Source organism: Rhodothermus profundi (assembly GCF_900142415.1).
In the GTDB taxonomy this organism is placed as follows: domain Bacteria; phylum Bacteroidota; class Rhodothermia; order Rhodothermales; family Rhodothermaceae; genus Rhodothermus; species Rhodothermus profundi.
In genome coordinates this window covers 56517-171859 of sequence record NZ_FRAU01000006.1, presented here as the reverse complement: position 1 = coordinate 171859, position 115343 = coordinate 56517, and the positions used below count along the sequence as shown (strand labels likewise).

At 58.6% G+C, this 115343-nt stretch carries 100 protein-coding genes (1 of these 100 only partly in view); 58 read left to right on the top strand and 42 right to left on the bottom strand.

Annotation, left to right across the window (positions count from 1 at the left end; genetic code table 11):
• Positions 1-44 precede the first annotated feature (44 nt).
• The 3 genes from BUA15_RS10080 to BUA15_RS10070 are packed head-to-tail and all read right to left on the bottom strand — an operon-like array spanning position 45 to position 2507.
• Entirely contained in the window at positions 45-986 is a 942-nt protein-coding gene (locus BUA15_RS10080) for an MlaD family protein (RefSeq protein WP_072715867.1), read from the bottom strand.
• Positions 983-1741: an ABC transporter ATP-binding protein gene (locus BUA15_RS10075; RefSeq protein WP_072715866.1), complete on the bottom strand. Its 759-nt coding sequence runs from the start codon at positions 1739-1741 to the stop codon at positions 983-985. Before BUA15_RS10075 ends, BUA15_RS10080 begins: the two co-directional genes overlap by 4 nt.
• Before the next feature lie 4 nt (positions 1742-1745).
• Positions 1746-2507, bottom strand: coding sequence for an MlaE family ABC transporter permease (locus tag BUA15_RS10070; RefSeq protein WP_072715865.1), 762 nt, complete (start codon positions 2505-2507; stop codon positions 1746-1748).
• Between the two features lie 124 nt (positions 2508-2631).
• On the opposite strand from BUA15_RS10070, the gene radA reads away from it, so the two are divergent.
• Complete coding sequence (radA, locus tag BUA15_RS10065) at positions 2632-3993, top strand: DNA repair protein RadA (protein WP_072715864.1); 1362 nt, start codon at positions 2632-2634, stop codon at positions 3991-3993.
• On the opposite strand, the gene BUA15_RS10060 is transcribed toward radA, so the two are convergent.
• Both BUA15_RS10060 and BUA15_RS10055 read right to left on the bottom strand, forming a co-directional pair.
• Positions 3990-4529, bottom strand: a complete 540-nt coding sequence (locus tag BUA15_RS10060) for a CoA-binding protein (protein ID WP_084660576.1) — start codon at positions 4527-4529, stop codon at positions 3990-3992. The genes radA and BUA15_RS10060 overlap by 4 nt on opposite strands.
• Entirely contained in the window at positions 4496-5827 is a 1332-nt protein-coding gene (locus tag BUA15_RS10055) for an O-acetylhomoserine aminocarboxypropyltransferase/cysteine synthase family protein (RefSeq protein WP_072715863.1), read from the bottom strand. Before BUA15_RS10055 ends, BUA15_RS10060 begins: the two co-directional genes overlap by 34 nt.
• Positions 5828-5915: 88 nt before the next feature.
• On the opposite strand from BUA15_RS10055, the gene BUA15_RS10050 reads away from it, so the two are divergent.
• From BUA15_RS10050 to BUA15_RS10020, 8 genes are all read left to right on the top strand, one after another.
• Positions 5916-6575, top strand: a complete 660-nt coding sequence (locus BUA15_RS10050) for an RNA polymerase sigma factor (RefSeq protein ID WP_245772009.1) — start codon at positions 5916-5918, stop codon at positions 6573-6575.
• The gene (locus BUA15_RS10045; RefSeq protein WP_072715861.1) at positions 6572-7231 is read left to right on the top strand and encodes a hypothetical protein; all 660 of its coding nucleotides are present in this window, start codon (positions 6572-6574) and stop codon (positions 7229-7231) included. The genes BUA15_RS10050 and BUA15_RS10045 overlap by 4 nt, the downstream gene beginning before the upstream one ends.
• A 19-nt stretch (positions 7232-7250) precedes the next feature.
• The gene (locus BUA15_RS10040) at positions 7251-8105 is read left to right on the top strand and encodes a hypothetical protein (protein ID WP_072715860.1); all 855 of its coding nucleotides are present in this window, start codon (positions 7251-7253) and stop codon (positions 8103-8105) included.
• Between the two features lie 210 nt (positions 8106-8315).
• Positions 8316-8468: a hypothetical protein gene (locus BUA15_RS13740; protein WP_178139409.1), complete on the top strand. Its 153-nt coding sequence runs from the start codon at positions 8316-8318 to the stop codon at positions 8466-8468.
• A gap of 86 nt (positions 8469-8554) precedes the next feature.
• A complete protein-coding gene (locus tag BUA15_RS10035; protein WP_072715859.1) occupies positions 8555-9364 on the top strand; it encodes a hypothetical protein in 810 nt (269 codons plus the stop codon).
• A gap of 173 nt (positions 9365-9537) precedes the next feature.
• Positions 9538-10743, top strand: coding sequence for an N-acetylmuramoyl-L-alanine amidase family protein (locus BUA15_RS10030; protein WP_072715858.1), 1206 nt, complete (start codon positions 9538-9540; stop codon positions 10741-10743).
• A 31-nt stretch (positions 10744-10774) separates the two neighbouring features.
• On the top strand, positions 10775-11308 hold the full coding sequence (locus BUA15_RS10025; RefSeq protein WP_072715857.1) for an adenine phosphoribosyltransferase: 534 nt from the start codon (positions 10775-10777) through the stop codon (positions 11306-11308).
• Positions 11309-11314: 6 nt separating this feature from the next.
• Entirely contained in the window at positions 11315-11860 is a 546-nt protein-coding gene (locus tag BUA15_RS10020; protein WP_072715856.1) for a YajG family lipoprotein, read from the top strand.
• On the opposite strand, the gene BUA15_RS10015 is transcribed toward BUA15_RS10020, so the two are convergent.
• Entirely contained in the window at positions 11842-12240 is a 399-nt protein-coding gene (locus tag BUA15_RS10015; RefSeq protein WP_072715855.1) for a RidA family protein, read from the bottom strand. The genes BUA15_RS10020 and BUA15_RS10015 overlap by 19 nt on opposite strands.
• 99 nt (positions 12241-12339) lie before the next feature.
• Between BUA15_RS10015 and BUA15_RS10010 the strand changes: the two genes are divergently transcribed.
• The 3 genes from BUA15_RS10010 to BUA15_RS10000 all read left to right on the top strand — a co-directional run bounded on the left by BUA15_RS10010 (position 12340) and on the right by BUA15_RS10000 (position 15137).
• Complete coding sequence (locus BUA15_RS10010) at positions 12340-13155, top strand: SDR family oxidoreductase (protein ID WP_072715854.1); 816 nt, start codon at positions 12340-12342, stop codon at positions 13153-13155.
• A gap of 75 nt (positions 13156-13230) precedes the next feature.
• Positions 13231-14379 carry a tRNA 2-thiouridine(34) synthase MnmA gene (mnmA, locus tag BUA15_RS10005; protein ID WP_072715853.1) on the top strand — a complete coding sequence of 383 codons (1149 nt, stop codon included), beginning with the start codon at positions 13231-13233 and terminating at the stop codon, positions 14377-14379.
• A 47-nt stretch (positions 14380-14426) separates the two neighbouring features.
• A complete protein-coding gene (locus tag BUA15_RS10000; protein WP_072715852.1) occupies positions 14427-15137 on the top strand; it encodes a response regulator transcription factor in 711 nt (236 codons plus the stop codon).
• Here BUA15_RS10000 and BUA15_RS09995 read toward each other — a convergent pair.
• Complete coding sequence (locus tag BUA15_RS09995; RefSeq protein ID WP_072715851.1) at positions 15134-15844, bottom strand: response regulator transcription factor; 711 nt, start codon at positions 15842-15844, stop codon at positions 15134-15136. The genes BUA15_RS10000 and BUA15_RS09995 overlap by 4 nt on opposite strands.
• 94 nt (positions 15845-15938) lie before the next feature.
• On the opposite strand from BUA15_RS09995, the gene BUA15_RS09990 reads away from it, so the two are divergent.
• Complete coding sequence (locus tag BUA15_RS09990) at positions 15939-17012, top strand: M42 family metallopeptidase (RefSeq protein ID WP_072715850.1); 1074 nt, start codon at positions 15939-15941, stop codon at positions 17010-17012.
• Positions 17013-17021: 9 nt separating this feature from the next.
• Here BUA15_RS09990 and BUA15_RS09985 read toward each other — a convergent pair whose 3' ends face one another.
• On the bottom strand, positions 17022-18449 hold the full coding sequence (locus BUA15_RS09985) for an aldehyde dehydrogenase family protein (protein WP_072715901.1): 1428 nt from the start codon (positions 18447-18449) through the stop codon (positions 17022-17024).
• A 176-nt stretch (positions 18450-18625) separates the two neighbouring features.
• On the opposite strand from BUA15_RS09985, the gene pncA reads away from it, so the two are divergent.
• The 4 genes from pncA (at position 18626) to BUA15_RS09965 (ending at position 23337) form a co-directional block, all read left to right on the top strand.
• Positions 18626-19258: a bifunctional nicotinamidase/pyrazinamidase gene (gene pncA, locus BUA15_RS09980; protein WP_072715900.1), complete on the top strand. Its 633-nt coding sequence runs from the start codon at positions 18626-18628 to the stop codon at positions 19256-19258.
• A gap of 137 nt (positions 19259-19395) precedes the next feature.
• Complete coding sequence (locus BUA15_RS09975; protein WP_072715849.1) at positions 19396-20802, top strand: oligosaccharide flippase family protein; 1407 nt, start codon at positions 19396-19398, stop codon at positions 20800-20802.
• 352 nt (positions 20803-21154) lie between these two features.
• Complete coding sequence (locus tag BUA15_RS09970) at positions 21155-22303, top strand: glycosyltransferase family 4 protein (RefSeq protein WP_245772008.1); 1149 nt, start codon at positions 21155-21157, stop codon at positions 22301-22303.
• The gene (locus tag BUA15_RS09965; RefSeq protein WP_072715847.1) at positions 22300-23337 is read left to right on the top strand and encodes an EpsG family protein; all 1038 of its coding nucleotides are present in this window, start codon (positions 22300-22302) and stop codon (positions 23335-23337) included. The genes BUA15_RS09970 and BUA15_RS09965 overlap by 4 nt, the downstream gene beginning before the upstream one ends.
• On the opposite strand, the gene BUA15_RS09960 is transcribed toward BUA15_RS09965, so the two are convergent.
• The 5 genes from BUA15_RS09960 to BUA15_RS09940 form a co-directional block, all read right to left on the bottom strand.
• Positions 23334-24539: a dipeptidase gene (locus BUA15_RS09960; RefSeq protein WP_423815757.1), complete on the bottom strand. Its 1206-nt coding sequence runs from the start codon at positions 24537-24539 to the stop codon at positions 23334-23336. The two genes, BUA15_RS09965 and BUA15_RS09960, sit on opposite strands and share 4 nt — an antisense overlap.
• 53 nt (positions 24540-24592) lie before the next feature.
• Positions 24593-25402, bottom strand: coding sequence for a helical backbone metal receptor (locus BUA15_RS09955; RefSeq protein WP_072715845.1), 810 nt, complete (start codon positions 25400-25402; stop codon positions 24593-24595).
• Positions 25383-26900, bottom strand: a complete 1518-nt coding sequence (gene mpl / locus BUA15_RS09950; RefSeq protein ID WP_072715844.1) for a UDP-N-acetylmuramate:L-alanyl-gamma-D-glutamyl-meso-diaminopimelate ligase — start codon at positions 26898-26900, stop codon at positions 25383-25385. Before mpl ends, BUA15_RS09955 begins: the two co-directional genes overlap by 20 nt.
• 3 nt (positions 26901-26903) lie before the next feature.
• The gene (locus BUA15_RS09945; RefSeq protein ID WP_072715843.1) at positions 26904-28037 is read right to left on the bottom strand and encodes a hemolysin family protein; all 1134 of its coding nucleotides are present in this window, start codon (positions 28035-28037) and stop codon (positions 26904-26906) included.
• Positions 28038-28193: 156 nt separating this feature from the next.
• On the bottom strand, positions 28194-30899 hold the full coding sequence (locus tag BUA15_RS09940) for an Ig-like domain-containing protein (RefSeq protein ID WP_072715842.1): 2706 nt from the start codon (positions 30897-30899) through the stop codon (positions 28194-28196).
• A gap of 155 nt (positions 30900-31054) precedes the next feature.
• Here BUA15_RS09940 and aat point away from each other — a divergent pair, with 155 nt between their 5' ends.
• The 4 genes from aat to ubiE are packed head-to-tail and all read left to right on the top strand — an operon-like array spanning position 31055 to position 34247.
• Positions 31055-31648, top strand: coding sequence for a leucyl/phenylalanyl-tRNA--protein transferase (gene aat, locus BUA15_RS09935; RefSeq protein WP_072715841.1), 594 nt, complete (start codon positions 31055-31057; stop codon positions 31646-31648).
• A complete protein-coding gene (locus BUA15_RS09930) occupies positions 31645-32478 on the top strand; it encodes an N-acetylmuramoyl-L-alanine amidase-like domain-containing protein (protein ID WP_072715840.1) in 834 nt (277 codons plus the stop codon). The genes aat and BUA15_RS09930 overlap by 4 nt, the downstream gene beginning before the upstream one ends.
• A 48-nt stretch (positions 32479-32526) precedes the next feature.
• Positions 32527-33510 carry a 6-phosphofructokinase gene (gene pfkA, locus BUA15_RS09925; protein ID WP_084660573.1) on the top strand — a complete coding sequence of 328 codons (984 nt, stop codon included), beginning with the start codon at positions 32527-32529 and terminating at the stop codon, positions 33508-33510.
• Positions 33510-34247, top strand: a complete 738-nt coding sequence (ubiE, locus tag BUA15_RS09920) for a bifunctional demethylmenaquinone methyltransferase/2-methoxy-6-polyprenyl-1,4-benzoquinol methylase UbiE (RefSeq protein WP_072715839.1) — start codon at positions 33510-33512, stop codon at positions 34245-34247. The genes pfkA and ubiE overlap by 1 nt, the downstream gene beginning before the upstream one ends.
• Before the next feature lie 2 nt (positions 34248-34249).
• On the opposite strand, the gene BUA15_RS09915 is transcribed toward ubiE, so the two are convergent.
• The 3 genes from BUA15_RS09915 to BUA15_RS09905 are packed head-to-tail and all read right to left on the bottom strand — an operon-like array spanning position 34250 to position 37339.
• The gene (locus BUA15_RS09915) at positions 34250-34705 is read right to left on the bottom strand and encodes an ATP-binding protein (protein ID WP_072715838.1); all 456 of its coding nucleotides are present in this window, start codon (positions 34703-34705) and stop codon (positions 34250-34252) included.
• 16 nt (positions 34706-34721) lie between these two features.
• Entirely contained in the window at positions 34722-35096 is a 375-nt protein-coding gene (locus BUA15_RS09910; RefSeq protein ID WP_072715837.1) for an STAS domain-containing protein, read from the bottom strand.
• On the bottom strand, positions 35093-37339 hold the full coding sequence (locus tag BUA15_RS09905; RefSeq protein ID WP_072715836.1) for a PP2C family protein-serine/threonine phosphatase: 2247 nt from the start codon (positions 37337-37339) through the stop codon (positions 35093-35095). The genes BUA15_RS09910 and BUA15_RS09905 overlap by 4 nt, the downstream gene beginning before the upstream one ends.
• Before the next feature lie 209 nt (positions 37340-37548).
• Here BUA15_RS09905 and BUA15_RS09900 point away from each other — a divergent pair, with 209 nt between their 5' ends.
• From BUA15_RS09900 to BUA15_RS09880, 5 genes are all read left to right on the top strand, one after another.
• Entirely contained in the window at positions 37549-39285 is a 1737-nt protein-coding gene (locus BUA15_RS09900) for a hypothetical protein (protein WP_072715835.1), read from the top strand.
• Entirely contained in the window at positions 39266-40123 is an 858-nt protein-coding gene (gene prmA, locus BUA15_RS09895) for a 50S ribosomal protein L11 methyltransferase (RefSeq protein WP_072715834.1), read from the top strand. The genes BUA15_RS09900 and prmA overlap by 20 nt, the downstream gene beginning before the upstream one ends.
• A 4-nt stretch (positions 40124-40127) precedes the next feature.
• A complete protein-coding gene (locus tag BUA15_RS09890) occupies positions 40128-41051 on the top strand; it encodes a Ppx/GppA phosphatase family protein (protein ID WP_072715833.1) in 924 nt (307 codons plus the stop codon).
• Between the two features lie 67 nt (positions 41052-41118).
• The gene (locus BUA15_RS09885; protein WP_072715832.1) at positions 41119-42222 is read left to right on the top strand and encodes an Mrp/NBP35 family ATP-binding protein; all 1104 of its coding nucleotides are present in this window, start codon (positions 41119-41121) and stop codon (positions 42220-42222) included.
• A 66-nt stretch (positions 42223-42288) separates the two neighbouring features.
• Positions 42289-42579 carry a NifU family protein gene (locus BUA15_RS09880; RefSeq protein WP_072715831.1) on the top strand — a complete coding sequence of 97 codons (291 nt, stop codon included), beginning with the start codon at positions 42289-42291 and terminating at the stop codon, positions 42577-42579.
• A 473-nt stretch (positions 42580-43052) separates the two neighbouring features.
• Here the strand turns inward: BUA15_RS09880 and BUA15_RS09875 are convergent, their stop codons facing one another.
• From BUA15_RS09875 to BUA15_RS09855, 5 genes are all read right to left on the bottom strand, one after another.
• Positions 43053-43577 carry a hypothetical protein gene (locus tag BUA15_RS09875; RefSeq protein WP_245772007.1) on the bottom strand — a complete coding sequence of 175 codons (525 nt, stop codon included), beginning with the start codon at positions 43575-43577 and terminating at the stop codon, positions 43053-43055.
• A 14-nt stretch (positions 43578-43591) separates the two neighbouring features.
• A complete protein-coding gene (locus tag BUA15_RS09870) occupies positions 43592-44287 on the bottom strand; it encodes a DUF2461 domain-containing protein (protein WP_072715829.1) in 696 nt (231 codons plus the stop codon).
• Positions 44284-45486 (bottom strand): M20 metallopeptidase family protein, encoded by a 1203-nt coding sequence (locus tag BUA15_RS09865; RefSeq protein WP_072715828.1) that lies wholly within the window; start codon positions 45484-45486, stop codon positions 44284-44286. The genes BUA15_RS09870 and BUA15_RS09865 overlap by 4 nt, the downstream gene beginning before the upstream one ends.
• A gap of 15 nt (positions 45487-45501) precedes the next feature.
• Positions 45502-47238, bottom strand: a complete 1737-nt coding sequence (locus BUA15_RS09860; protein WP_072715827.1) for a M28 family peptidase — start codon at positions 47236-47238, stop codon at positions 45502-45504.
• Positions 47239-47319: 81 nt separating this feature from the next.
• Complete coding sequence (locus BUA15_RS09855) at positions 47320-48252, bottom strand: DUF58 domain-containing protein (protein WP_072715826.1); 933 nt, start codon at positions 48250-48252, stop codon at positions 47320-47322.
• Between the two features lie 336 nt (positions 48253-48588).
• Between BUA15_RS09855 and pyrR the strand changes: the two genes are divergently transcribed.
• The 17 genes from pyrR to BUA15_RS09780 all read left to right on the top strand — a co-directional run bounded on the left by pyrR (position 48589) and on the right by BUA15_RS09780 (position 70136).
• A complete protein-coding gene (gene pyrR / locus BUA15_RS09850) occupies positions 48589-49167 on the top strand; it encodes a bifunctional pyr operon transcriptional regulator/uracil phosphoribosyltransferase PyrR (protein ID WP_072715825.1) in 579 nt (192 codons plus the stop codon).
• 84 nt (positions 49168-49251) lie between these two features.
• The gene (locus tag BUA15_RS09845) at positions 49252-49650 is read left to right on the top strand and encodes an FxLYD domain-containing protein (RefSeq protein ID WP_245772006.1); all 399 of its coding nucleotides are present in this window, start codon (positions 49252-49254) and stop codon (positions 49648-49650) included.
• 101 nt (positions 49651-49751) lie between these two features.
• Positions 49752-50915, top strand: a complete 1164-nt coding sequence (locus BUA15_RS09840) for a glycosyltransferase family 4 protein (protein WP_072715824.1) — start codon at positions 49752-49754, stop codon at positions 50913-50915.
• A 174-nt stretch (positions 50916-51089) separates the two neighbouring features.
• Positions 51090-54569: a T9SS type A sorting domain-containing protein gene (locus BUA15_RS09835; protein ID WP_072715823.1), complete on the top strand. Its 3480-nt coding sequence runs from the start codon at positions 51090-51092 to the stop codon at positions 54567-54569.
• 138 nt (positions 54570-54707) lie between these two features.
• Positions 54708-57392, top strand: a complete 2685-nt coding sequence (locus tag BUA15_RS09830) for a T9SS type A sorting domain-containing protein (protein ID WP_072715822.1) — start codon at positions 54708-54710, stop codon at positions 57390-57392.
• A gap of 160 nt (positions 57393-57552) precedes the next feature.
• Positions 57553-58668: a glycosyltransferase family 2 protein gene (locus BUA15_RS09825; protein ID WP_072715821.1), complete on the top strand. Its 1116-nt coding sequence runs from the start codon at positions 57553-57555 to the stop codon at positions 58666-58668.
• 7 nt (positions 58669-58675) lie between these two features.
• The gene (locus BUA15_RS09820) at positions 58676-59866 is read left to right on the top strand and encodes a nucleotidyltransferase domain-containing protein (RefSeq protein WP_072715820.1); all 1191 of its coding nucleotides are present in this window, start codon (positions 58676-58678) and stop codon (positions 59864-59866) included.
• Complete coding sequence (locus BUA15_RS09815; RefSeq protein WP_072715819.1) at positions 59863-61503, top strand: FAD-dependent oxidoreductase; 1641 nt, start codon at positions 59863-59865, stop codon at positions 61501-61503. Before BUA15_RS09820 ends, BUA15_RS09815 begins: the two co-directional genes overlap by 4 nt.
• 13 nt (positions 61504-61516) lie before the next feature.
• Positions 61517-62710 (top strand): SAF domain-containing protein, encoded by a 1194-nt coding sequence (locus BUA15_RS09810; RefSeq protein WP_143149602.1) that lies wholly within the window; start codon positions 61517-61519, stop codon positions 62708-62710.
• Between the two features lie 7 nt (positions 62711-62717).
• Positions 62718-63875 (top strand): endonuclease/exonuclease/phosphatase family protein, encoded by a 1158-nt coding sequence (locus BUA15_RS09805; protein ID WP_072715817.1) that lies wholly within the window; start codon positions 62718-62720, stop codon positions 63873-63875.
• Positions 63876-63929: 54 nt separating this feature from the next.
• Positions 63930-64892, top strand: coding sequence for a hypothetical protein (locus tag BUA15_RS09800; protein ID WP_072715816.1), 963 nt, complete (start codon positions 63930-63932; stop codon positions 64890-64892).
• On the top strand, positions 64889-66925 hold the full coding sequence (locus BUA15_RS09795; protein WP_072715815.1) for a lasso peptide isopeptide bond-forming cyclase: 2037 nt from the start codon (positions 64889-64891) through the stop codon (positions 66923-66925). The genes BUA15_RS09800 and BUA15_RS09795 overlap by 4 nt, the downstream gene beginning before the upstream one ends.
• A gap of 107 nt (positions 66926-67032) precedes the next feature.
• Complete coding sequence (locus BUA15_RS14055) at positions 67033-67191, top strand: lasso peptide (RefSeq protein WP_143149601.1); 159 nt, start codon at positions 67033-67035, stop codon at positions 67189-67191.
• A 67-nt stretch (positions 67192-67258) separates the two neighbouring features.
• Entirely contained in the window at positions 67259-67417 is a 159-nt protein-coding gene (locus tag BUA15_RS13645; protein WP_143149600.1) for a lasso peptide, read from the top strand.
• Between the two features lie 184 nt (positions 67418-67601).
• Positions 67602-67817, top strand: coding sequence for a hypothetical protein (locus BUA15_RS09790; RefSeq protein WP_072715814.1), 216 nt, complete (start codon positions 67602-67604; stop codon positions 67815-67817).
• A 79-nt stretch (positions 67818-67896) separates the two neighbouring features.
• A complete protein-coding gene (locus BUA15_RS09785) occupies positions 67897-69783 on the top strand; it encodes an ABC transporter ATP-binding protein (RefSeq protein ID WP_072715813.1) in 1887 nt (628 codons plus the stop codon).
• A gap of 50 nt (positions 69784-69833) precedes the next feature.
• Positions 69834-70136, top strand: coding sequence for a lasso peptide biosynthesis PqqD family chaperone (locus tag BUA15_RS09780; RefSeq protein ID WP_072715897.1), 303 nt, complete (start codon positions 69834-69836; stop codon positions 70134-70136).
• On the opposite strand, the gene BUA15_RS09775 is transcribed toward BUA15_RS09780, so the two are convergent.
• Complete coding sequence (locus BUA15_RS09775; protein ID WP_072715812.1) at positions 70124-70900, bottom strand: T9SS type A sorting domain-containing protein; 777 nt, start codon at positions 70898-70900, stop codon at positions 70124-70126. The two genes, BUA15_RS09780 and BUA15_RS09775, sit on opposite strands and share 13 nt — an antisense overlap.
• 218 nt (positions 70901-71118) lie before the next feature.
• On the opposite strand from BUA15_RS09775, the gene BUA15_RS09770 reads away from it, so the two are divergent.
• A complete protein-coding gene (locus tag BUA15_RS09770) occupies positions 71119-72018 on the top strand; it encodes a DUF4097 family beta strand repeat-containing protein (RefSeq protein WP_245772005.1) in 900 nt (299 codons plus the stop codon).
• 93 nt (positions 72019-72111) lie between these two features.
• On the opposite strand, the gene BUA15_RS09765 is transcribed toward BUA15_RS09770, so the two are convergent.
• A complete protein-coding gene (locus BUA15_RS09765; protein WP_143149599.1) occupies positions 72112-72573 on the bottom strand; it encodes a hypothetical protein in 462 nt (153 codons plus the stop codon).
• Positions 72574-72613: 40 nt separating this feature from the next.
• On the opposite strand from BUA15_RS09765, the gene BUA15_RS09760 reads away from it, so the two are divergent.
• The 6 genes from BUA15_RS09760 (at position 72614) to topA (ending at position 84106) form a co-directional block, all read left to right on the top strand.
• The gene (locus BUA15_RS09760) at positions 72614-73237 is read left to right on the top strand and encodes a TetR/AcrR family transcriptional regulator (RefSeq protein WP_072715809.1); all 624 of its coding nucleotides are present in this window, start codon (positions 72614-72616) and stop codon (positions 73235-73237) included.
• A 36-nt stretch (positions 73238-73273) separates the two neighbouring features.
• Positions 73274-75172 (top strand): AMP-dependent synthetase/ligase, encoded by a 1899-nt coding sequence (locus BUA15_RS09755; RefSeq protein ID WP_072715808.1) that lies wholly within the window; start codon positions 73274-73276, stop codon positions 75170-75172.
• Between the two features lie 22 nt (positions 75173-75194).
• Positions 75195-77606 carry a 3-hydroxyacyl-CoA dehydrogenase/enoyl-CoA hydratase family protein gene (locus tag BUA15_RS09750; RefSeq protein WP_072715807.1) on the top strand — a complete coding sequence of 804 codons (2412 nt, stop codon included), beginning with the start codon at positions 75195-75197 and terminating at the stop codon, positions 77604-77606.
• 28 nt (positions 77607-77634) lie between these two features.
• The gene (locus BUA15_RS09745; RefSeq protein WP_072715806.1) at positions 77635-78822 is read left to right on the top strand and encodes a thiolase family protein; all 1188 of its coding nucleotides are present in this window, start codon (positions 77635-77637) and stop codon (positions 78820-78822) included.
• A 33-nt stretch (positions 78823-78855) separates the two neighbouring features.
• Complete coding sequence (locus BUA15_RS09740; RefSeq protein ID WP_072715805.1) at positions 78856-81360, top strand: acyl-CoA dehydrogenase; 2505 nt, start codon at positions 78856-78858, stop codon at positions 81358-81360.
• A gap of 169 nt (positions 81361-81529) precedes the next feature.
• Positions 81530-84106 carry a type I DNA topoisomerase gene (topA, locus tag BUA15_RS09735; RefSeq protein WP_072715804.1) on the top strand — a complete coding sequence of 859 codons (2577 nt, stop codon included), beginning with the start codon at positions 81530-81532 and terminating at the stop codon, positions 84104-84106.
• Here topA and BUA15_RS09730 read toward each other — a convergent pair.
• Positions 84098-88132 carry a hybrid sensor histidine kinase/response regulator gene (locus BUA15_RS09730; protein ID WP_072715896.1) on the bottom strand — a complete coding sequence of 1345 codons (4035 nt, stop codon included), beginning with the start codon at positions 88130-88132 and terminating at the stop codon, positions 84098-84100. The two genes, topA and BUA15_RS09730, sit on opposite strands and share 9 nt — an antisense overlap.
• 131 nt (positions 88133-88263) lie before the next feature.
• A complete protein-coding gene (gene rsgA, locus BUA15_RS09725) occupies positions 88264-89223 on the bottom strand; it encodes a ribosome small subunit-dependent GTPase A (protein WP_072715803.1) in 960 nt (319 codons plus the stop codon).
• A gap of 79 nt (positions 89224-89302) precedes the next feature.
• Here rsgA and BUA15_RS09720 point away from each other — a divergent pair, with 79 nt between their 5' ends.
• From BUA15_RS09720 to BUA15_RS09710, 3 genes are read left to right on the top strand one after another with little or no spacing between them, the layout of a single operon-like run.
• Positions 89303-89521 (top strand): hypothetical protein, encoded by a 219-nt coding sequence (locus tag BUA15_RS09720; RefSeq protein ID WP_072715895.1) that lies wholly within the window; start codon positions 89303-89305, stop codon positions 89519-89521.
• A 15-nt stretch (positions 89522-89536) separates the two neighbouring features.
• Positions 89537-89824: a hypothetical protein gene (locus BUA15_RS09715; protein WP_072715802.1), complete on the top strand. Its 288-nt coding sequence runs from the start codon at positions 89537-89539 to the stop codon at positions 89822-89824.
• A gap of 32 nt (positions 89825-89856) precedes the next feature.
• Entirely contained in the window at positions 89857-90315 is a 459-nt protein-coding gene (locus BUA15_RS09710) for a PH domain-containing protein (RefSeq protein WP_245772004.1), read from the top strand.
• A gap of 7 nt (positions 90316-90322) precedes the next feature.
• Here the strand turns inward: BUA15_RS09710 and lon are convergent, their stop codons facing one another.
• Positions 90323-92827 (bottom strand): endopeptidase La, encoded by a 2505-nt coding sequence (gene lon, locus BUA15_RS09705; RefSeq protein ID WP_072715800.1) that lies wholly within the window; start codon positions 92825-92827, stop codon positions 90323-90325.
• Positions 92828-92986: 159 nt separating this feature from the next.
• The gene (locus BUA15_RS09700) at positions 92987-94450 is read right to left on the bottom strand and encodes a hybrid sensor histidine kinase/response regulator (protein ID WP_245772003.1); all 1464 of its coding nucleotides are present in this window, start codon (positions 94448-94450) and stop codon (positions 92987-92989) included.
• A 179-nt stretch (positions 94451-94629) separates the two neighbouring features.
• On the opposite strand from BUA15_RS09700, the gene BUA15_RS09695 reads away from it, so the two are divergent.
• Complete coding sequence (locus BUA15_RS09695; RefSeq protein ID WP_072715798.1) at positions 94630-94953, top strand: DUF3467 domain-containing protein; 324 nt, start codon at positions 94630-94632, stop codon at positions 94951-94953.
• On the opposite strand, the gene BUA15_RS09690 is transcribed toward BUA15_RS09695, so the two are convergent.
• Positions 94954-96039 carry an LptF/LptG family permease gene (locus BUA15_RS09690; protein WP_072715797.1) on the bottom strand — a complete coding sequence of 362 codons (1086 nt, stop codon included), beginning with the start codon at positions 96037-96039 and terminating at the stop codon, positions 94954-94956.
• A 110-nt stretch (positions 96040-96149) separates the two neighbouring features.
• On the opposite strand from BUA15_RS09690, the gene sucC reads away from it, so the two are divergent.
• Positions 96150-97337, top strand: coding sequence for an ADP-forming succinate--CoA ligase subunit beta (gene sucC / locus BUA15_RS09685; protein WP_072715796.1), 1188 nt, complete (start codon positions 96150-96152; stop codon positions 97335-97337).
• Positions 97338-97347: 10 nt separating this feature from the next.
• Positions 97348-97764 (top strand): GNAT family N-acetyltransferase, encoded by a 417-nt coding sequence (locus tag BUA15_RS09680; RefSeq protein ID WP_072715795.1) that lies wholly within the window; start codon positions 97348-97350, stop codon positions 97762-97764.
• A gap of 5 nt (positions 97765-97769) precedes the next feature.
• Here BUA15_RS09680 and BUA15_RS09675 read toward each other — a convergent pair whose 3' ends face one another.
• The 10 genes from BUA15_RS09675 to BUA15_RS09630 all read right to left on the bottom strand — a co-directional run bounded on the left by BUA15_RS09675 (position 97770) and on the right by BUA15_RS09630 (position 111579).
• Positions 97770-98054 carry a BON domain-containing protein gene (locus BUA15_RS09675; protein WP_072715794.1) on the bottom strand — a complete coding sequence of 95 codons (285 nt, stop codon included), beginning with the start codon at positions 98052-98054 and terminating at the stop codon, positions 97770-97772.
• A gap of 646 nt (positions 98055-98700) precedes the next feature.
• Entirely contained in the window at positions 98701-101241 is a 2541-nt protein-coding gene (locus BUA15_RS09670) for a putative LPS assembly protein LptD (protein ID WP_245772002.1), read from the bottom strand.
• 144 nt (positions 101242-101385) lie between these two features.
• A complete protein-coding gene (locus BUA15_RS09665; RefSeq protein ID WP_072715792.1) occupies positions 101386-102384 on the bottom strand; it encodes an ROK family protein in 999 nt (332 codons plus the stop codon).
• Between the two features lie 11 nt (positions 102385-102395).
• Positions 102396-102710, bottom strand: coding sequence for an FtsB family cell division protein (locus tag BUA15_RS09660; RefSeq protein ID WP_072715791.1), 315 nt, complete (start codon positions 102708-102710; stop codon positions 102396-102398).
• Between the two features lie 3 nt (positions 102711-102713).
• Positions 102714-103997 carry a phosphopyruvate hydratase gene (eno, locus tag BUA15_RS09655; RefSeq protein ID WP_072715790.1) on the bottom strand — a complete coding sequence of 428 codons (1284 nt, stop codon included), beginning with the start codon at positions 103995-103997 and terminating at the stop codon, positions 102714-102716.
• Between the two features lie 167 nt (positions 103998-104164).
• Complete coding sequence (locus tag BUA15_RS09650) at positions 104165-105550, bottom strand: tetratricopeptide repeat protein (protein WP_072715789.1); 1386 nt, start codon at positions 105548-105550, stop codon at positions 104165-104167.
• Between the two features lie 36 nt (positions 105551-105586).
• The gene (locus BUA15_RS09645; RefSeq protein ID WP_245772001.1) at positions 105587-106906 is read right to left on the bottom strand and encodes a hypothetical protein; all 1320 of its coding nucleotides are present in this window, start codon (positions 106904-106906) and stop codon (positions 105587-105589) included.
• A gap of 2 nt (positions 106907-106908) precedes the next feature.
• On the bottom strand, positions 106909-108048 hold the full coding sequence (locus tag BUA15_RS09640) for a hypothetical protein (protein WP_072715787.1): 1140 nt from the start codon (positions 108046-108048) through the stop codon (positions 106909-106911).
• A gap of 168 nt (positions 108049-108216) precedes the next feature.
• Positions 108217-108993, bottom strand: a complete 777-nt coding sequence (locus BUA15_RS09635; protein ID WP_072715786.1) for a glycogen/starch synthase — start codon at positions 108991-108993, stop codon at positions 108217-108219.
• Positions 108994-109194: 201 nt separating this feature from the next.
• Complete coding sequence (locus BUA15_RS09630; RefSeq protein WP_245772000.1) at positions 109195-111579, bottom strand: glycoside hydrolase family 31 protein; 2385 nt, start codon at positions 111577-111579, stop codon at positions 109195-109197.
• 77 nt (positions 111580-111656) lie between these two features.
• On the opposite strand from BUA15_RS09630, the gene BUA15_RS09625 reads away from it, so the two are divergent.
• Both BUA15_RS09625 and BUA15_RS09620 read left to right on the top strand, forming a co-directional pair.
• A complete protein-coding gene (locus BUA15_RS09625) occupies positions 111657-112610 on the top strand; it encodes a patatin-like phospholipase family protein (RefSeq protein WP_072715784.1) in 954 nt (317 codons plus the stop codon).
• Positions 112607-113080 (top strand): thiol-disulfide oxidoreductase DCC family protein, encoded by a 474-nt coding sequence (locus BUA15_RS09620; RefSeq protein ID WP_072715783.1) that lies wholly within the window; start codon positions 112607-112609, stop codon positions 113078-113080. Before BUA15_RS09625 ends, BUA15_RS09620 begins: the two co-directional genes overlap by 4 nt.
• Positions 113081-113110: 30 nt before the next feature.
• Here the strand turns inward: BUA15_RS09620 and moeB are convergent, their stop codons facing one another.
• The 4 genes in view from moeB to BUA15_RS09600 are tightly spaced (at most 22 nt apart) and all read right to left on the bottom strand, a layout consistent with a single transcriptional unit that may run on beyond the window.
• The gene (gene moeB, locus BUA15_RS09615) at positions 113111-114289 is read right to left on the bottom strand and encodes a molybdopterin-synthase adenylyltransferase MoeB (RefSeq protein ID WP_072715782.1); all 1179 of its coding nucleotides are present in this window, start codon (positions 114287-114289) and stop codon (positions 113111-113113) included.
• Positions 114290-114311: 22 nt separating this feature from the next.
• A complete protein-coding gene (locus tag BUA15_RS09610) occupies positions 114312-114608 on the bottom strand; it encodes a MoaD/ThiS family protein (protein WP_072715781.1) in 297 nt (98 codons plus the stop codon).
• A gap of 9 nt (positions 114609-114617) precedes the next feature.
• Positions 114618-115064 carry a M67 family metallopeptidase gene (locus tag BUA15_RS09605; RefSeq protein ID WP_072715780.1) on the bottom strand — a complete coding sequence of 149 codons (447 nt, stop codon included), beginning with the start codon at positions 115062-115064 and terminating at the stop codon, positions 114618-114620.
• Positions 115061-115343 carry the end of a PLP-dependent cysteine synthase family protein gene (locus BUA15_RS09600; protein ID WP_072715779.1) on the bottom strand. Its footprint extends 671 nt past the window's final position, so 283 of the gene's 954 nt are visible here — the last part of the coding sequence; the start codon falls outside the window, past its right edge; it ends in the stop codon at positions 115061-115063. Before BUA15_RS09600 ends, BUA15_RS09605 begins: the two co-directional genes overlap by 4 nt.

Genomic DNA, 115343 nt, shown 5'->3' with positions numbered 1-115343 from the left:
TTCTGCCTTAAAGAAACGGCATGGCGCGTTTGGGTGCAAGCGGGTTAGAACACGTCGATCAGCCGTAGTTCGCGCAGGTAACGGCCGGGGTTGGCCTCAAAGTCGCGCAGAATGCGGTTCAGGCCGGTCAGTGTGGTGTCGAGCTTCCAGTAGAGCGTCTCGTCATAGATCAGACGGCCGAGCGTGCCTTCGCCACGGGCGATGTGCGCCAGAATGCGGTCGAGTGAGGCTGTGGCCTGCTCCAGCGAGGCAGTGCTGGCTTCCAGGCGGCGTAGCAGGTGGCGGAGCTGGGCGGCGGCGGCCTGGATGGAGTCAGCGGTAGGGGTAGCGGCTTCGCGAAGCTGGTCGGAGGTAGTGGCCAGGTTTTCCAGCGTGCGGGCGATGTGTTGTTGTTCACGCTGGAGCAGCGCTGCCAGGGTCTGGCTACTCTGGCGGAGGGCCTGGAGTGTCAGACGCAGGTCGCTGCCCGGCGTGCTGAGCTGCGTGGCTGCGGCTTCCGCTACCGTATCGAAGCGTTCCAGCAGCGTGTTCAGTTGTTGCAGCACGGCAGGAACTTCTTCGGCCACGGCTGCCAGGCCACCATCGAGATGGCCCGGGAGCTGGCTGCCCGGCTTCAGGGGCGGATTGCCGGGAGGGCCGGGCACGATTTCCATTTCCACGTTGCCAAACATCGCCAGGCCGGAAATGCGCGTGTACGATCCTTCTGGAAGCGGCACGCCGCCGTGAATTTGAAACCGCACGCGTGCCATGCCGTGCTGCGGATCGTAGTGCACTTCCGTGACGCGTCCGACGACCACCCCTTTTAGCCGTACCAGGCTGCCATCGACCAGGCCTCCGGCGTCTGGCAGGAGCGTTTCATAAGTGGCGGTTCGCTCAAAAAGGGGCAGATTGAGCAGGAAGCGGGTTCCGAAAAACAGGATCAGCGCAGCCGCAACCAGGGCCACGCCCACTTTGACTTCGTTGCGATGGGTCATCAGTGCGTTCATGTGCTGCGAGAAATCGGTTGACCAATCTGGTACTCGCTGGCTTTCACAAAGGCAAGCAGTGTCGGGTCGTTGCTGCGATGCAATGCCTCGATGGTACCTACCCAGTGCATACGGCCCTGATACAGGAAGGCCACGCGGTCGGCTACCGAAAGCACCGAATGCATGTCGTGCGTAACGACGATGCCGGTAACGTTGAGCCGGTGATTCAGGTCGCGAATCAGCTCGTCAATAGCATTGGCCGTCTCCGGGTCGAGGCCAGTAGTTGGCTCGTCGTAGATAATGTAGCGTGGCTCCAGGGCAATGGCGCGCGCCAGCGCCACACGTTTTTTCATGCCGCCTGAGAGTTCGTCAGGCATCTTGGGCCCCACGTCCGGCAATTGGACCAGCTCCAGGCACTCCTGCACGCGACGGCGGATCGCTGCTTCCGAGAGATTGGTAAACGTGCGCAGCGGGAAGGCTACGTTTTCGAACGCATTCATTGAGTCGAACAGCGCGCCGCTCTGGAAGAGCACGCCAAACTGCCGGCGAATCCGGCGCAATTCTTCATAAGAGATGGCGTGAATGTCTACGCCATCGACCAGCACGCGTCCCCGGTCGGGTTTCAACAGACCGATCAGGTGCTTCATCAAGACGCTCTTGCCCGAACCCGAGCGGCCGATGATAGCCAGCGTCTCGCCATCGCGAATTTCCAGCGAGACGTCTACCAGGACGGGGCGTCCATCAAAGCTCTTGTAGAGATGTTCGACCTGAATCATCGGGTTATAGCAGTAGAACGGCCAGGACCAGATCCGCTACCAGAATATACACGCAGCTCAGGACGGCTGCCTGCGTAGTGCTCCGTCCGACTCCCTCAGCTCCACCCTGGGTAAAGTAGCCTTTGTAGCAGGAGATGGACGTAATCACGAAGCCGAACACGAAGGCTTTGATAACGCCAAAGATGGGATCAAACGGCTTGAAAAACTGCCGGGCGCCCTGGAGGAATTCGCCGGTCGAGAGAAAGCCCCCCAGGTTGGCTACCAGAATGCCTGAAGCTATGCCGATGAAACTGGCTATCACGTAGAGCACTGGCACCATGATCATGCCAGCCAGCACACGCGGGACGACCAGATAACTGACCGAGTTCAGGCCCATGGCTTCGAGCGCGTCGATCTGCTCGGTGACGCGCATGGTGCCCAGCTCAGCGGCTATGCGGGCACCCACCCGACCTGCCAGGATAAAACCCGTGACGACTACCGCCAGCTCCAGAATCATGGAAGGGGCGACCACTGCGCCAATCACAGACTTAGGAATGAACGGCGATACAAGCTGGTAGGCGGTCTGCACGGTCATCACGGCGCCGGAGAACGCGGCGGCCATCGCTACAATCGGGATTGAATCAACCCCGATACGCACCATCTGATCGAACAGGTTCTTTCGATACGTTTTGAACTCTCCCAGGGCCGAGAACGCGTGGACAAGCAGCAGCGTGTACTGGCCCAGTGCCCGAAAGGGCAGTAAAAACTGTGACAGTGACTTTTGCATGGAACGCAACTTCGCCAGCCTGTACGCGTGAGCAAGCAGAGCTTCCGTGCAGGAAAAAAGCCGCCTGCTATCGAGCGAACGTAACACGAGGAGTAAAACAGGGTTTCAGACGGAGACAAATCTCATGGCGCGTTCATCGAGCCGATACGTCTGTCAGGCCTGCGGCTACGAAGCACCGCGTTGGATGGGGCGTTGTCCGGATTGTGGCGGATGGAATACGCTGGTGGAGGAAGCGCGACCAAGGCCCGTGAGGGCACGCGTGCCGCAGCGCAGGGCAGAGGCACCGAGTGCTGATCCCGTCCCGCTATCGGCTGTTCCGTTAGACGAGGAGGCGCGGCTGGTAACCGGCGTGGCCGAGCTGGACCGGGTCCTGGGCGGGGGCATTGTGCCGGGCTCGCTCATCTTGCTGGCGGGTGATCCGGGCATTGGCAAAAGCACGCTGATGACTGAACTTGCCCGCTACCTTCCCGATCGCCGGGTGCTCTACGTGACAGGCGAAGAGTCGGTTCGTCAGGTGCGGCTGCGTGCTCGGCGCCTGGGCATAGAAGGGGAAAACCTTCTGCTCCTGGCCGAGACCAACCTGGAAGCGATTCTGGAGGCTGCGCGCCGGGCGAAGCCCGAGGTGCTCGTGATCGATTCGATTCAGACGGTTTACCGGCCTGAGCTGGAAAGCGCACCGGGTTCGGTCAGCCAGGTGCGCGAAAGTGCCGCGTTGCTCATGCATTATGCAAAAACCACGCATGTTCCGGTTTTTCTGGTCGGGCACGTTACCAAAGAAGGCGCCATTGCCGGACCGCGCGTGCTGGAGCACATGGTCGATACGGTGCTTTATTTTGAGGGGGATCGCCATCACGCCTATCGCATTTTGCGGGCGGTCAAAAACCGCTTCGGGGCCACCCATGAAATTGGCGTGTTCGAGATGCACGAAACCGGCCTGCGTGCCGTTGATAATCCCAGCGAGCTGTTTCTGTCGGAGCGGCGCTACGGCACCAGTGGTTCCACGGTAGTCTGCACGCTCGAAGGCACGCGACCGGTGCTTGTCGAAATCCAGGCGCTGGTGACACCGACCGCATACGGAACGCCGCAGCGCAATGCGACGGGCTTTGACTACCGGCGGCTGCAGATGCTGCTGGCGGTTCTAGAAAAGCGAGAGGGGCTGCGTCTGGCGGCGCATGACGTGTTCGTAAACGTCGTGGGGGGATTGCGGTTGGAAGAGCCGGCGGCTGATCTGGGTGTGCTGGTGGCGGTTGCTTCGTCCTTTCGGGACATCCCGGCCGATACGGGCACCGTGCTGATCGGCGAAGTCGGGCTGGGCGGAGAAATTCGCGGCGTCGGACAGCTCGACGTTCGGCTCCGCGAAGCGGCCCGGCTGGGCTTTCGGCAGGCTCTGGTACCGGCCCATCACCTGAAAGGACTCCTGCGTCCCGACGGCCTGGAGGTGGTCGGGGTGCGCTCGTTGCACGAGGCGCTGGACTATGTGCTTTAAAACCAGCGGCGAGCGCGGCGCGCCGTAATGATGCCGGTGTTCATACCCACCCAGTGCATGCTACCGTTGTAGCGACCGTGCTCCATCTTGATGCAGCGGTCCATTACCACCTGTAGTCCCCCGGCTTCTGCAATCTGGGCAGCTTCAAGGCTGACGATGCGTAGCTGGAGCCAGAGCGTACGGGCGCCGATTTCCACGGCCTGCCGGGCATATTCGGGGCATTCATGCGCCGGACGGAACACGTCGACCACATCGACCGGCTCTGGAATGCTCCGCAGATCCGGATAGGTACGCTCACCCAGGATCTCCTGAGCGTGCGGATTCACCGGAATAATTCGGTAGCCGGCATATTGCAGATAGGTGGCCACAAAATGACTGGCCTTCTGCCGGTCGGCTGAAAGGCCGACGATGGCAATGGTGCGGGATTCGGCCAGCACCTTACGGATAACGGCCGGGTGCTGGTACTTTTCCCGAAGCGCTGGTGGCAGGATGGAGTTCAGTGTCAGATCGCATGCAGGGCCTGATCCAGGTCCCATAACAGGTCCTCCAGGGTTTCCAGTCCAATGGACAGACGGATCATCTCGGGCTTGATACCCGCAGCTTCCAGTTCTTCGTCAGAAAGCTGCTGATGCGTGGTAGTGGCCGGATGAATGACCAGGCTTCGCACGTCGCCTACGTTGGCCAGATGAGAGAAAAGCTGTAGCGACTCGATAAACTTCTTACCTGCTGCCCGCGGTCCTTCGGCGCCGTACTTGAGCCCGAACGTAAAAACAGCCCCGGGTCCTAGCGGCGTGTACTTCTGGGCGAGTTCGTAGTAGGGACTGTCGGGGAGACCGGCGTAGGCGACCCAGGCGACTCTGGGGTGATCGTGCAGGAATTCGGCAATGGCGCGGGCGTTTGCCACATGCCGCTCCATGCGGATGGAGAGGGTTTCCAGTCCCTGGATGAGCAGGAAGGCATTAAAAGGAGAAAGGCAGGCGCCCACGTCGCGGAGCGTCTCGGCGCGCAGTTTCATCAGAAAGCCGTGGTGGCCGAACGTGTCGTAAAAGCGCAGGCCGTGGTAGGAGGGAGAGGGGTCCGCAATGGTAGGAAAATGGCGGTAGTCGAACGTGCCGGCTTCGATAACCACGCCCCCAATGGAGTTGCCATGCCCCCCGATAAATTTGGTGGCCGAATGCACGACGATGTCGGCGCCCCATTCGATCGGACGGCACAGGTACGGCGTCGCAAAGGTATTGTCCACGATCAGCGGAATGCGATGGGCGTGGGCCAGTTCGGCCAGGCGTTCAATGTCCAGGATGCTGCCCTGCGGATTGCCGATAGTCTCTCCATAGAGCGCGCGGGTGCGGGGCGTAATGGCCGCCTCCCAGGCGTCGAAGTCTGTTGGATCAACAAAATGTACCGTTACGCCCAGTTTCTGGAGGGTATGGGTGAGCTGGGTTTTCGTTCCGCCATAGAGGTGCTGGGAGGCGACGATCTCATCGCCAGGCTGTAAGAGCGTCATGAACGTCAGGAACTGCGCGGCCATGCCACTGGCGGTGGCCACCGCGCCGGTTCCATTTTCGAGCGAGGCCATGCGCTCCTCAAAGACCGCGGTGGTGGGATTGTTGATGCGCGTGTAGATGTTGCCATACTGCTTGAGCTCGAAAAGCTGGGCTGCGTAGTCTACGTCGTCGAAGACGTAGGAGGTAGTCTGGTAAATAGGTACGGCACGGGCGCCCGTGACGGCGTCAGGAATATGCCCCGCATGCAGCATGCGCGTTTCAAAGCCAAAGGTGCGGCCGGTCTGACCGTTGGGGCGCGCTTGCGGAGCCGGGGTCGAGCGTTCCACCATTGCTGGATGCGTTCCATCTTTATGAGCGTAGCACTAACCCCAGGGCGTTTTTCGGGTTTCGCGAACCCGCGGCGGGGCAGGCAATAAAATGTCAGGATTCTTCGTTAAGGAAGTGTCTGCGCAGGTAGTCTTCCGGAAGGGAACCGATTGGATGCACCCCACCGACGATCAACTGGTCGCGGCCTACCTGGAGCGGGGCGACGCGCAGGCGTTCCGCCAACTGGTTGAACGCCACCAGGAACGCATTTACGGCTATTTACTGGGAATGGTGCGCGACCCCGAAGTGGCCAGCGATCTGTTTCAGGAAACATTCCTGCGCGTGCTGGCGGCGCTGCGGCAGGAACGGGCTTCCTACACGCAGCAGGGGCGCTGGCTGGCCTGGGTGCTGCGCATTGCGCGTAACGCAGCGCTCGACTACTTGCGCAGCCGAAGAAAATGGCAGGATGTGCCCCCGGAGAATGGGGAAGAAGGGATTTCGTTCTGGGATCGACTGGCAGACGACGCGCCAGGTGCCGACGAGGCGTTGGAGGAAGCTGAACTGCAGGCGCAGCTGACCGCCTGCATTGAGCGGCTGCCGCCTGAGCAGCGTGAAGTGCTGCTCCTGCGTCAGGAGGCCGAGCTAACCTTCCGGGAGATCGCTGAACTGACCGGCGTCTCGATCAATACGGCGCTGGGACGCATGCGCTACGCGCTGATCAACCTGCGCAAAATGATGCATCACATGCAAAACCAACCGGCTTCGGAATGAGCAGACGGCTACCCCACCAGGAAGTACCGGGCGCGATGGACGACAGGCGGTTGTATCTGGTCCGCTTGCTTTACGGCGAGGCCTTACCGAATGGTAGAGCGCCCGAAGCAGATCCGGAGCTGGCAGATGAATGGCAGACGCTGCAGGAGGTAAAGGCATGGCTGGATGCGCGGCCGCGCCATCGGCCCGATCCGACAGTGATCGACCGGATCGTGGCGGCTGCTGCGCGTCCGGGGGGGGCCGATCGGCGCGCGCGGCGGCTAGCCCGGCGTCGGTGGCGCTGGGGGGTGTCCATCGGAACGTTGATGCTGCTGATAGGTGCGCTCTGGCACTGGTTCGGGCCGTACAAGCCCGTTACGCGCACGGGAGTGGTAGTGGCCGAGCAGGCGTCCACGGCCCCCGAGCCGGTCGACGCGCATGGCTGGCTTTCGCTCATTGCACAGGTTTCTTCCGTGGCTGGTGCTGAAGCAACGCCAAGGGCTACCCTGGTGCTTCGATGGGATGACCGGGCGGCCGTGCAGCAGGTCTATCGGCAGCTTCAACTGCTGGAAGCTCGAAGTACGCCGGCTCGGTGGGGACCCGCGTTGCCGCTGGAAGCATGGCCGACAGGCAATGGCCGTCCGGGGCTGATTCCTGCTGCTCGACGCTATGATTGAAAACCCGGTGAAGGGAGCTATGAACGGTCGCAGACTGCTTGGGTGGAGCCTGTGCATCGGGTTGCTGCTGAGCCTGGGCGCAGGCAGCGTGCAGGCCCAGCGTACGCTTGAAATCCGAGATGGGCAGATCTGGTTGGATGGGCGACGGGTTACCCTGACGTATCAGACGCGCCAGCTAGACCTTTCCCCGGGGCTTACGTTGCAGTTGCAATTTTACGGCGAAGAAAGTCCCATTTTTTCACTGAACGGACGATTCTTTCAGGTTCGAGGTAGCCGCATTGTGCCGGTCCATCCCACAGAACTTCTGGATCAGGAGATTTTTATTCCGGCAATTTCATCCTTTGAAGATACAACGGATCGGATGGAAGCGCTCATGGCTGAGCTGATCAAGCAGGCCCGGGCGCTGCAGGAGGAAGCCGAGCGGGTCTATCAAAGCGTCGAACACTGGCGGCAGGTCCGCACCTCAGAGCTGGAGCAGCGTCTGGAAACGATTCGGCGACAGGCGGCTGCGCTTTCGAGACAGGTACGTTTGCTGCCGCGACTGGAGTGGGAGACCTATCTGATGCACATGCAGCGGCAGGATGCCGAGCTGGCCCGTCGGCTTGTGGAAGAATGGACCTGGGAGCAAGAGCTGCAGCGCCAGGCGCTTCGGATTCGCCAGATGCCGGAAGGACCAGATCGTGAAGCAGCTATTGCCGAGCTGCGCCGGCAGCTGGAAGAGACCTTTGAACGCAAGCAGCAGAACCGACGGCGGGAAATTGCCCAGCTCGAACGTCAGCTTCGCCTGCTCCGGGAGCGCCTGAACGAACGCGAACGCTACCGCCGCCGGATCATCGAACAGCGCCTGCGCGAGCTGCTGGGCGGGCAACGGTGAGAAAAGCAGGGAAGCATTTCTTGAGGGGGCTGCAAAAGCTATATATTCTCAAAGTTTTATCTTTCTGCCGTTCACTTCAATAATGCACAACTCGATGCTGAAGAAGGCGGGTCGGTCGCTGCTACGGATTCTCTGGCGATTGCCCGGGCTATCCCAGAAAATACGCCGATTCTACTGAGTGAAAATGAACAACAGGTGTTGAAGAAGCTCATGGCGGACACGCTTCTGCAGCGATGGATCCGAGATACCTACTTGTCAATACAACGTCACATGGCCCGGGCGCTGCGCAATGATTCGATCCAACAGCAATGGCTTAAGGAGGCGGCAGAGGCGGTGGAAGCTCCTGTGTTCCGGTATTTGTGAACGGGAAACTAATGGGCCATTGTTGTGCCAGTACCATGCTGCAAGTAATGGAATGTGTCAAACGATATGGTGATTTGAATTGAGCTATGGTTTCTTTTAAGGTATATAAGATTATCAATATTATGTTTCACTCTCTATATATACTGATATTCAAATTTGTTTTTGAATATGGTTTTAGCTCAGATCATATTGAGTGGATTCTTAGCCTGCTTGTTATACAAAATGTAACTGGTATGCATAAATCTTTTTGTAGAAAAAAATTTAAAATAGATATAGCTTTTATAACTGGAATTATTTTTATCATATATTTTGTCAATTTTGCACTGATAAAAAATGATTTCTGGGCTTTCCCCTGGTACTATCGGTTATTCTGGTTTGTGGGGACGTTCACGCTGCTGTTGCTGCCCGTTAAATCCGAGGCGACGGCAAAAGAAACAGAAACGCCCGTTGAAAGAGGGACCGAATTGATTCGGTTCCATTCCGGTTTACTACGTTTGAATCTTCTGTTAACAGGGCTGCTACTGGTGGCTTTAGGCGCACTGTTGCTCTTTGCCAGAGAGCGAATCTTTCTTCTTTTACCGGTCGGGGTAGGATTGCTCTTCCAACTGGGCGTGCTTATGCTGCTTCATCGGTTACGGCAGCGAGCGCTTACAAAGCGGCAGTTATTTCAACTTGTGGGGTTGTTAGAAGGCATTGTCGGTGTGCTGTTTCTGATCGGGTTCTTTTTCGCAATGCGTTCGACTTCAGCCTATTACCGTCCTCCTCTGTTAGAATTACGAAGCCTTGATTTGATTCTGAGTTTCGTGCTTTTTATTCTGTTGGTTCCGGGCCCGGGTGCGGGCATACTGATCTACATGTTGCGCCGGTCTCAGAAATCATCGATTTCGTCGCGTTGAGTGCACATGCATGCCGCCTGAGAAACATCGGGTGCTACGAGCCACTGGCAAAAAGGCCGGCAGTGTCGTACCTTTCCTTCCGGCTTCGTCTGTCTGAACGTGTAAAAAACGCCCGGTTTGAAAGGCGGTACGGAGCTTGCAGCAGATCGGGGCGGATTGAACCGGTATCGACCATGCGGGCGGCACTGCTACTGTTGCTGATCGGGTGCTTCTGGGAGAGCGCGTGGGCCCATGCGCTACCCCGGGTAACACGCGTTTCGTTTGCTCCTCGCGCGGATCAGAGCGGCTACGTCATTCGCATTCACACCACAGCTCACGTAGGTGCCTACCAGGAACCCGAATGGCTCGATGCCCATCGTCTTCAGTTTGTCCTGTACTATACCGAGCCAGCCCCTGATTTGCAGCACGATCCGCCGCAGGGGCCTGTGCGCGCCTACACGATTGAGCCGCGAGACGGCCATCTCATTTTTCAGTTTGAGCTGGACGAACGGGTGACAGTAAAGGCGGCAGCCTATCGAGACCGCTTCTCGACCGATATTCTCGTTGGATTGACGGTGGTTCAGACAGATCCAACCATCGCCGAGGGAGGCAGGCTGCCGCAGCCAGCGCAGGCGCGTACGGTCGCGCTCAATAAGCAGCCGACAGCGTCGCCCCGAGTAGCAGATCGATGGCATCTGGATACAATTGTGATTGATCCCGGACATGGCGGGAAAGATCCGGGAGCCGTCGCCAACGGCGTGCGGGAAAAAGACGTGACGCTGGCCGTTGCGCTGAAGCTGGGGGAATACCTGGAGCGATTGCTGGGGGTGCGGGTTGTTTACACCCGCAAAGATGATCGCTTTGTGGGACTGCGCGAACGAGGGCGTATTGCCAACGAAGCGGGAGGGAAACTGTTTATCTCGCTGCACTGCAACGCTTTGCCCGGCAATCGCCGCGTGCATGGTGCGGAAACGTACTTTCTGGGACTGCACAAAACAGAGGCGGCCCGCCGCGTGATGGAACGGGAAAACAGTGTAGTTCGCCTGGAGGAAGATCCATCGCAGTATGATCATTTCACCGAACAGGAGCTGATTTTGATGACGCTGGCCCAGAGCGCCTATCTGCGTAAAAGTGAAAAGCTGGCCATGCTGGTGCAGGAGCAATTTGCCCGGCGGGTGGGTCGCGTGAATCGCGGGGTCAAGCAGGCCGGTTTCTACGTGCTCTGGAGCGCTTCGATGCCGGCCATTCTGGTAGAGCTGGGGTTTCTGACCAATCCGAAAGAGGCCGCCTTTCTCAAAAGCAAACAGGGCCAGGCCTATATGGCCAGTGCTATTTTCCGGGCGGCTCGCACGTTCAAGGAACACTACGAACGGGAACCGGCGTTCCCAGCCGCGCGCTAACTGCATGGAGCAAGGCTATCCGAGGACAAACATGAACGAAACAGCCCTGGAAGCGCTCAAACAGGCGATTCGCACCGTTCCGGATTTTCCCGAACCAGGCATTCAATTCAAGGATATTACTCCCGTGCTGGGGCATCCTGAGTTGCTTCGGCTGGCGATCGATGCCTTACTGGCACCGTTTCAGGAGGAAGCAATTACCAAGGTGGTAGGCATTGAATCCCGGGGATTTATTCTGGGCGGGATGCTGGCGCATCACCTGGAGGCGGGGTTTGTGCCGGTGCGCAAAAAAGGCAAACTGCCTTATCAGACCCTTGCCGAGACGTATCAGTTGGAATATGGCACGGATACGATTGAAATGCACGTGGATGCCATTAAGCCGGGAGATCGCGTGCTGATCCATGATGACGTGATTGCTACAGGGGGAACGGCCGAAGCGACTGTCCGCCTCGTTGAACGGGCTGGCGGACAGGTGGTCGGGTGTGCGTTTCTGATCGAACTAACCGCCTTGCAGGGACGCAAGCGCCTGCCGGCGCACGTGCCCATACATACGGTACTCCAACTCTAAACCGCCATGTATAAAAACCGGCGATGGTGGGGGCTGGCGCTGCTTGTGCTGATGCTTTCCGGTTGCGAGGCAGCGGGTACTGAACGACTGACGTTGCCTGAAATTGAGGTGTCTTTTCGATTTGAAATCAACGGCAACGCCCTGACCGACGGTCAGCCCGCCACAATCATTGCAGTCAACACCGTAGATCTGGCTCCTGCCCTTCAGCAGCGAGGAGGCTACACCAAGAGTGAAGTGGTAGCAGCGACGGTGACGGCTGCTGCCATAGAGCGCATTCAGCCGCTTCTGACAGACCTGTCAGAGGTACTCAGTGAGGCCCGGGTGCTGCTGACTGCTCCAGGATTGAATGATCTGGAAGTAGCGGGACGGGCCGGGTTTCCTGACGATGAAACAGCCTCCCTGGCCCCTCGCAGCGGTACAGACGTCGCCGCTTTTGTGAAAAAAGCGGCTTTCGGCGCCAAACTGCACCTGGTACCGCTGCAACCAGCTCCTGATGAGCACTACATTTACGAAGTGCGGCTGACGTTGCGCGTTCAGGTTGAAGGTGTCTGACGAACGGCAATGCAGGAGATCTCGACCCGGGCTCCTCGCGGCAAAGCGGCCACCTGCACCGCCACACGGGCCGGCGGCGATTCATTAAAGTAACGCGCATACACCTCATTTACCTGCGCGTAGTCATTGATGTCAACGAGATAGACGGTGCAGCGCACCACATCCTTGTAGTCCATGCCGGCCGCCCGCAGCACAGCTCCCAGATTTTCTAATACCTGTTCCGTTTCCCGTTCGATGCTGTCCGTAATCAGGCTACCGGTCTTCGGATCAATGGCAATTTGCCCCGAGCAGTAGAGCGTGTCGCCTACAAGTACAGCCTGACTGTAAGGACCAATGGCCGCCGGGGCACGCGGTGTTTTGATGATCGTACGCTCAGGCACGGTGAATATTCCGTCGATAGTTCCTTGAATAATCTCTGCCTTTATTAACTTGCAAAATGAAGCTATTGAACTTCAAACGAAGAATCCGCTAAGGACGTTATGGACCTGGGATTGCAGGATCGCATTGCGCTAGTAGCGGGCGCCAGCAGCGGACTTGGTTGGGCTGCGGCGCTGGAACTGGCGCGTGAAGGATGCCGGGTGGCCATCTGTTCCCGTTCGGCGGCGCGCATTCAGGCCGCGGCGCAACGCATTGTGGAAGCAGCTCATATCGCCGAGGATCGCGTGCTGCCGCTGGTGTGCGACGTGACGGATGAAGCACAAATTGTGCGCATGATGGAACAGGTCGTTGACCGGTGGAACGGCCTGAACATTCTGGTGACGAACGCTGGGGGGCCTCCGGCAGGCTACGTTGGGGATTTTACCGCCGATGACTGGCGAGCAGCCCTGGAGTTAAACCTGCTCAGCACGATCAACCTCTGCCGCCATGCGCTGCCGCATCTACGTCGAGCAGCACGTGAGCCGAACGGACTGGCCCGCATTCTGATGATTACTTCTATTTCGGCCAAGCAGCCGATCCCGAATCTGTATCTGTCGAACGCGGCGCGCGCTGGCGTGCAGGGGTTTGCGAAAAGTCTGGCTGAGGAGCTGGGACCTGAGGGAATTACGGTTAACACCCTGCTTCCAGGCTACACGCGCACGGAGCGGTTGCAGGAGCTGGCGCAGGTGCAGCACCAGCGCACCGGTCGCCCTATTGAAGAGATTGAGGCAAGCTGGGCCGAGCAGGCCGCGCTGAAGCGCATTGGCGAGCCGCACGAGTTTGCAGCGGCGGCGGCTTTTCTGGCCAGTGCCCGGGCCAGTTACATTACCGGCGTAGCTTTCCCGGTGGACGGAGGACGGTCGAAGCACCTGCTTTGAAGGGAGCGGAACGGGGCCAGGCGCTCGCCGTACAACCGCCGCGCATGCCAGAAAAATAAGCATACATAAACAGTTATGAGCCGGCACGGACGGGTACTGGTGGCGATGAGTGGCGGCGTGGATTCGTCCGTCACGGCAGCGCTGCTGCATGAGCAGGGCTACGAGGTGGTGGGCATCACCATGAAAACGTGGGATTACACGTCCAGTGGGGTGCGTACCGGCAAGGAGGTGGGATGCTGCTCGCTGGAGTCGATGAATGATGCCCGCGCGGTAGCCGTACGGCTGGGGTTCCCACACTTTATCGTGGACATTCGGGAGGAGTTTGGCGATTGGGTAATTGAACGGTTCACGGACGAGTACCTGGCTGGTCGCACCCCTAATCCCTGCATTCTATGCAATACGCATATCAAGTGGGCAGCTCTGTTGCGACGAGCCGATCAGCTGGGGTGCGACTATATTGCAACAGGCCACTACGCTCGCATTCGCTACGACGAAGCGCTGGGCCGCTACGTCATCTCCCGCGGGCGGGATCTTAACAAGGATCAGAGCTATGTGCTCTGGGGCATCGCCCAGGAACACCTGGCGCGCACGCTGTTGCCGCTGGGCGACTACACCAAGCCGGAAATCCGGCGTATGGCGGCCGAAATGGGCTTTGAGCGACTGGCTCACAAGCCGGATTCTTATGAGATCTGTTTTATCCCGGATAATGACTATCGCCGTTTTCTGCGCCAGCGCGTGCCTGACCTGGACCAGAAGGTAGGGCCGGGCAAGTTTGTGCTTAAGGATGGTACCGTGGTGGGCACGCACCAGGGCTATCCGTTCTACACGATCGGGCAGCGGCATGGGCTCGGGTTGGCGCTTGGCTATCCGGTCTATGTGACCCACATTGATCCCGCGACCAATACCATCACGGTGGGGCCCCGTGAAGAGCTGCTGCGGCAGCGGCTGGTAGCCCGGCAGATCAACCTGATCAAGTATCCTGACCTGCGAGAAGAGCGGCCAGCCGTTGGTAAAATCCGGTACAAGGATGAAGGAGCCCCCTGTCTGGTCTGGCAAGAGGAGGATGCGCTGCACGTAGCCTTTGCGGAACCCCGGCCAGCCATTACGCCCGGTCAGGCGGTGGTGCTGTATGAAGGCGATGACGTGCTGGCAGGCGGCTGGATTTACGAAGTGCTAGAGGATGAAACGACTGCTGCTGGAGCGGCCGACAGGCGCTTGTTGTAGGAAAGCCTCTCATATCGTAGATTTCTGAAAAAACCCTCTGGTTTATTATGAAAAACGCACGTCTGTTGATTATAGAGGATGAGGCAGAAGTGCGGGAGGCGCTGGTACTATGCCTGGAATCGGCGGGTTATGAAGTAGATGCGGTAGCCACCGGAGAAGAAGGGCGAGAGAAAGCCATCACAGTGCCCGGCTACGATCTGATCCTTCTTGACGCGCGCCTGCCGGGACGTGACGGCTTTGAGGTGCTCCGAGAGCTACGCGAAGAGGATGGGGTGCTGACGCCTGTGCTGATGCTGACAGGGTTGGACGATCGAGAGCACCGGCTGAAAGGTTTTGAGTTAGGCGCGGATGACTATGTGACCAAGCCCTTTGCGCCGGAGGAACTGCTGGCACGTGTTGAAGCCATCCTGCGCCGCTCGCGACGACAGCCGCAGCCTGAGAAACGACGTTTCCGCGTAGGGGGACTGGAAGTCGATCTGGTGGAGGGGACAGTGACGCGGGACGGCCAGCCTGTATCGCTAACCGACATGGAATTTCGGCTGCTCCGCTATCTGATCTTACACCGCGGTCGTACGGTTACGCGTGAACAACTGCTGCGTGAAGTCTGGCAACTTCCGCCCACGGTCCAGACGCGCACGATTGACCGCCACATCAATGCGCTGCGTAAGATCATGGACGGCGAGGATGAAGCAAGCTGGCCGATTCAGAGCGTCTATGGTATTGGCTATCGGTTGGTTGGGGGCGAGTTCGTGGATTAATCATCGGCTCGGAGGCGGTAGCCCTTCCCGTAAACCGTTTCAATGTAGCGGGGTTGGCGCAGATCTGGCTCGATTTTCTTTCGAATCGAAGCAATATGGCGGTCAATAGTTCGCGTTTCAACATCCCCGGCAATGTGCCACACGTCGCGCAGCAGCTGCTCGCGGGTAACGACCTCCCCCCGGTGGTGAATCAGGTAGCGTAGCACGTTCAGCTCCATGGCCGTGAAGTTGATGCGCTCAGCGCCTCGATAGGCTTCGTGGGTGCTGAAGTTGATCTCTACGTCGCCGATGCGATAGATTTGCATGGGGGCGCGATCCGGGGGCTGCGTGCGCTGTAAAATGGCGCGCACGCGGGCGGCTACTTCGTCGGGATCAAACGGCTTGACGATGTAGTCATCGGCGCCTAAGTCGAACCCCTGGAGAACTTGCTCCCGCTCGCCGCGGCCGGTAAGTACCAGCACCGGCGTTTCCAGACCACGCTGGCGCATTTCCTGCAACACTTCAAAGCCGCTGCGGTCGGGAAGCATTACATCAAGCAGTACGACGTCGAAGCGATGGGCATTGGTGAGGAGTTCCAGCGCCTTGTTGCCTTCAGGCGCGTGCGTGACCCGGTAACCTTGCAGCTCGAAAAAGTCCTGCAGGGCCTGCGCGACATCTGCATCGTCTTCAACGATCAACATGTGGTAGGTGGGCGTTGATTCGGCCATGGTGCTTTGAGCGCGCTTGATGTACCAGGAACGCTTCTCAGAGATTAGCAACTGAAAGGGGCACTGTCAACTTTCTACGTAGGGAAATAATGCCATGAACGCAAAAAACGAAGTTTTTCTGCTGAAGCTGCTGGAAACGCCTAGTCCTTCGGGTTTTGAGCAGGCTTTGCAGCAAACGTGGGTGGCGCACGTGAAGCCCTGGGTCGATGAGGTGGCGCAGGACAGTTATGGCACGGTCTGGGCAATCAAACGTGGACGGGCTGATGCGCCTCGATTGATGCTGGAAGCGCATGCTGATGAAGTGGGCTTTATCGTGCAGCATATTTCCGAGGAGGGATTTTTACACATTGCGCCTATTGGTGGAGCGGACCGAGCATTAGCCCGGGCACGTCGAGTGCAGGTGCTGGGCAGCAAAGGACCGGTGGACGGGGTGCTGGGGCATACGGCCATTCATTTACGCGACCCCAAAGACGAGAAAGTGCCGGAGTGGCATGAGCTATTCGTTGATGTGGGAGCGCAGAGCCGGGAAGAAGTAGCGGCGCTGGGCATTCGGGTAGGGCATCCTGTTGTGCTGGCCGACGCGCCGTTTCGACTGCAGGGACGACGGCTGGTGGGGCGGGCGCTCGACAACCGGCTGGGCGGCTTCATTCTGGCGCAGGTGCTGGCTGCGCTGGCCGAAAAGCCACCGGTCGCCACAGTCTATGCGGTCAACGCCGTGCAGGAAGAGATTGGAGGCTATGGAGCACGCATGGTGGCCTACCGGTTGCATCCAGATGCGGCCCTGGTGCTGGAGGTTACGCACGCGACCGATACGCCCGGGATTGACGTTCGGCGTCATGGGCTCATTCGGTTAGGGAAAGGGCCTGTTCTAACTCATGGCACGGCTAATCATCCGATGTTGGTGGAGCGGCTGTTGGCGGTGGCGAAAGCCGAAGGCATCCCGGTGCAGCATGAAGCATCGTCGCGGCGCACGGGTACCGATGCGGATGACATTTTTGCCACGCGTGGCGGCATCCCTTGCGCGTTGGTGTCGGTGCCGCTTCGTTACATGCACTCACCGGTTGAGATGGTGGATCTGGATGACATAGCGCACACGGTTCGTCTGCTTGTGGCTTTTGTGCAAAGTCTGAAACCCGGTGATCGATTCCAAACTCCGCTTATAGATTGACCCCCTTGCTCAGAAAAACGGCAGGAATCGGTTTAGCAAGCGCAGGGCTTGTTCACCATACGGTGGGTAGAATCGGCGGAGCAGGGGAAACTCGAACCGACGGTAGACCACAGGCCGTTCGTTGGAGAAAGCCAGAAAGCCGTGGTAGCGATAGGCTTTCCCGACCCCGCTCTGGCCGATGCCACCAAAGGGCAGACTGGGATGGTTAAAGTGGAGCAGCGTATCGTTGACGCATCCGCCACCGGCTGAGGTATGGTTTAGCACATACTGCGTGCGCTGTTCGTCCCGGGCAAATACGTACAGTGCCAGCGGCGTGGGGCGGCGATTGATTGCTGCCAGGGCTTCCTCTAAGTGGTCAAAGGTCTGGATAGGAAGCAGCGGGCCAAAGATTTCTTCCTGCATGATTGCCGCTTCGTCAGGCACGTGCGTCAGCACGGTAGGCGGTACAAAACGATCTTCTGCCCGCCAGGGGCCGCCCACAACGTCCTGTGCGCCGCGGGCCAGGGCGTCTTCGTACAGGTGACGCAGCCGTTCATAGTGGCGGTCGTTGACGATATGGGCGTAGCTGTTGTTCTGGTGCCAGGTTTCCGGATCTGGTCCATAAAAGGTTACAATCTGCTCCCGCAGCGCATCAACCAGGGCGTCGTGCAGTTTACGGTGCACCAGTACATAGTCGGGGGCAATGCAGGTCTGGCCCCCATTGGTGAATTTGCCCCAGGCAATCTTTTCGGCAGCCTGGTCAACGTCGGCCGTTTCATCGACGATGGTGGGCGATTTACCTCCTAGCTCTAAGGTAACAGAGGCCAGATGGCGCGCGGCAGCCTCCATGACGAGACGGCCCACGCGGGGGCTACCGGTGAAAAAGATGTGGTTGAAGGGTAGCTCCAGCAGGGCTTCGGCTACGGTGTGGTCGCCTTCGAAGACCGCTACCTCTTCTGGCTCGAACACCTCTTCGAGAATGCGTCGGATAGTACGGGCACTGTTGGGGGCTAACTCTGAGGGTTTGACGATTACGCAGTTGCCCGCTGCGATGGCAGTGATCAGGGGAGCGAGCGTTAGCGTGAAGGGATAATTCCAGGGCGACAGGATAAGCACAACCCCTTTGGGTTCATAGCGAATCTCTGCCCGGGTGCCCAGGTGCGTCAGCGTCGAACTTACGCGTTTCGGCCGCATCCACTGAGCCAGGTGACGAGCCACGTAACGGGCTTCGGTAACAACCGGGGCGATTTCCGTCAGATCTACTTCCAGGGGCGGCTTGCGAAAATCGGCCCACAGGGCTGTCCGGATGGTTTCGCGATGGTCCAGCACCGCTTCACGCAGGCGAATAAGCTGGCGGCGCCGTTCACGTACGGTGCGGTTGCGAACTACGGCGTGGTGCTGCCGCTGGCGCTCAAACACTTCGGCCATGGTGCGGGCCAGCTCCGGAGTGCAGGGCATGGCGGACGGATGGGGCGTCATCGTTGTCGGGGTGTGGGTTGTAGACTGTATTTAAACCAATGGTATACGTTTTTGAAACATGGGTCAAGCCCCTGGAACATCCCTGGAACTTTTGGCCGGTCTGCTTCGCTTGTTTGGAAGAGGCGGAAACCGTTCACCAGACGCTCGGGGGAGCCATGAAGGCGCTGCTGATTGTAGATGTGCAGAATGATTTTTGCCCGGGAGGGGCGTTGCCGGTGCCCGAAGGCGATGCAGTCGTTCCGGTCATCAACCGGCTGATTCCGTATTTTGAAAACGTAATTCAGACGCAGGATTGGCATCCGGCAGGACACTGGTCATTTGCCTCGGCGCATCCTGGCAAGCAGCCGTTTGAAACGATCCAGCTCAGCTACGGAGAGCAGGTGCTCTGGCCGGACCACTGCGTGCAGGGGACCTCAGGGGCTGCGTTTCATCCGGAGCTGGATACGACGCGCACCCAGCTTATTATTCGAAAGGGCTTTCGGAAAGAAATCGATTCGTATTCGGCTTTTTACGAAAACGATAAAAAGACGCCTACCGGGCTGGCTGGCTACTTAAAGGAGCGGGGCATTACGACGCTTTATGTGGTCGGACTGGCCGCCGATTTCTGCGTGAAATGGTCGGCGTTGGATGCGCGTCGGCTGGGCTTTGAAGTGTACGTGGTAACCGACGCGACGCGAGGGATTGATACAAACGGCTCACTGGCGCGCGCCTGGGAGGAAATGAGGGCGGCCGGTGTGCATCTGATCACTTCGGAGGAAGTTATCCGTCAGGCTGAACCCGTAGGATAAGTTTTTCCATACGCACGAGCGCAAAGGCGTCTGGAGGGCGGCCAGACGCCTTTGTGTTTTTTCTGCAAGAACTTTCCCGGCAGGTCCAACGTTGGGCTGCTCGTCTTGGAAAGGGCGGGGCCAATCGCGCGTGATGCATGATCCTGCGCTATAGCCTGCGTTATCTGGTAGCCCGGGGGGTACCGGCGCTGGTGAATTTCTTAGCGGTAGCAGTTTATACGCGACTGCTGACGCCTGAAGCCTATGGGTACTATGTCCTGGTTATTGCCGGCGTTAATGTGCTGAATCTCGTCTGTTTTCAGTGGCTTCGCTTTGCTCTGGTGCGTTATCTGCCAGCTCATCAAGGGCAAGAAGAGGGGTTGCTGGGCACAATTGGGTGGAGCTATCTGGCGCTGATGTTCCTTGTGGGCAGCCTGGGTGGTGCAGCGGCTGGCCTGGTTGCCGATGCGCGGTGGCGCAGTCTGATGGGGGTGGGGGTGCTTTTGCTCTGGGCACAGGCCTGGTTTGAGCTCAATGCGGAGCTGCTGCGCGCGCGACTTCAGACGCAGGCCTATGGCTGGGCAATGGGAGCCCGTAGCGTGGGAGCGTTAGGTCTGGGGACCCTGTTCATTCTGAGCGGCCTGGAGGCCTACGGCCCATTATGGGGCCTGGTCGTTAGCATGGTAGGAATCGGGATTGTCTTCGCCTATCAGCACTGGCGGGTGATCCCGATTCGTCTGGATACCAGACGGTTGCGTTTGCTGTTGCGTTATGGCCTTCCGGTGGCCGGTAGCCTGGCGTTCAACCTGATTATCGTTGCCTCCGACCGATTCTTGATTGCCTGGCTCTTAGATGAAGCCCATGCCGGGATTTATGCGGCAGGGTATGATCTGGCCTATCAGCCTGTCATTCTGCTCATGCACATTGTGTACCTGGCAGTTTATCCCTTAATCGTGAAAGCATGGGAGCAGGAGGGGAAACCCGTTGCGTATACCTATCTGAGTCGGAATGCGCAGCTTCTTTTAATCATCGCTGTTCCTGCGACGGTAGGTCTGGTCTTACTGCGCGATGCAATTGCCAGCCTGGTGCTGGGGGAAGCATTTCAGGCAGCCAGCGCGATCATAGCCTGGGTTGCTGTAGGGACGTTGCTTGACGGAATGCGGGTGTATCATGCCGACCTCGCCTTTCATTTAGGGCAGCGTACCATGGGACAGCTCCGAAGTGTTCTGTGGGGAGCTCTGGTCAACATCGGATTGAATTTGCTATGGATTCCCCGGGTGGGCATCATTGGGGCCGCCTGGGCTACCGTTGTATCCTGCGGCATTGCTTTGCTTTTAAGTATCTGGTGGGGACGTACCGTGCTTCCCATCCCCTGGGGCCTGAAAAAGGGGCTGGGGATCAGCATGGCAGGGATTGGCATGGGGATTACCATCGGAGTCCTGAAGGCTTCTATGGGATGGATAGGCGCCGGAATTGTCGGGATAGGCATGTATGGCGTCCTGCTCGCTATTCTGTTAAAGGAAGATTTTACAAGGATCTGTCGTAATATCCGTTTGAGAATATAGGATAATGATTTTCCCGTTACACTGGCCCGAATCTGGTTCCTTCAGCTACCGCTGTTCTGAAGAGAGGGCAGGGCGTCCGGGTTTAGGCTGGCTGTGCGCTACGCGAGCGCAGTGGCAGTTCGGAGGCATGCTTTATGAGCGGTTTGCGAAGGGGTAAGGTGCGTTACCGTGAAGGCTGTTTTCCGAAAAGATCCCCGGGCAGGTAGCAGCTCGTCCGCTTCAGTGGAATTGGCTCTTTAAGAAAGGATGCGCTGCACGCGCCTGAATGTTAAACCACCTTGAGGAGGCGCGTATGGCCCGGCAGGGAGCGTATATTTTAAGAAAGCGTGCCATCGCGTGCCTGTCGATGCCGGTGAGTCAGACGAAGCGACCCTTACATATCGTTTACTTGATTACGCGGGCAGATGAGCTGGGAGGCGCTCAGATGCATGTTCTGGATCTGGCCAGGGGGTTTCGGGCGAAGGGATACCGAATCACAATTCTGGGAGGACAGAGGGGCTCGTTTGCAGAGCTGGTGCAGGCGGAGGGCATTCCCTACAAACAGGTACCCTTTCTGCAGCGCGCCATTCACCCGTGGCGGGATGCGCGATGCTTGCTCGCATTACGGCATCTTTTGCGAAGGTTGCAGCCGGATCTGGTTTCCACGCATTCGTCGAAGGCAGGATGGATAGGACGCCTTGTTGCCCGCAGCCTGGGCATTCCGGTTATCTTTACCGCGCATGGGTGGGCCTTTACAGAGGGCGTTCCGTCCCGGCAGCGCTGGCTGTTTCGTTGGGCGGAGCGGGTGGCGGCTCCTTTTGCCGACAAGATCATTACGGTATCCGAGTATGATCGTCAGCTTGCCTTGCGGTATCGTATTGCTGCACCGGATCGGCTGGTCACGGTTTATAACGGCATTCCCGATGTGCCCGATCACTTGCTGGCCTGTCCGCAGGTGCAGCAGGGAAAGGCGGTGCGTTTGATCATGGTGGCCCGGTTTAGTCCGCAGAAAGATCATGCCCTTGTCCTGCGGGCGCTAGCAGGCTTGCGGACATTGCCCTGGCAACTGGAGTTTATCGGCGACGGACCGTTGCGGCCTGCCTGTGAGCAGCTAACAAGGCAGCTTCAGCTCAACGACCGTGTGTATTTTCTGGGCGAGCACCGGAACGTAGCGGAGCGGCTAGCACGTGCTCATATTTTCGTACTGGCTTCGAACTATGAAGGATTTCCCCTTTCCATTTTAGAAGCCATGCGGGCAGCATTGCCAGTCGTGGCCGCAGACGTTTCAGGGGTGCGCGAAAGTGTGCAGCATGGAGAAACTGGGCTGCTTTTTCCTCGGGGGAATGTCGCGGCACTACGCGCTTGTTTGCAAACCCTGATGGTACATCCTGCGATGCGGCAATCTATGGGACAGGCAGGGAGAAAGCGCTACAAAGCATACTTTACACTGGATCATATGTTGACGGATACCGAGCAGGTATATCAGGAGGTTTTTGCAAAAAGTGCCCGTAAGGACAGATGATTTATCTGATTGGATGGCTGTCTATTTATTATTATCATGCAATCAGTTTCTTTCTGCGTAAGCAGCTACGCCCGCTCGCAATTGGTGTTACCCTCTTGCTAAGTCTGGTGGCTGTTCTTCGCGGTTCTGTAGGGACAGATACGGCCGTATACGAGCGCTTAGCTACTCGATCAGAAGCCTGGTCAGGAATTGAGCCGGCCTTCTGGATCTTGATGTATATTTTTAATGCGATTACCCAAGATCCTGTATTGACAGTCAGAGCTTTTTCAGGGGTTCTGGCCGTTGTTTTGATGCTGTATATATACCGGTCAGATGAGGATGAATTATTTTTTCTGATGTCTTTTTTTATGCCTTTGTTTTTTTACAATTTTAGTATGAATGTTATTCGAGTAGGAATCGCTTTCTCTATTTTACTTCTTGCGCTGCAGGAAGACAGAAGAGGGAGAACCCTGTCTGCAATGTTGCTAGGCGGACTGTCTGTTATGTTTCATTACTCTATGATTTTCTCTCTATTCTATCTATGGTTTAATCAGGAATATAAAATAGAATCAAAGGATAGAAGAAGTATAATGTGGATGATACTATTGTTTGTTGTGATGGTCGTACTGGTTGTGCTTAATGAGAATTACTTTTTGGCCAAACTTGCTGTATACGCTCGTCTGGAGGCGCCCAGCTTATTTTCTGGAATATCTCGCATTATGTTAGGACTTGTCCTGTTAACCGGTGTTTTTCTGTCGAGCATTCCGGCTACCCAGAAAAAAAGAATTATCTACAGTTCGCTATTTTTTATGATCTTTTTCTTCGGGTTAGGGATTTATGTGACCCCTCGTTTGCTGGACATGGTCAATCTGTTAATTCCGATAGCCATGTTGCGAGCCTACAGGCGCATTCAGGAGCCCATGGACCGAACCTTTAAAGGAGCCCTGCTCCTGGCCGGTCTGGGCGGTGCGATCGGCATGTATCGATATATGCTCTATGAGAGCTTCTGGTCGCCTTCTCCGTTTTTACCCTACCATACACTATTTGCACGCTAGGGATGTGCCTGCTGCAGCTCCGCAGCGACGGCTTCAACCGTTTCCCAGACGCGCAGCAGATTGCCGCCCAGGATTTTTTCAATATCTGCCTCGCTGTAGCCGCGCCGCAGCAGTTCAGCGACCAGGTTGGGATACATTGATACGTCTTGCAGGCCTTCCGGAAGGGCAAAAACACCGTCGAAGTCGGAGCCCAGTCCTACGTGATCGACACCTACAAGCTGCACAACATGGTCAATGTGATCGGCAACGTCGGCCACCGTGCCGATGGGGTGCTGCTTGCGCTGCCGGGCCATCCAGCGGCGCCCTTCTGGCGAGTCGGGGGCAAGACCCTGGGCTTCCAGTTCTGCTCGGAGCTGCTGGCGCAGCGAGTCGCCCCTGGTCTGATATTCGCTACGCAAAAAGGAGGAGCCAAAGTTAATCATTATGACCCCACCGTTAGCGGCCAGGGCCCGGATCATCTCGTCGCTCATGTTGCGCTCCCAGCCGGGCGTGAAATGCCGCGCTGATGAGTGCGACGCAATCACAGGGGCTTTGGTGCGGCGCAGCACGTCGTAGAAGGCACTATCGGAGACGTGCGAGATATCGATAAGCATACCGAGTCGATTCATTTCGTCAACGACCTGCTCCCCAAATGGGCTGAGCCCGTTCCAGACGCGTGTTGTGTCGTAAGAGCTATCGGAGAGCTGGTTGACCCGGGCGTGCGTGAGCGTAATGTACCGAATGCCGCGTTCGTAAAAGTAGGCTACGTTGCGCAGGTCGCCCTCCAGGCCGGATCCATTCTCCATCCCCATGAGCAGGGCGATGCGTCCTTCCCTGTGGGCGCGACGCACGTCGTCCGGCGAGCGGGCCAGCATAAACTTGTCAGGGGCCTGGCGAACCAGCGCCTCCACCATATCGATGAGCGAATCGGCCAGTGCCTTGGAGGCGCCGGGCGTGTCCTGTAGTTCAGCAGGCAGATAAATCGAAAAGAACGGCGCGTCCAGGCCGCCGGCGCGCGCGCGAACGTAGTCAAAGTCGCCCAGCTCAGTGCGCCGCGTAATGTCCTCTGGAAACTGACGCAGGCGGTAGGGCACGTCGATGTGGCCATCGATGAGGATAAATCGCTGCGTAAGCTGACGCGCCCGCTCATAGTGCCGGTCCGCTTCGCTCTGGCAGGCAGCCAGTAAGCTGGCCAGAATAAACATCAGCAGGAAAGTGCGCATCATGGTGCCTGAAAGACCAATTCTGGAATTGCTCGAAGGATAGCCATTCTTATTCAAGATGGCAAGAGGGACAGCAGTTGCCTTCGTAGCTGCTGCAGATAGGCGGGCGTTTCCAGCAGACGTGCTCCATACCAGGAAAAGGGCTGGCCATCAACCAGTAGAAATGTGGCGTGGGGGCACAGCGGACGCAGTTCTTCAAGGTGGGCTTCTCTGAAGGGATAAGGCTCGCTGCTGAGCAGGACGACTTCGGGGTGCAAAGTGCGAATTGCTTCGGGCGTGAGCGTCGGGTAGCGCGTCTGGTGGGCACACACGTTGGCAAAGCCCCCACGGCGAAGCATGTCGTGGATGAAGGTATCCCCACCAATGCTCATCCAGGGATCACGCCAGATCAAGTACAGGGTCCGCAGAGACGGATAGGCAGGCAGGGTGGCAAAGCGCTGGGCAATCGTGGCGGCCAGGGTTTCGGCGGTTGCTTCGGTGTCTGTCAGGGAACCAACCTGTCGGATCATGTGCAGGGCTTCGTCCAGGGTACGCACGTAGGTGACAAAGACCGGTACGTGCGGGTCCAGCATCTCGACGATAGCACGCGTGTTCTCTTCCAGGTTGGCAAGGACCAGATCAGGCTGCAGGCTCAGTAGCCGCTCCAGGTTAATCTGTTTGGTGCCACCGACGATGGTTTTGCGGCGTTTCCAGTCGGGAGGGCGGACGCAGAAGCGGGTCAGGCCTACGACGGCATGGTCGAGGCCAAGGGCTGCCAGCAGTTCCGTTATGCTGGGCACAAGCGAAACGATGCGTTGGGGAGGCGTCGTAAGGTGAATGGTGCGGCCGCGGGCGTCGGTCAGTTTACGCGGAAAGCGGGTCATGGGCACGCCGGGATGCTTCCGAGGTGGTTTGTTGGGTGAGCGCCTGCAGCAGGCGTTCGTGCAGATTGCCGAAGGGCCCGTTGCTCATGATCAGCGCGACGTCGCCGGGACGAAGCGCTTCCAGCAATAAAGGCAACAATACGTGGGCCCCTTCTGCTATGTGAGCCGGAATGCCCCGGCTCCGAATGCCGGCCGCAACAGCTTCCGGGCTGAAGAAATCTTCTGGGTGATCGTTGTGCCGAAACGGTGGCGTGCTGAGCCATACCTCGTCGGCATCGTCAAACGCTTCCATATACGCTTGCTCAAAGCGTCGGCGTCGGCTTGAGTTAGAGCGCGGTTCAAAGATGGCGACCAGGCGGCGATCAGGCCAACGCTGGCGCGCAGCGCGCAGCGTCTCCCGCACGGCCGTTGGGTGATGGGCAAAATCATCGACTACGAGCACGCCACCCGCTTCTCCTCGGACCTCCAGGCGGCGCTTCATGCCCGGAAAGCTGGCGAGGCCCTTGCGTAGCTGCTCTGGCGTCAGACCTATCTGCAATCCAAAAGCGCATACAGCCAGCGCATTACGCAGGTTGTGGCGACCGCTTAAGGGCAAAAAGAAGCGGCCCAGCTCTTGGCCATCGACAACCAGCGTAAAATGCTGGCCTTCAGGAGTGGGATATACCTGGCCTACGGTTACGTTGCAGCGCGTGTGCAGACCATATGTCCGGACGCGACTGTAGGCGGTGCGGGTAACCTGGCGGACGGTTGGATCGTCGCTGTGCGCTATCAGCAATCCGTCGAACGGTAAGAGGGCGACCAGTTGTTCAAAAGCCTCGCGGTAATCGTCGAGATCGTCGTACAGGTCGGCGTGGTCAAACTCGATGGAGGTGAGCAGAACCGCGCGAGGGCGATAGTGCAGAAATTTCGGACGTTTGTCAAAATAAGCGCTGTCATACTCATCGCCTTCAACTACGAACCAGGGGCCTGAGCCAATACGGCCGCTCGTTTCGGAACCAATCATCACGCCGCCGATGAAGTAGCCCGGATCCATCCCGGCCTGGCTGAGCACGTGCGCCAGCAGGCCTGCTGTGGTCGTTTTGCCATGCGTGCCGGCTACAACGACCGGCTGTCGGTTCTGGAGAAAGAAGTGGGACAGGGCTTCAGGCATAGCGCATTGCGGCAGCCGACGCTCGCGCGCAGCCGCTGCTTCGGGATGCGTTGGCGTGCAGGCATTGCCTACCACGACCAGATCGGGCGGCGGCTCTAAGTGAGCCGGATCAAAGCCGGTATAAAACGAAATGCCGTGGCGGTGCAAGAGCGTGCTCATGGGCGGGTAAGCAGCCGCATCGCTGCCGCTAACCTGGTATCCTGCTTCCCGAAGCAACAGGGCCAGCGTCCCCATACCCGTGCCGCAGATGCCAATCAAGTACACGGTGCGCACGGAAGTAGGAGGCGGCAAAGGAGGCCGCTCAAACCGGCGCAGATGCGCGTCGGGATAATCTTCCAGCCGTTTCATAGGTTAGCGATTCGGATGGGGAGGACCACCCGTCAGTCCCAGGCGCACGGCCGCTTCGCGCTCATGAGCCATTGCGTCAGACGATGCGTCGGCCCCCGATTCGGGCAGCAGACCCAGCCGGGCGGCCCGGCGCTGCCATTGCTGGCGCGCCAACTCCTGCATGTCGCGCGTTGAGTCCACCTCGTCTACAATTTCAAGGCCCAGTAACGTTTCGACCACGTCTTCCAGCGTTACGATGCCTGCCGTGCCGCCGTATTCGTCGATTACGAGGGCTATGTGTTCCAGACGGTTCAGCATGCGCTCGAACAACTCAGGCAGCGGCAGGTTCTCTGGCACAACCAGGATCTCACGGCGCAGGCGATGCAGGGGCAACTCTCCTTTACCGCGAGCCGCATACAGCAGAATCTCATCTTTTAACACGTAACCCGTGATGTGATCTCGCGTTTTCTGGTAGATAGGAATGCGTGAAAAGCGAAGCTCTGGATGGCGGCGCAGCACGTCATGAATGGTCAGGTCTTCTGGAAGGGCAAAAATAACCGTGCGAGGGGTCATGATGTCTTTGGCCCGCAATGCGTGAAAACGCAACAGATTTTTCAGGATACGTAGCTCCTCCTGTTCAAACACGCCCTGTTGGCGTCCCAGCTCGGCCAGCGCCGCCAGCTCTTCGCGGCTGACGGACGGCGTCTTGCGCTCGCGGGCCAGCAGGCGGGTAATCGCTTCTGAAAGCAAGACGAAAGGATACAGCAACCAGATCAACCCGATCAGAAGGGGAGCGACTGGTGGGGCCAGAGTCCGCCAGTAAAGAGCACCGACGGTTTTAGGGATGATCTCCGAAAAGATCAGGATCATGAGCGTCAGCCCCCCTGAAATCAGGCCTAAGTAAGCGTCGCCAAACACCTTGATAGCCTGGGCGCCTACGCCGGCAACACCGGCTGTGTGGGCGATGGTGTTCAAGCTCAGGATGGCTGCCAGCGGACGGTCGATGTCTTGCTTGAGCCGTTGAAGAAGGCGGCCGGTTGTGGTATGCCGGTGGGCCGCCACATAGGAGGGCGTCACGCTAAGTAGAACGGCCTCCATAATGGAGCACAGAAACGAGACGCCCAGAGCCAGCGCCAGGTAAAAAATCAGAAGTCCCATGGAAAGGGTAAAATTGAACCCCAATCCGGCTCTAATACCGTGATCCCGGACAGAAGTGAATGCACCGGCCGGTTACCGGGTTTCAGTAAAAAAGCAAGCGGCCCGGAATAGCATGACTTCCAGGCCGCTTGCAGCGGTTGAAGCAAGGGATGCAGGTTAATGGGTAATAACCAGAGAGCGCGTGTCCGTGCGCTGGCTGCCTTCCAGCCGCAGGAGGTACAGGCCTGCCGGCAGATGGGTAACCGACCAGCGAATGCGATGCGTGCCGGCGGGCACTGGTCCGTCCAGCAGACGCGCCACTTCCTGACCGAGCAGGTTATAAACCGTCAGGCGCAGGCGTTCCGGCTGCGGCACCTGCAGCACCACAAAGACCTGGCGGGAAGCCGGGTTGGGATAGACCCCGTCCAGGCGCAGCACTGCGATGTCTGGCAGCGGCTCGTTGCTGACCGTCAGCGGCAATACCTCTCCCGTTTGCATGTCGATGAGGACGATAAGGGAGTCTTGTTGCGCTGTCAGCCCCGGTGCTTTTCCTTGCGCGGCTGGCGCCAGAAAGCGGACCTCCCAGATGTACCGGTCGCTCAAGTGCGGATAGCGATCGGGCATGGCCCGGCCTTCCATGAAAATCATTGCCTGGGGATGGGCGGCCATGAACTGGCTGCCACCGTTCGCCATGGCCGTGCTCATGGCCCGGTCTGAGTCAATGAAAGGTTCAGGTAGCGTAGGCCATCCAGCAAGAGCAATCTCAGGCGGCTGATGGCGCGCCACGGTAATCTGGCCCGGGGTGGCCGTAACTTCTAGCTGGGCGCTGTCTCCTGGCACGTAATAGTCGTACTTCCAGTCGAGCGCAACGCCCAGCGGACCTACCGACTGGCTCCAGATGCGCTTTAGTTCAGCCTGCTGGGAACGGGCCTTGGCTGAATCCTGAACAGCCTGTAACCGGGCCCGAGCTGTATGGGGCAGTTGCACCGAGCTGCCAATAAAAGCGCCGGTTTGCATGTGGACGAAATAACGGGCCGTAGCCTGGGCAGGCTGCAACGGCGTACGCTTGGCGGCCTGCGCCCCGGCTTCGAAAAGAAACAGACCATATAGCGGAGTGCTCGGGTCCACGTTCAGATTGTACACGGGACCCAGAAAGCCTCCTTCCATGCTGGCAAAGACAGGACCGCGGCGGCTGCTGAGAAAAGTAGCCGCGTTGTTGGCTCGGGCTGTATCGGCGGCTTGATCTGAATCAACAATCTGTGGGAACGGAATCTTGGGCATCGTAGCCCAGTCCTGCTGGTTGAGCGTGTCAACGCGCAAAAGCAGGCTGTCGGTAAGCGTTAGCTGGAGGGCCAGGCCGCCGGCAAACGCATTGATGGTCCAGGTGCTCGCCGTACCATCGTACGGGTTGAAGAAGCTGCTCGAGAAGCTCACCACGCCGTCGGCTTGCTGCGTCTGCTTGGAGGGAGCCAGCCATGTGGAGGCAATCTGGAGCGCTCGAAAAGCGGTGAGTGGCTGCGTGGTTAGCAGTTCGGTGCCTGTGGATAGATCATAGGCGCCACTGTAGTCCGCGGTGCCCTGCAGGGGCGATGGCAGCCGACGGCCCTCCAGAATCAGCCAGAAGACCGTGGTGCTGGATAGGGGGAAGAAATCGGGATGGATCATATCGTTAGCGACCAGGAAGGGATACAACTGGCCGGCCATCATCTGGCGGTAATCGGGATCACCAGTAATCGGAAAACGCGTCAGAAATGCATTCAGAATCACATCGGAATCCTTCATGGACTGAAGATTGATCGGACTCATCTGGTCATAGGGCGCAGGCGAACGGAGCTCCTGCGGAGAGCCAAGCGGAATGTTGGACGTAACCGTCAGGCTGTAGGCCTTTTGCTGCTGGGCGGAATAGGCCACAAAATACCAGAAAAGCGACCGACCATTGTTATCCGGATTGCCTACGATAAACACAATCTGCGCATCCGAGGCAGCCTGGGGAAAAACTGCCTGGGCTACAGAAGCGGCCTGGCTGACGCGCGTAGCCCCGAGAAATACTACGGGAACCGTCAGGTTAGACAGGTTGCCTGTGACGTTCAGCGCATCGGCGGCACCATCGCCATTGGCATCATAGGTTCCAAAACCTCTGGGAATTTCAAAGCGGGCGTCCGGACCAAACAGATAGGCCCACAGATAGTACGTGCCCGGCCGCACATAATCAATAGAAAAGCTGCCGTCCGGATTGGTAACGGCCAGCCGAACGGGCATCTCGTCCTCCGGAGTCGGGGTAGAAAACAGCGCCACATACCAATTGCCCAGATGGTTGGCCTGCGTGGTAGGCGGTAGGGACGTGGGCAACGCAGGAAGCGCTGTACCTTCAACCGCAGCAGATACCGATGCCCTTGCATGAGGCGGCGCAGACGTTGCTGCGACAGGTACGGCCCGCAAAGCAGGGAGACGAAGCGGAGCAGCCTGGCTGGCGGTGCCACTTTCTACGATTTGTCCGCTGATAGTATGAGGGCCTGCGCTGGAGGCAGTCGTGTAGTAAAACGTTACGCGTTTAGCCAGCCGGCTTCCGTCGGTTGCTTTAGCATAATGTACGACCCACGTATAGTCGCGATTCGCTTCGTGGGTGACGTTCAACGTAAGCGTTTTACCATCGACGCTGAGCGAGATGCGTGAAGGGTCAGTCAGTTGTGCCTGGAGGGTGGTGTCCAGCGGCAAAATCGCCAGGCTGTCCAGCGTGATCGCCTTATTGAACGTGATAGTGACGGGCGTGTTAAGAGCAACTCCTGCAGATCCATGAGCGGGCGATACCGAGACCACCTGGAGATCCTGGGCCTGGACGAGCGAAACCCACCAGAGTCCCAACAGAAATCCTATCCGTTTCATGACGCGCCTCATTCGGTTGCTCCGTTGCGCTTTAATTTCGGGGCTCAATATACGGAGATACTACTTTAAGAAAAAGTATAAGGTTTAAAAATAGAAATTTGTCGTTGTAACAAAGAAATAAAAAGTTTCCTGCCTGAACAATCGCAGTATATCCGATGGATGAAAGATCTGCTCTAGAAATGTACCAGCGAGGCTATTTTCCGATGCCGGATCCTGTGACCGGTCAGGTGCACTGGTATGCGCCAGATCCCCGGGCCATTTTGCCTCTGGAGCGGTTTCACGTGCCGCGAAATCTGGCCCGCTTGGTGCGGCGCGGGGTCTTTGCGGTAACATTCGATCAGGCTTTTGACGAGGTGGTGCGTGCCTGCGCAGCGCGTCCAGCTACTTGGATTGTTCCGGAACTGCAGGAGATGTACCGGGCGCTTTACCGGAGGGGGCATGCCCATAGCGTTGAATGCTGGCAGGCGGGGCAGCTTGTTGGGGGGCTGTTTGGCGTAAGTATCGGCGGGGCATTTTTTGGAGAGTCTATGTTTCACCGCGTCTCAGAAGCCTCTAAAGTGGCCCTGGTCCATCTGGTAGCGCACTTGCGCCGGCAGGGCTTTCGTCTGCTGGACATTCAGATGTTGACGCCCCATTTTCAGCAATTTGGAGCGGAGGAAATTCCCCGCACGGTTTTTGAACAGTTGTTGGCTGCGGCCATTGCGTTGCCCGTGCACTGGGCGCCCGATGTTCGTAACTTGTCATCATGAATTGGATGGCGATACTGATCGGGGGGTTGCTGGTGGCCGGACCAGATTCGGTCGGGCAGGCCCGTTTTCTTGAACTGATGCAGGTGGCTCGCCAGAAGCAGTTAGCGAACCGACCGCTGGGTGAGGTGATGCAGACACTGGGGCTTCAGCTCCAGGGAACGCCCTACGTTACCGGTTTGCTGGATGAGACGCCGAGCGAGTCGCTGCAGACGCCTCTGGATCGATTTGATTGCGTATTGTTTGTGGAAAGCGTGCTGGCGCTGGCCCAGGGTGTCGTGATGGGCGACACGACATGGGAAGGCTTCCAGCGGCGCGTGGAACGGTTGCGTTATCGAGATGGCCAGCGGCGTGGCTATTGCAGTCGGCTTCACTATTTTACCGACTGGATTGACGACAATGCGCGGCGCGGCTGGGTGCGCGACATCACCCAGGCGCTGGGCGGCCGCCCGATGCGCCGGCGCATTACCTTTATGAGTACCCATCGGACCCTCTATCCGCGCCTGGCAGACGACAGCACCTGGCAGTGCATTCGAGACGTCGAGATAGCCCTGAGCATCCGGGAACGCTTTGTCATACCCCGCCATCAAATACGGCGCATTGCCCAGCACTTGCAGCCGGGCGACATCGTCGCGTTTGTGGCCCGTGAGCCGACGCTGGACGTCGTGCATGTCGGGCTGGTTTACGTAGGCGCTGATGGACGGCGCGGGTTGCTGCATGCATCGCCGCAGGGCGGGGTCAGGGTTTCGCCGGATCTTCAAATATATGCCCAGAACAACCCTGCCCAGGTGGGCATTGTCGTGGCGCGTCCACTTGATCCGCGTCGCCGGTAAGGCAGGCGCTGCGGGTTGCCCCACGAGGCCAAACGAAACGGTAGACATATGGAAGAGATTCGACGCATCGGCGTCTTTACCAGTGGCGGGGACGCCCCCGGCATGAACGCTTGCATTCGGGCCGTGGTGCGTACAGCCCTTGCCCATGATCTGGAGGTTTTTGGCATTCGGCGGGGCTATGCAGGCATGATTGAGGGCGACTTTGTGGAGATGGACGGACGTTCGGTGTCGAACATCTTGCAGCTCGGGGGGACTATCCTGAAAAGTGCTCGCTCCAAGGAGTTTATGACGCCCGAAGGGCGTGCAAAAGCGGCAGAGCAGCTTCGCCAGGCGGGTATTGATGCCCTGGTGGCCATCGGAGGAGACGGGACGTTTCGGGGGGCAGCGGTCTTCTATGAGGAGCATCGCATCCCAATTGTCGGGTGCCCGGGCACGATCGACAATGATCTGTTTGGTACGGACGAGACCATTGGCTTTGATACTGCTATGAATACGGCGATTCAGAACATCGACCGTATTCGGGATACGGCCGACGCGCACGACCGGCTGTTTCTGGTTGAGGTGATGGGGCGGGATGCTGGTTTTATTGCGCTCAACTGTGGGATTGGCAGTGGCGCCGAGATGGTTCTGATCCCGGAAACGTTCACGGACATTGAGGAAATCAAAGAGCGCATTCTTTCGCTTATGTCGGCCCAGTCACGTTCGTCCATCGTGGTGGTAGCTGAAGGGGACGAGCACGGCGGGGCAACCCAGATTGCTCAGGATCTCCGGCAGGATCCGGCATTCGCGCGCATTGATCTGCGGGTATGTATTCTGGGACATACGCAGCGTGGCGGATCGCCTACCGCACGCGATCGGGTGCTGGCCAGTCGTCTGGGCGCTGCGGCCGTTGAAGCGTTGTTGCAGGGCCATGCGAACGTGATGGTGGGCGTGGTTAACGGAGAGATTAAGCTGACGCCGCTCAAGCACGTCTACAGCCGCAAAAAGACGATTGACTACGAGCTGCTCAAACTGACCCAGTTGCTGGGCTGATGCCGCGTCGTCGTAAGCACTATCCGCCTGTTGGAGAGGCGGCGGGCAAAAAGCGGCAGGTGGCGGCCATGTTTGACGCCATCGCGCCGCGCTATGACTTGCTCAACCGCATTTTGAGCGCAGGTATTGATCAGCGCTGGCGCCGGCAAGCGGTCGATTTGATTGCACCGGAGCAGCCGCGACGTGTGCTGGATGTAGCCACCGGCACGGCAGATCTGGCCATTGAGGTAGCGCGACGCCTGCCTGTTGAGCGCGTGGTCGGCGTGGACATTGCCGAAACAATGTTGCAGATCGGGCAGGAAAAAATAGCGCGGCTGGGGCTGAACGATCGCGTAATCCTGCGCAAAGGCGATGCCGAAAAGCTTCCCTTCTCCGATGCTCAGTTCGATGCGGTGCTGGTAGCCTTTGGCGTGCGTAACTTTGAAAACTTAGAGCGCGGACTTCGCGAAAGCTACCGGGTGCTCCGACCAGGAGGTGTGCTGGTAGTACTCGAATTCAGCCATCCGCGCACGCCCATTATTCGGACGCTCTACCGGTGGTATGCGCACCATGTGCTGCCGCGCATCGGCGCCTGGTTGTCGCGTGATGAGGGAGCATACCGCTATTTGCCGGCGTCCGTTGAGGCATTTCCGGATGGGCCCGATTTCCTGCAACGCATGGCAAGCGTCGGCTTTCAGGAGCTGCTGTGGAAACCGCTGACCTTCGGCATTGCCTCGCTTTACCGAGGACGGCGATAAGCTCAGGCGCTCGCAGAAGGCGGAAGGGCTGTGCCGGAAGACGCCAGGTATTTGATGAGACGCACTTCGTTATATGCCCCCCGGCTTTGGTAGGTTACCTCATCCATCAGCTGACGGATCAGGCGTACGCCCAGTCCTCCTCCCTGGCGTTGCCGAATGAGGGTAGGTAAGTCCGGGGCCCGGTAATGGGCAGGATCGAACGCCTCGCCCTGATCGCGAATGCGTACAATGAAACGGTCGGGTTCAATCAGAACAGCTATATCAATAGGGCGATCCGGACGCCCTTTGTAGGCATGTTTGATGATATTGGTGCAGGCTTCGTCCACCGCTAGTTTCAGCTGCTCAATCGCCTCTTCTGAGAGGCCGGCCGCACGGGCGTGCCGCTCCACAAAGCGCCGAACCGTTTGCAGATAGCGCGTTGCACTGGGAATACGTAGGGTGTAAAGGGCGCGGCTCACGGCTTGCTCCAGTCGCTTATGAGGAGGGCAGCGTCGGACGTTCTCCACGAGCAAAGCGCGCCAGCGCTTCCTCTTCGGACGGCACAATATCGAAAAGCAGCGGAAAACCCAGTAAATCGAACACGTTGTACACGCTGGGTTTAAGCTCGGCAATTTTCAGATCGCCTCCCTTTTCTCGGATTTCCTCGATATAAGCCATGAACACACCCAGTCCAGCACTGGAGATGTAATCCAGGTGGCGGCCATTCACCAGAATCTGGTAGTGGCCTTTTTGGAGGCACTGCTGCAAAGCTGCCTCCAGCTCGGGGGCGGTATGTGCGTCAAGTTCACCCTGTAGATCCAGAATCTGTACGCTATTGTGCTGTCGGAATCCTACGGAAAAGTTGCTCATGGCGTTTGTTGCGAATGCTGCGAAGGTTGGGAAGAACGCATGGGTAGGCTAGCGGGTTGGGGCTGAGGAGCCTGGCGATCCCGTCTGTTCTGGGCTGCCGGCACCTCTTGCCACTGGAAGATAACAAGGGTCAGGTCATCGTCGTAGGTGGGGCGGCCGGTAAACTGCTGCAACGTGTCAAGCAGATGGCGATGCAATTGGTCGATAGGCGTCAGCGCATGCGTTTCAAGGGATTGAAGGAGGCGGGTATAGCCAAAGGATTCGCCGCGGTCGTTGCGGCTTTCAATCAGTCCATCTGTGTACAGCAGCAGGCGGTCGCCTGCTTGCAGCGACAGCGTGCACGTCTCCAGCGTTCGGCGAAAAAGTTCGCCCCGATCTAGCCCCAATCCCAACCCCTGAAGCCGCAGCAGGCGCGGCGGTTCGTGCGGACGCAGCAAAATAGGCGGCAGATGCCCCGCGCGGGCCAGCGAAAGCGTGCCGTGCTGGACGTCAAAAATACCATAGACGGCCGAGATAAAGGCTTTGCGTTCCAGCGTTCCAAAAAGTGCCTGGTTGGCCTGCACGAGAAAAGCGGCGGGATCGGGGTTGAGCGGACTCAGCGCCCGGAAGATGCCCTGCAGTTCGGCCATGTAAAAAGCCGCAGAGGTTCCTTTGCCGGCAACATCAGCCACGATGAAGGCCAGCCGGTGGGTGTCGATGGGCAGCAAATCGTAGTAATCACCGCCAACTTCCTGGGCGGAGATGCTGGCGGCCACGATCTGCAACCCGGGGAGACGAGGCAACCGCTGGGGCAGAAGACGACGCTGCACGTCGCGGGCGATGGCCAATTCGCGCGCCAGGCGTTCTTTTTCCAGGCGTTCATTCAGCAGCCGGGCATTGTCAAGGGCAAGCGCTGCCTGCGCGGCAAACACTGTAATGGCTTCTACGTCATCCTGTTCAAAACCGTAGGCTACCTCACGCGTGACAAACAGGACGCCCAGCAACTCGTTGCGCGCAATCAGCGGAACCGCCAGCAGGCTACCGATGCCATGCTGCGGTTGAGCGCGCACTCGATGATCGGTCAGCGCCTGCTCCAGCAGTAGAAACTGCCGGCGCATGGCTACTTCCTGGTAGAGCGCCTCGACATCTACAAGCGTCTCGGGTGACTGGCCGTCGGGCAGGTTATAAGCCGCTACAATTCGCGGCCGAAACGTCTTCTGAAAGTCAGGCAGCGCAAGCCAGGCGGCTCGGGCTACGCCGGCATCGACGGGAAGCCGAACAATGGTTTCGGTAAGCCGGGTTACGTCGAACACCTGGCTGACCAATTGCATCAGGGCATGCAGCGCTGCCAGCTCATCTACCTTGCGCTGAAAGTCGCTCGTTGTCGGCAGGTGAAAGAGCAGCGACAGAAAAGAAGTGACCAGATAAAGAATGCCGAAGGCCAGACTTAAATTCACAAAGCTACTCAGCGCAGGACTGTAGTGCCAGACGTACTCATGAGCCGGTCCGCTGGTGAAGGCCAGCGTGCCCGAAAGGACAAGCGTGGCCAGTACCGTCAGCCCCAGGTTCACCAGTTTCTGCCGGAACGTGAGATACAGAATCCAGGAAACGCGAAAAGCATTGCGGAGCATAAGCCCGACCGGCAGGCTGAGCAGTAAAGCCAGCACAAATTCTCCGGGCTGAAGCAGGTCAACGAGCAGGGCAGAGAAAGCCATGCTCCCCAGCATCCAGCGCCAGCTTCGCTCGCTCTGCCGCGTGCGTTTAAACAGCACCAGACCCCGCAGTTGCAACAGCAACCAGAAAGCCAGCAGTGCCTCAAACAGCGCCAGCACGTTCATTTGCACAACAACCGCCCATGTGAGCGGCACGCCTGTCTCATAGGCAAACCCTGTTACCTGAGCAGGCAGCGCTAAATCGTCAGAAGGGCGACCGATGCGCAATACCAGATAACCGACTCCCAGAAAGAGCAGGGAGGCAACAGCCAGGCTCCAGAAGATGCGGGTGGGTGCTGCACCGCGCTGATGCGTCTCGCCCCAGAGCAGCAGCCAGAGGGCGCCATAGGTGAGCAAAATGAGTCCGTCATAGTAAAGGAGCCGTACCCACGTTGACGGAGGCGTCCCCGATTTCCATATCAGCAAATGGAAGATGACCGACAGAATGTAACCGGTGCCAAAGAAGGGCAGCAGCAGCGACAGGCGGGTGCGCCGTTGCTGAAGCAGCATTTCCGTCTGCTGCAGTGAGGGAAACATTACATTGCGTACCATGCAACCCTGATAAAATCCGTAGCTCTGGAAAGCCAGCGGAAGGCCCGCCTGTACGTAGCTGCTTGCATCATACTGAAAAAGGCGGGCGTTTGTTACGCTTCTTCGTTTTGAAGAATACAACGGATAGGATGGCGGAGCGCGTATGCCATCCTGTAACTTTTACGCGTTAGCGCGCGTACTCCGGAGCCCAGACCGGTAAAGGCCCTGCCATGTCGCGCACGACCCTGATACGCTGGCAGCTTGCGGTGCTGATGCTGCTGATGCTGCTGGTAGGCCTTCGCGCCTGCCAGCGACAGGAGTTGCCTGCAGGGGAAGTTGTTGTGTTTTCCGACATGGCACCGGGCATGCTCTACCATCGAACACTGGTGATCGAACGTCCGGTTCGGCTTCTGTTGGAAGGCGTCGGGGCCCGCTCAGATGGCGCGCTTGCGGCGTATGGATGGCTCCTGCGCGCGTCGGATCGTCGCGTTGTCTGGAAGATGCAACCGCCGCCTGGAACCAGATCGCTTCGTTTCCGGGTGCGTGATACGCTTCAGTTGGCACCCGGTCGCTATGAGGTTTTCTTTACTACGCAGGGTAATGTGCCACCTCGAACCGGCTTCTGGACGTGGCTGACGCCTAGGCCGCCCTGGACGCGGAGCCGCCAAGAGTGGACGCTACGCTTCTGGGTGCTGGACGAAGCTGCTTTGCTCTGGCTGGAAGACGGTCAACTCCAGGCACCGGACGGCCCTGCACTGCTCTGGACAGCGGCTCCTATGCCTTCGGCTACCGCCCGCATGGCGCTGCTGCATGTTCGGCAACCTGCACGAGTGCGACTCTATGCGGTGGGAGAGTTCGATCCGAATCCGGCCGACTACGGATGGATTGAGCGGCTTCCTGAGGGGCAACGTGTCTGGGAAATGACGCATGCGCAGAGCCAGCCCGCTGGTGGCTGGATAGGCAATCGCCAGGTGCGCGACACGTTAAGTCTGGCCCCCGGGCTGTATCGCGTCTGGTTCCAGACGGATGCCGCGCATGCCTTTGGCAACTGGCGACGCAACCCACCGTATGATCCCGCTGCCTGGGGCATAACCCTCTGGCGGTTGCACCCCGAAGATACAAGTGTGACGCTTGTGGATCCCTGGACCGACCTGCAACCAGTGCTTCAATTGACCGCTGTGGGAAACAACGAAAATCGCGCGGTTGGCTTTGAAGTAACGGATACCACGGCGGTGCTACTCTACGCGCTGGGAGAGCTGGGCACGCGGAATCGACGCTACGACTATGCCTGGCTGACCGACAGCACCGGCGTAATCGTCTGGGAAATGGCTCGAAGCCGTTCCGTGCCGGCCGGCGGCCATCCCAACAATCGGCTGGAGATTGCTGCGCTAAGGCTGGCACCCGGTCGCTACACGCTGCATTATCGCACGGATAACTCGCACGCCTATGGAGACTGGCGCAACGGACGCCCCGAGCATCCCGGGCGCTGGGGGGTCACGCTGTTTGTCCTGAGTCCCCAGCAACAACAGCACATTCTGATGCCGACAGTCCCTCCAGTAGCTGAACAGGAGCCCATACCGGAAGCTTCTCAGTCAGGTGGCCGGGTACTGGTCGACTTAACCCGTGTTGGGAACAACGAACATCGCGTTCAGGCGTTTACCTTAACCAGGCCCACGCGGCTGCGCATTCGGGCAGTTGGAGAATTATCGATCAGTGGCCGGTATGATTACGGATGGATTGAACGCGCCGGCACCGGTGAGATCGTCTGGGAAATGACCTGGGAGCACACCCGCCCTGCCGGAGGAGACGCCCGCAATCGGCTGGCGGATACGACGCTGACGCTGCCACCCGGATCATACACGGCGCACTTTCGGACCGATTTTTCGCATGCCTATGGTCAGTTCGAATATCCCGAACCCGAAGAGCCCCAGGCCTGGGGACTCCGGATTGAGCGTCTCGATCTATGAGCCAACCATTGAAGTGGTACTGCCTGTCCCTGAGCAGCTTCACGACCCCCTGGTTATTCAACTGGACGCGCTGGGCTTCGAAGCATTCTGGGAAGAGCCAGATCATCTGAAAGCTTACATGCCGGCTCCGCAGTGGCGGGCAGCCGTTCGGGAAGCAGTGCGCGAACTGCTGCGCCGCCAGGGATTGCCCGACGAAATCGCCGTACGCACCATCAAACCAGAAAATTGGAATGCTCGGTGGGAATCGCAACTGCAACCTATTGCTGTTGGGCCGTTCCTGATCAAGCCGAGCTGGCATGCCGTGCCCGAGGCTTACGCCGCGCATATCGTGCTGGAGATTGATCCAAAGATGAGTTTTGGCACGGGGTACCATGAAAGCACGCGTCTTGTATTGCAAATGTTACCTGAATGCGTGGATCCAGACGCCCGGGTACTTGACGCGGGAACGGGTACGGGCATCCTGACCATTGCGGCCCTGAAGCTGGGAGCCGGCTCGGCCATTGCCTTCGACATTGATCCCTGGGCAGCCGAAAACGCGCAGGAAAATTTTGCGCGCAATGGCGTAGCCGGCCGGGTCGAGTTCCGGCGCGGTTCTATCGAGGTGGTGCCTGAGCGCAATTTTGATCTAATTCTGGCCAATATTCACCGGCGCGTACTTTGCGAACTGTTGCCAGCTTTTCGGGAGAAAGTGCGCCTCGGGGGCTACGTAGTGCTTTCTGGATTGCTTCGCGAAGAACGTGAGCTGATGCTGGAAGCAGCAGCCGCGCAAGACCTGGCGCCTGTCCATGAGGCTACGGAAAATGCCTGGTGGGCGGTTATGTTGAAACGAATGGTCTGAAGCGGTGCGTCTGGCAGCAATTGATCTGGGGACCAATACTGCCCTGCTCCTTATTGCGGAGGTAATTGATGGACAGCTCCGCCCCTGCTATGAAGCCGAGCAATTCGTGCGGCTGGGCGAAGGGCTAGAGCGCACCGGTATGATTGGTCCAGCTGCACTGATGCGGTTGCGCCGCACGCTGGAGGCTTATCGGGAGCGATTGCGGGCCTATGGCGTCAAGGCGTGTTGGGTGGCAGCGACCAGCGCTACGCGGGAGGCGCGCAATGCGCAGGAAGTGGTCCGGATCGTTCGGGAGGTGCTGGGCGTGGCAGCGGAGATCATCAGTGGAGAGGAAGAGGCCTACTGGAGTCTGCAGGGGGCGCTGGCGGCGCCCGGCATGCCCCATGGACCCTGTCTGGTGGTGGATATTGGCGGGGGATCAACCGAGCTGGTGGGGGGAGCACGCCAGCCCGATGGTACGGTTACCGTCGGGTTTGCGCGTAGTTTGCCGCTGGGTACGGTGCGTCTGACAGAACGTTGGTTTGCCTCGCTGCCCCCGTCGCCTGAGGCCATTATGCAGGCGCAGCACCAGATTCGGGAAGCGCTGGCGGCGGTGCGATTGCCACGCGCGGCAACGCATTATGCGCTGGTAGGCGTAGCTGGTACCTGCGTGTCGCTGGCGGCTCTGGAGACGCGTAGTTTTCCCGTTGAGTCATCTGTAGCGTTGACGTACGATGCGGTAGCTACCTGGCGCGATCGCCTGCTGAAGATGTCCGCAGCAGCCGTGCGGGCACTCTGGCCCGAGCTACTGGCCGGCCGCGCCGACGTGCTACCTATGGGCGCTTTGCTATTGCACGAAATTATGACGTGGGGCAGGTGGCGCCTCTGCCGGGTGAGCCCCTTCGGATTACGACATGGCCTGATCTTACGTCATCTGCCCCGTTGCTGAAATGGAACAATTCGCACAGGCGACGGTCCCAACCGCACAACTACAGGCAAGCTGAAACGTACGCGTTATGCCCACTCCGCAGGAAGTGCTGCATGTACTGGCACGCGTCATTGAGCCAGAGCGTGGCCGCGATATTGTTCGGCTCAAGATGGTGCGCAACCTCCGGGTCGAAGAGGGCCGCGTAGCCTTCACGTTGGTTTTCAAACGGCCGGATACCCTATTTGCTCGCCAGGCGCCTGAGCAGTGTCGAGAATTGTTGCAGGAGGCCTTCGGTACAGATCTGGCCGTGCAGATTGAGACCGACACCGAAATGATCGGGCTGGAAGTGCAGGGAGGCGGCCCCATGCCGTCGGTGCAGCCCGAAGGAGTGCTGAACTTTGTTGCGGTGGCTTCAGGGAAAGGCGGTGTGGGCAAGAGTACAGTGGCGGTTAATCTGGCCGTGGCGCTGGCGGCGCGTGGATATGACGTAGGACTGCTCGACGCCGACATTTATGGGCCATCGGTGCCTACCATGTTTGGCGTGCGAGAGGAAAAGCCGCGTGTTAATGAGCAGCGCAAAATCGTACCATTGGTGCGGCACAACGTGCGCCTGCTCTCCATGGGATTCATTGTTAACCCTGAGCAGGCGGTCATCTGGCGGGGCCCGATGGTCGCGAAAGCGCTGCGGCAATTCCTGGGCGAAGCGGATTGGGGAACGCTGGACTATCTGATTCTTGATCTCCCGCCGGGAACGGGCGACGTGCCGCTGACAATTGTCCAGTCAATTGCACTGACCGGAGCCCTCATCGTCTCGACACCGCAGCCGGTGGCGCTAGCCGATGCCCGCAAAGGGGTGGCTATGTTTCGCAACGTGCAGGTGCCTGTCCTGGGCATTGTGGAAAACATGGCGTACTTTTCTCCGCCAGATCTCCCGGATCGTAAATACTACCTCTTCGGACGAGGGGGAGCCCGTCGGCTGGCCGAGGAACTGGACGTCCCGTTTCTCGGCGAAATCCCTATCGAAGAAGCAGTGCGAGAGGGAGGCGATACCGGAAAACCAATTGTGTTGGCCGAGCCAGAAAGCCCTTCAGCGCAGGCGTTTTTCCGGCTGGCTGAACAAGTGGTGGAGCAGGTTAACCTGCGCAACGCCGAGCAGCCCCCTACCCAACGGATTGAAATCCTCTACCGCTAAACCGGCAACAATTCGTCGGCTAAGGGGTTTTTGCTTAACAAAGTAAACGAGGCAAGTGTGCGCGTCATGGCCGATACGAAAACGACCCGCAGTTCAGGTCCGCTGGCCCCCGATGATCCTGAGCTCCATCGGCGCATTGAGGAAGCGCTGGATATGATTCGGCCCTATCTGATGACCGATGGGGGATCGGTGCGGCTGTTGAACGTCACGGAAGATTACGTCGTCGAGTTGGAGCTGCTGGGAGCCTGCGGCACCTGTCCGATGAGCTTGATGACGCTTCGGGCTGGCATTGAGCAGGTGCTCAAACGTGCCGTTCCCGAAATTACTCGGGTCGAAGCGGTGCAAGCTGCAAGTTGATCCCTGCGGAGAGGCAAAGAGAAGAGCCCTGGCTTTGATCAGGGCTTTTTTTATGAAACAACGGGAATGCCTCCAGAAAAGTGCATGCTCATTTGCATTCGGTCAGGCGACGGCCCAAACATTTGATCTTGAGGCCGAAGGCGGCCTGGGACACATTGAGGAAGCATGTTGAAGCAGCGCAATCTGGGAAGGACCTGCCCTTGATACGTCAAGGTTACAACACGGGCTGGTGCGAGCCCGTTAACGCAGAGCTACTGGAAGCGCAGGACGCAGAGGAGCTGTAGGGATGAAATGGGCGCCCCTTCCAGGTATGGATAACGCTGCGCCAGATGCGCAGCGTGCTGTTCTCAGCCGGGATCTGCGTAACTCGGAGTGCTGCAACTGGGCCGCCCAAGGCCTGCGGGCCGTTGGACAGCTTACTCGTATTGAGAGGGCACGGGAAGGCGCACGTTCCGAAGTTCAGGGCTGAAGTCTCAATGCATTTCAAGAGAAAGCCGAGGCGTGAAGCGCCAGCGACATTCGGGTTTGGCCTGCAAAGAGTGTTGCCAGTCGAAGCGCAGGTGGTACGCATAGGAAAGAGCGGGACGCAGTTCCAGGGTGACAGGAAATGCCAGCGTATCGGTGGGAGCTGTGAGGCTGCCTCCGGCATTGGGGCCAAAGCGGACCGCCACTTCTGAAAGATGCACCCATAGCGTATCATAGCGGCCCGGCGGAATGGGAGCTGCTTCGAGCAGCGTCCATTGCTGCGCGGCCGTTCTGGTGAACGTTACCGTTCGTCGGGCAAAAACAAGCGGCTGGCGGTAGCCATCTGCGCGTTGCAGAGCGATCAGATGGATCGTTACCGTGAGCGTTTGAAACGGCAGGGGAAGCGGCGTATTCGCGCTGAGAGTAAGCGTCAGGCGGGCAGGAAAGACAGTCGTGTCAGGCAGGGCCAGAGCGGCCGGACGGGGGGGAGCCATGATGAGTTCCCGGCTGCCCCCACAGCCTGCTAGTAGCATACTCAGAAGCACGATCAGATGTCCGCAGCGTCCCATCCAAATTTCAGCAGCGAAAGCACCTGTTCGGTAAAGCGCACGATGGTGTAGGTGAAGTCAGGGCGCAGTACGGCTTCATCGGGTATGTCTTGAGATACCAGGAACGAACGCCAGCGCAGGTACTCAGCTACTGGCGTGTGGGCTGCCTCTTCAAAGCCCCGCGGCATGCGCTTGAGCACGGCATCGGTCTCCGGCGTCAGGTCATGCGCTTGCAGTTGACGAACGATTTCCAGGAATAGCTCGGTTTCCTGCAGCATGCGGCGTCGCCATCGGCGCAGGAATGCCGCATCCGGCTTCCAGAAGCCAGCTCCCAGAAACGAGGCGCCAGGTTCTACGTGAATGTACACCACGCCGAGATCCCGACGGGTGCCTGTGCGCGAGAGGACAGCGCCTATGTGCGTTTTGTAGGGACGCTTATCTCTGGAGAAGCGAGTGTCCCGGTAAATGCGAAACAGCCCCTGTGCCGGGTCGCCGCGCAGGGGAAGACCTCGGCGTTTTAGTTCACGATCCACTTCCGCCACCAGGCACTGCATGGGCCAGCGCACCTCATCTTCGTAAACCGTTTTGCGCGGCTTGAACCAGTCGCGGCGGTTATGCTGTTTCAGCGCGCGCAGAAAATCCAGTGCCTGGGGACGAAATCCCAGAAACGGAGGAAAGTCATAGGAGGTTGTCATGGGGCTGATTGCAAGTAGCGCCAGGCGAGGTAAGCCATGAAGCCTGGAGCGATGCGCAGCGCTTCTTCGTCGATGGTGAAGCGCGGCGTATGCAGGCCGTGCACAATGCCTTTGTCCGGATTGCCTGTGCCAATGCGGTAAAAGCAGCCCGGCCGTTCTTTCAGAAAGTAGGCAAAATCCTCGCTAGCAAACCAGGGATCAAGCAGTACGACCCGGTCGGGGCCTACGTATTCGCAAGCTGCTTTGCGCACCAGGGCCGTGGGCTGCTCATGATTGTAGAGGGCGGGATAGCCCACCGCGATTTCCACATCGGCTTCAGCGCCAAAGGCGCGGGCCGTCTGTTCGACAATGCGTCGGATGAGCGCATGGGCGCGGAACCGCCAGTCTTCATCCATTGCGCGAAATGTGCCCTCCATCCGGACGGTCGGGGGCAACACATTCGTAGCCCCTTCAGCCAGCACGCGTCCGATGGAGAGCACGGTTGGCACGTCCGGTGGCGCGTTGCGGCTGACGACCGATTGCAGCGCCATGATGATGTGCGCAGCTACCAGTACGCCATCGGCCTGTTGTCGGTGGGGAGCTGCTGCGTGGCCGCCGTCGGTCCGGATCGTGATGTAGAGTTCATCTGCGGAGGCCATATACATGCCCGGGCGCACGCCGATCGTTCCTACCGGCAGATCCGGCTGTACGTGTTGGGCGAAGACGGCAGAAGGAGCAGGCACGCCATTGGACGCCTCCAGCACGCCTTCCTGGATCATGGCCTGGGCGCCTCCGGGAAGCTTTTCCTCACTGGGTTGAAAGACCAGGCGTACGTGGCCGCGTAGCCGGTCGCGCAGGCGTGCCAGGATCATGGCTGTTCCCAGAAGCGAGGCCGTATGCGCGTCATGCCCGCAGGCGTGCATTTTGCCGGGATGGCGCGAGCGAAAATCAAAGTCGTTTTCTTCGTGGATAGGCAGCGCATCCATGTCGGCGCGCAGCAGAATGGTCGGACCCGCTTCGGCGCCGTGCAGCGTAGCAACAACGCCTGTCCGGGCCACACCGGTTTGAATTTCCAATCCCAGCGGCTGCAGTGTTTCGGTTACCAGTCGGGCGGTCTCGTACTCTTCAAAGGCAAGCTCCGGGTTAGCATGAAGAATCCGGCGCAGCCGGACCACTTCGGGGAAGAATGTTTCGCTCAGTGCCTGGATTTCGCGGAGCATACCTACGGTCCTTTCTCAGTTAAAGCCGGTGCCGGTTACTGCTGGCCGGTTGTCCTGATTGGCTACCTGCCAGGCGGTGCCAAAGATGAGTCGGACAATTCGTGCCATGCGGTCATAGTCAATTTTATGCGGCTCATCATCTACGCCGTGATAGTCTTCGTGCGTGCCTGTGAAGAAGAAAATGAACGGGATGCCGTGCTTCCCGAAGTTCCAGTGGTCTGAACGCGCATAGAATCGGTTCGGGTCATCTTTGCTATTGAAACGTTCGTCAAGTGCGAGATGGACACCGGTGATTTCGTTTACGCGCACGTTGATTTCATGCAATTCCTGGGAGATCAGGTGTGAACCTATGATGTACACATAGTTAGCATCGCCGTTGCGGGTGGGATCGTGGCGACCGATCATATCGATGTTCAGGTTGGTGACGGTCTTTTCAAGCGGAAAAACTGGTTCCTGATCGGTGTAATACGCAGATCCTAACAGGCCTTTTTCTTCACCGGAGACATGCAGAAACAGAATCGAGCGACGGGGTGGGTACCCGTCGCGCACGGCCTGCATGAAGGCTTCGGCGATTTCCAGCAGGGCAACGGTGCCCGATCCATCGTCGTCCGCTCCGTTGTAGATGCCGTCCCCTTCGGCCGTTGGATCGGTGCCTACGTGGTCGTAGTGTGCTGAAAGGATTACCACCTCGTTTTTTAGCAGCGAGTCGGCGCCTTCGATGAGCGCCAGCACGTTTTCCGTTTGGGCCTGAAAGGTTTCTTGCAGGAGCCGGGCCTGAATGGTAACCTCGGGTACGGCAAAGACGACAGGCTGGCGATGAGTGTCAATCTGTTGTTGCAATGCCGCAATGGTGTGTCCGCTCGGGGCAAGCAACGCGTCGGCTATGCGGCTGCTGACTACCCAGATCGGAGGGAACTGGAATCCACTGCGTTGCGGTGGTGTGAGCGAGAGGCGACCTACGCGATGGCGCGTCCGAAGCGCAGCTCGCCGGGCGCGCTCAGCCAGCGAAACGGTTTCCCGCAGGGAACGGTCTCCGACGAGAATGATCCCGGCTACGCCTGCCTGCAGCGCCTGTCGCAACTTGAGAAACGGCTGGGTTGTCCAGCGGGAGAGACGGCCATCTGCTGTAATCAAGCTGGTCGAATCATTCGCCATGGGTTCATCGGCGAGAATCATGAGCCAGCGGCCGGTTAGTTCAATGCTGTCGGCTGCCAGGGCGGCGTAGTCGTCGTAGCCTAGCTCTGCATCGGCAATGCCATAGCCGCCAAAGACCAGATCGCCGGTGCTTTCAGGGTGGGTTCCGAACCACAGATAACCCTCAGAACTGACCTGTTCTGGGCCAAAGGTTAACGTGACGAGGGTATCGGTGCCTTGCAGCGCAACAAAGTGGGCTTCCTGCAGGCGCTGACCGTAGACCGTAAAAGGCTGAAAATAGGCTTCCGGGGCATAAGGGTGCGTTGCCTGCTGGGTGCCGGCAGGCTTAAGTCCCAGTTTGCGGTACTGGCTTGCCAGATAGTAGGCAGCCAATTTCTGGCCCCGTGTTGTAGTTTCGCGGCCTTCAAAGTAATCGGACGCCACCATAAACAGGTGGGCCGCCAGGTCCTGGGGCGTAATTGTGGCCTGGTACCGTTGCACCAGGACCGGATTGTCGAACACGGTAGGTGTCGAAACAGGGCGCGGACTCTGCGCCTGAAGCAGGAAGGGCCAACTGGCCCACAGCATCCAGTAGATTACGAGTAACGGTCGTCGCATGATGACTGGCTGTGAACGTTTACGTGAGCGCGTGGAGCGTACTCCTAAAGATAGCATTACCCTGATACCGATGCACTGCACTTAGCCCAGTCGCTGGCGTTTGTTCAGATAAGCCAGCAAGGCGACGTCGTAGGGCTGACCGGTATCCAGCTCGATAAAATCGATGCGGTGTTCCAGGCAGCGCCGGCGAAATTGTTCGGTAAACGTCTGCAGCGCCCGTACATAGGCTTCACGGAATTGCGCGGGATGCAGCGTCAGCTCTTCGCCTGTTTCCACATCGAAAAGGCGTAATGGACGGTCGGGCAGGGCAAAGCGTCGCTCAGCATCCCCTTCTAACACGTGGAAAACCAGCACTTCGTGTCCACGATGCCGGAGATGGCGCAGGGCGCGCAGCAGTTCGTCGTGAGCGGACCGGTTGTCGAACAGGTCTGTAATCAGCACCACCAGCGATCGGCGGTGGATGCGTTCGGCCACTTCATGCAGCACGGAGGCCACCGCCGTGCGTCGCATTTCGGCAGGCTTCTGGTGCACCAGCTGTTCCAGATGAGCCAGCAGCGTATGCAGGTACCCTGGTTTGCTTTTGGGAGGGAGCAACGTATGTACGCGTTCGTCGAAAGCAATTAGTCCTGTGGCATCCTGCTGACGTAGCATGAGGAAATGCAGGGCGGCAGCCAGATAGGCGCTGTACTCAAGTTTACTCAGAGGCGCTCGGTAACGATAGCGCATGGAGGGCGACGTGTCGAGCACGATATAATGGCGCAGGTTCGTTTCCTCTTCGTACTGCTTTACGTAGAAGCGGTCTGTTTTGCCGTAAACTTTCCAGTCAATGTGTCGCAGTTCGTCACCCGGGTTGTAGGGGCGGTGCTCGGCAAATTCTACTGAAAAGCCATGATACGGGCTGCGGTGCAATCCGGTGATGAATCCCTCAACGATCAGGCGTGCCCGCAGCTCCATGTTTTTCAGGCGTGAGAGCACAGCCGGATCGAGAAACTGCAATATCGCAGGACGGGCCATCGGAAGCCTGAAGGTTGATGGAGGGTATCAGGTGATGCGGTTAGAGTCCTAGCAGGCGCTGGGGTTCCTCCGGTAGGGGCAGACCGACGTGTCTGCCCGGGATGCGGACCGATGAGTCCGCCCGTAATGTGGCCGTGGTGTTTGGAGGGACGGGTTGGGCGCACCCGGGGTGTGTGCTGATGCCGGGCGTTGTGTTGTTGGTAGGGGCGGACTGATGTGTCCGCCCTCAATACGAACCGATAGGGTCGCCCGGGATGCGGATCGTCAGGGACGGGATCCTTTGGGCCGGCCCGTGCGTCTGGCCGACAAAGTCTTCACCTGGAACGAACAGCGCCTATGGAAGCTCAAGATCGTATTAAAGCGCAGCTTATGGACGCGGCCGATCTGGACCGCACGCTGGAGCGCATGGCTCGGCAGATCATCGAACGAGCCGCGCTTGATGCCCGTGGGGAAGAGCGACTGGCCCTGGTGGGCATGCAAACCCGGGGCGTATATCTGGCCCGTCGCCTGCAGGCAAAAATTCGGGCGGCGGCCGGATTGGAGGTGCCGGTTGGCATCCTTGATGTAACCCTCTACCGAGACGACGTGCGACTGCGTGCGCATCAGCCGGTGGTACGCCCCACTCATATTCCCTTCGACGTGACCGGCCGTCACCTGGTGCTTATTGACGACGTCATCTATACAGGACGTACAGCCCGGGCTGCCCTGGATGCGCTCATGGACCTGGGGCGTCCGGCTGCTGTTTATCTGCTGGTGATGATTGATCGAGGCCTGCGCGAGCTGCCTATCTGCCCTGATATTGTTGGACGCCAGGTGCCCACGCTTCCGGGCGAAGAAGTGCGCGTGCGCTTGCGCGAAGTGGACGACCGCGAAGGCGTCTGGCTGGTAGAGACGGCCCGCACGCCGACTCCGTAATTTTTGGCCGGAATCTCAAAGAAACAAAGGGGGATGGTCCGGATCTTTAAGCCCCTCATAAATGGACTGCTGCACGGTAAGACCATGTACTTTTTTGATTACATCACCCGTATTTTCAGAATGGGACGCAGGCAACGCTGGATGCAAGGGATTGGAATACTGGGCATGCTGCTGGGACTCATAATGGTCGGTTGCGGACAGGAAGAGCCGGCAGCGAGCCCGGTACAGATTGAAAACTTTCGGTATCAGGAGCTGCCTGGAGGCACGCGGGTCGTGAGTGGGATTGTGCGAAACCTGACCGATCAGCCGATTGCCAACTTGCAGCTTGAAATTGGACTTTATGATCGACATAATCGGTTGATTGGTACCATGCAGGTGCCTGTGCAAGACATTCCCCCCCAGGGTCGCAAACGGTTTCGCCAACCGCTTGACACGGATCAAGATGTGCAGGGAGCCCGCGTGCGCAGCGTGCTGGTGCTCTGAGTCAGATATCGGACCGGACCACCCAAAACGACCGTAAACGCCGCTTGCGCGTGAGACTCTGTTTGAGGAGACGGCAGATTAAGGGGCATTTCGCATAGACCATGACACAGGCAGGCCTGCGCATTCTTTTTCTGGATCACAGTGCCGCCCTGGGAGGGGCTGAACTGTATCTGCTGGATCTGGCGCCTGCCTTTGCACCTCCGGGTGAAGTGGTGTTACTGGAAGAAGGGCCTTTCTACCAGAAGCTGCAGGCAGCAGGGATTCCTGTAGCGGTCATGGCGGCCCCGCGCGCGGTGCGCCAGGTTGCCCGAGAAGCAGGTCCGGGCAGCGCGTTGCGTGCCATACCAGGGCTGTTCTGGGTAGCGGGACGCGTGGCCCGAAAGGCCCGAGCGTTCGATCTGATTTACGCCAACTCGCAGAAAGCGCTCGTTGTGGGCAGTCTGGCTGCCCGATTGGCCGGGCGTCCCCTTGTATGGAACCTGCACGACGTGCTGACTACCGCACATTTTAGTCGATTAAACATTCGGCTGGCTGTAACGCTGGCCAACCGTTTTGCGCGTCTGGTCATTGCCAACTCCGACGCTTCGCGCCGGGCCTTTCAAGAAGCCGGGGGAAAAACACCTGCGGTGGTGGTGCACAATGGCATTGATGTGCAACGTTTTGCGGCCGTGGAACCCGGCCAACTGCAGGCGATGCGACGCGCGCTCGGGCTTCGGGACGGACCGGTGGTGGGACTTTTCAGTCGCCTGGCTCCCTGGAAAGGACAACATGTGCTGCTGGAGGCGCTGGCGCAGTTGCCAGACGTACAGGCCCTGCTGGTAGGAGAAGCGCTGTTTCAGGATGAACAGCAGTACGCGCAACAGCTCCGCCAGCGAGCCGCTCGGGCCGACCTGCGCGGTCGTGTGTATTTTCTGGGATTTCGAGACGATGTGCCAGCTTTGATGCAACTTGTCGATGTGGTGGTGCATACGTCGGTTGCACCCGAACCATTCGGCCGGGTGATCGTCGAGGGCATGCTGGCCCGTCGTCCCGTCATCGCCACGCGAGGCGGAGGGGCCGTAGAGATTCTGCGCGATGGGGAAACGGGCCTGCTGGTGCCGCCCGGCGATGCGCAGGCGCTTGCCGTGGCCATTCAGCGCCTGCTGCGCCACCCGGAACAGGCCCGTCAACTGGCCGAAGCTGCCTATAAAGACGCCCGTACGCGGTTTTCCATAGAGGCTATGCGTCAGGGGGTACGGCAGGCCCTTGAAAGAGCCTTCTCGTGAAGAAGGGTCAGTTTGAAATGCGGGTTTACAATTTGTATTCGTCAAGTTAGAGTAAATCGGCCTGATTTCCCCGTTCTAAAGCAGCCGAGCTAATCGGCATATCGTTCGCCCCCGGCATCACCGGCCGGTGCCTGTTCGGGACCGGAACGCCTTCAGTCATCCAGAAGCCCAAACATGCCGGGGACGATGCGGTACGCCTGGGGATTCCTGTTTGGAGGATTGCTCCTCACCTTTGGACTAACGCATTTCTTAAAGGCCAACGAGGAAGTGGTGGTGGTGCTTCCCATTGAGGTGATTGGGCCAGACGGCTACACGGTGGCTGTCGAGGTCTACGTGTCGGACACCACCGGCGTCGACTCCATGTACCTGAAGGGCCATCTGCTGGGCTACCTGTACACGCCGGCGCTGGAAGATACCGGTGGATACGACAAAAAAGCAGCGTTTCGCATTAATGGAGGGCGATGGATACCGATCGATAACGAGCACTTCAAGGCGTTCTGGCCAGAGTCGCAGATGTTTACGCCGCCGCTTACGGGACCGATAGGCGGGCCGTACCGGACGCTTCGGGGCATGATTTCCATTCGGGGTACGGGCAAGTTGCGTCCGGGCCGCAATACGATTGAATTCCGGTTTAACAGGACAGAAGGGCGCACCTCTGGCTATCGTATCCTGGAGCTGGACCTTCGGCGCGGAGGGCGCAACGGGCAGAGCGTGCTGCAGGGGACCCGTTTTGTGTGGGACGATCCAGCGCAGTGGGGGCCGCCGGAAGGGTATGATACTCCAGAGGCTATTGAAGAAGGACGACGTCTGTGGCAGACCCGAGGAATTCTAAAAGGGCTCGCTGGCGAACGCCTCGTGGCAGCTTGCAGCGACTGCCATGCGACCGATGGACGCGATCTGAAATACTTCAACTTTTCGAACCAGGTCATTATTCAGAAGGCAAAGCTGCGGGGACTTACTGAGGAGGAGGGCAAAAAGATTGCAGCTTACATCCGCTCCGTTGATCTTGAACTGCCTCCGGGCGAAACGGTCGCTACCTGCGGTGGGCGTCCCTGGAACCCTCCCTATCAGCCCGGGCCAGGCCTGTCGAAGCGTCCGGTGGAATGCTGGGCTGCCGGGGCCGGTATTGAATGGGCGCTTGCCAGGGATCGCGACGTGCTGGCCTACCTGGCACCCGATGCGGCTACCGAAGCGGCGCTGAAATCCCTGCAAGGCGTGCCGCCTTCACCCGAACACTTCACAGCCCGGGCCGATCTGTCGGTGGAAAACCTGGTGCGGCATTTTAACCTGAAAAGATCGCTGCCCCTTACCGACATCCCTGTGGCCTATCAAATGCCTGACATTTTCGAGTGGTGGCCCAGTGTGTACCCGGGTGATTACTTTGGAGCAGAAGTCTTCCATAACTCCGAGACGTACCGGAGTTGGGAACAGGCCTACGAAGCCCTTAAGCAACCAGGTCAGGTAGCGGCTCTGCTGGAAGAAGCGCGTCGCTACGCGAATTCCTGGATGAGCCGGGGCATTACCACCTTTTTCCGATTTGAGGTCAATACGAAGGCCATGCCGGCCGATCTGCCCACGCCGCCCTCATGGTCAGATAAGTCTGGCGAAGGAGAGTTAGCCCGGCTGTCGCTTCGCCAATGGATTTTAATCAAACTCTGGGAACTGGTCCATAAGTACAAACTGGAGGACAAAATTGTTGAGATCTATGGCGAAAACGCCCGGGCTAATGAGATAGACCTGAGCGGATGGGATCGGAACTGGCCCGTGCGAGGCATGTGGGTTTACGACATGGCCACGCATAAACAGGGCAGTCCATATCCTGATATTGGCCCGTATGCTACGAAGGCGCAAGATCAGTACTTCTCGGCCGCCTGGTATCAGCTTTCGATCATCCTGAACAATGGGACGCGAACCTCAGGTGGTACGACCAACGTCGACTGGAACTACGTATTTGCCCACATCAATGATATGCAGCGCTGGTACAATATTCCACTCGGCGCTGAATACCTTAAGAGCCTGGTCGCCATGATGCAGACGCGCACGTCCTGGTACGTGGAGCGCAAAGCGCCCGACTGGATGGTTCCGGGGTTTGGCAAGCAAAACCGGCCAGGTTTCAAGAATCTTAAAGAGCACATGCCGCTCACTTGGTTTTACCTCGGGCATAAGCGGCGGGCGCAGGAGTTCACAGCCGAGGAAATGCGCAATATTACCGAGGCCCTGTTGCGCATCTGGATCGAAGAGGCTGAGCGCTACGACGAGCGGCATGCTGAATGGATCCGCAACTGGCGAGACAATAAAAAACACAAGATCCTGTTGCCTCCAGACACGACCTACGACGTGCGTCGTGAAAGCTGCAGCCGTCCGGTACCGCTCGATCCAAACTGGTACAAGGATGAGGCCATGCTTCAGTTCCTCTACCAGGCGCAGTGCTATGGCGTGGATCCGGTCGTGCTGGATCGGGTAGCGCGCTACATGGAACGAATCTCACCGGGCGGTAACTGGGAACGATTCTTCCTGGAGGCTACCGATACCCAGGTGCAGACGCTCTCGCTCCAGGCGGGATGGAATTTGGTGTCGCTATATGTGCAGCCTGAGCGTGCCCAAATGAAGGCATTGCTGGCCTCAATCCGTGATCGGCTGGTGCTGGTTAAGGACGAGGCTGGCAGGGTGTACAGTCCAGAGCTGGGCGTTGACCAGATCAAACGCTGGGACTGGCGCCGAGCCTATATGGTTTTTGTAACCGAACCAACCACCTGGACAGTAGAGGGCCGTCCAATACCAGCCTCTGCAACGGTAACGCTGAAAGCAGGCTGGAACCTGATTCCTTACTGGTCAACGGTCTCCATGCCGGTAGCGGACGCGCTGGCTTCGCTGGGATCGGCGCTTGTGCTGGTAAAAGATCTGGAAGGACGCCTGTTCTTCCCGGACTACGAAGTCTACACCCTGCAGACCCTGACGCCTGGCCAGGGCTACAAGGTGTATGTCACAAAAGAAGTAACGCTTCGGTATCCAGCCCCTCCAAGCGGGAAGCGGACGGCAGTGGTTACCGATCCGGAAGGCAGCCGGGCTACGCTCAGCAGTGTACTTATCCTGCAAGGATTGCCCGAGGAAGGCCAGCTTCAGGTGCGCACCGAGCAAGGGGACATTGTAGGCGAAGGGACAGTGCGCCAGGGCCGAGCAGCAGTGGTTGTCTGGGGCGATGAACCGCTAACGGAAGCCCGTGAGGGAGCCCGGATAGGCGAAACGCTAGAGCTCTGGTGGATAGGCTCGACCGACACGTACCGCCTGCCAGTAAAGCGGGTGGTCGATGCATTGCAGCAGCAGGAACTTCCGACCACGCTACAGTTTGCACCTGACCAGGTATGGGTGGTAGAAGCAGAAGCCATTCCGAGGCGCTTTTCGCTGTCTCCGCCTTATCCGCATCCTGTCACCAACCGATCGGTGCTGGTCTACCAGCTTCCAGAAGCTGCCCGGGTACGCCTGGAAGTGTTCGATGTACTGGGCCGACGGGTAGCAACGTTAGTCGATGCGTACCAGGAAGCGGGTACGCACCGGGTTGTACTGGATGCCCATAGCCTGGCTGGAGGAACCTACTTCTACCGGTTGCAGGCAGGTCCGCACCAGGCTACCGGGCAGATGATCGTGATCCGGTAACTCGAAAAAAACAAGTTCTTGCTGCGTCACGCTCACAACTAGTTGCTGTTCCAGTAGCAGCACGTCCCCCAGATCCACGAGCAACGCGGTTCAGCGTGTTCCTGTCTATCTGGTTTAACCAAACAGCGAGGCAGGTCTATGCAGTACTGCCGTCGTTCGCTGCTTGCGCTTTTCAGCAGCTTTATACTTGCAGGCATCGGCGCATTGATCATCGTTTCTGAGCAGCTTCATGCCAATGAGGAGGTGGTGGTGGTGCTTCCCATTGAGGTGATCGGGCCAGACGGCTACACGGTGGCCGTCGAGGTCTACGTGTCCGACACCACCGGCGTCGATTCCATGTATTTAAAAGCCCATGCCCTGGGGTATACGTACACACCAGCGCTGGAAGATACCGGCGGATACGACAAAAAAGCGTCGTTCCGTATCAATGGGGGCCCCTGGATTCCCATAGACAATGCCCATTTTAAAGCCTTTTATCCGGAGGCGCGCATGTATGCGCCGCCGCTTACGGGACCGATAGGCGGGCCATACCGGACGCTTCGGGGCATGATTTCCATTCGGGGTACGGGCAAGTTGCGTCCGGGTCGCAATACGATTGAGTTCCGGTTTAACAAGACAGAGGGCTTGAGTTCAGGCTACCGTGTGCTGGCGTTGGACCTTCGGCGCGGAGGGCGCAACGGGCAGAGCGTGCTGCAGGGGACCCGTTTTGTGTGGGACGATCCAGCGCAGTGGGGGCCTCCGGCGGGATACGATTCGCCTGCAGCGATAGCTGAAGGCGAACGCCTCTGGAAAAGCCGCCACATCCTGATCGACAACCCGACGCATCCAGAACCTATCGTCGCCGCCTGCGCCGACTGCCATGCCGAAAGCGGCTTTGATCTGAAGTATTTCAACTTTTCGAATCGCTCCATTATAGAACGAGCGAAGTTTCATGGGCTTACTGAAGAGGAGGGAAAGAAGATAGCCGCCTACATTCGTTCGGTTGATCTCCAGCTTCCTGCCGGAGAGACGGTTTCGAGCTGTGGCGGGCGTCCATGGGATCCACCGTATCAGCCCGGGCCGGGGTTGTCCAAGCGGCCGGTGGAATGCTGGGCAGCTGGCGCCGGACGGCGATGGGTGCTGGACTCCGATCAACAAATGCTGGCTTTTCTGGCACCAAGCGCCCGCTTTCAGGCGGTGCTGGATGCGCTTCAGGGCGTCCCGGATCCGGACCTGCTCCAACCTGAAGCGGATCTCTCCTGGACAAACGTGAGCCGCTACTGGCGGCTCGATTCCACCCTCGTGCTGGCCGACATTCCGGTGAGTTTTGAGCTGCCCGACATTTTTGCCTGGTGGCCTCAGGTTTATCCCGGCGATTTCTTCCCCGAAGATGTCTGGCACAACTCAACGTACTATCAGAATTACCTGACCATTAAGAGGCTGCTGGCAGAGAAGGGACCCGATTTCTACGTGGAGCAGCAGCGGAAAAGTCGTAATTCTGGTAAGTGGGATGAAGGGCTGGCACAACTTTTCCAACGGTACAACTTCCGACTCAACCCGAAGCATAATCCGCATGACGATCTGAACCCGCCGCCTGAGTGGGGCGGACGCTATCCTAAAGATCCAAGAGGGCGGATCATGCACATTGCCGTGGCGCGCTGGTTTCTCATGAAAATGTGGGAACTTCAGGTGCAGTATAAGCTGGAGGATCGCTACGCAGACGTCTACGGGGATAATCTACGCGGCCTTTCGATGCAAAAGGCCGATCGGGCCCTGTTGCTTACCGGACCCTGGCTGATGGACCAGACCATGCATCGCCTGTCGAAAAACGAAAAGTATTCGGCAGCTCCCTTTCCAACTAAGGTCCGGTTAAAATACGAGGACCTGGCCTGGTGGCATCTGGCTACTATTTTGACGCCGCGGCTTCGCACCGATAATCCCAGCGGTGGGGCAATTGATTGGTCCTACATTTTTGAGGTAAGCCGCAATGCCCTGACGGGCTACGGGCGTAATCATACCGTTGGGCATCTCTACTATGTACTGGCCTCGATGCAGGCGCACGCCTCCTGGTATGCCGAAGAAGGGTTCACCCCCGGCTGGGGAACCACGCGGCGCAATGGCATGCGCAATCTGAAGGTCTCTACCCCGCTGGTATGGTTTGGGTCGCATTACATGCCGGTGGGATTCCGGGCACTTTCGCGAGACACGCTCCGACTCATCACGGAAAATCTATTGCGCGCATGGTTCATAGAGGCTGCGCGTTACGACCTGCGGCACTGGCAGACGCTTTATGGGAAACGCGTGGGCGGATCGAACGGCATTGAACCACCCGAGACCGTTTTTGACGTCCCCAAAGAAAAGTGTACGGCAGATGGGCATCCGTCAACAGGAGTCAATCTCAGCGATTGGAAGAACCGAGCCTTTATGCAATATCTCTACAATGCCCAGTGTCTGGGGGTGCGGCCGACATTACTGGACAGCGTCGCCCGCTTCTGGGAAACGATCTCGCCGGGCGGTAACTGGGAACGGTTCTTCTTAAACCAGGAGGGAACACCAACTTCTGCAGAAGGAAAAGAGGCGAGGACTTTCGAAGTGAAAGCACCCTATCCTAATCCTGCAGTGCGTAAGGTTACGTTCCCGTATACGCTGCCGCAGACGCTTCCCGTTCGGCTGGAGATTTATGATCTGCTGGGACGTCGGGTGGCAGTGGTAGTCGATGCGGTGCAACCGGCAGGGCGGCACCGCGTGCCTTTTGACGTGCAGGCATTGGCCAGCGGACGATACGTGTTTCGGCTACAGGCCGGCCCGTATTCGGCAAGCCGTACGCTTATTGTGCAGAAGTAGTCAGGCGTTATCCAGACGGGTAGCTTGCGCCGTTGGCGCATGCCGGATCGGTCAAAACCGATGCGCCCTGGGCTGCGTTGTGTGCTAATCTTTTAGGCGTGCTCGACGTATTGCTCATAAGGAGTTATGCATTTTTCAGCCAACGTTGTGTGAGGCGCCAATGCCGCAAACCAGCCGTCGGGGGGATAGCAGTCCGCTGGTCAGCATTTTGATTCCGACCTTCAATCGGGCCGGATACTTACAGACAGCGCTGGAAAGTGCTTGTGCCCAGACGTATCCTCACCTGGAAATCATTGTGCTGGACGATGCCAGTACGGACCGCACGCCCGCCGTGGTGCAGGCCTTCCAGGAGCAGGACAACCGCATCCTGTACGTGCGTAACCATCGAAACCGAGGATTGGTAGCTAACTGGCGGCAGGGCGTTGAAATAGCGCAGGGCGAGTTCTTCTGTTTCCTGGGTGACGACGATGCACTCGAACCCACGTTTGTAGAAACGCTGCTGCAACCGCTCCGCCAGCATCCAGAGCTGGTTCTTGCCTTCTGTGATCACTGGGTGATGGATGGCGAAGGACGCCGGTTGCCAGACGACAGTGAGCGTAACACCCGACGCTGGCGACGCGCGCGCCTGCCCGAAGGGCCGGTAAAAGATTTTCTGCGGGTGGCGCTGATTGATCGGGCCGTGTTCATTGGGGCGGTGCTGTTTCGGCGCGACCGTGTGCAGCCTACGTTCCTGGCGGATGAAGCGCGGGCTATGGTAGACCTGTGGCTGCTCTATCGGTGCGCTCAGCAAGGAGGTGCCTATTACGTGTCGCAGCGATTGGCCAGTTGTCGATGGCAACCGGGCGGGGTCAGCCGCAGTTGGAACTGGCGCCTGTATGGATTTGAAGGCGAGCTGTTCTGCTATCGACATTTTTTGCAAGATCCGGATCTGGCGCCTTATCGCCCCATCTTTGAAGCGCGAATGGCTTATGCGCTGACGACTTATGGCAATACACTGCTGACGCTGGGGCAGCGAGCGGCCGCTCGGGAGCGGCTGCGCCAGGCCCTGCGCCTGCGCTGGACGTTACGGAGCAGCGTGGGGTATGCGTTAACGTTTCTGGGGCCACCAGGAAGTTGGATCTCACGAGGCGTGCGCTGGCTGCGCAGTCGGATCTGGCGGCAGCCTGTGCCTAACTATCCAGAGGAGTTGTTCCGACACCCTCTGCCGAATCCCTCGATAAAGCCTACGGTGCCTGAAGGCACCGCCCGGGAGGCGTCTCCTTCGTTTTTTTCCTGAGCAAGCCATGTCGCTGTTTTCGGCGCTCCCCTTAGAAGCCCAGGTGCTGGCGCTGGCAGCGCGGACTCAGGTGGAGACACCGTCAGCCGAAAAATTGCGGGCGCTGCTGGCGCAGCCGCTCGACTGGGCCCGTCTGTATCGGTGGGTGTTGCGGCATGGCGTGGTGGCGCTGGTATATCGCAATCTTCTGCAGATAGCACCGGATGCGATTCCGGAACCCTGGCGTCTTCGGTTAGAAAGCGAAGCGCGGTCGCTGGCCCTCCATAACCTGCACCAGACCCAGGAGTTGTTGCGGCTCATTGATCAACTGGAAGCGGAAGGGATTCCGGTGCTTCCTTTCAAAGGGCCCGCGCTGGCTGCCCTTATCTATGGCGATCCGGCCGCGCGGGTGTACGTGGACATCGATCTGCTCGTGCGACGTGCTGATTTTCGAAAGGCGCGTCGCGTCCTGGAAGCCATGGGGTATCAGGCCCATAAAATGCTGTCCGGTGCCGAAGAAGAAGCGTATCTCGATACGCAGCTCGGCTTCGAATTCATCCACGAAAGTCGCCATTTTGTCGTCGAACTCCACTGGGCCTTTTTCTACACGATCTATGACCTGGCGCTGGACCCTGAAGCTATATGGGCGCGGCATCGACCGGTGCCTTTCGCCGGGCGCACCATACGCACCATGGCTCCTGAAGACCTGCTGCTGTATCTCGTCATTCATGGCAACAAACACCGCTGGCTCAAGCTGACCTGGGTGGCTGATGTGGCCGAGTTGGTGCGCCGCTGTCCGGAGCTGGACTGGAGCTTTGTCGCGCAGCAGGCACGCGATCTTGGGGTGGAACGGGTGCTGGCCATTGGACTCATTTTAGCTGAAGCGTTGCTGGGGGCGCCGGTGCCAGAAGGCATACAATCTCGGTTGCGTCAGAGACGCATAGCACACCGCATGGCCCGCGAAGTTGTCCATCGGTGGATGTTTCGAGACAATACCGAGGTCTATGCCTTCTGGCCTGTGTTCTGGTATCATCTCAGAGAGCGCGAACGCTGGCGCCACCGCCTGGGCTATCTGGGACATCATCTAAAGTTGGCCCTGGCTCCTACCGAAAAAGATCGGGCGTTTTGCCGGTTGCCCGAGCAGCTTACCTTTCTCTATCCGCTCATTCGGCCGGTGCGCGTATTGGTAGAGCGATTGCATCCTGGGGGAAACCCATGAAAATTGACCTACAGGTATTTGAACAGCCAGAACTCGGGCCGTACGATTTATGCATTGTAGGTGGAGGTGTCGCTGGACTAACGCTGGCGTGGGCGCTGCGTGAGAGTGGGCTGCGCATTTGTCTGGTGGAGACCGGAGGTGAGCGGCCAGAACCGGCTACCAATCGGCTGAGCCGGGGCGACATTACTGGCTATCCTTATTTTCCGCTGGATATGGCCCGGGCACGTGCGCTGGGCGGTTCGAGCCACCTCTGGGATTACGAAGTCGCACCGGGCGTCTGTCGCATTCGGCTGCGTCCTCTTGATCCCCTTGATTTTGAACGGCGCGAAGGCATTTCGTTCAGCGGTTGGCCTTTTGGCTATGAGACGGTTGCGCCGTACTATCGCCGAGCGCAGGCTTTTTTTGGACTGGAAGATCGTCCCTATACGGCCGAAGCCTGGGCCTCGGCTACGGAGCGCCCGTTGCTCTCTGAAGGAAGTGGGGTGTTGCGCACGGCCTTGTTTCAGTTTGGCGATCCCACGCGCTTTTACCAGGTCTATGGGCCGGCGTTGCTGGCTGCGCCAAACGTGACCGTATGCCTGCACGCCCATGTGCTTGAACTGCTGACCAATGAAACCGGAGAGGTGGTCGAGGGCGTTCGAGTTGCGCGGCCTGATCGGGCTACGGTGACGATACGCGCGCGCTGTTTTGTGCTGGCCGCCGGTGGTCTGGAGAATGCGCGTCTGCTGCTGCTCTCCAACCAGGTCTGCCCTCAGGGGCTAGGAAACAGCTATGACCGGGTCGGGCGGTTTTTTATGGAGCACCTCCATTTTCTCTCGGGTGTGTTTGTACCGGCCGACCGCACGTTAATTCCCCAACTGGGCTTTTATCGGCTGCACCGCCAAGGAGATACCTGGATCATGGGGAAACTGGCTCTGCGGGAGGAAGTGGTGCGGCGCGAGGGACTGCTGAATTACTGCGTGGCGCTCTGGCCAAGCGATCGCGCCGCGCTGCCCCGTCGCAACAATCCGTTGCTCTGGGGCGGATTTGAAGCGCTGCGCATCCTGCGGGAAGCGGTTCGGCACCGCACCTGGCCAGAAGACTTACCTCGCCAGCTTTTCCGATTGGCACGTGATATGCCTCGCTTAATCCCCTGGGCTACCACGCGCCTGCTCTCTCTAAAAGGCAAAAAAAGTGAGGAGCGCATGCCGGTCGCTTTTGTGCTGCATCATATGACCGAGCAGGCCCCGAATCCAGAAAGTCGGGTGCGGCTGTCCCGTCGCAGGGATGTGTTTGGACAGCCACGCCTGGAACTGCACTGGCAGATCAGTCGCCAGGATGTAGAAAGCCTGCAGCGCGCGCAGCAACTGGTTGCCCGGGAACTGGCCCATCTGGGATGGGGGCGTGTGCAGGTGGAAACGTTACGCCGCATACCCCCCGATGGGATTACCGGGGGATTCCATCACATGGGAACCACCCGTATGCATGCCAGCCCCCGCGAAGGGGTCGTGGATCCCAACTGTCGCGTGCACGGTGTAAAGAATCTGTATGTAACTGGATCGTCTGTTTTTCCGACAGGTGGTTTTGCAAACCCGACGCTAACAATTGTGGCACTGAGCTTGCGGCTTGCGGATCATTTGAGAACGCGTCTAACCTGACGAGTGAATGTCCATGGCAGATTCCTATCGCATCGGGGTGGTTGGCAGCGGCTTCATCGCCCGCGGCTTTGTCATGGCGATGCAGCATGTAAAGGATCTGCGCGTAACCCGCGTCTTGACGCGTACCGACATTCGCAATCGCCCAGATTTTCCGCGACCGGAACTCCTTACCAACAGCCTGGACGACCTGATTGAACATGCCGATCTGGTGGTCGAGTGCAGTGGCGATGTGATTCATGCAACGGAAGTGGTTAACCGGGTGCTGGAAGCCGGACTGCCGGTCGTAACCATGGATGCAGAGTTTCACATTACGACCGGCTCCTACTTTGTCGATCGCGGGCTGCTGACCGAAGCGGAGGGCGACCAGCCGGGCTGCCTGGCTGCGCTGCGCGAAGATATTCTGCAGATGGGATTCCGGCCGCTGGTTTATGGCAATATCAAACGCTACCTGAACCATAATCCCACTCCTGAAGAGATGCACTTCTGGGCCCGAAAACAGGGGATTACACTTCCGCAGGTGACTGCCTTTACCGATGGCACCAAGGTGCAGATCGAGCAAGCCCTGGTAGCCAATGGACTGGGGGCCGATATTGCCGTACGTGGCATGCTGGGCATTCAGTCGCCTGATGTGGAAGTAGGGGCGCGTACGCTAGCGGATGGCGCCCGCCGGCTCGGACATCCGATCAGCGACTACGTGCTCTCACCCGGCGCGCCGGCTGGCGTGTTCATTGCAGCCGAACACGACGACTATCAGCGCGACTATCTGCAGTATCTCAAACTGGGCGATGGCCCCTATTATGTCCTGCTACGCCCGTTCCATCTCTGCCATCTTGAAATCCAGAAAACCATTCGACGCGTGCTTTTCGAGCGGCGCATTCTGCTGAACAACACAAGCCATCCGCGCATCAGTGTGGCCACCGTTGCCAAACGCCCTCTTGCCAAAGGCACCCGCATTGAACGGGGAATCGGAAGCTTTGATGTGCGGGGCGAGGCGGTGCGCATTCTGGACGAACCGGATCATGTCCCGATCGGTCTCATGGCAGGGGCTATGCTGACGCGCGACATCGAACCCGGCGAGTTAATTCGCTTTGACGACGTGGAGCTACCCGATACGCTGGCGCTGCGCGCCTGGCAGGAAATCCTGGAGCGGGTGCGACTGAAAAAGGCCGTCGAAGAACAGCCCGTAACCGCAACGACCACGCGTTAAACGCTTCATGCCATCTGCTCGCAAGCCCCTTCCTCTGCTCTTCTATGCAGGGGGAGGAAGTCTGCTGGGGCTTTTTGCGGTTGCCTATCTGGCCTACTGGATTCCTCCCGAAGTAGCCTGGTGGTTGCAGCTACTCGCTGTGGGACTACCGTTGCTGGTCGCTGCACTTGGAGGGTGGGCTGTGCTAATGCTATGGCAACGGCGCTGGATCTGGTCAGGAGGCGCACTGCTGGCTCTGGTGCTGTATGGCCTGCGGCATGCTCCGTTCTACGAGGTATCGTCAGAAAATGCGCGTGGGGATACCCTTGTGGTCATGACTTACAACCTACCGGATACGCATCAGCCGGGCCTGGGCGATACGCTGCTGGCCTTTGCGTCCCATTATCGTCCGCAGGTGATAAGCTTCCAGGAGGTGGGCGTCTGGCGTTTTATTCGGCCTCAGCGTACGTCCACCGTTCGACTGATTCACCATTTGCGTCCGTTAGTGGAACGGCAGGGCTATCAATTCTCGACGCCCGACTCCGCACGCGGGCCCATGTTTGCTGAGGTGGTCACCATGACACGCCTGCCGGTTATGCAGCAAGAGACTCGTCCGCTGGCACGCGGCCCTGAAGGGCTCATCTATCAGGCCGTTCGGAGTGAGCTGTGCTGGCAAGGGCGCCGCTTTGTGCACTACAATGTGCGGCTCCAGTCATACGGACCGGTCAAGCCCTGGGAAATGCTGCGTAATGGCCACTGGAAACGCCTCGCAGCCTGGCGGCAATGGCTTGGTGCCTATCGCAAGGCTATGCTGCAACGAGCCCGGCAGGTACGGCAACTCCGCGCATGGATTGCGCAGGAGCAGTTGCCGCTTATCCTGAGTGGGGACTTCAACAGTACGCCAGACCAGTGGTTCTACGGTCAACTGGCTCAAGGTCTGCGCGTAGCGGGCCGTCTGGGAGGTGTTGCAACGCCTACCTGGCCGGCGGCGCGGCCGCTGGTACGCATTGATCATGTATTGGTCAGCCGTGAATGGGAGGTGCTGGAGGGAACGGTTCCGGCCGTTCAGCTTTCGGATCACCGTCCTGTCATTGCACGCCTGCGCTGGCGTCGCCCTCCGACGTATGCCGAAACTTGCTCGGTAGATGCGCCATCGGCGCATCCGGAAGGCAGTCAGGTAAACTAAATTGCAACAAGAGCGGGGCACCTGTTCCCTTGCTGAGGTAAAAGCCAGCGTTGCATGCCGAACAACCCGTCTTCCGCAGTGGCATCCGAGAGGACAGCAGATTCAGGCCAGAAGTGGCCGTATCACTATTCGATCTATGGACTGCATCTCTGCTCCGAAATTCCTCTTCCGGAGCTACGGGCGGCTCAGCCAGCGCCGGGAGAGATTTTCGTCTACCGGGCGAATCTCAAGCCCCTGGCCCGCGGGCTAAAGCGGGTAGGGAACCGACTGCGCGTAACGCCATCAGAAGCGCTGCTGATCTACGACCAGGTAGGATTATTGCGCATTGAAGAGGGACGACGCATTACGTTTGACGTGCCAGAAGACCTTCCAGCCGAAACGCTACGGGTGCTCATCCTAGGTATCGGACTGGGCATCCTGATGCATCAGCGCGGCCACCTGGTGCTGCATGCCAGTGCAGTGGCCATGGGAGAGCGCGTCGTTGCCTTTATTGCTGAAAAGGGGTACGGCAAGTCGACCATGGCCGCCGCGCTGCATGCTCGGGGCTATCAGCTGGTAACCGATGATGTGCTGGTGCTGGATGAGCAGTCTGATGGCCCTCCACTGGTTCTGCCCTCCTATCCACAGCTCAAGCTCTGGCCAGATGCGCTGGCGCAGGCCATGCATACAATGCCGGATGGATTGCCCCGCGTGCATCCGGCTATTGACAAACGGGTAACCCGCGTGCCCCAGAGCGTAGATCGACCGCTGCCCCTGGCGGCTCTGTTTGCGTTGCGTCCCGGCGAGACCATTCAAATTCGCCCATTGAGCGGACAGGAAGCTTTTCTTGAGCTGCTGCTGCACACGTACACGCGGGTGTTACTGGAGCAAACCCGGACTTTAGCGCGGCATCTCCAGCAGGTAGGGTATCTGACGCGCTACGTGCCTGTGATGGCACTGGAGCGTCCTCCAGGATTGGAATTGCTGCCTGACGTAGTGGCTGCTATCGAAGCGTTTATGCAGCAGGAGCGTGCATGAGCGCCATTTTGGGAATAATTCACTTTAATGGACGGCCGATAGCGCTTGAAACGCTGCAACCGGCGCTGAAGACACTGGCGCATCGTGGGCCAGATGGACACAGCTATTGGCAGGAAGGCTCCGTGTTCTTGGCCCATTGGATGCTGCATACCACACCGGAGTCGTTGCATGAGCAGCAGCCCCTGATCGCTTCGGAAGGAGATCTGGTGCTGGTTGCCGATGCGCGCATCGACAACCGCGACGAACTGCTGCGAGCCCTGCAGCTTCGTTCCCGGGATGCGCAGCCCATAACAGACGCTGAGCTGATTCTGGCAGCCTATCGACGCTGGGGCACTGCCTGTCCGGACCGTCTGATCGGGGACTTCGCCTTTGCCATCTGGGACCGGCAGGCCCGACGGCTGTTTGCAGCACGGGACGGTATGGGCGTGCGGCCGTTTTACTACCTGTATGACCGCCACCGTTTTGCTTTCGCCACGCTTCTACCTGCCGTGCGGCTGCTGCCCGAAGTACCGCAGGACATTGACGAGGAAATGATTCTGCATTTCCTGGCGCAGACACAGTATACCGAAAAAGAACGCACGTTTTACCAGGCCATACGGCGACTTCCCGGCGGGCATGCGCTGCAGGTAGACGTTCAGGGACTGCGCCGCTGGCGCTACTGGCAGCCTGATCTGGAGCAGGAGCTGCGCTTTCGCACCGAGGCCGAATACGTCGAGGCGTTTCGCGCCTGTTTTGAGGAGGCGGTTCGCTGCCGGCTCCGCAGTGCGTTTCCAATCGGTTCCCAGCTCAGTGGCGGGCTCGATTCGTCATCGGTTACCAGCATGGCAGCCTATCTGCTAAGGCCGCAAGTGTTGCATGCGGGAACTGCTGTCTTTGACAGGATACCGGCAGCGCAACGCGCGCATATTGATGAACGTAAATATGCCGAGGCTGTAATTCAACGCTTTCCTAATCTGTGTCCTCATGTATTTCAGGCTGATCAGGTCAGTCCTTTGGTACATCTGGACCAGATACTTTCAATCTACGGTCAGCCCTTTTTCTCTACAAATTATCATATTCCTGTTGGCGTAGCACAGGCGCTGAAGACGCACAATGTGCGAGTTATACTGAGTGGCCTGGATGGCGACAGTGTACTTACTTATGGATGGGCGCTACTGGCTGATCTTTTTTACCGAGGCCAGTGGGACCAGTTTGCCCGGGAAGTCGAACGTTTTGCTCAGGTGGAAGGACTCTCTGCGAGACGGGTTGCGCAAAAATTCGGGGGCGCAATTCTTGAGCGATGGGCTCGCTCTTTTCAGTGGTGGCATTTCTGGAAAGGGGGATGGTATCTGCAACGTAGATTCGATATTCCTTTCAGAAAGCTTCTGATGCAGGCGGGCGTGCGGCCATGGGTGCCTGTAGCATGGCGTCGAAAGCGAGAGCATCAGCGGTTGCGTCAACAAGAAAAACTTGTCCGTTTTTCAGAAGCTTATCATTTATCCCCGCTGATAGAGCAATGGCTGGCTCAGCATCAAACCAACCGGCAGCGTGCGTGGCATCCCCGTCAAGAGCACTGGGCCCAGTTAGTGGGAGGAATATGGCAGTGGGTTCTTGAATTTGCAAATGCTCGCATTGGATGGCTCGCTGTTGAAGAACGATTCCCTTTTTTTGACCGGCGCGTAATCTCGTTCAGCTTGCAGTTGCCCCTAAGCTATAAACTCCGGAAAGGGTGGGCGCGTTATCTTCTTCGCAACGCTCTTGAGGGGATTTTACCGCCGGTGGTCCAATGGCGTTCGTCTAAAGCGAATATTGGATATGGATTCACTTCTGGACTATTACGGTTTGAAGCAGCGCGCATTGCCCAGATGGTTGCTTCAAGCGCTTTGCTTCAACCCTTTGTAGAGCCGGTGCGACTGCGCCAGGCATGGGATCACCTGCAGGCACGTCAGGCGGACACGAACCCAACGGTAGATATGGCGTTGTACCTGTGTCTTATCCTACAGCACTGGCTGAAAGCTGTTGGGGCTTTTCCAAGTTGGCGTAAAGTTGAGTGAGCCAAAAGCGCACGTAAGTGCCGCCATTCCTGGTATGACTCGTACCCGTAGCATCCGCATCTTTTTACCCGAAACCTGTCCAATAAACGTTTTGTGGAGGTATTGCTATGCGTAACGTTGTCAAACGCTCCTGGAAAGCGCCGGTCTTAGTTGTCCACGGAAAGCCCCAGGAGATTACGGCCAGCTCCGATGGGTGCTGGTTCGGCAAACAGGGCGGGCAGTATGACGCCGATCTGGGCCCTGGTTCCCTCAGTGACTGCCGATAAGGGTGCGCGGATCGCGTAATCGGTAGTACCTGTAAGACCCCATCCACCTAAACATAAAGGTGCTGCCATGCGTGAAACACTCAAACGTCCGTGGCAAAAGCCGGTGCTTGTCACGCACGGTAAAGCTGAGCAGGTGACGGCCAGCTCCGATGGGTGCTGGTACGGCAAACAGGGCGGACGGTATGACGCCGATCTGGGCCCTGGTTCCCTCAGTGACTGCCGCTAGCTTTGCCGCAACGTAACTCCCGAGAAAGGTGCGGTGTTAAAAAGCACCGCACCTTTTTTGTAAAGCTTATCTGGATTGCGCCAAAAGCGCATAGTCAGCGGGACAAAACGAATAGCGGCTCTCATTAACCCGAGTTATCTTTTATTTAGGTAAGGCTGCTCTTTCACCTAAATGGAGTTGTGCCATGTCGGACGCTGTAGTGCCCAAGAAGTCGTGGGCGCGTCCCACGCTCAAGGAGTTTGGTTCTTTGGAAACACTCACCGGATCAGGATGGGGACGGCCACCGGGCCTTCCATGGGGCGGCTGGGGTCAGCGAGGAGGACGGGGTTGGGGCGGAGGACCCTGGGGACACCAGCACAACCATAACCCCTGTCCGTATGATAACCTGAGCGGCCCCTGAGCAGAGCCATCTTGAAACTGCGCTGCCTTTTGGTCGTCTCATGTGCATCCATTTTTGAAGCATAACGGAAGCGGTTACCGTGTCGTGGCGCTGGGTACTTCAGGAAGCGCGTCTGAAGACGACCTATCTGGTACGGGCGCTACGACTTATCTGGGAGGCAACGGGCCGCTGGACGCTGCTGTGGCTGCTGCTTCTGCTCGTCGGAGGCGTGCTGCCAGCCACACTGGTGTACCTGACCAAGCACCTGGTGGATGCAGTGGCTGCAGCCATCGGCGGAGGGCTCTCTTGGGAGACGGTCCAGCCCGTCCTGTGGCCAGCCCTCCTCATGGGGGGCGTGCTGTTGCTTTCGCAGGGGTTGAGCGGCCTGACAGGCTGGATCCGCACCGCCCAGGCTGAACATTTACTAGATCATGTCAAAAGCCTGATCCATGCCAAAGCCGCCGAGGTCGATCTGGCCTTCTACGACAACCCGGACTATTACGACCACCTGGAGCGGGCTAACAGCGAGGCGGCGAACCGCTCGCTGTCCCTGCTCGATAATCTGGGCAGCCTGCTGCAGAACGGCGTAACGCTGGTGAGCATTGCCGCCATTCTCATGCACTACAGTGTGTGGTTACCCCTGGCGTTGCTCGTTACCACCCTTCCTGCGCTATTTGTTGTGGTGCATCATCACCGCCGAGAGCACGCCTGGTGGAAAGCCCACACGGGAGACCAGCGCAAAGCCGGCTATTTCGACCGCCTGCTGACCATGGCCTTTTTTGCTCCCGAGGTGCGCGTGTTTGACCTGTCCGATCACTTTCGGCAGCAATACCAGGAAGTGCGGCGGCGATTGCGACAGGGGCGTCTGGACCTGATGCGCCGGCAGGCCTGGGCCAGTCTGGGAGCCGGCCTTGTCGGATTGGTGGCCACCGCCCTTGTCATGATCTGGATGGTCGGACGAGCGCTGCGCGGGCTGGCCTCACTGGGCGACCTGGCCCTCTTCTACCAGGCGTTCAACCAGGGGCAGGGACTGATGCGAGCGCTGCTCAGCAGCGCCGGACAGATGTACGCGAACACGCTTTTTCTGGAGCACCTATTTACGTTCCTGGAAATTCCAACAGGCTTGCCCGACCCCGAAAACCCTGTACCAGTACCCCGCCACCTTCGGGAGGGGATTCGTTTTGAAAACGTCACGTTTCGCTATCCGGGCAGCAACCGACCTGTTCTGCAGCAACTCAATCTGTTCATTCCAGCAGGCAAGACCGTCGCCATCGTTGGCGCCAATGGCGCTGGCAAAAGCACGCTAATCAAGCTATTGTGCCGATTCTATGACCCAGATGAAGGGCGGGTCACGATTGATGGCATCGACCTGCGACGCTTCCGCCGACGCGAGCTGCTCGACGCGATAACCGTGCTGTTCCAGTTTCCGGTACCCTATCAGGATACGCTTGCCCGTAACATCACACTGGGCGATCTCAAAGTGCCGCCCACCCGAGACGCCATCGAACAGGCAGCGCGCAGCGCTATGGTGGACGAGATCGCCCGTAAGCTGCCCTATGGATATGACACGCCCCTGGGTAAATGGTTTTCGGAAGAAGGAGCGGAGCTCAGCGGAGGAGAATGGCAACGCGTGTCCCTGGCCCGTGCCTTTTATCGACAGGCCCCTATCGTTGTGCTGGATGAGCCCACTAGTGCGATGGACTCATGGACCGAAGCCGAATGGATGGACCGTTTTGGTGAGCTGGTGCGCGGCCGGACAGCGCTGATCATTACCCACCGATTTACAACAGCCATGCGGGCGGACCTGATCTATGTGATGGACGAAGGACGCGTCGTTGAGCAGGGCACGCATCATCAACTCCTGGCAATGAATGGCCGCTACGCTACTTCCTGGCGGCGGCAGATGCGCCAACATATTGAAGGAGAATCCGCTGCTCCAGATCTACCGCCTCAAGTTTCCTTGCCTGGTGTCGATAAAAAACGTTAGCTTTAGCTGCACAAGGAATGATGATTTCGTTAAGCCGAACCGAGATACGTATGGAGCGTGCTGTGTTGACTCTTGAAACGGTGGTGGTTGCCTCTCCCGAGCAGGTCTCCTCGAAATTGGGTGATGAAGTGGTTATTCTGAACCTGCGCAATGGTGTCTACTACGGACTGGATCCTATCGGCACACGTATCTGGGAGTTAATTCAAGAACCGCGTTCAGTGCGTCAGGTATGCGAGGTGCTGCTTGAAGAATATGAGGTGACCTTCGAGCAGTGCGCTGAAGACGTCTTGGCCCTTATGCGCGATTTGCAGGCGCAAGGACTGATCGAAACGCGCGACGATCAGGGGATATAAACAACAACCTGCTGATAGCGGTGAGGCCCTGCTTCCAACCGAACGACATACAGCCCGGCCGGTAAGCCTTCAGGTCGCCAGACGTACTGATAAACACCGGGCGGTAACAACGCGTCAAGCAAATGAGCCACTTCCTGCCCCATCAGGTTGTATACCACCAGTCGAGCGCGCGTGGCTTCCGACAATTCGACCTGGAGCGTGGTGTGCGCTTGGAAGGGATTGGGATAGGCGGCACGTAGCCGCGTAATTGCTGGCCGTTGTTCGGTTACAGGATCTACGGAGGTGGCACGCTCTGGCACGATTACCAGACGGGCTACTTTGTACAGGGCATTGGGTTGATAACGCCCACTGTCCAGGAACACATTGCCCGAAGCGTAGCGCACCTCAAATCGACCATTGTCAGGACCGACGTGCTCCCCCAGACTCCGCTCCCATAAATGAAGCAGAATGGTATCTCCCGGCGCAAAGCCTTCCTTCGTTTCGGGAGTGATCAGCGGGTCGTCGCCCCAGAGCGTCAGCACCAGCGGCTGCTGTCCATCCCATACAGCCACCCCTGCACAGATACCCTCGGGCGTATAAGCAGCTAGTTCACTACCCGGCGAGATAGGCTTGCCATTAAGCAGGGGCGGCGTGTCAAGCGGTACCGTCAAGGTAGCGTTGTTATCGGTGTCCCTGACGCAGTCGGTGAAAAACTGCTGGGCTTTGAGGGAAGGCGCAAAGAAAAACGAAAACGTCAGCGTCCAGCGTATCCACTTCCAGCCCATAATCCCGACCGATCTGTTGTGAGCGTGCGAAGCACCCCCATCCTATCCAACCAGAATGCCGGGTGAAGAAAAAGGCACAGATGAGCTGTGGAGGCCACTGCGTGCCTACCAGGTGGGGTGAATGCGAAACCCGTTAGGTAAAAACGAAGCGTTGTCTGTAACTTACTCAACATTTTGCCGTAGCCTATCGTGTCGCACCAGGCGAAGTCAACTGTACCATGAGAATGTATCGGTTAAGCTGGTTGCTGGTGGGAAGCCTGCTGTTAGGGAGCGTGCCTGTCCAGGCCGATGGACTGGTAGAGATCACGGACGTGGTGAAGCGCGCCTTTAAGGTTGCCCCGGGGGGATATCTGGAGCTGAAGATGGATCGAGGACATCTGGAGATCACAACCACCAGGGAATCAGCCATTTATGTAGAGGTGATCCGGACGTTGCAGACCGAGCGTCGGGAAGAGGCTAAACGGCTGCTGGAGGAGCATCAGCTCACGTTTAAGCAAGAGGGCGAGACAGTCTACATCAAGTCACAACTTTTCGAAGCAGATAGCTGGCATTTCTGGAAACGCAAGCGCTCGCGCATCCGCGTGGAAATGCGCATTCGGGTTCCTCAGCAGTTCAACGTAACGTTTTCAACCGGAGCAGGCAACGTAGAAATTAGGGGATTGGCGGGCAGAATTGAAGGCGAAACCGGGGCCGGGAATGTCCGGCTGCGCAACCTGCAGGGGACGGTCCAGATTAGCACCGGGGCCGGTAATGTAGAGGTCACAGAACTGATGGGACATTTAGAGGCCGAAACGGGAGCGGGCAACATCACGGTAAAAGGATTGCAGGGAAGCGCCGAGGTAGAGACCGGAGCGGGCAATATTACGGCAGAATTTGTGGCACCGCCCGAAGCAGACAGTCGCTTCGAGTCTGGTGCTGGCAACGTAACCGTTTTTGTCCCGGCAAATGCCGGCTTTGAATTAGACGCATCTACAGGAATTGGGTCAGTCAGCACCGACTTCAAGGTACGCGTTGATCGCGACTGGATGAGCGCCGAGGCGCGGGGCACCATCAATGGAGGAGGACCTACGCTGCGCCTGGAGGCGGGTCTGGGAAACGTCTCCATCCGCTGGCTATAAGTAACGAACGTTGCCTGCTGCTTGTAGACTGCATAACAATCGCCGCTGAGCAGGGACAAGCGCAAAAAGCTGCTTTTCTGGCCAGAGAGCAGCTCAACGTACCGGGGAAGCGCTCCGGCTGTAGGGACGAGCGGTGCGCAGCCCGAGGCATCCGCGCGCCTGAGCCGCCTTGCTTACGTTGACGCGCTGCTTGGAGCGGTGCGAATAGCTATTTCCGCTCCGAAAGAGCTGGCGCATCACCTGGGCAATGGCGAGGCGTGCTACTCTTCTGTCGAAAGGAGTATCCGGAGAAATGAATAGGGAAGCCCTTTCCTGCTTGCTGTCAAACAGAAGGGGGCGCGGAAGCACCAGCCGACGCTCGGGCAAAGCTGCCAGCGCTTTGCAGGCAGCTTTGCCCGGGCAAGAGACTGAAGCTGTACTCATCCCTTCAATCAGGTATTGCGGGCGGGACGGTTTTGTTGTTCCTTTTTGGTAAGCATGGCGGATTAAGAGCGTTTTCCGCTCTTTTTTTTGCAGAAGCACTTTCGATTCGAAAATACTTGACATCGAATACATGTTTTGTTTAACTTAACACCGTTAACCAGCGCCTGGTGCTATGACGGAGTCCGGATCGGATGGGACGCTGCGTCGGCGTATTTTAGATGCGACGCGCTATCTTCTGGTCGCGGAGGGCTACGCCAGCCTGTCTATGCGAAAGATTGCGCGAGAGATTGGTTGTAGCCCGACGGCGATCTACCTGTACTTTCAGAACAAAGACGCGCTGGTGCACACGTTGATTGATGAGGGGTTTGGATTGTTGTATGAAGAGTTGCGCGAGGAGGCAGCTCGCCACGCCGATCCGGTAGTCCGGCTGGAAGCGCTCTGGCGGCGTTATGTGGCTTTCGGACGCCGCAATCCTGAGTATTACGAAATCATGTTTATGCTGCATCCGGAGCGCATGGAGCGGTATCCTCCAGAGAAGTATCGCCGGGCCCGTCGTTGTTTAGAGCTTTCGATTCAGGCTCTGGAAGAAGGTCGCCGGCAGGGCGTGTTTGTGGTAGAAAACCCGCGCGTGATGGCCAGTGCTGCGTGGGCGGCTTTGCATGGTGCGGTGGCCTTGCTGCTGGCCCGACGCGTGGACATTCGGATCGATCCGGAGGCCTTTATCGACACAACCATTCGGACGCTGCTGCGCGGGGTGCTGGCGCCCGACGCATCATTGCAGCCAGCTTCAAAATAACGCGAGCAGAAAGCGCTCTTTCAAAAGAGAGGTCGTATGGCCGAACGCATCTACACGGCACCACCAGCTACAGGCATACCGGTACGCGGCAAGACATTGCCGGACGTGCTTTACGAAGCGCTGGCGCGCTATAAAAATCCGGCTTTTCTCAATCAGCCAGTGGGACCGGGCCGCTGGGAGCCCATCTCGCTGCATGACTTTGCGGAGCAAGCAGAGGCGCTGGCGTTAGGGCTTCATGCTGTGGGGCTGGAGCGGGGTGCGCACGTAGCGTTCTACATGGAAAGTGATGCGCACTTCTGCCTGGCCGACATGGCCTGCCTGATCGGCGGTTTGGTTGACGTACCGATCTACCTGACGCATGCGCCAGAGGCCATCCATTACGTGATTGAGCACGCCGAGGCGCGGGCGCTTGTCGTTTCTAATCAGGAGCTGCTCGGCCGCATGATCCCGCTGTTGCATGATTTGCCCGGCGTGCAGGCCGTCGTGGTAGCCGATGCTTCTGGCGTAAAGAGGGACCGGGTTGTGGGACGACCGCTATATACATTTACGCAATTGATAGCGGAAGGGCGCCGTCGTCGCGCTGCCGATCCGGAAGCCATTGCGCGGCTGCGGGCTCAAATTCAGCCCGGTGACCTGGCCACGATCATTTATACGAGTGGCACGACGGGACGCCCCAAGGGCGTAATGCTTTCCCATGAAAACATTTCGTTCAATGCGCTGACAGCCTTTAGCGGTATCAAAAACTACCGCTCCGGGCCAGACGGCGAAGTAGCGCTATCCTTTCTGCCACTGACGCACGTTTTTGCACGGACGCTTTTTTACGGCTACCTGTACCACGCCACCAGCGTCTATTTTACAACGCCTGATGCGTTGCGAGAGGCGCTGCAGCAGGTCCGACCGACTGCCTTTGCCACGGTGCCCCGCGCCCTTGAGAAGATCTACGGGGCGCTGGTCGAGCGGGCAGCTACAATGCCGGGGATGAAGGGGCAGATTTTTCGGTGGGCTTTAGAGCTGGCCCGGCGCTACGAGCTGGGGCGCAAGCCGCGGGGGCTCTACCGGTTGCAGCTAGCAGTAGCCGACCGGCTGGTCTATCGCAAGTGGCGCGAGGCGATGGGGGGGCGGATAGCCTTCATTATCGCAGGGGGCGCGGCCCTTTCGGCTGAACTGGCCAATATTTTCGGGGCTGCCCAGATCCCGATTCTGCAAGGCTATGGATTGACCGAGACAAGCCCGGTTATCACGTATAACCGGCTTGAGCTAAATCGGGCGGGTACGGTGGGAGTCCCTATCCCCGGGGTGGAGGTAAAGATCGCGGAAGACGGCGAGATTCTCACGCGCGGCCCGCATGTTATGCAGGGCTACTACAAAGATCCAGAGCGCACGCGGGAGGTCATCGATGAGGAGGGATGGTTCCACACAGGCGATATCGGCTATTTCACCGAAGAAGGCTTTCTGGTCATTACGGATCGCAAGAAGGATCTGTTCAAGCTGTCGACGGGCAAATATGTGATGCCGCAGCCGTTAGAGCAGCGGCTGACGGCCGATCCGCTTATTGATCAGGCGCTTGTGGTGGGACCAGGATACAAGTTTACGGCCGCGCTCATTTTTCCCGATGAAGACGCGCTGCGGCGGTTAGCCGCCCGCTTGGGGCTCAACGCGAACCAGCCGCTCGAGACATTGGTGCGCGAGCCCAAAATTCTGGAGGCCTACCAGCAGATTGTGGATCATGCCAACGAGGGCATGGATCCCTGGGCTACCATCAAACGCTTTCTGCTGGTGCCGGAGCAGCTCTCTATTGCGGGAGGGACGTTGACGCCTACCCTCAAAGTGCGCCGTTCGGTGCTTTACAAGCGCTATGAGGCCCAGATCCGGGCGCTTTATGAAGGCACGACGACTGAGACTGAAACGCATGCAGCGAAAACCTTCGAATCCTGAATAAAAACAACGCAGATGGATCATGGAGACGACTACGGTAACTCCCCAGAACCTGCTGGAGCTGCGGCCCTGGCACTTCCGGCCGTTCCGCAAAGCGGCTGTGCTGGGCGCCGGTACCATGGGCGCGCAAATTGCTGCCCATCTGGCCAATGCCGGTGTTGAAGTGGTGCTGCTTGACATCGCTCCCAGTGAAGGACCCAAAAATGCGATCGTCGAGCAGCAATTCAAGAAAGCACTTAAAATGAAGCCCGACCCGTTCTTCGACGAAGCGGCCAAGCGACGCGTCACGCTGGGGAACTTCGACGAGCATTTTGAGCGGGTGGGTGAGGCTGACTGGATTATCGAAGCGGTGGTCGAACGGCTGGACATCAAACGCCAGGTGATGGCCCGGGTAGAAAGCGTTGCCCGGGAGGACGCAGTCATTTCCACGAATACCAGCGGGCTGCCCATTCGCGAAATTGCCGAAGGACGGTCGGAGGCATTTCGGCGGCGTTTTCTGGGCACGCACTTTTTTAATCCACCGCGCTATTTGAAGCTGCTTGAGCTGATTCCCACGGCCGATACCGATCCGGACGTGCTGGCCCGGGTGGCCTGGTTCGGTCGCTTTTATCTGGGGAAAGGGATCGTTGTGGCGAATGATGTGCCCTACTTCATCGGTAACCGCATCGGAATCTACGGCATGATGCGGGTGATCGCCCTGCTTGAGCAGGGACGCTACACCATTGAAGAAATTGATACGCTTACGGGCACCCTTGTGGGGCGTCCCAAGTCGGCTACTTTTCGCACAGCCGATGTGGTGGGGCTGGATGTGATGCTCGACGTGGCTCGCAACCTGTATGAGAAGGCCACACAGGACGAAAGCCGGGAGGCCTTTCGGCCGCCCAAGGTTCTGGAGATGCTCGTCGAGAAAGGAGCGCTCGGGCAAAAGACCCGGGCAGGCTTCTATAAAAAAGAAGACGGCGTTATCAAGTCCATTAACCCTGCAACAGGGCAGTATGAGCCGCCTCGGCCGCTCGACCTGGGCGATCTCGACCGGATCAAATCCATTCCTGACCTGCGGGAGCGGCTGCGGGCGCTTTTTGCCGATGAGGGACGGGCCGGCGAATTTTTCCGTACAACCACGCTGGACCTCTTAGCCTATGCCGCCCGACGCATCCCGGAAATCACAGATAATCCTGCCAATGTGGATCGCGCCATTCGCTGGGGGTTTGGATGGGAGCTAGGACCCTTCGAGATCTGGGATGCGCTGGGATTTGAGCAGGTGGTAGAAGGCTGCCAGAAGCTGGGCTATGCGCTGCCTGCCTGGGTCGAGGAAATGCCCAAGAAGGGGGCAACTTCTTTCTACCGGCAGGAAAATGGACGCGCGCAGGTCTATCATCCCCTGGAAGGCCGCTATGTAGACGATCCCGTACCAACCGACGAAATCCGGCTGGCTGTAATTAAGGCCGACGCAAAACGTACGCTCTGGCAGAATGCAGAAGCCGCCCTGCTCGACCTGGGGGATGGCGTGGTGCTCTACGAGTTTCGCTCGAAGGCGAATGCGCTGGGCCAATGGGTAATGGAAGGCCTGTTGGAGGTCATTGATCGCGTTGAGAACGATCCGAACATCCGGGGGATGGTTATTGGCAATGAGGGGCGACATTTCTCCGTAGGAGCCAATCTGGGCGAGGCTGTCATGGCCGTAGCCCAGCAGGAGTTCAAGATGCTGGAGACCTTCCTGGAAAAATTCCAGGAGGTCATGCAGCGCATTCGCTACGCTTCCAAGCCAATCGTCGTGGCGGTGCACCAGCGCGCCCTCGGAGGAGGTTGCGAAATGGCGATGGCCTGTCCCTATCCCGTCGCTGCGGCCGAAAGCTATATGGGATTGGTCGAGCTAGGCGTTGGCCTGATTCCTGCCGGTACGGGTACAACGCGGCTTGTGGTGAAAGCGGCCGAACAGGCGCCTCACGGCCATCCCAGTGAGATTCTGCCATGGATTCAGAAGTACTTTGAGACCATTGCCATGGCGCAGGTAGCCACCAGCGCGCGGCAGGCTCAGGCGATGGGCTTTCTACCGCCGCACGCCCGCATTGTCATGCACGAAGACCGCCGGCTCTATGTAGCCAAACAGGAGGTGCTGCGGCTTTCTGAGCAGGGCTACCTGCCGCCTTCCAAACCCACGCGCGTCAAGGTACTGGGCAAGCCCGGCTATGCCGCGCTCATGGTCGGGGTGGACCAGTACCGGAAAGGCGGCTTCATTACCGAATATGATCAGTATCTGGCTTCGAAGCTCGCCTACGTGATGACGGGAGGAGCGCTGACCTATCCCCAGGAAGTTTCGGAGGACTATCTGTTGGCCCTGGAACGCGAGGTCTTCTTGCACTTGCTGGGCCAGCCCAAGACGCAGGAGCGCATCATGCACCTGCTGCAAACCAACAAACCACTGCGTAACTGAACCCTCAAAACCGAAGAAGACAACTGCCATGCAGGCTAACGGAGCCTATATCGTCAGCATTGTGCGCACGGCCGTCGGCAAGGCCGACAAAGGATCGCTGCGCAACGTACGCCCCGAAGAGCTAGGCGCTATTGTCGTGCGCGAAGCCGTTCAGCGGGTAAAAGGGCTGGAGCCCGAGCTAATCGATGACGTCATCATGGGGTGTGCTTTTCCCGAAGGGCCGCAGGGGATGAACATAGGCCGGATTGTTGCGCAAAAAGCCGGCCTGCCCGACAGTGTGCCCGGCGCTACGGTGAACCGCTTCTGCTCTTCGGGACTGCAAACCATTGCTATGGCCACGCAGGCCATCATCGCCGGACACGCCGACGTGATCGTAGCCGGTGGTACCGAATCGATGAGCCAGGTACCTATGACCGGCTTCTTCTTCCAGCCCGATCCGGAGCTGGTGGAGCAGGATATCGACGTATACCTGTCGATGGGATTGACCGCTGAGAACGTGGCCGAACGCTACGGCATTACCCGCGAAGAAGCCGACCGGTTTGCGCTGCGTTCGCATCAGCGGGCCATCGAGGCCATCGATGGAGGTAAATTCGACGAAGAAATTGTGCCCGTTACGGTGCGCGAAGTGGTTTACGAGAACGGCCAGACCCGTACCGTTGAGAAAGATTTCCGCGTGGACGAAGGACCCCGCCGCGACACGAGCCTCGAAGTGCTGGCCACGCTACGGCCGGTCTTCAAGCAAAACGGTACAGTTACGGCCGGCAATGCCTCGCAGAAATCGGATGGAGCGGCCGCAGCCGTGGTGATGAGCGAGCGCATGGTGCAGGAGCTGGGGGTTGAGCCAATGGGACGGCTTATCGGGTTTGCGCTGGCTGGCGCGCCGCCTGAAATCATGGGCATTGGGCCGGTCGAAGCCATCCGTAAGGTGCTCAAGCAGACCGGACTAACGCTTGACGATATCGACCTTATCGAGCTAAATGAAGCATTTGCTGCCCAGGCACTGGCCGTCATTCGCGAAGTGGGGCTTGACGAGGATAAGGTAAACGTAAACGGAGGGGCTATTGCGCTGGGCCACCCGCTTGGCTGTACTGGCGCCAAGTTAACCGCTACGCTGCTCTACGAGCTGCGGCGACGGGGCGGACGTTATGGGCTCTGCACCATGTGCGTAGGCGGCGGCATGGGCGCAGCCGGTATTATCGAAAATCTGCAACGCTAAGGCAGCAACCGCCAACCATACAGGGAGGGGATCATGAACCTGCCGTTCTATCACTTTCTGGAAGCCGTAGGTGCTGGCTGGATCGTTCTGGGCGTGCTCGTGGTAGCGCTGGTCTTAGCCTTTACGGGCGCGCCGCTGGCGCTGTGGACACTGGCAACGGCTCTTGTGCTATATGGCGTAGGAGCTCCCGGATGGCTCTGGGCGGTTTTTGGCGTGCTGGCCGTCATTTTTAACCTGAAACCCCTGCGGCAGACGCTCGTCTCGAAACCGCTCATGAGCCTGATGCGCGCCTCTGGCTTCCTGCCCAAAATCTCGGACACGGAGCGCACGGCTATCGAAGCAGGCACTGTCTGGGTCGAAGGCGAGCTGTTCGCCGGAAAGCCCAACTTCCACCGACTCCTTCGCGAGACGAACTATCCGTCGCTCACTGAAGAAGAGCGGGCCTTCCTGGAGGGGCCCGTCGAGGAACTCTGCCGGATGGTGGATGACTGGGAAGTCTGGCGCCGACGCGACCTGCCCCCGGAAGTATGGCAATTTATCCGGGAAAAAGGTTTCCTGGGCATCATTATTCCGAAAGAGTACGGCGGATTGGGCTTCTCGGCACTGGCTAACAGCGCCATCGTGCAGAAGCTCGCCTCGCGCTGCGGTCCGCTGGCTACCACTGTAATGGTGCCCAACTCGCTGGGGCCAGCAGAGCTGCTCATTCACTATGGAACGCAGGCCCAGCGCGACTATTACCTGCCCCGCCTGGCCCGGGGTGAGGAAATCCCTGCCTTTGCATTGACCGAACCGGGCGCTGGATCTGATGCAGGAGCCATTCAGGCCAGCGGCGTTGTGTTTCGGGGTGAAGACGGGAAGCTATACATTCGCCTGAACTTCCAGAAACGCTACATCACGCTGGCAGCTATCGCCACAGTGCTGGGGCTGGCTTTCAAACTCCGCGATCCCGAAAATCTGCTGGGGAAGGGAGAAGACGTCGGCATTACCTGTGCGCTGATCCCGACCAATACACCGGGGGTGAAGCTGGGCATGCGGCATGATCCGCTGGGCGTGCCCTTCTATAACTGTCCGGTAGAGGGACACGATGTGGTGGTGCCCATCGACGCGATCATTGGAGGGCCGGAGTGGGCCGGCAAAGGTTGGCGTATGCTCATGGAGTCGCTGGCAGCCGGCCGAGGCATTTCGCTGCCCGCCTCGTCGGCAGGAGGGGTGAAGCTGATCTATCGCGTCACTTCGGCTCACGCCAAGGTGCGTCGCCAGTTTGGCCTGCCTATTGGCGTATTTGAAGGCATTGAAGAACCGTTGGCGCGCATCGGAGGCTTTAACTACCTGATCGAAGCCAGCCGCGTCTACACCTGCGGCGGGCTGGATCGGGGGGCCAAACCGGCGGTGGTCTCGGCCATTATGAAATACAACACAACCGAGCTGGCGCGGCAGGCTATCAACGATGGCATGGACATTCTGGGCGGTAATGGAATCTCGCGCGGACCGCGCAACCTGCTGGCCCACGGCTACATCGCCACGCCGATCGGAATTACCGTCGAAGGCGCCAACATCCTGACCCGTACGCTGATGATCTTTGGGCAGGGGGCTATTCGCTGCCACCCCTATGCCTACAAAGAGATCTCGGCGCTGGAGCAGGGCGACGTAAAAGCATTTGATCAGGCCTTCTGGAAGCATGTCGGGCTGGTCATCCGCAATGGAGCCCGCGCCCTGCTGCTGAGCCTGTCGCGCGGGCGCCTGGCACGGACAGGCGTTTCGGGACCGGCAGCTCGCTATGCTCGGAAACTGGCCTGGGCATCGGCCACCTTTGCGTTCCTGGCTGACCTGGCTATGGCCTCCCTGGGAGGTAACCTGAAGCGCAAGGAAAAACTCACCGGGCGGTTTGCCGACATCTTTTCGTGGATGTACCTGGCAGCCGCCACCATGCGACGCTTTGAGGCCGAAGGACGCCGCGAAGAAGATCGGCCGTTCTTCGACTGGGCAATGCAGTATGCGTTTGCCCGTATGCAGCAAGCCTTTGATGGCCTCTTCGACAACCTGCGCATCCCGGGGCTGACCTGGTTCCTGCGCGGACCGGCCGCCTGGTGGTCGCGCCTGAACCGGCTGAGCACGCCGCCCTCGGATGCGCTAGGGCACCGGGTCGTGCAGCGCATGCTGACGCCAGGTGAGCAGCGCGAGCGGATGACGGCGGGTATGTACGTGCCCTCCGATCCCAACGAAGCGCTCGGTCGCCTGGAGCGGGCTTTCCAGTTGGCCTACCAGGAAGACGAGCTACTCAAGAAAGTTTATGCCGCGCTCAAGCGTGGCGAGCTCACCAAAGCGCGGCCGGAGCAGATGGTGCGACAGGCCGTCGAAAAAGGCATCCTCACCGCCGAAGAAGCCCGCATCATTCAGGAAGCCGAAGCCGCCCGCTGGGATGCTATCCAGGTCGATGCCTTCACGCTTGAAGAATACCAGCGCTACTACAATGCGCCACCGGCCGGGATTGAACCCGCCGGAGATGGTAGCCATGAAGCGGTAACAACACCATCGTAGCAACAGCACCCACAACACAAGGGGAATCGGCCAAACAGCCGGTTCCCCTTTTTCCTGTTTAAACTTCGGCGCAACTCCTGCCGGAACGTTGCCTTCCGGTAGGCGTGAGACTGCCCGCCCGGTCTTAATAAGCCGGGCGGTTTTATGTATGGAAGCAGCCTGATCGCCTATGAAGCGCCTGGTCGTTGTCGAGTCGCCTACAAAAGCACGCACTATCCGCAATTTTCTGCCGAAGGATGGCTTTCGCGTTGAGGCAAGCATGGGGCATATTCGTGACCTGCCCGCCTCGGCAGCCGAAGTACCGGAGCAGCTTAAGCAGGAAGAGTGGGCACGCCTGGGCGTGCGTATTGACCACGACTTCGAGCCCCTTTACGTTATTCCGCCAGACAAGCGCAAGGTTGTTCAACAGCTCAAGAAAGCTCTGAAGGAAGCAGACGAGTTGTATATCGCCACCGACGAAGATCGAGAGGGTGAGTCCATCGGCTGGCACCTGGTCGAAGTGCTCAAACCTAAAGTGCCTGTTCGGCGCATGGTCTTTCACGAAATTACGCGAGAGGCGATCGAACAGGCACTGCGCAATCCCCGAGAGATCAACTATAATCTGGTTGAAGCCCAGGAGGCCCGGCGCATCCTGGACCGGCTTGTCGGCTATCTGGTGTCGCCTGTGCTCTGGCGTAAAATTGCACCGCGTCTGTCAGCCGGTCGCGTCCAGAGTGCGGCTGTCAGGCTGCTCGTATTGCGAGAAAAAGAGCGTATCGCCTTTGTTCCGGCCACTTACTGGGATCTGAAAGCACTGCTGGAGCAAGAGGGACAGACGTTCGAGGCTGTGCTGACCCATGTCGGTGGCATTCGGGTGGCCGGTGGTAAGGACTTTGATGAGCATACCGGACAGTTGAGGCCGGGGCTGACGGCTGGGCGCGATGTCGTTTTGCTTGACGAAGCGCAGGCGCGCGCGTTGGCCGAGCGATTGCACGCAGAGGGCTGGAGGGTGGTCGATGTGGAAGAGCGGGTGGTGACGCGCTCGCCCGCGCCGCCCTTTATTACCTCCACGCTGCAGCAGGAAGCCAGTCGAAAGTTAGGACTATCGGCGCGGCAAACGATGCAAATTGCCCAACGCCTCTATGAGCAGGGCTATATCACCTATATGCGTACCGACTCGACCCATCTATCAGAGGAGGCTATCGAAGCCAGCCGTCGCACCATTGCGGAGCGCTATGGCAGCGCATATCTCAGTCCCCGTCCGCGCCAGTATCGAAGCCGCGTCCGCAACGCGCAAGAAGCGCATGAAGCCATTCGGCCTGCTGGACGCGACATGAAAACCGCCGAAGAACTGGGATTAATCGGTGTCGATGCCGCGTTGTATGATCTCATCTGGAAACGGACGGTAGCCTCCCAGATGGCCGATGCGCGGCTGCGCCTGTTGACCGTGCATCTGGAGGCCGGTGATCGGGAACCGGTGGCGCGTTTTCGCGCTTCGGGCCGAACCGTTGAGTTTCCTGGTTTTTTCCGGGCCTATGTGGAGGGGCGTGACGATCCAGAAGCTGCCCTGGAAGATCGGGATCAACCCTTGCCTCCTTTACGGCAGGGAGATCGTCCGCGTTGCCTTCAGCTCATTCCCCAGCGACATGAGACGCGTCCCCCTGCCCGCTATACGGAAGCTACGCTGGTTAAAACACTTGAGCAGGAGGGCATTGGTCGACCCAGCACCTACGCGACCATTATTGACACGATTCTGCAGCGAGGCTACGCGGTGCGGCGCGGCAACCAGCTCGTACCTACATTCATGGCGTTTGCTACCAATAACCTGTTGGAAGCCTATTTTGAAAAGCTCGTCGATCTGGGCTTTACCGCGCAAATGGAAGAAGCGCTTGATGAAATTGCGGCAGGCCGGCAAAAGACAGTGCCTTACTTGCGTCAGTTTTATGAAGGCGAAGAAGGGCTAGAGCGGATGATTGATGAGGCGCTCCGGCGTGTGGATCCACGCGAAGTTTCGACCATCCGCTTTCCGCAGTGGGAGCCCTATGTGGTGCGGGTTGGCCGGTATGGGCCGTACGTTGAAGGACCGCTGGACGGCCAGATCGTGACCGCCTCATTGCCGTCTGATCTGGCGCCTGGCGATCTGACCCGCGAAAAGCTGGAGCAAATCCTTCGAGAAGGCCAGACCGAAGATCGGGTGCTTGGCATTGACCCAGAAACCAGCCTGCCAGTCTTATTAAAGCGAGGACCTTATGGCTACTATGTGCAACTCGGCGATGATGAACGGGCGGGTAAACCCAAGCGGGTAGCTCTGCCACCAGGAATGGAACCGGCGGTGGTGGACCTGGAGAAGGCGCGGGCGTTGTTGCAGCTACCGCGCACGCTGGGGACGCACCCGGAAACCGGTCAGCCGGTGCTGGCAGGCATTGGTCGCTACGGTCCGTACGTGCAGCACGGCCGAACGTTCGCCTCGCTTAAGGATGAGGATGACGTGTTTACGATTGATCTAGAGCGAGCGCTGGAGCTGCTGGCCGAAAAGGAGGCGCGGAGTCGGCCGCTGCGCGTTCTCGGTACCCATCCCGAGACCGGCGAGCCTATAGAGATCTGGGAGGGACGGTATGGTCCTTATGTAAAACACGGGCGCGTCAACGCGTCGTTGCCTGAAGGACGTGCTCCTGAAGCTCTTACATTAGAGGAAGCCTTGGCATTGCTGGAAGAAAAAGCTACGCGTCGTAAAGGACAACGGAAACGCCGCCGTCGGTCACGGTGAATGGTCGGCACTGGCTGTCTGAATCCAGCGTTCAAGCACAGCCTTAAGCTCCTCTTTCTTAAAGGGTTTGGCAATGTAGTCATCCATGCCGGCCTTCAGGCAACGTTCGCGCTCGCCGCGTAGCGCATTGGCCGTCATGGCGATGATCGGGGTGCGGCGGCCCAGCTTTGCTTCGCGGCTTCGGATCTGCGTGGTGGCCTCAAAGCCGTCCATGACAGGCATATGCACGTCCATTAAAATGGCGTCGTAGTCGCCTCGAAGGGCGGCCTCAACAGCCTGCTTGCCGTCGCTCACCACATCGCAGGTATATCCCAACCGCTCCAGGTGATAGAGCGCTACTTTCTGATTGACAGGATTGTCCTCGGCCAACAGGAGATGACCTCGACTGGTTGGCCGCCGAGACAGGGAGGGGGAAGGCGTAGCTGCTTGGGTTTCTAGAGGGGCTTGCGTTTCTGGGGGATGGATGCCGGTGGGACGTGTTTGCTGAAGGACGCTAACCAGTGTGTTAAATAGATAAGACTGACGGGTGGGCTTGGACAGGACAGCCGCAAAGAGTGTTTCGTCCATGGCCCGGTGGTCTTCTCGGGTGAAAAGATAGGAGCTGAGGAGGATCAGGGGAGTAGGAGCGAGGACAGCGTCTTGCTTAATAGCGCGAGCCAGCATAATCCCGTCCATTTCGGGCATCATCATATCCAGAATGGCCAGCTCAAAGGGGTGCCCCTGACGGGCAGCAGCTCGCATTAACTCCAGCGCTTCGGCACCGTCGCGGGCCAGCGTAGGGACCATGTCCCAGCCTGACGTCTGACGCCGGAGGATTTCCCGATTCGCCTCATTGTCGTCCACGATCAGCACATGGACGCCTTTAAGCAGCGCGCGGCGTTCATCGCCATTAAGCCGGGGCGGCGTTGATAAGCGGAAGGGAATACGTACGGTGAACGTAGAGCCTTTTCCCACTTCACTTTCGACTCCGATAGTGCCTCCCATCATTTCAACAAGTTGCTTGGAAATGGCCAGGCCCAGGCCGGTGCCGCCATAGCGCCGGGTTGTCGAGCCATCTAGCTGGGTAAATGGCTGAAAGAGATGAGGAAGACGATCAGGTGGAATGCCAATGCCGGTATCGCGCACGGAGATGCACCAGTAGGCGCGCCGCTCGTCCAGCTTCTCCAGCTCGGCCTCTACGACCACTTCGCCGCGCTCGGTGAACTTGATCGCATTGCCAATCAGGTTCGAGAGCACCTGGCGCAACCGATGGGGGTCTCCCTGCACCTCTAGCGCCTGCTCTTCGATAAAGCAAATCAGTTCGAGCTGTTTGGCTGCTGCTCGGGGGGCAAATAGGGTAATGACGTCTTCAATGGTTTCTTGCAGGTTAAAGTCGATGTTTTCCAGTTCGAGCCGTCCGGCCTCAATTTTTGAAAAGTCCAGAATATCATTTAAAATAGTGAGCAAGGTCTCGCCGCTTCGATGAATGATCTCCACGCATTCGCGTTGTTCCTGGGTCAGGTCCATTTCAAGCAGGAGTTCGGTCATGCCCAGCACGCCATTCATAGGCGTGCGAATTTCATGACTCATGTTGGCCAGAAACTCGCTTTTGAGGCGACTGGCTCGGACCAGCTCTTCGTTGGCGCGTTCCAGTTCTTCTTTGGTCTGGCGCAGGTCTTCTAAGGCAGTTTCCAGTTGGCGTTTTTGCACCTGCAGTTCTGCGGTGCGCTGCTGCACAAGCGCTTCAAGGCGTTCCTTTTGCTTTTCAATACGATAGACCCGGTAGCGATGAATGCCTCCTACCAGTAACCCCAGCAAAGTGGTTAGCAGGGCAGCAAACCAGGCTGTCTGCCAGAAAGGTGGCGTGATCTCAAAGCGAGCTGTTACTGGTTGGGACCAATCTGAGGTGGGTTTACGAGCCTGAATTTCTAAGACATAAAAACCTGCCGACAGGTTGGGTAAATGAATGGTGGGAGATTCCAGCGGCCGCCACGCTGCTTCGTTGTTGAGAGGGCGACGTAGCCAGGAGCGATTGCGTTGAATGGTCAGGTTCCAGTCGGGATCGACCGTGCGCAGCCGATAGCGCAACTGAATCTGCTGCGTGCCAAAAAAAGAAAGCAGTGCAACGCGGGCGGTCAATGTGTTGCGTTTATGGGAGACCTGAATCACCGAATCCGGGCTGACGTGCCTGCTGCCCAGTTGCAGCCTATGAATGCGAATGCGAGGGGGGCGGCTGTTCCATAAGTCTTCGCGTGGGTTGTAATGGCTCAGCCCGTCCATGGTGCCGAACCAGAGCGTTCCATCTACATCGGCAAAGAAGCTGCCCGAGTTCGATTCGTAGCTGGCATAGCCTTCCAGCGGGCTGTAGTTCACGAAGCGCTTACCGTCGAAGCGATCGACGCCGCGCGCCGTTCCAATCCATATGTTGTTGTGATGATCGACGCCGATCGAATAGACCGCATCGTTGTGCAGCCCGTCGGCTGTGGTGTAGGTGCGGAAGCGATGCTGCTCGGGATCATAGACCGTAATACCGAGCGCAGCGTGGTACCCGAACCAGATTCGTCCCAGAAGATCTTCAGCCAGGAAATACGGGTTGTTGCCGGCAAGGCCATCGCTGGTGGTAAAAGTGCGCCAGCGATGACCGTCCCAGCGCGACAGTCCGGCATCTCCAGAAATCCATATGTGGCCCCGTCGATCGACCAGCAACCGCGCATCGGTAAACGTTTGCCCGGGTACGGTTACTTCCACGAACTGCTTCCCGGTTTGGCGGAAGACGCCTAAATTTTGAGCGGCCACCCAGATGCGCCCCTGGTGGTCTTCCACGATGGACATGACGCTGGCTTCATAGGGAAAGCCGGGAACGCGTTGAAAACGGCCTCGCTCGTAGAGGGCCAGGCCGTAGAGCGTGCCAATCCAGAGTCGTCCCTGGCTATCTAAGAAAAGGGACCGTACATATTCGCTGGGAAGGCCGTCTTTTTCGGTGTAGACCACCCACCGGCGTCCATCGAAGCGATTCAGGCCCCGCCGCGTCCCCACCCAGAGGTATCCTTGCTGATCCCGAACGATGGGGCGTACAATGTTGTCGGCCAGTCCGTCTTGTACCGTGTAGTTTGTGAACGCCCGTCCGCGGAATTGCGCCATGCCTTTCAGGGTGCCCAGCCAGAGCATGCCCTCGCGGTCGACCAGCAGGGCATTGACAATAGAGGTAGGCAGCCCATTGGCTTCGGTGAGCCAGCGGACGCCGGCGGCGTCGATGCGGCCCAGTCCTTCCAGTGTTGCTACCCAGACCACGCCCAGCGAATCCACCGCCAGGTCACGAGCCGGCAAACCGAGCACACCGTTTTGCTCCGTGTAGTGAGCAACCGGGCGGCCGTCGGCCAGCACAACCAGCGCGTCGGCGGTTGACACCCAGAGCCGTCCCTCTAGATCCTCCAGCAGGCGATAAACGGGTTGCCCGGCAAAAGGCGAGACGGACGTCCACCGAGGAGGAGCCCAGCGATACAGACCGCGTTGCGTGGCGACGTAAAGCTGTCTTTTGCGGTCCACCAGAAAGTCAAAAATAGGCTGCTGGCCCAGTTCTTCTACGGGGTGAATCTGGTTATCCTTTAAATAAGCAAGTCCCCGGGGCGTGCCAATCCAGACGGTGCCGTCGAGGGTAACGATCAGAGCCCGCACGTCTGGAGAAGGAAGGCCTTTAGAGGCGCCAAAATTAGCAAAATAACCGGTAGGGTCGCGGCGGGTGAGGCCATTGCGCGTGCCGATCCAGAGCGCCCCATCCGGTCCTTCGGCCAGTGCCCAGATGAAGTCGCCAATGAGGCCATCTCGGATGCCAAACGACTCAAAACCAAACCCGTCGAAGCGATTAAGGCCAGATTGCGTGCCAATCCATACGTACCCTTCGCGATCCTGCAGGAGTGCCTGAACCACCAGCTGCGAAAGCCCATGCTCGCCCGTGTAGACATGAAAATAATGGCGCTGGCCGATGGCCGGCAGAGCAATAAATGCACCCAGTACCGCCCGGACCAGCAAACGAAAAAGCGGTCGCATGCGAACCTCTAGGATGGCTTTTGTCAAAGGGCACCCTTGGTGGTGCGGACAGACAAAAGCCATTCCAGTTTGAAGGAGCAACGCAGAAGGGGCTCAGAAAGGGCTATGCGGAAAAAATGTCCGTTTTTGCCCTATCGACCGACATCTTTTTCCCCTAACTTCAAACTTTGCAGAATATTAAGATAGCTGAAGTAACGTTCTTCAGCGATTTCTCCGGCTTCGACAGCCGCTTTGACGGCACAGTCGGGTTCGTGTTCGTGCGTGCAGTCAGGAAAGCGACAGGCAGCAAGGTAGGGGCGAAATTCCACGAAATAGTGCGAAAGTTCGGCGGGTTCCAGATCGGTTACGCCAAACTCTCGCAAGCCCGGGGTGTCGACGACAAATCCGCCAATTGAAAGGGGATAGAGGGCTACGTAGGTAGTGGTGTGGCGTCCTTTCCCGGTTTTTTCGCTGACCGGAGCTGTGCGGATGTTGAGGCCTGGTTCGATCGCGTTGAGCAGCGATGATTTGCCTACGCCGGAAGGGCCGGTCACCACACTGGTTTTGTCGCGCAGCGCCTCGCGGAGTACGTCCAGCCCTTCGCCTGTCACTGCGCTCGTACGTAGCACCCGGTAGCCCAGATCGGCGTACAGATGTTCTAACGCGTCAATTGCGGGCTGATCGTCTTCCGTTATCAAATCGACCTTGTTGATGATTAAGCCGGCAGGAATCTCATAGCGCTCGGCGGCTACCAGGACGCGGTCGATAAAGCCAGGGTTAGGCTCAGGTAGGTGCACGGCCTGCACGATCCATACGAAGTCAATATTGGCGGCAATGACGTGACGCAGGCTATGGCGACGGCCGGCTGCGCGTCGGGAAAGCTCGTTGCGGCGGGGGTGCACGTCAACAATCAGTCCGGTGCCGTCTGGGTTAAGCCGTACGGTAACCCGATCCCCTACAACGACCGGACTGGTCGTATCCTTCCCGGACAGCCGGAATTTGCCGCGGACGCGTGAGGGAATAACGCGGCCGTCGGCCTGCACGTCGAACCAACTGCCGGTTGCTCGAATAACTGTTCCTTCTAATCGCGGGCCGGTGTCTTGTTTACCCATTGTGATACCTGTTTGAAACCTCTGCGATTGTGCGTTCGTCTATTGCTACAGGTTGAATTTTAATCTGGAGGCGTTGGTCATGGAGGCTCCCCGTTACGAGGAGGTACGGAATGCGTTCATTCGACTTCGGCTGGAAGATAAGGCGCGGTTTCTGATTGAAGCGACCGCTGCTACGCTGGCCGACGGTATTGAAGCGGTAGGGGCGCTGCTGGCTCGTGGGTTAGAGCGTTGCATGGAATCCAGCCAGCGCAGGGCTGCAAGCGGTTCCAACAGGGCAACGGCAACGGACCAATCCTGAAACCGGACGGCGGCAATGGAGCGTCCGCGTCGCGTTGTGGAGTTTGAACAGTTAAATGCCTTAGGCAAAACGGTTTTTGTGGCGGGAATGGCTGCCCACGCTGGTAAAGGGTTGCTCAAGCGGTTCATCCGGCATGTAGCCCGTATTGCAGTCGAGAGCAAGCGCGCTTTCCAGGAAGGCATGGACCCGCGCATTGAGGAGGCGCGGGTTCTTGAAGAAACGCCACCACCTTCAACCAGTCGGCCGGCCCGGGAGTCTAAGGCTGATGCTTCGACATGTCCTTCGTCTTCCGACCCCGCATAAACCGTGGGCTGGCAGTTCTGTTGGTACTCTGCATGCTCTCGCCCCTGGGGGTGGGAGGGTGGTTGCTCAGTCGGGGAAAAGTCGAGGCCGGACTGATCCTGTTGCTGGTGGGGAGCCTGGATCTTTTTTTGATGCGGGTGCTGATCTGGCCCCTGCGTTATGAAGCAAATCCCGAGGCCCTGATTGTGCATGCTGGATTGATTCACTTTCGCATCCCCTATGCGCGCATTCAGCGTATCACCCGCCATCATCCCTGGCGGCATTTTTCGCTTCGGGCGATCGGATTTAGCCTTTCCCTGCGTCATGCCCTGCGCATTGAGTATGGCTGGGCCCATCGCCCCAACTGGCTGATTATCGCACCGGAAGATCCCGAAGCCTTTCTGGAGGTTGTGGCGCGTTATGCGCCAATGCTCCAGCGGACAGGACCCTGTGAGCTAACGCGGAAAAAAGAAAACGGGCACGAAGCAGCCTCCATACTTCGTGCCCGTTGAGCAGCAGCTACTCGGCAATGACGGTACTGGAGGCGGCGCCGTTAGCGGGAGCAGGCGTGCGTTCGGCCTCCGGCACGTGGTAAACTTCCTGAGGATCGCGCACCGGTTCGGGTTCCAGCGCCTGGGCTAGTACCTCGTGGACTCGCCGAACGTAAGTGATTTCCAGTCCTTCGAGCGATTCAGGTTTAATTTCTTCAATGTCTTTCTGATTTTTTTCCGGGAGCAGGACAGTCTGGATGCCGGCACGTTTGGCGGCCAGCACTTTTTCTTTGATGCCACCAACGGGCAGCACGAGGCCTCGAAGCGTAATCTCGCCGGTCATGGCTACGGTGTGCCGCACGCGTCGCTGCGTAAAGAGCGAAGCCAACGCAGTCAGCAGCGCCACGCCGGCCGACGGACCATCCTTCGGCACAGCACCTGCCGGCACGTGCACGTGCACGTCCCAGTAACGGAACGCGTCAAGCGGGATGCCCAGCTCCTGGGCATGCGCTTTTACATAGGAATAGGCTAGCTGCGCCGACTCCTTCATGACGTCGCCGAGTTGGCCAGTAAGGATCAAGCGGCCGTTGCCTCGGGCAGCCGAAGCCTCGATGAAGAGAATATCGCCTCCAGTCGGCGTCCAGGCCAGGCCTGTGGCTACGCCAGGTTCCTCGGTGCGCTCAGCCACTTCCGAGAAATACTTCCGGGCCCCCAGGTACTCCTTCAGATCGCTTACGTCTACATGGGCCGACTCAATTTCGTCCATGGCGATCTTCTTAGCGACGCCGCGGACCACCGAAGCAATCGTGCGTTCGAGCTGACGCACACCCGACTCCCGCGTGTAGCCGTCAATAATCTCCCGGAGCGCTTCGTCGGTGATGCTGAACTGTTCCGGTTGGAGTCCATGCTGCTCGACCTGTCGCGGCACCAGATAGCGCCTGGCAATCTGGAGCTTTTCATCCTGCGTGTACCCGCTGATTTCGATGATTTCCATGCGGTCCCGCAGCGGAGCCGGGATCAGGTCCAGATAGTTGGCCGTGGCGATAAACAGCACGCGCGACAGATCATACTCAAGCTCCAGGTAGTGGTCGCTGAAGGCGTAGTTCTGTTCCGGGTCAAGCACTTCCAGGAGGGCGCTGGCCGGATCGCCCCGAAAGTCGGCGCCTAGCTTATCAATTTCGTCGAGCATGAAGACGGGGTTGGCCGTGCCTGCTTTCTTCATGCCCTGAATGATCCGGCCAGGCAGCGCCCCGACGTACGTCCGCCGATGCCCGCGAATTTCAGCTTCATCGCGCACGCCCCCGAGGCTGACCCGAACGAACTTCCGGCCCAGCGCTCGTGCAATGCTTTTGCCCAGGCTCGTCTTTCCGACGCCAGGAGGACCGACAAAGCACAGAATGGGCGCTTTCATGTCGCCCTTGAGCTTGAGCACGGCCAGATATTCGAGGATCCGCTTCTTGACCTGCTCCAGCCCATAGTGGTCCTCGTCAAGGATGCGCTGAGCTTCCTGCAGGTCTAGATGGTCTTCGGAGTACTCCAGCCAGGGCAGCTCCAGAATCCAGTCAATGTAGTTGCGGGTAACGGCGTAGTCAGGCGAGGCCGGATTCATCCGAGAAAGCCGCTCAATTTCCTTCAGCACCGCCTTGCGCGCATGCTCCGGCAGCGGCTTTTCTTCGGCCCGTTTACGCAGTTCCTCAATCTCAGCGGTTTCGTCTGCTTCGCCCAGCTCTTCCTGAATGGCCTTAAGCTGCTGCCGCAACAGATACTCCCGCTGCTGCCGATCGACATCGCTTTTAACCCGCGAGCGAATCTCTTGCGAGAGCTGCAGCACCTGCAATTCACGCGACAGATGCTGCATGAGCAGGTCGGCCTGTTCCAGAATGGAGCGGGCTTCCAGCAGCTCCTGCTTGGCCGCTACGTCAATTGGCAGGTTGGAAGCAATGAAGTAGATCAAAAATGGCGGCGATTCAATGCTCTGAATCGCATAAGCTGCCTCGCTGGGCAGGTTGGGCGACAGGTTGACGATCTGGACGGCCAGTTCTTTGATGGACCGGACGCGCGCTTGCAGTTCAACCTCGTCGACGCCTTCAATGCTATCGTCCAGCGGCTGCACCCGCGCCACAAAGTAGGGGTCTGTCTGGGTAAACTCAGCTATTTCGAACCGGCGCCGTCCCTGAATGACGATCGACTTCGATCCATCGGGCATTTTAATCAGCTTAAGGATCGAAGCGACCGTTCCGACTTGATACAGGTCGTCCGGCGTCGGATTTTCGATTTCACTGCTTCGCTGGGCTACGACACCGATCAGCCGATCGCCCGCAAACGCATCACGCACAAGCTTCAGGGAAGCGTCGCGGCCAATCGTAATGGGCAACACCACGCCCGGATAGAGCACCGTGTTACGGAGCGCCAGGATAGGCAGGGTTTCCGGCACTTCCTCGGCGCTCATTGCCTGCTGCTCGTCCGGCGTGGGCAGTGGGATGCTCTGTTCCGGATCGTCGTCCAGCAGGTAAAGCAGATCTCCGTGCCGCATAGTCTTACAAAAACCTCATTTGGATGAAAAACACACACCCTCCACATCCTGCCAGCCACGCCTGAAAGGGTCTTCCCTCTGACAACTTGTATGACCCTCACCGGGCAGCCGGCCGGGTTTAGCTGGGTCAAAAACTGGGCCGTCCGTTTAGGCCTGCCATTATGACGTACGTTGAGCGCAGAGCTGGCGAATGAGCTGGGCCAGCGTTTCAAGCCGGAAGGGTTTCTGCAGAATGGCGTTCACCAAACCCCGTTCGGCTTGCACTTCGGTGTCTCCTGTGATCAGCACAATGGGAAGTTCGGGGTGCTGCTCCCGAATGCGACGGGCCAGTTCCAGGCCGCTGATTTCGGGCATGCCCTGATCGGTAAAGACAATGTCGAAAGAGGTGTGTTGTAGTTGCCTTAGGGCCTCGGTAGCTGAAGCAGCCTGGACGACGGTGTGGCCATGCAAAGCGAGCAGGCGTGAAAGTACGTTACGCACGCCGGCTTCATCATCTACCAGGAGCACGCGTACGGGGCGCACTGCTGCTTCCTCCTGTGCTGCTGCAGGGGTGCGCTGGGTCGTTTCGGCCGGGGGAAAGTAAAGGGTAAAGGTCGTGCCCTCGCCCGGCGCACTTTTCACCTCGATGCGACCTTCATGCTCCCGCACAATACCGGCCACGATGGCCAGTCCCATGCCTGAGCCTTCGGGTTTGGTGGTGAAGAGCGGCTCGAAGATGCGACGGCGGACAGACTCGGGCATTCCAATACCCGTGTCCGACACGCGAACCATAACCCCCTGCTGTTCGCCGAAGTCCGTTTCGACCCGAAGCGTTCCGCCCTGCGGCATTGCCTGAACGGCATTGAGAATCAGGTTGGTGAACACCTGGCGTAGCTCGGAGGCAATGCCCCGAATAGGCGGAACCGGCTCCAGATGGGTTTCTAATCGGATGTCAATACCCTGGCGACGTGGCTCATTGTACCAGTAGGGACGGGTGAGCATCAGGCACTCCTCCAGAAGGGTAGGCAGGTCTATGGATTCCAACGGGGTAGGTTTTTCCTGCCGCACATACTCCTGCAACTTGCGCATCAGGGCTGCGCCGTCCAGCGCAGCTCGCTCTAACGCCTGCAGATGATGTTTAATCTCTTCTCGAGCAGAGGCCGAAGCCAGCGCCCGCCGCAGCAGCTCCAGATGTCCCAGAAAAGTCATCAGGAGATTGTTGAAATCATGCGCGATGCCCAGGGCCATGCGTCCCAGCGTTTCCAGACGATGTCGTTGATTTTGACTGTAGGTCAGGCTAGAGGGCTCTACGAGTAGCTCAACCGTAACGACCAGGGCGACCGGAGCGTCCCCATGGGCAGGTAGGCGGACCGGAATGAGGTTGAACAGGGCAGGAACGGGTTCATCGCGGCCAGGAAGCTGCAGCATGAGCACTTCGTGAAGGATGCGTCGGCCCCGGGCCGCCTGGTCCAGTAGGTCGCGAAAGCGCTCCTGATCTTCTGAGGACAGGCGCTGCCAGGGAGCGGCCAGCCGTCCAAACAGTTCTTCCCAGGGAGGGTTGGCCTCGTAGCAGGTGCCTTGAGGAGACAGAGTAGCGATAAATAAGGTAGGTTCCGAGGTAAACTCGGGGGCGCGGCTGCTCATCGTCGGGGAAGATGGATGCGACGAGGACATGATAGAGGGTTGGCCCTGATGGTTTACGGTGCGTATTACCAACAAATTAGAACATCAGATGTCAGGACACAAGGCGCGCTGCGCGCAACCTGTCTGGCCTGCTCGGCGTAGCTTGCCCATCCAATCACGAGCTTGAACAGGGATGACCTATGGCAGGAAACGTGAATTTCCCGGGGGATACGCCTCAACGCATCGACATTGAGTTACCTGAAGAGGTCGCAGAAGGACGGTATGCGAATCTGGTGATGATTGCGCATTCGGCTGAAGAGTTTATTCTGGACTTTATCCGCATTATGCCCGGGCTTCCCAAGGCTCGGGTGCAGAGCCGCATCATCATCACGCCCTCTCATGCCAAGCGTCTGTTGCGGGCGCTGGCTGACAATATCAGTCGGTATGAAGCTACCTATGGTGAGATTGAGGTGCCGGAGGCCGGTCCGCCGATACATTTTGGAGGGCCCAGCGGAGAGGCCTGATCAGGTGCGGGTCCGGGCAATGAGCCCCAGAGCTCCCAGGAAAAACACCAGGTGGGGGAGCCAGGAGGCCAGCATTGGCGGCAGAGTTTCCGCGTAGCCGAACGGCTCGATCAATTTTTGAAGGGCTAAGTAAGCAAAGGCCACGCCCAGCCCGATGCCAATCTGGACGGCCTGGCCGCCGCGTCGGCGCACGGAGGCTAGAGGGACCCCGATTAGCACCAGAATCAAGTTGGCGAAGGGATAGGCAAATTTACTGTAGTAGGCAACCAGCGGCCGTCCCAGATGGGCTGCGCCGGAGCGGCGCAGTGTAGCCAGATAGGCTGCCGCATCGGGTAAGGTCATGGCGTCTACTTCGCGTTCGGTGCGCGCCAGGTCGCGGGGGTAGAGCGGCAGCGCCAGGGGCTGTTGGCGCACCGGACGGCGCACTTCGCGTCCGTCTGGCGTAAAATGGCGCTCAATACCTTCCGGCACCATCCACACCCGCTGCGAGTCGTCCCACACCATACGGGAGGCGTCGAGGCGATAGACCAACCGGCGCCCCTCCTCGAACTGTTGTAAGGAAATGCGATAGGCAATGCGTCGCTGGCGGTCATAGTAGCCCACGGAGAGTATCTGTCCGGGCCAGGCCTGCCGGTGGAGATGACTCAGGTCAAACTGACGCGGCGTTTTGGACAGATATTTTTCATCAAAGGCCACCACGGTACGGTTCGTCACAGGCACGATCCACCCGTTAAACCAGAACATAAATCCAGTGACGACAAGCGCCAGGACAACATAGGGGCGCAGCAGCCGATAGAGCGAGATGCCACTCATTTGCAAGGCCACGATCTCCAGGCCCTGCGCCATGCGACCCGTTACGTACAGGCAGGCCAGAAACAGCGCCAGCGGTGAAGTGAGGCGCACAATTTCTGGAATATAGCTGGGGTAGTACACCAGAAAGACTTCACGCATTGAAGCGCCCCGATCCATAAAATCGTCGATGTACTCCACATAGTGGAGCAGGATGAAAAAAACAATCAGCGCTCCTGTGAAAAACAGGTAGCCAAGTAGCACGCGGCGAATAATGTGGCGATCAATCAGCGTCATGCACGAACAACCCGCAAAAAAAGCACGTTTTGCTTCGCTCAGGGTGGATTCTTTAAGCAGGGGCGTGTACTTTTAACCAGGCCAATCAGTTCATTCAGTCAGAAAGATCCATGAAGCTGCACGAATATCAGGCAAAAGAGATCCTGCAACGTTATGGCGTGGCCACCCAGCCCGGCTACGTGGCGCGCACAGTAGACGAGGCTGTCGATGCTGCCCGGCGGTTACAACAGGAGCATGGATATACGTTATTCGTTGTGAAAGCGCAAATTCATGCCGGTGGACGTGGTAAAGGAGGCGGTGTCAAGCTAGCGCGTGGACTTGAAGAGGTGCGGGAGAAGGCTGGGGCAATTCTGGGCATGAATCTGGTGACGCCTCAGACGGGCCCTGAAGGCCAGAAAGTGCGGGCGGTGCTGGTGGCGGGCGCCGTTGACATTGCGCGAGAGTACTATCTGGGCATCACGCTGGACCGTCAGCGGAGCCAGAACGTGATCATGGCCTCTACAGAGGGAGGCGTGGAGATCGAAGAAGTGGCTGCGCGGGCTCCTGAGAAGATTCTGAAGGTATGGGTTGACCCTACCATTGGTCTTCGCCCCTTCCAGGCACGTCGGCTGGCTTTCGGATTGGGCTTTGAGGGCAATGCTTTCAAACAGGCTGTCCAGTTTATTCAGGCGCTCTATCGAGCTTACGAAGAAACCGACAGTTCGCTGGCTGAAATCAACCCATTGGTGTTGACGGAGCAGGGCGATGTGGTGGCTGTAGACGCCAAGATCAACCTGGACGATAACGCACTCTTCCGACATCCTGATCTGGCCGAACTCCGCGACATCCATGAAGAGGATCCGCTAGAGGTCGAGGCCAGCAAGTACCGGCTAAACTACGTGCGGCTCACAGGGAACGTGGGTTGCATGGTAAACGGCGCCGGGCTGGCAATGGCCACGATGGACTTGATTAAACTGGCTGGCGGTGAACCCGCTAATTTCCTGGATGTAGGAGGTGGCGCCAGCCCGGAAACGGTGGAGGCGGGCTTCCGCATCATCCTGAAAGATCCGAACGTTAAAGTCATTCTGGTGAATATCTTTGGCGGCATTGTGCGTTGCGACCGGGTAGCCCGTGGGATCGTAGAGGCAGCCCGTAAAGTGCAGATCAATGTTCCGCTGATTGTGCGGCTGCAGGGCACGAATGCGGAAGAAGCGCGTGCCATTTTAGAAGCCAGTGGTCTGGAAATTGAAACGGCCACATTGTTCAAAGAGGTAGCAGATAAGGTCAATCAGGCATTGCAGCGCGTGACCGCAGCCTGAGGAGGCATTTATGCCGGCCCGCACGCAACTAACCGGGGCGCTGGAAATTCGGGAAGGGCTGGAGGGGCTGACGCCCGGACGCATCATGACGCTCTACCGGCGCGCGCCTCTCCTGCGGCCCGTCGATGATCCTCGGCGCGTCTGGCAGATGTTCGAAAACGCTTCCCTGGTGCTGACTGCCTGGCACGAAGGGCGGCTGGTCGGTATCGCCCGGGTGCTGACCGACGGCGTGCTTTACAGTTACCTGTGCGACCTGGCCGTTGAACCCGATGTGCAAGGACTCGGCATCGGACGCCGGCTGATCGAAGCCGTGCTGGAACGATGTAAAGGAACGGAACTGGTGTTGCGCGACTCCGATATTTCAGCCGGCTTTTATGCCCGACTGGGTTTTGAGCGGGTCCGCAACGCCTGGATGCGTCGCGCCTGACTAGCTCAGGCTTCTACCAAGGCAGGTTCTTCCTCAGGCAATACCTGCAAACTGGCCTGCACAGAACGCACGCCCGGTACCGCATGCACCACTTCTAACAACCGACGGCGCGCCGCTTCGCCCCGAACAAAGCCATACAGCGTTACATGGCCTTCTAAGACGTACACGTGCACACTGGTCATTTCGGCCAGCGTTCGGTCGGCCTCAATCCGACGAGCCAGCCGGCGCACTAACTTCCGGTCAGTGCGGGTAGCTTTTGAAAAGCGATGCCAGAAGGCTAATCGAACCATAACCTGAGGACGGACGTTGCGCCCGAACCCCGTTGGTGAAAAGAACGGATAGCAGGAACGGCTCTAAAACTCCTCGAACAACCGCGTTCCCGTACGACTTTTCCATAGAATAGCAAGACCTGCGTTTAAAGAAAAGATTTGTGTAAAAAATGTGGATAAATCGGAAGGTTAGATCAATTGGTCCATCTGCTCCCGGTTGTTTTGATGCGCCGATAGCCGGGTAGCAGCGTTGAATCTACACTTCTGGAGCGCTGTTGCCGTCTGGCATGAGGAGAAGGCGCGTTTGCCTCAGGTGCACCGGCCGCTGCGCTCGCAGCCAACAACAGGAGTGCTCCTCTTGAACCGGTACCCCGGCGATGGGCTGTGCGTCCAGCCAACGAACTGTTGGCTCTGTGCCTGTGCGGGTGCACCTGCGCTGGTGCATGACTGTGTCGATCTGATCGTCCTCTTTGGGTGCAGAGTGCAATCGATAACACGGCACGGGGCGAGTAGGGAGGAGAAATAGCTTCTCTGCAGAACGCTGCAGATCGTCTTGCTGGCGACATAGGGGTTGCCGGATCTATTAAAAGAGCAGCATGGTGGGAGAAGAGAAAGGCCGCGACGCGCTGAAGTAATCAGAAGGAGCGTCTCCGTCCGGGTGCAGGCGTTAAAGCAGTTGCCGGAAACGGCCGCGGATGTCTGAGCGCGGCTGCCGCAGGCGCAGCAGGTCGCGCAGGCGTCCACTTTTGACATACAGCTCGAATCCATAGGACTGGTAGCGACCAAAAGGAATCCACGAAAGGCTCATTTGCCAGCAGCCCAGATCGCGCACAATGAACAGGCTGGTGGTGGCCAGTTCTTTTCGGACGAAATCGTAGCCGCTGCGGCCTTGGATTTTCCACCGAGGCGTCAGGTTGAAATCAAAGGATAGGTTCAGGATAGCGCTGCGGGTAAGGCGTTGGGCCAGGCGACTCATGCTATAGCTGAAGTTCAGGTTAAGCGACCAGGGAATGGAAAAGTCGGCGTAATGGAGGGCTGGGTCCAGCAGTGAAGGGATGGGACTTGTAAGGGGATCGGGGTTAAAAGGATCGCCAAAGCGGGCGCGAGGCGGGGGAGCGGCTTCGCCGGCAGGCGGACGGGTGCGGCTTCGGAGCCGCAGTGAAGCGCTGAGCCGGAAGCTGGTGATGCGGGCTAGGCGCCCCTTGCGCAGATCGAACACGTAGCGGTTGATCGGGCGACCATCGGCAGCCAGCGCGTAAGGCGAGAGCACCAGGGAAGAGGTCAGGCTCAGCGGTCCCAGTGCCGACGTGCGGGCGCTGAGGGTGATGGGAGACAGACGTAGCGAATCAGCAGCAAAATTGTAGCTGGTCGATAGATCCACGGTAAGCAGTTGCAGCGTCTGGCGCTGGACGTTGCCAGCGGTGTCGGTGCGAACCCGCTTGGTTTCAAACACATTGCCCAGAGAAAATGAGAGGCTCTGGGTGCGTCCCACTGGAACACCCGGGACGATAGGATAGCGGATCTGTCGGCCGCTCGTGTCCTGGTAGGTACGCATGTAGCCCCAGAAGTCCGAGGAAAAGTCGGGGCGGTAGGCGACGCTCAGGCTGGGGCGCACTGTATGCCGCAGGCCTTCAAAGGGACCAAGGCGAACGGGAAACAGCCCGTAAATGGTAGTCGAGGCCGAAAGGCTGGTGGTGAACTGGCGCAGCGCAAAGAAGCCGGGAACAGAGCGGGTTACTACGCGGCCGGTGCTGTCTATGCTTCGGCGTTCGGTGCGAATGAACCAGTCTTCCTGATAGTTCAGGCTGGTTGAGAAAGTGACCGGAAACGGTCGGTTGAGCACCGGCAGGCGGCGCATGGAGAAGCTGGCCGATACCGGAATCCGATGGGTGGCGCGAAATTGAAAGGGGATTTCCTGGCCGGTTGCTCGTCGGTAGGCGCTGGGTGAAAAGAGGGCGTCGTACCAGGAAATGTCCAACGCGCTGGTGTCGCCACGGGCCAGCAGCGTTTCGTCGGGAAGGGGGGTGAAGTTGAACAGGTTGCTCAGCGTACCGCTATAGCTAACCGTAATGCGTTCGTACCAGCGTTCTCGGCTACTGGTACCCCGGCGAAACGGTTTAAACGCCCGCTGGGAGAAGGAAAGCTGGGGAAAGGAGAGCTGCACGGCACCGGTTGTCAGCACTTCCTGATGAGAGAGGGACAGATTAAGTGAGCGGCCTGCCTGCGGCCAGTTCTTGCTGTAGCGAATGCTGGAAGAGATGGTCTGGCGTACGCGGTCGTTGTAGCGTTCGGAAATGGCGCGCAGGTAGCTGGAGCTTGTCAGGTTAACATTGGCCGAGAAGGTGGTTGAAGGGCCAAGCGTCTGGTTATGCGTCCAGCGAAACGAAAGGGTGTTGGTGACGGTGAAGTCGGGGTCTCCTTTTTCGCCACGGCGGTTGTGCAAGTAATCGAGCATGAGCTGGCCGTTGAAGGCGTAGCGTTTGGCGTAGCGAAACAGCGGGCTGATCTGCCAGCTCCCTTTTGTCCAGATGCCTCCGCGGATCTGCAGGTCCATGTAGTCACTGATGGCCCAGTACCAGCCCCAGCCGCGCAGATAAAAGCCGCGTTCGTCTTCGCCGTATTGCACTGGCAACGGACCACTTCGGCGGCCTTCAATGGCCGGCAGGAACCCAAAAGGTAGCCAGAATGGGGTTGGAATATTGAACAGATAGAGCTGAATAGGACCCGTGTAGATCCATCGTCCTTCAACTTTCATCTTGCTGGTGCGGAGCGAGTAGGAGGGAGCCCGGCCACCGGTGCAAGGACAGGTGGAATAGGTACCTCCCTGCACGTACAGCACGCTGTCTTCGGTAACCTTGACCACCTGCGCCTGCAGGTAGCCGTCTTCAATGCGCGTCTGTGCGTTGACGACGCGCCCTCGCTGGGTGCGCAGGTTGTACCGAAGTTCTAGACCGGTGAACGTGTCGCTGCCCTGGCGAAACTGAGGTTGTCCCACTACACCGGTGTCGACTGGAAGTCCGGTAGCCCGCAGCTCTTCCTGATCAAAGAACAGGTCGATTCGGTAGGCAGTCAGTTCGATATCGCGATACTGCACGCGCGCATTGCCTATCAGGTGGCCCTGGTCGCCCTGGGGTGTGTTGAGCAGCAATACCAGAGAATCGCGAGCGCTGAAATGGACGCCCTCGGCATGCGGCGTTGTTGTTGGCATACCGGTCGGTTGTGCCTGAGCCGTGATGGTCAGGACAGTAGTAAGCCACAGCCAGCCCCACCGACAGCGCATCAGACAGACGAAACCAGGCTTCGGGTCAGGCGACGGAGAGATGCACCGGAAAGCAGGCACCGGGTTCCCGACTCAGGCTTCCAGCTCCTCGGAGGGATGTTCAAGGAGCTGAAAGACTAACTGGGCAGCGCCCAGCATTCCGGCTTCGTTGCCCAGCGTTTCGCGGATAATTTCAACTTTGTCGCGCAGAGCCGGGATTACATAGCGGCGGAGCGTCTGGCGCGCTGGCTCCAGGATGAACCTGTCTGCGGCTGAGACGCCTCCGCCCACTACAATTTTATGAATGTCCAGCAAGTTAACGGCTGAGGCCAGCACGCAGCCCAGTTTATGACCTGCCCAGGCCAGCACTTCTCGGGCCGGTTCGTCTCCAGCGCGGGCGGCTTCGTAGAGGAGGCGTGGGGTGAGGTTGCGCAGGTCTTCGCCCGCCATCTGGTGCACGAGACTATGCCGTTGCGTCAGGAGTCGATAGCGGGCGTAACGGGATAAGAACCGTTGGCCAATATAGGCCTCAATGGATCCTGCGATACCGTAGCGATCCAGAGGGCCTTCGTAGTCGATGCTCATATGGCCGATTTCGCCTGCCCCACCAGTGGTGCCCCGGAAGATGCGGTTCCGGTAGATGATAGCTCCTCCTACCCCCGTGCCCAGCGTCACCATGATAAAGGCATCAAACGGGCGGCCAGCGCCGTAGTGCGCTGATCCCAGGCCGGCCAGGTTGGCGTCGTTTTCAACGAATACCGGTAGCGGAATTCCCAGCGCTTCCTGGAGCGCCTTGCGCAGATCGACGATACCCCAGCCCGGCAGGTTGGGTGGATAGACGACAGCCGTGCGTTCCCAGTTGACGGTACCAGGAGCTCCAATGCCAATGCCGGCAATCTGGTGGTCAGGAGCGCGCCTGATGAGCGTCTGTACCATTTCGGCGATCCGACCGATGACGTGAGCCGGGCCTTCTTCGGCTTCGGTTGGGCGGCTCAGCTCATGTTGGATGCCCACGCCGCGCTCTACCAGGGCGGCTTTGATGGTTGTACCGCCTAGATCAACGCCAACAGCAAAGGCGGGGAGGGAATCCATAGGGTTTGGCACTATTCTTCAACCCGATACACCGTTTCGCCCGGGCGACGCATTCCGTATTGTTCGCGGGCTATGCGTTCGATCATTTCGTCCGTTATCCCGCGCTTCAACTGCTGCTTGAGGGAGTCAATGCGTTGCCGGAGGGCTTCGTTCTGGGCGCGAAGGCGGGCGGCTTCGTAGCTCCACCGGATGCGCCGGTAAAGACTATGGCTGTCTAGAAAAGCCAGCCATATGCCCAGAAGTACCAGAAGTCCTCCGATGAGCAGGCGACGACGCCGTCGTCGCCTGCTCGGAGGCGGAATATCGGTGTAGCGGGGCACGGACATGATTTATACGCGGAAGGCCTGACGGCCTAGAAAACGAGCCGTATCCCCCAGTTGTTCTTCGATGCGGAGCAACTGGTTGTATTTTGCAATGCGATCACTGCGACTGGCCGAACCGGTCTTAATCTGACCCGTGTTAGCAGCTACGGCCAGGTCAGCAATTGTGGTGTCTTCCGTTTCTCCCGAACGATGGCTCAGGATGGCTGCATACCCGTTTTTGTGAGCCAGTTCAATGGCAGCCAGCGTTTCTGTGAGCGTACCAATCTGATTGGGTTTGATCAGAATAGCATTGGCGCATCCGCTGCGGATGCCGCGTTGCAGGCGCTCGGTATTGGTTACAAACAGGTCGTCGCCGACGAGCTGGACGCGCTGGCCGAGCCGCTCGGTCAGCAGCCGCCAGCCTTCCCAGTCGTCCTCGGCCATGCCGTCTTCAATAGAAAGAATCGGGTACTGGTTGACCCAGCGTTCCCAGAAAGCCACCATGTCTTCAGAAGTGCGCCTGGTCTCAGGGTCGCTCTTCCAGAAGACATAGTAGCCATCCCGGTACATTTCGCTGGTAGCCGGATCGAGTGCCAGGAAGACATCTTCTCCGGCGCGATAGCCCGCTTTTTCAATGGCTTCCAGGATGATCTCAACGGCCTCTTCGTTGGCTCGAAGGTTGGGGGCAAAACCGCCTTCGTCGCCTACGGCTGTGCTGTAGCCTTTTGCTTTGAGGACCTGCTTCAGGTGGTGGAAGATTTCTACGCCGATGCGCAGCGCTTCAGAGAAGCTGCCTCCACCCACCGGTGCGATCATGAATTCCTGCAGATCCAGGTTATTGTCGGCGTGGCGTCCGCCGTTAATAATGTTCATGAGCGGCACAGGGAGCGTGCGAGCGTTGGTGCCGCCTACGTAGCGGTAAAGCGGTAGGTCGGCCGTAGCAGCGGCAGCCTTTGCAACGGCGAGCGAGACGCCCAGGATGGCATTGGCGCCCAGGTTGCTTTTGTTGGGCGTGCCGTCCAGTGCAATGAGGGCCTCATCAATAGCGGCTTGCTCAAACACGCTGAAGCCGGTCAGTTCCGGTGCAATCTTTTCGTTCACGTTGGCCACGGCCTGGCGCACGCCTTTGCCCAGGTAGCGACTTTTGTCGCCGTCGCGCAGCTCGACGGCTTCATGTTCTCCGGTGGAGGCGCCGCTGGGAACAGCGGCTCGTCCTACAAAGCCTTCGTCGGTGATGACCTCGACTTCCAGCGTTGGATTGCCTCGGCTGTCGAGAATCTGTCGGGCGATAATTTCATCGATGTAAGCCATAGCAGGCACGCGGTCACCAGGTTGGTTTGGAAAAAACCGCCAGAAAGTTCGCGATCTTCTGCGCAAAGCTCAAGCGAAATGCTCGGAAAAGGAAGCGCTTTGTACAAAAAAAAAGGTCGGTCTGTCAGACCGACCCTCAGAGCGCATGCTTGCCGCGAATTCTCTGTTTACGAGGAGGGAGGCGGCTTGACCGTGGTTTCTTCGTTAATCCAGGCGTAGCAGCCGTAGTCGATCTTATAGGGCTGGCCTACTTGCCATCCTTTGAAGAAGAGTGCTTCTTGATCGGGGAAGTATTTGCGGTACGTGTTGATCTTGCGGTTAGCTTCATTCGCGACGGATGGATCGACCCGCTTGGCGCGCTCGTAGTAATCAACGGCTAGCCAGTAGACTGCGCGATCTTCGCGTTCGAGCTGGCTGCCGCATTCTGCAACGGCTTGCGCGTACAGATCTCCGATAGCAATGTAGGCTTTTCCAAACTGCGGATCAACGCGCAGAGCACGCCGGAAGTAGGTGCGCGCATTGGCCAGACGTCCAAGCTGCTGTTCTGCAACCCCTGCGTTGAAATACAACTCGCGGGCAATCTCTTCCACCCCGGGCATTTGCATGGCCTGGCGGAAGTACTCTAGCGCTTTTGCCGGTTCGCCGTCGTCCAGGTAGAGTTTCCCGACCATATGGTAGGTGCGTGCATCCTGTTTGAGCGCAAGGAGTCGTTCGGCCAGGCCATACATTTTTTCGCGTTCACCGAGCTGGCGGTAAATGTCGAACAGCTCCGAGATGATCTCCAGATTGGTGGAGTCTTTTGCCAGCCGGTTTTCGAGGAAAGCCATGCGTTCCTCAGGTGTCTGGAAGAGATTGTCGCGAATGGCCGTAATGTATTCCATCAGAGAGGCCCGTTCCGGGTCATTTCCCAGCGCTGCCTCCACCTGGTCCATGAAGGCGACAGCCTCTTCTTTTTTGCCTTCCCGGACCAGATCGGCAATAACTACCTGAATGGAATAGTCGTCGACCCGCTGCGGAGCCAGCTCAAATGCTTTTCGGTAGTACGTGACTGCCTCTGGCTGGCGATCAGCCAGCAGTTCGGGAAAGCGCTGAATGAAGCGACCTCGCCGGATATACCAGGTAACGGTATCTAGGTCTACGCCCCGAGCTGGCAGTACTTCCAGGGCCATGTCGAAATACGCGAGCGCTGAGTCAAGATGAGCCCGGGCAAGCTCTGGATCGTCGGCAGCTTTAGCCAGCTCTTCGTGGACTTTAATGATGCGCTCAAAGTTGCGATCATCCTTGCGGCCGGGGCCAGCGTATTCCGGTGCATGCTGGATCATCCAGCGCAGGTAGGGGAGGGCGGCGTTGTAATCTTTGTTTTTGAAGTACTCGTAGTAGAGGCTATAGTTGACCGCCTTCGTGTGCTCGTCAATTTCCTGCTGCTCGGGTTGCTGTGCGGCCACTGGCTGGGCCTGGGCGCTAAAGACCAGCAGAAGCAGCCCGAGGACACCACTCCAGATGCCCGTGGTGTAGGGTTGCCCGGCGAAGATCCCTGTTGCCCGGATCATCATTTCTTTTTTACCGGCTGGTTGGCAGGTGGCTTAGCATCAATTAAAGCGTCGTTGCAGGAACCAGCGTTCGCCTACATTCACGCTCAGTCCGAGACGGTAATATACATCGCGTACCAGGTTGCGGGCTGTTGTTCCGCGGGTGCCTACTTCTAGATTTACGTCAAGGCGCGTGCCGGGAAACAGCGTCGGGAAGCTCAGGCCGGCCGTTAGCGCCAGCGTATGCAACGGGGTGTCCGGCCGAGGATCGACGTAGGCACGCTCCCAGTAAAGGCCTAACCGGTAAGCTACTTGATGAAAATACGCTGCGGAAAAATCGGTTCCGGCTGGCAGGTATTCAAGACCGGCTGAAAGCCGCAGGCGGTCTTTGAAGAGATTTTCTCCATCTGGGTTGTAGCCAGCAAATGCCAGATCGCTTCGGAAGCGTGACCACGGTTCGTATTGGCCGTCCAGTACCAGTGTCCAGCGATTGTCCTTTTGATAGGACACTCCCCAACTGATGGAAAGGGGTAGATAGACATTGCCGCGCTGCGGCGTCCCCAGCGTGTCGCGGTCAAGGCTTTCGCCGAGGGTATGCACGCGCGTGCCGCGGAGCGTGGTCGGTGTTGAGAAGGTGAGTCCGAAGGCCAATGCATCTGAGGGGCGCCTTCCGGCGGGAAGGCGCAAGAGCACTCCAACGGTAGCGCGGGCGCCAGCCAGTCGGGTAGCGGTGGCAAATAAGGTGGGCACATATTCCGTCGGCATAACCCCGGGCAGGTCCGGGTAAAAGAAGCGCGTGCGCCGCGTATGTTCAATGATGCCAAAAATCAGATCAGCACGCACGCCTATGCTGAGGCGAGGATGCACGTAGAGACCCAGCCCCGCATTGAGCTGCTGCAGTCCGCCTTCGCCAGCGTAGTCGATCTGATAGCGAATCGTATCGCCCAGTTCTGGATGGGCAAGCAGCGCACCCGTCCGTACCAGATAATTGGCACGGGTGTAAGGCCGAAAGGCGAGGCCCAGACCGATACGGCGCGTTCGCAGCGGAAGGCTCAAGTGAACCGATTGCAGGGCACCAGAGCCCAGCCGGGTTGTGTTTCCGGAGGCATCGGTAGCCCAAAGCCGCTGAAAGACGACGGTGCCCGTAGCGCGCGTCAGCACCTGCTCCGACCAGGTAGCCGGATTGCTGAGATTTAGATAATTCAAGTTAAACAGCGCGACCCCGCCTCCGCCCATGGCCTGCAGTTGAGAGGAGGCGTAGTCGACGCGGTTACCCAGGCCGAAGCGCGAGTACACAGAGCCCTCGCCTGTACGCTGGGCGGTTGCCGGAACGGCCAGTCCCAGCAGCGCGAGCGCAAGGAGTCGTTGAAGCGTGCGCATGGTCATGGGGCAGGCGGCGTGAGCATCAGGGTTAAGGTGGGGCGCGATTCCCTTGTGTCAAGAAGCAGCGGGCTCAGCGTGTTATCCCGGTTCGGGAATTCCAGTTGGAGATACTGAATGGGCGTTTCGCCCAGCATAAGCCGCTGAAGGGTTTGCAGGGTGATGCCGGTCAACCGAAACCGGAGGCGTCCCCCATCAGGCGTTGTGGTTGCCAGTACGATCGGTTCTCCCAGCGAAGTAATCGGGACATTCCCTTCTGCGTCGACGCCCACGAGGCGAACGCTGACGGGAAGCGGGCGCACGAAGCCTGGAGGCGTCTGCGTGGAATCCAGCGGAACCTCAAGGAGCGCTGCGTGCAGTCCTGCCTCGCGGACGCTATCGGCTAGAAAATTGAAACGCAGGCGCACCACCTGGCCGGTGCCGTCCTGCAGCCAGAGGCGACCTTCTGGCGGCGGCACCGTAGCTTCGCGGGCAATGGTTGTTAAGGCTTTGGAAGTGGTCAGGCGTAGCGTATCGGTAGCCGTAATCACCAGAAGGCGGGTGGCTTCTAGCTGGAACCCTACAACCGCGTTGCCTGCAACCGGCGCTAGCTGAAAGCCATGAAAGCTGGTTGCAAAGGTGCGGCTCCGAAGGGTGGTGTCGTGCGCGGCGATCCATTCAGCAGGCAGCGCAACCTGAAGAAGCGTGTCGGTGGGGGTAAACGTAAAGGTGCGTACCTGAGGACCGGCTGGCAGCGTTGTATCCGAAGCGACGCCGCTGAAAGGCCAGTCTTCCAGCATGTCATGCAAGGCCAACGTTACCGAAGAGAGCGTGTCGCCGTACAGGTAACTGCGCCGCAACTGCAGTTGGACGCTGACAATGGTTGTGTCGACGCGCGTGCCAAGCGGCATGGTAAAATCCAGGTAGCCTGTTGCGGCCAGCGTTCCAATCGCTGGGTCGGCTACCCGACCGGCCAGTACCTGGGCAGCGTTGCCGGTTCGATCTTTTTGCTGAGCCACCAGTACCGAGTCGGCTGGCAGACGCACCAGCACGGGAACACCCTCCTCGCCGATCAAGCCAATGCCTACCGCCGACGGATCATCGCAGCCTGCCGTCAGCAGCAGAAATAGCACGCAAAGGTGCCAGACCGCTAAGCGTCGCATAAACTCTTTCCGCCTGAAGCAGGGGCATCGGCTGAAGAACGATGCCCGGTTACGATTTCGTGTTTGAGAAAGGCAAAAGCCCACTCGACGGGGTCGAGGGGCTTGCCCACGGCCAGCAGCCGTGCGGTTAACGCAGGAGCTACCGGCAGGTTTTCGCTGGAGCGTGCTTCAAGCAGGCACGCTGCTGAGCAACTGCTCATACAGGGCAGCAGCCTGCTCCACAAACGCCTCGGGATCAGCAGCAAACTGAACCGCCTCTGTTTCACTTGGCTGCAGTGATGCCGGATAGACCACGACTTCGGCCAGAGCGCGGCCTACTTCATCGAGCGAACGGTCGATGAGGCGTTCATCCTGGGGCAACCGCAGCTTGTCTAGCAGCGCAGCGCTCAGGCGCGCCTTTAACGTGAGGCCGTCCGGCGTATAGATGCGTCGCGCCCGCTCGAAAAGTGGGTCCTGTGCATATTCTGTGGTAAGTAGAAAAGGCAACAATCCCGCCAGGCTACCAAAGGCATGCACGATATCCGGTGCCCATCCCAGTTTTCGCACGGTCTCCAGCACGGCACGACCGAAAAACAGAGCGCGGGCTACATTGTCCGGAAATTCGGCGCCTTCCTTGTCGGCGTACACGCCTTTGCGTTTGAAATAACGGGTGTTGTCCATGAAATAGACCTGAAGCCGAATTCCAGGAATAGAGGCTACCTTAACTTTCAACGTTTCCTGGTCTTTGCCGAGCGGCACGTGCGTTCCCGAAAGACGAATAACTTCGTGTAAGCGGTTCCGGCGCTCACTGACGATGCCATAACGAGGCATCATAATGCGCGGCTCTACCAATCCCGCTTCTTGCAGCCGTTCCGGCAGCAGGCGAGCCAGTTCGGCAATGGGGGTAACTTGAGCAAAAGGAATGATTTCACTGGCAACAAAAAGAATACGCATTGGCTGAGCCATGTCCGCTTCTCTATAGGATTGGTGAGCAAGAATGTCTGGCGTCAGGGGGGTGCTACAACAATGCAATTTACAAAAAACATAACGGATATTCAAGTAATTGATCAAATGATTGGAGTTTGGTGGGAAAGTGTAGCAGAGATAAGGGGATAAAGCGCCTGGTAAACGCTTCCAGCATCCGAGGGGCAGGGAGATAAAAATGGCTCACGTGTGCACATGCGTGAAAAAGGCGGGAAGTTCTGCGGTTATATGCTGATGGGTGGCGTCATAGTGGGACGCAATAGGCTGGCCATCTACGTAAAGGGTAGTGGGTCCCTCTCCGTGATGCCAGCAGAGATGAAAGCGCTTTATGGGAGAGTGATAGCTTCCTTCTACGTGGACGCGTAGAGAGAGCGCGGAAGAAGTGGCTTCCAGCATGAAGGTAGTGCGTCGGAACGCACCGGTTTCGTAGGCCCAGGAATGCCCGTCGTCTTCGTAGAGCAGGCTATGGCCCTGGCCGGGATACACGTGGAGTTGCAGCGTGTCGCAGGGTTCGTCGGTGTGCTGTAAGGCGGGGCCCAGTGGGAGCACCGTTCCCGCACGCACAAAAACGGGCAATACATCCAGGGGAGCTTCAACGAGGATTTCATCGGGTCCCTCGTAAGCGCGGTTGCTCCAGAAGTCATACCACCTGCCAGCAGGCAAATAGACGCGGCGATGTTGAGCGCCCGGTTCTAAAACAGGTGCGACCAGCAGATGGGGACCCAGTAGAAAACTGTCGTCAATTTCAAAGGTGCGCGGATCATCGAAGTAGTGTAGCCAGAGAGGCCGTAGCACGGGAAGGCCCGTGCGCTGGTGCTCTTCAAAGCAGGTGTAAAGGTAAGGAAGCAGTTGATAGCGCCAGGTCAGGTATTTACGCGCAATGGCTTCGACTTCTTCGCCGAAACTCCAGGGTTCCTGGGCAGGCGTGCCATAAGCCGTGTGCGTGCGAAATAGCGGCGAGCAGGCGCCGAGCTGGATCCATCGCGCATATAGTTCAGGAGAAGGCGTGCCAATAAATCCACCGATGTCACTACCAGAAAAAGGCTGGCCGCTGAGTCCCAGGGAGAGCATCATGGTAAGGGCCTGGCGCAGATGGGACCAGTCCGCGACGTTGTCGCCGGTCCAGACGCACGCGTAGCGCTGCACGCCGGCATAGGCGGCACGGGTAATGACGAAGGGACGCTGCTCGGGCATGTGCGTGCGATATGCTTCCCAGACGGAGCGGGCCATGAGCAGTCCATAGACGTTGTGGGCCTCTCGGTGGGTGCCGCCGCGGCCTTCAAGGCAGTGCACGACCAGATCGGGCATTGTGCCTCCCTTAAACACCGAAGGCTCGTTCATGTCGCACCAGAATCCGGCCACACCGGTGCGAAGAAACGCGCCCACGTATCGCCCGAACCAGGCCCGTGCTCTGGGATCTGTGAAGTCCGGGAAGTAGCAGCGTCCCGGCCATACATTCCCTTCGTACAGGCTGCCGTCCGGGTAGCGCACAAATACGTTTTCGGCCAGTCCTTCGTCGTGCACCGGATATCCCGGGTCTATCTTAACGCCGGGGTCAACGATGGTGACCAGGCGCACGCCTTCTTTGCGCAGGTCCTCGGCCAGTTGGTGCGGGTTGGGGAAGCGGTGGGAATCCCAGGTAAAAATGCGGTACCCATCCATATAATGGATGTCGAGGTGTACCACATCGAGCGGAAGTCGACGAGCCCGGAATTCAGAGACCAGGGCGCGCACAACGGCTTCCGGGTAGTAGCTCCAGCGGCTCTGGTGATAGCCCAGCGCCCAGCGGGGGGGCAGCGCAAAGCGGCCGGTTAGCCAGGTGTAGCGGCTGAGCACGTCGGCCGGTGCAGGACCTGCTAGGAAATAGTAAACCAGCTCTCCACCATCCGCACCGAAGCTTACATGCTCTGGCGCGCAACCGCCGAAGTCGAACCAGGAGCGAAATGTATTGTCGAAGAAAATACCGTAGGCTTCAACGCGCTGGTTCAGCGTAGGACGCAGGGCCAGATAAAATGGAATCGTCTTATACAGGGGGTCATCTCGGGTATCGTAGCCTGAATCGTCGGTATTCCAGTTTTCGTAGGCGCGGCCGGTGCGCTCCAGCGAGCCGGTCTTCTCGCCCAGGCCAAAGAAACGTTCGCCGTCGGCCCGCTTTTTCCAGACGCTGACGTGTGCGTTTTCCCAACACATGCCGAAGCTGTCGGCCGCTAATGGGACGCCGGCAGCTCCTTCAAACCAGAGACGGACTGGATCGCGCTGCACAACCACGCGCCAGGAACCCTGGGTCAGTACGAGATGGGATTCCTGGAGGTGGCATGTTACAGGCGGAGGAGCAGCAGCAAAGCATTCAGGTCGTACAGCATAGGAAAAGGGATGTGCTGGAAAAGGCTGCCCGTCCGGATGCAGCCAGATCTGAAAAATTCCGTCGGCCAGCGCCCGAATGCGCAGGCGGGCCTGGCCTGCCTGCAGTTCTAAGCCGCCTGGAATGTCCTGGTATTCTGTGAGCGCACCGAGAAATTCCATGCCTTTGGTCAGGTTGGGTGCAATGTCGCCCCAAAGATACAACACAGAAAGCACAGGGAGGCCGTGAATCTTTACCTGGAGTTGACGGTACACGTCCACAGTCGAATCAGGCGGTCGTGGCTATGCAGCGAGAAAAACAGCGGCAGCGTGTGCAGCCAGCGCTAGGGCTGGCCCTGGGAGGAGGAGGCATGCGGGGATGGGCCCATATAGGCGTGCTGTCCGTGCTCGAACGCTATGGGTTGCGTCCCGGGGTCGTGGCCGGATGTAGCGCAGGGGCGTTGATCGGTGCTTTTTATGCCTTTGGCTATTCGGTAGAACAGATGAAGCAGCTTATGCGGGAGCAGCGCACGCGCGCGCTCTTTTCGCTTCGGTTTGACGGCCAGGGGCTTATTTCCAATGAGCCGCTGCGGGAGTATCTCCAGTATCATTTGCAAGACTGTCGCTTTGAGGATCTGTCGGTACCGTTCTATGTGGTGGCGACCGATCTTGAAAGCGGTAAGGAAGTGGTTTTCAATCAGGGGCCGGTAGTGGATGCTATTTTGGCCTCTTCGGCTATTCCGGGCATTTTTGCGCCGGTAGAAATCAATGGACGGTTGCTGGTTGACGGGGGGCTTTGCAACAACGTGCCGGTCAGTCCGCTGGTGCATCATGGTGCCCGTTACACCATTGCTGTGCGGTTGCATCGGGAAAGCACGGCGTTAGAGCCAGCTCCGGTCAAGCGGCGTCGCAGTGATGACGAAGAGGGAGAAGGGCGACGGATCAGCCTGGGCATGTGGGGCGAGCGGCTGGCCCGCACGTTCCGTCGCAACGGTAGCGAACGGCAACCCAATGGGTTTGACGTGCTGGGGCGTGCCATGGAAATTGTAGTGACCCAACTGGAAGGGTATCGGCTGCAGGCATGTAGGCCCGATGTGCTGATTACGCCAGACGTGTCGCACGTTGGTATGCTCAGCCTCTGGGAAGAGAAGGAAGAGATTTTTCAGCGGGGGGTAGCTGCGGCGGAAGCTCAGGAAGCCGCGTTGCGAGCGCTGGCGCGACGGCTTGCGTCAACAACCTCAACAGTTGCCGACGCATGAATAGTGCACATCCAACAGGTGAAGCGCAGCACGGGATTGTGCTGTTTGATGGCGTATGCAACCTGTGCAACGGGTTTATCAACTTTGTCATTGATCGGGATCCAGCTGGTTACTTCAAGTTCGGTGCGTTGCAATCTGAAGCGGCGCGTCCCTATCTGGAGCGTTTTGGACTCCAGCCTGACTACCTTGATAGCATTATCTTGATAGAGGGGGGGCGTTGCTATCGCGACTCGACGGCTGCCCTTCGCATTTTGCGGCGCTTGAGGGGGCTCTGGCCGCTGCTCTACGGACTCATTGTGGTTCCGCGGCCGTTGCGCGATGCTGTGTATCGCTGGGTAGCCCGGCACCGTTACCGCTGGTTTGGTCGTCGGGCGCAGTGTCGCGTGCCTACGCCCGATCTGCTGGCGCGCTTTTTAGAGTCGCCGCTGACTGCGTCTTTTCCCGAAAACCAGAAAAGCTCGGCCGCTTAGGCAGCCGAGCTTTTCTGGGAAGGCACGTGCTCAGTACTGAGGGATACTTGGATCAATTTCCTGGCTCCAGGCCAGGATCCCTCCCTTCAGATTCTTGACGTTGGGGAAGCCTGCTTCGCGGAGCAGTTTAGTGGCTCGGGCCGAACGCGCTCCGGAGCGGCAGTACACGATGATTTCGCGGTCGCGGTACGGTTCCAGCTCTGAGAGCCGTTCAGGGAGCTCATCGACTGGGATGAGCAGGTCGTGTTCGATGCTGGCAATCTGCACTTCGTGGGGTTTGCGTACGTCCAGGATGAAGGGACGGTCGCCCCGCTCCAGGCGGGCTTTCAGATCGTGCACCGTGATCTCGGGCACGGTTTCGTCTGCCTGGGCGGCCTCACCGTTGCGCGGAGGCAGCCCGCAGAACTGCTCATAGTCGATGAGCTCGTGGATGGTGCGATGTTCGCCGCAGATCGGGCATTCAGGGTTTTTCCGCACCTTGAGCGTGCGAAACTGCATATGCAGGGCATCGATGAGCAGGAGGCGGCCAATGAGCGGGGTTCCGATCCCGAGGATCATCTTGATCACCTCGGTAGCCTGGATGGTCCCCACCATGCCCGGCAGTACACCGAGCACGCCTCCTTCGGCACAGGAAGGAACCAGGCCGGGGGGCGGGGGCTCCGGATAAAGGCACCGGTAGCACGGACCATCTGGCGTGGCAAAGACCGACACCTGACCCTCGAACCGGAAGATGGAGGCGTAGACGTTGGGCTTACCGGCCAGGACGCAGGCATCGTTAACCAGATAACGGGTTGGGAAGTTATCGGTCCCGTCGGCTACCAGATCATACTCCTTGATGATATCCAGAGCGTTTTCGCTGGTCAGGCGCGTTTCGTAGAGGTCGACCTGCACGTGCGGGTTGATATCAAGGATGCGATCACGTGCCGACTCCAGTTTAGGCCGTCCTACGTCCTTGGTGCCATGCAACACCTGGCGTTGCAGGTTGGTCTCGTCAACGACGTCAAAGTCGACGAGTCCCAGGCGACCTACGCCGGCGGCTGCCAGGTAAAGCGCCAGGGGAGAGCCAAGGCCGCCTGCGCCGACCAGCAGTACAGAAGCAGCTTTCAGTTTTTTCTGGCCTTCGAGTCCGACTTCGGGCAGAATCAGGTGGCGGTTGTAGCGCCGGAGCTCCTCCGGCGTCAGCGTGATATCAGCCGTTGTTGCAGGCATGGCGCGTTGGCAGGTTTTGGAGTTACAAACGTCCACCGGCAACGGAAGGCACAATAGAGAGTTCGGCGCCCGGTTGAAGCGGGGTGGCTTCCCGTTGCAGATAGCGGATGTCTTCGTCGCCTACGTAAATGTTAACGAATGAGCGCAGGCGTCCTTCCTCATTGAACAGGTGGGGCTTCAGGCGCGGGAACTGTTCGACCAGTTGCTGCAACGCTTCGCCTACGGTAGTGCCACTTACTTCCACGGCATCCTGGTTGTTCGTAAAACCACGCAGCGGTGTAGGGATGCGAATCGTTACGGTTGCGGTCGTCGTGCCCATACGGTCTGCTCAGGTTTGGTCTACAGCGGTTGTTTCGGGTTCTATTTCGATAGATTCGGCTTCAAACCGGGTGCGGTCAGGGGCCAGGTGCCAGGCGGTCAGCTCACCGGCCCGGCCCTGATGCACGGCAACAATTACGTAGGTGTATCCGGGAAACGTAGCTTCGGCCAGGTCCGTGGCCGAAGGCCGGGCAGGATGATCTGGGTGGGAATGATAGAAGCCTACCACATCCAGGCCCTGTTGTCGGGCGGCGCGTTCGGCGGCCAGATAGTCGGTTGGGGCGATGGTGTAGCGCCGCTCCCGTTGCGCTTCGTGTCGGTTTTCTACCGGATAGAGGGCCAGCACGTGGTTGCCGTCTGGACCACTTTTGCCCAGCAACAGTCCGCAGCACTCTTCTGGATACGTGGCTTCGCCGTGGGCCCGGATTCGATCAAGCAAGGTCGCTTTGATTTTCATGGTCCTTCCTCCCAGAACGATTCGCTCAGGTAACGCGCGCCGGTATCGCACAGGATAGTGACGACAACGCCCTGCTCCAGTTGCTCGGCCACGCGCAAGGCGGCTACCACATTGGCCCCGGAGGAGGGGCCCACAAATAGTCCTTCTTCGCGCGCCAGGCGGCGGGTCATCTCGAACGCTTCTTCGGTTGAGCAGGTCAGGTGTTCGTCTACCAGCGAAGGATCATAGATTCCTGGCACGATAGCCGTTTCCAGGTGCTTGAGCCCTTCCAGTCCATGC

Coding starts and splice junctions, on each gene's coding strand:
- BUA15_RS10080 (WP_072715867.1), bottom strand. CDS start 986: ATGAACGCACTGATGACCCATCGCAACGAAGTCAAAGTGGGCGTGGCC.
- BUA15_RS10075 (WP_072715866.1), bottom strand. CDS start 1,741: ATGATTCAGGTCGAACATCTCTACAAGAGCTTTGATGGACGCCCCGTC.
- BUA15_RS10070 (WP_072715865.1), bottom strand. CDS start 2,507: ATGCAAAAGTCACTGTCACAGTTTTTACTGCCCTTTCGGGCACTGGGC.
- radA (WP_072715864.1), top strand. CDS start 2,632: ATGGCGCGTTCATCGAGCCGATACGTCTGTCAGGCCTGCGGCTACGAA.
- BUA15_RS10060 (WP_084660576.1), bottom strand. CDS start 4,529: ATGGGACCTGGATCAGGCCCTGCATGCGATCTGACACTGAACTCCATC.
- BUA15_RS10055 (WP_072715863.1), bottom strand. CDS start 5,827: ATGGTGGAACGCTCGACCCCGGCTCCGCAAGCGCGCCCCAACGGTCAG.
- BUA15_RS10050 (WP_245772009.1), top strand. CDS start 5,916: ATGTCAGGATTCTTCGTTAAGGAAGTGTCTGCGCAGGTAGTCTTCCGG.
- BUA15_RS10045 (WP_072715861.1), top strand. CDS start 6,572: ATGAGCAGACGGCTACCCCACCAGGAAGTACCGGGCGCGATGGACGAC.
- BUA15_RS10040 (WP_072715860.1), top strand. CDS start 7,251: ATGAACGGTCGCAGACTGCTTGGGTGGAGCCTGTGCATCGGGTTGCTG.
- BUA15_RS13740 (WP_178139409.1), top strand. CDS start 8,316: ATGGCGGACACGCTTCTGCAGCGATGGATCCGAGATACCTACTTGTCA.
- BUA15_RS10035 (WP_072715859.1), top strand. CDS start 8,555: ATGGTTTCTTTTAAGGTATATAAGATTATCAATATTATGTTTCACTCT.
- BUA15_RS10030 (WP_072715858.1), top strand. CDS start 9,538: ATGCGGGCGGCACTGCTACTGTTGCTGATCGGGTGCTTCTGGGAGAGC.
- BUA15_RS10025 (WP_072715857.1), top strand. CDS start 10,775: ATGAACGAAACAGCCCTGGAAGCGCTCAAACAGGCGATTCGCACCGTT.
- BUA15_RS10020 (WP_072715856.1), top strand. CDS start 11,315: ATGTATAAAAACCGGCGATGGTGGGGGCTGGCGCTGCTTGTGCTGATG.
- BUA15_RS10010 (WP_072715854.1), top strand. CDS start 12,340: ATGGACCTGGGATTGCAGGATCGCATTGCGCTAGTAGCGGGCGCCAGC.
- mnmA (WP_072715853.1), top strand. CDS start 13,231: ATGAGCCGGCACGGACGGGTACTGGTGGCGATGAGTGGCGGCGTGGAT.
- BUA15_RS10000 (WP_072715852.1), top strand. CDS start 14,427: ATGAAAAACGCACGTCTGTTGATTATAGAGGATGAGGCAGAAGTGCGG.
- BUA15_RS09995 (WP_072715851.1), bottom strand. CDS start 15,844: ATGGCCGAATCAACGCCCACCTACCACATGTTGATCGTTGAAGACGAT.
- BUA15_RS09990 (WP_072715850.1), top strand. CDS start 15,939: ATGAACGCAAAAAACGAAGTTTTTCTGCTGAAGCTGCTGGAAACGCCT.
- BUA15_RS09985 (WP_072715901.1), bottom strand. CDS start 18,449: ATGCCCTGCACTCCGGAGCTGGCCCGCACCATGGCCGAAGTGTTTGAG.
- pncA (WP_072715900.1), top strand. CDS start 18,626: ATGAAGGCGCTGCTGATTGTAGATGTGCAGAATGATTTTTGCCCGGGA.
- BUA15_RS09975 (WP_072715849.1), top strand. CDS start 19,396: ATGATCCTGCGCTATAGCCTGCGTTATCTGGTAGCCCGGGGGGTACCG.
- BUA15_RS09965 (WP_072715847.1), top strand. CDS start 22,300: ATGATTTATCTGATTGGATGGCTGTCTATTTATTATTATCATGCAATC.
- BUA15_RS09960 (WP_423815757.1), bottom strand. CDS start 24,539: ATGCGCACTTTCCTGCTGATGTTTATTCTGGCCAGCTTACTGGCTGCC.
- BUA15_RS09955 (WP_072715845.1), bottom strand. CDS start 25,402: ATGACCCGCTTTCCGCGTAAACTGACCGACGCCCGCGGCCGCACCATT.
- mpl (WP_072715844.1), bottom strand. CDS start 26,900: ATGAAACGGCTGGAAGATTATCCCGACGCGCATCTGCGCCGGTTTGAG.
- BUA15_RS09945 (WP_072715843.1), bottom strand. CDS start 28,037: ATGGGACTTCTGATTTTTTACCTGGCGCTGGCTCTGGGCGTCTCGTTT.
- BUA15_RS09940 (WP_072715842.1), bottom strand. CDS start 30,899: ATGAAACGGATAGGATTTCTGTTGGGACTCTGGTGGGTTTCGCTCGTC.
- aat (WP_072715841.1), top strand. CDS start 31,055: ATGGATGAAAGATCTGCTCTAGAAATGTACCAGCGAGGCTATTTTCCG.
- BUA15_RS09930 (WP_072715840.1), top strand. CDS start 31,645: ATGAATTGGATGGCGATACTGATCGGGGGGTTGCTGGTGGCCGGACCA.
- pfkA (WP_084660573.1), top strand. CDS start 32,527: ATGGAAGAGATTCGACGCATCGGCGTCTTTACCAGTGGCGGGGACGCC.
- ubiE (WP_072715839.1), top strand. CDS start 33,510: ATGCCGCGTCGTCGTAAGCACTATCCGCCTGTTGGAGAGGCGGCGGGC.
- BUA15_RS09910 (WP_072715837.1), bottom strand. CDS start 35,096: ATGAGCAACTTTTCCGTAGGATTCCGACAGCACAATAGCGTACAGATT.
- BUA15_RS09905 (WP_072715836.1), bottom strand. CDS start 37,339: ATGGTACGCAATGTAATGTTTCCCTCACTGCAGCAGACGGAAATGCTG.
- BUA15_RS09900 (WP_072715835.1), top strand. CDS start 37,549: ATGTCGCGCACGACCCTGATACGCTGGCAGCTTGCGGTGCTGATGCTG.
- BUA15_RS09885 (WP_072715832.1), top strand. CDS start 41,119: ATGCCCACTCCGCAGGAAGTGCTGCATGTACTGGCACGCGTCATTGAG.
- BUA15_RS09880 (WP_072715831.1), top strand. CDS start 42,289: ATGGCCGATACGAAAACGACCCGCAGTTCAGGTCCGCTGGCCCCCGAT.
- BUA15_RS09875 (WP_245772007.1), bottom strand. CDS start 43,577: ATGCTACTAGCAGGCTGTGGGGGCAGCCGGGAACTCATCATGGCTCCC.
- BUA15_RS09870 (WP_072715829.1), bottom strand. CDS start 44,287: ATGACAACCTCCTATGACTTTCCTCCGTTTCTGGGATTTCGTCCCCAG.
- BUA15_RS09865 (WP_072715828.1), bottom strand. CDS start 45,486: ATGCTCCGCGAAATCCAGGCACTGAGCGAAACATTCTTCCCCGAAGTG.
- BUA15_RS09860 (WP_072715827.1), bottom strand. CDS start 47,238: ATGCGACGACCGTTACTCGTAATCTACTGGATGCTGTGGGCCAGTTGG.
- BUA15_RS09855 (WP_072715826.1), bottom strand. CDS start 48,252: ATGGCCCGTCCTGCGATATTGCAGTTTCTCGATCCGGCTGTGCTCTCA.
- pyrR (WP_072715825.1), top strand. CDS start 48,589: ATGGAAGCTCAAGATCGTATTAAAGCGCAGCTTATGGACGCGGCCGAT.
- BUA15_RS09845 (WP_245772006.1), top strand. CDS start 49,252: ATGTACTTTTTTGATTACATCACCCGTATTTTCAGAATGGGACGCAGG.
- BUA15_RS09840 (WP_072715824.1), top strand. CDS start 49,752: ATGACACAGGCAGGCCTGCGCATTCTTTTTCTGGATCACAGTGCCGCC.
- BUA15_RS09835 (WP_072715823.1), top strand. CDS start 51,090: ATGCCGGGGACGATGCGGTACGCCTGGGGATTCCTGTTTGGAGGATTG.
- BUA15_RS09830 (WP_072715822.1), top strand. CDS start 54,708: ATGCAGTACTGCCGTCGTTCGCTGCTTGCGCTTTTCAGCAGCTTTATA.
- BUA15_RS09825 (WP_072715821.1), top strand. CDS start 57,553: ATGCCGCAAACCAGCCGTCGGGGGGATAGCAGTCCGCTGGTCAGCATT.
- BUA15_RS09820 (WP_072715820.1), top strand. CDS start 58,676: ATGTCGCTGTTTTCGGCGCTCCCCTTAGAAGCCCAGGTGCTGGCGCTG.
- BUA15_RS09815 (WP_072715819.1), top strand. CDS start 59,863: ATGAAAATTGACCTACAGGTATTTGAACAGCCAGAACTCGGGCCGTAC.
- BUA15_RS09810 (WP_143149602.1), top strand. CDS start 61,517: ATGGCAGATTCCTATCGCATCGGGGTGGTTGGCAGCGGCTTCATCGCC.
- BUA15_RS09805 (WP_072715817.1), top strand. CDS start 62,718: ATGCCATCTGCTCGCAAGCCCCTTCCTCTGCTCTTCTATGCAGGGGGA.
- BUA15_RS09800 (WP_072715816.1), top strand. CDS start 63,930: ATGCCGAACAACCCGTCTTCCGCAGTGGCATCCGAGAGGACAGCAGAT.
- BUA15_RS09795 (WP_072715815.1), top strand. CDS start 64,889: ATGAGCGCCATTTTGGGAATAATTCACTTTAATGGACGGCCGATAGCG.
- BUA15_RS14055 (WP_143149601.1), top strand. CDS start 67,033: ATGCGTAACGTTGTCAAACGCTCCTGGAAAGCGCCGGTCTTAGTTGTC.
- BUA15_RS13645 (WP_143149600.1), top strand. CDS start 67,259: ATGCGTGAAACACTCAAACGTCCGTGGCAAAAGCCGGTGCTTGTCACG.
- BUA15_RS09790 (WP_072715814.1), top strand. CDS start 67,602: ATGTCGGACGCTGTAGTGCCCAAGAAGTCGTGGGCGCGTCCCACGCTC.
- BUA15_RS09780 (WP_072715897.1), top strand. CDS start 69,834: ATGGAGCGTGCTGTGTTGACTCTTGAAACGGTGGTGGTTGCCTCTCCC.
- BUA15_RS09775 (WP_072715812.1), bottom strand. CDS start 70,900: ATGGGCTGGAAGTGGATACGCTGGACGCTGACGTTTTCGTTTTTCTTT.
- BUA15_RS09770 (WP_245772005.1), top strand. CDS start 71,119: ATGAGAATGTATCGGTTAAGCTGGTTGCTGGTGGGAAGCCTGCTGTTA.
- BUA15_RS09765 (WP_143149599.1), bottom strand. CDS start 72,573: ATGTATTCGATGTCAAGTATTTTCGAATCGAAAGTGCTTCTGCAAAAA.
- BUA15_RS09760 (WP_072715809.1), top strand. CDS start 72,614: ATGACGGAGTCCGGATCGGATGGGACGCTGCGTCGGCGTATTTTAGAT.
- BUA15_RS09755 (WP_072715808.1), top strand. CDS start 73,274: ATGGCCGAACGCATCTACACGGCACCACCAGCTACAGGCATACCGGTA.
- BUA15_RS09750 (WP_072715807.1), top strand. CDS start 75,195: ATGGAGACGACTACGGTAACTCCCCAGAACCTGCTGGAGCTGCGGCCC.
- BUA15_RS09745 (WP_072715806.1), top strand. CDS start 77,635: ATGCAGGCTAACGGAGCCTATATCGTCAGCATTGTGCGCACGGCCGTC.
- BUA15_RS09740 (WP_072715805.1), top strand. CDS start 78,856: ATGAACCTGCCGTTCTATCACTTTCTGGAAGCCGTAGGTGCTGGCTGG.
- topA (WP_072715804.1), top strand. CDS start 81,530: ATGAAGCGCCTGGTCGTTGTCGAGTCGCCTACAAAAGCACGCACTATC.
- BUA15_RS09730 (WP_072715896.1), bottom strand. CDS start 88,132: ATGCGACCGCTTTTTCGTTTGCTGGTCCGGGCGGTACTGGGTGCATTT.
- rsgA (WP_072715803.1), bottom strand. CDS start 89,223: ATGGGTAAACAAGACACCGGCCCGCGATTAGAAGGAACAGTTATTCGA.
- BUA15_RS09720 (WP_072715895.1), top strand. CDS start 89,303: ATGGAGGCTCCCCGTTACGAGGAGGTACGGAATGCGTTCATTCGACTT.
- BUA15_RS09715 (WP_072715802.1), top strand. CDS start 89,537: ATGGAGCGTCCGCGTCGCGTTGTGGAGTTTGAACAGTTAAATGCCTTA.
- BUA15_RS09710 (WP_245772004.1), top strand. CDS start 89,857: ATGCTCTCGCCCCTGGGGGTGGGAGGGTGGTTGCTCAGTCGGGGAAAA.
- lon (WP_072715800.1), bottom strand. CDS start 92,827: ATGCGGCACGGAGATCTGCTTTACCTGCTGGACGACGATCCGGAACAG.
- BUA15_RS09700 (WP_245772003.1), bottom strand. CDS start 94,450: ATGAGCAGCCGCGCCCCCGAGTTTACCTCGGAACCTACCTTATTTATC.
- BUA15_RS09695 (WP_072715798.1), top strand. CDS start 94,630: ATGGCAGGAAACGTGAATTTCCCGGGGGATACGCCTCAACGCATCGAC.
- BUA15_RS09690 (WP_072715797.1), bottom strand. CDS start 96,039: ATGACGCTGATTGATCGCCACATTATTCGCCGCGTGCTACTTGGCTAC.
- sucC (WP_072715796.1), top strand. CDS start 96,150: ATGAAGCTGCACGAATATCAGGCAAAAGAGATCCTGCAACGTTATGGC.
- BUA15_RS09680 (WP_072715795.1), top strand. CDS start 97,348: ATGCCGGCCCGCACGCAACTAACCGGGGCGCTGGAAATTCGGGAAGGG.
- BUA15_RS09675 (WP_072715794.1), bottom strand. CDS start 98,054: ATGGTTCGATTAGCCTTCTGGCATCGCTTTTCAAAAGCTACCCGCACT.
- BUA15_RS09670 (WP_245772002.1), bottom strand. CDS start 101,241: ATGCCAACAACAACGCCGCATGCCGAGGGCGTCCATTTCAGCGCTCGC.
- BUA15_RS09665 (WP_072715792.1), bottom strand. CDS start 102,384: ATGGATTCCCTCCCCGCCTTTGCTGTTGGCGTTGATCTAGGCGGTACA.
- BUA15_RS09660 (WP_072715791.1), bottom strand. CDS start 102,710: ATGTCCGTGCCCCGCTACACCGATATTCCGCCTCCGAGCAGGCGACGA.
- eno (WP_072715790.1), bottom strand. CDS start 103,997: ATGGCTTACATCGATGAAATTATCGCCCGACAGATTCTCGACAGCCGA.
- BUA15_RS09650 (WP_072715789.1), bottom strand. CDS start 105,550: ATGATGATCCGGGCAACAGGGATCTTCGCCGGGCAACCCTACACCACG.
- BUA15_RS09645 (WP_245772001.1), bottom strand. CDS start 106,906: ATGCGCACGCTTCAACGACTCCTTGCGCTCGCGCTGCTGGGACTGGCC.
- BUA15_RS09640 (WP_072715787.1), bottom strand. CDS start 108,048: ATGCGACGCTTAGCGGTCTGGCACCTTTGCGTGCTATTTCTGCTGCTG.
- BUA15_RS09635 (WP_072715786.1), bottom strand. CDS start 108,993: ATGGCTCAGCCAATGCGTATTCTTTTTGTTGCCAGTGAAATCATTCCT.
- BUA15_RS09625 (WP_072715784.1), top strand. CDS start 111,657: ATGCAGCGAGAAAAACAGCGGCAGCGTGTGCAGCCAGCGCTAGGGCTG.
- BUA15_RS09620 (WP_072715783.1), top strand. CDS start 112,607: ATGAATAGTGCACATCCAACAGGTGAAGCGCAGCACGGGATTGTGCTG.
- moeB (WP_072715782.1), bottom strand. CDS start 114,289: ATGCCTGCAACAACGGCTGATATCACGCTGACGCCGGAGGAGCTCCGG.
- BUA15_RS09610 (WP_072715781.1), bottom strand. CDS start 114,608: ATGGGCACGACGACCGCAACCGTAACGATTCGCATCCCTACACCGCTG.
- BUA15_RS09605 (WP_072715780.1), bottom strand. CDS start 115,064: ATGAAAATCAAAGCGACCTTGCTTGATCGAATCCGGGCCCACGGCGAA.